Annotated in this window: 108 protein-coding genes, 9 tRNA genes and 3 riboswitches (2 of these 120 only partly in view); of the genes, 25 read left to right on the plus strand and 92 right to left on the minus strand. The window is 39.3% G+C overall.

All coding sequences use genetic code 11. From position 1 onward, the window contains the following. Both QSJ81_RS14125 and QSJ81_RS14130 read right to left on the minus strand, forming a co-directional pair. Positions 1–315 carry the start of an MATE family efflux transporter gene (locus tag QSJ81_RS14125; RefSeq protein ID WP_285718021.1) on the minus strand. The gene continues 993 nt to the left of window position 1, outside the view, so only the first 315 of its 1308 coding nucleotides appear in the window; the start codon lies at positions 313–315; its stop codon lies beyond the left edge, outside the window. A 62-nt stretch (positions 316–377) separates the two neighbouring features. Beyond that, entirely contained in the window at positions 378–1187 is an 810-nt protein-coding gene (locus QSJ81_RS14130; protein WP_285718022.1) for a MerR family transcriptional regulator, read from the minus strand. A 260-nt stretch (positions 1188–1447) separates the two neighbouring features. On the opposite strand from QSJ81_RS14130, the gene QSJ81_RS14135 reads away from it, so the two are divergent. The 3 genes from QSJ81_RS14135 to QSJ81_RS14145 all read left to right on the plus strand — a co-directional run bounded on the left by QSJ81_RS14135 (position 1448) and on the right by QSJ81_RS14145 (position 3997). After that, positions 1448–2074, plus strand: coding sequence for a TetR/AcrR family transcriptional regulator (locus QSJ81_RS14135; RefSeq protein WP_285718023.1), 627 nt, complete (start codon positions 1448–1450; stop codon positions 2072–2074). A gap of 250 nt (positions 2075–2324) precedes the next feature. Continuing rightward, positions 2325–2948: a GNAT family N-acetyltransferase gene (locus tag QSJ81_RS14140; RefSeq protein ID WP_285718024.1), complete on the plus strand. Its 624-nt coding sequence runs from the start codon at positions 2325–2327 to the stop codon at positions 2946–2948. Between the two features lie 35 nt (positions 2949–2983). Continuing rightward, on the plus strand, positions 2984–3997 hold the full coding sequence (locus QSJ81_RS14145; protein ID WP_285718025.1) for an alpha/beta hydrolase family protein: 1014 nt from the start codon (positions 2984–2986) through the stop codon (positions 3995–3997). A gap of 52 nt (positions 3998–4049) precedes the next feature. Here the strand turns inward: QSJ81_RS14145 and QSJ81_RS14150 are convergent, their stop codons facing one another. Beyond that, entirely contained in the window at positions 4050–5627 is a 1578-nt protein-coding gene (locus QSJ81_RS14150; RefSeq protein WP_285718026.1) for a bifunctional metallophosphatase/5'-nucleotidase, read from the minus strand. 285 nt (positions 5628–5912) lie between these two features. On the opposite strand from QSJ81_RS14150, the gene QSJ81_RS14155 reads away from it, so the two are divergent. Both QSJ81_RS14155 and QSJ81_RS14160 read left to right on the plus strand, forming a co-directional pair. Next, complete coding sequence (locus QSJ81_RS14155) at positions 5913–6875, plus strand: NAD(P)H-dependent glycerol-3-phosphate dehydrogenase (RefSeq protein ID WP_285718155.1); 963 nt, start codon at positions 5913–5915, stop codon at positions 6873–6875. A gap of 148 nt (positions 6876–7023) precedes the next feature. Further along, positions 7024–7791, plus strand: coding sequence for a C39 family peptidase (locus QSJ81_RS14160; protein ID WP_285718027.1), 768 nt, complete (start codon positions 7024–7026; stop codon positions 7789–7791). Between the two features lie 145 nt (positions 7792–7936). Here QSJ81_RS14160 and QSJ81_RS14165 read toward each other — a convergent pair whose 3' ends face one another. Then, positions 7937–8569, minus strand: coding sequence for a class I SAM-dependent methyltransferase (locus QSJ81_RS14165; RefSeq protein WP_285718028.1), 633 nt, complete (start codon positions 8567–8569; stop codon positions 7937–7939). Positions 8570–9167: 598 nt separating this feature from the next. Here QSJ81_RS14165 and QSJ81_RS14170 point away from each other — a divergent pair. The 7 genes from QSJ81_RS14170 (at position 9168) to QSJ81_RS14200 (ending at position 15459) form a co-directional block, all read left to right on the plus strand. Next, entirely contained in the window at positions 9168–10334 is a 1167-nt protein-coding gene (locus QSJ81_RS14170) for an ABC transporter substrate-binding protein (RefSeq protein WP_038674465.1), read from the plus strand. A 32-nt stretch (positions 10335–10366) separates the two neighbouring features. Further along, entirely contained in the window at positions 10367–11248 is an 882-nt protein-coding gene (locus QSJ81_RS14175) for a branched-chain amino acid ABC transporter permease (protein ID WP_285718029.1), read from the plus strand. A 2-nt stretch (positions 11249–11250) separates the two neighbouring features. Further along, on the plus strand, positions 11251–12231 hold the full coding sequence (locus tag QSJ81_RS14180; protein ID WP_285718030.1) for a branched-chain amino acid ABC transporter permease: 981 nt from the start codon (positions 11251–11253) through the stop codon (positions 12229–12231). Further along, the gene (locus tag QSJ81_RS14185; RefSeq protein WP_285718031.1) at positions 12228–12989 is read left to right on the plus strand and encodes an ABC transporter ATP-binding protein; all 762 of its coding nucleotides are present in this window, start codon (positions 12228–12230) and stop codon (positions 12987–12989) included. Before QSJ81_RS14180 ends, QSJ81_RS14185 begins: the two co-directional genes overlap by 4 nt. A gap of 1 nt (position 12990) precedes the next feature. Continuing rightward, positions 12991–13704: an ABC transporter ATP-binding protein gene (locus QSJ81_RS14190; protein ID WP_285718032.1), complete on the plus strand. Its 714-nt coding sequence runs from the start codon at positions 12991–12993 to the stop codon at positions 13702–13704. A gap of 42 nt (positions 13705–13746) precedes the next feature. Then, positions 13747–14679, plus strand: a complete 933-nt coding sequence (locus tag QSJ81_RS14195) for a branched-chain amino acid transaminase (protein WP_285718033.1) — start codon at positions 13747–13749, stop codon at positions 14677–14679. A 411-nt stretch (positions 14680–15090) separates the two neighbouring features. Then, positions 15091–15459 carry an FxLYD domain-containing protein gene (locus QSJ81_RS14200; RefSeq protein ID WP_285718034.1) on the plus strand — a complete coding sequence of 123 codons (369 nt, stop codon included), beginning with the start codon at positions 15091–15093 and terminating at the stop codon, positions 15457–15459. A gap of 74 nt (positions 15460–15533) precedes the next feature. On the opposite strand, the gene QSJ81_RS14205 is transcribed toward QSJ81_RS14200, so the two are convergent. Continuing rightward, positions 15534–16658: a DNA alkylation repair protein gene (locus QSJ81_RS14205; RefSeq protein WP_285718035.1), complete on the minus strand. Its 1125-nt coding sequence runs from the start codon at positions 16656–16658 to the stop codon at positions 15534–15536. A 222-nt stretch (positions 16659–16880) separates the two neighbouring features. Here QSJ81_RS14205 and QSJ81_RS14210 point away from each other — a divergent pair, with 222 nt between their 5' ends. Beyond that, positions 16881–17507 carry a hypothetical protein gene (locus QSJ81_RS14210; RefSeq protein WP_285718036.1) on the plus strand — a complete coding sequence of 209 codons (627 nt, stop codon included), beginning with the start codon at positions 16881–16883 and terminating at the stop codon, positions 17505–17507. Between the two features lie 123 nt (positions 17508–17630). Here QSJ81_RS14210 and QSJ81_RS14215 read toward each other — a convergent pair whose 3' ends face one another. The 10 genes from QSJ81_RS14215 to QSJ81_RS14260 form a co-directional block, all read right to left on the minus strand. Further along, positions 17631–18179: a glutathione peroxidase gene (locus tag QSJ81_RS14215; protein ID WP_285718037.1), complete on the minus strand. Its 549-nt coding sequence runs from the start codon at positions 18177–18179 to the stop codon at positions 17631–17633. A 98-nt stretch (positions 18180–18277) separates the two neighbouring features. Further along, entirely contained in the window at positions 18278–18625 is a 348-nt protein-coding gene (locus tag QSJ81_RS14220) for a hypothetical protein (RefSeq protein ID WP_285718038.1), read from the minus strand. 160 nt (positions 18626–18785) lie between these two features. Continuing rightward, positions 18786–20393 (minus strand): ATP-binding protein, encoded by a 1608-nt coding sequence (locus QSJ81_RS14225; RefSeq protein WP_285718039.1) that lies wholly within the window; start codon positions 20391–20393, stop codon positions 18786–18788. Between the two features lie 212 nt (positions 20394–20605). Then, positions 20606–21619 (minus strand): RraA family protein, encoded by a 1014-nt coding sequence (locus QSJ81_RS14230; protein ID WP_285718040.1) that lies wholly within the window; start codon positions 21617–21619, stop codon positions 20606–20608. Between the two features lie 67 nt (positions 21620–21686). Continuing rightward, complete coding sequence (locus QSJ81_RS14235; RefSeq protein ID WP_285718041.1) at positions 21687–22643, minus strand: 2-hydroxyacid dehydrogenase; 957 nt, start codon at positions 22641–22643, stop codon at positions 21687–21689. Between the two features lie 49 nt (positions 22644–22692). Further along, positions 22693–24660: a methyl-accepting chemotaxis protein gene (locus tag QSJ81_RS14240; protein WP_285718042.1), complete on the minus strand. Its 1968-nt coding sequence runs from the start codon at positions 24658–24660 to the stop codon at positions 22693–22695. Positions 24661–24834: 174 nt separating this feature from the next. Next, a riboswitch (cyclic di-GMP riboswitch) is annotated at positions 24835–24920 on the minus strand. A 284-nt stretch (positions 24921–25204) separates the two neighbouring features. After that, a complete protein-coding gene (locus tag QSJ81_RS14245) occupies positions 25205–26353 on the minus strand; it encodes a double-cubane-cluster-containing anaerobic reductase (protein ID WP_285718043.1) in 1149 nt (382 codons plus the stop codon). 23 nt (positions 26354–26376) lie between these two features. Further along, positions 26377–27525, minus strand: a complete 1149-nt coding sequence (locus tag QSJ81_RS14250) for an aminotransferase class V-fold PLP-dependent enzyme (protein ID WP_285718044.1) — start codon at positions 27523–27525, stop codon at positions 26377–26379. A gap of 13 nt (positions 27526–27538) precedes the next feature. Further along, positions 27539–27772 carry a putative Se/S carrier protein gene (locus tag QSJ81_RS14255; protein ID WP_285718045.1) on the minus strand — a complete coding sequence of 78 codons (234 nt, stop codon included), beginning with the start codon at positions 27770–27772 and terminating at the stop codon, positions 27539–27541. Positions 27773–27794: 22 nt separating this feature from the next. Next, entirely contained in the window at positions 27795–28586 is a 792-nt protein-coding gene (locus QSJ81_RS14260) for an acyl-CoA dehydratase activase (RefSeq protein WP_285718046.1), read from the minus strand. Between the two features lie 757 nt (positions 28587–29343). Between QSJ81_RS14260 and QSJ81_RS14265 the strand changes: the two genes are divergently transcribed. Further along, complete coding sequence (locus QSJ81_RS14265; protein ID WP_285718047.1) at positions 29344–29967, plus strand: CBO0543 family protein; 624 nt, start codon at positions 29344–29346, stop codon at positions 29965–29967. Positions 29968–30376: 409 nt separating this feature from the next. On the opposite strand, the gene QSJ81_RS14270 is transcribed toward QSJ81_RS14265, so the two are convergent. After that, positions 30377–30562 carry a hypothetical protein gene (locus QSJ81_RS14270; RefSeq protein ID WP_285718048.1) on the minus strand — a complete coding sequence of 62 codons (186 nt, stop codon included), beginning with the start codon at positions 30560–30562 and terminating at the stop codon, positions 30377–30379. A 1015-nt stretch (positions 30563–31577) separates the two neighbouring features. On the opposite strand from QSJ81_RS14270, the gene QSJ81_RS14275 reads away from it, so the two are divergent. Continuing rightward, entirely contained in the window at positions 31578–31928 is a 351-nt protein-coding gene (locus tag QSJ81_RS14275; protein ID WP_285718049.1) for a hypothetical protein, read from the plus strand. A 437-nt stretch (positions 31929–32365) separates the two neighbouring features. After that, a complete protein-coding gene (gene scpB, locus QSJ81_RS14280; RefSeq protein WP_285718050.1) occupies positions 32366–33145 on the plus strand; it encodes a methylmalonyl-CoA decarboxylase in 780 nt (259 codons plus the stop codon). A 720-nt stretch (positions 33146–33865) separates the two neighbouring features. Here scpB and QSJ81_RS14285 read toward each other — a convergent pair. Continuing rightward, a complete protein-coding gene (locus QSJ81_RS14285) occupies positions 33866–34033 on the minus strand; it encodes a hypothetical protein (protein WP_285718051.1) in 168 nt (55 codons plus the stop codon). 203 nt (positions 34034–34236) lie between these two features. Between QSJ81_RS14285 and QSJ81_RS14290 the strand changes: the two genes are divergently transcribed. Next, the gene (locus QSJ81_RS14290) at positions 34237–35685 is read left to right on the plus strand and encodes a hypothetical protein (protein WP_285718052.1); all 1449 of its coding nucleotides are present in this window, start codon (positions 34237–34239) and stop codon (positions 35683–35685) included. 358 nt (positions 35686–36043) lie between these two features. Here QSJ81_RS14290 and QSJ81_RS14295 read toward each other — a convergent pair whose 3' ends face one another. From QSJ81_RS14295 to QSJ81_RS14315, 5 genes are all read right to left on the minus strand, one after another. After that, complete coding sequence (locus tag QSJ81_RS14295) at positions 36044–36550, minus strand: chromate transporter (RefSeq protein ID WP_285718053.1); 507 nt, start codon at positions 36548–36550, stop codon at positions 36044–36046. Between the two features lie 3 nt (positions 36551–36553). Beyond that, positions 36554–36814 carry a hypothetical protein gene (locus QSJ81_RS14300; RefSeq protein WP_285718054.1) on the minus strand — a complete coding sequence of 87 codons (261 nt, stop codon included), beginning with the start codon at positions 36812–36814 and terminating at the stop codon, positions 36554–36556. Between the two features lie 25 nt (positions 36815–36839). Further along, the gene (locus QSJ81_RS14305; RefSeq protein ID WP_285718055.1) at positions 36840–37193 is read right to left on the minus strand and encodes a chromate transporter; all 354 of its coding nucleotides are present in this window, start codon (positions 37191–37193) and stop codon (positions 36840–36842) included. A 325-nt stretch (positions 37194–37518) separates the two neighbouring features. Further along, positions 37519–38772, minus strand: coding sequence for a tyrosine-type recombinase/integrase (locus QSJ81_RS14310; RefSeq protein WP_285718056.1), 1254 nt, complete (start codon positions 38770–38772; stop codon positions 37519–37521). 56 nt (positions 38773–38828) lie between these two features. Continuing rightward, entirely contained in the window at positions 38829–39182 is a 354-nt protein-coding gene (locus QSJ81_RS14315) for a hypothetical protein (RefSeq protein WP_285718057.1), read from the minus strand. Between the two features lie 184 nt (positions 39183–39366). Here QSJ81_RS14315 and QSJ81_RS14320 point away from each other — a divergent pair, with 184 nt between their 5' ends. Then, a complete protein-coding gene (locus QSJ81_RS14320) occupies positions 39367–39594 on the plus strand; it encodes a helix-turn-helix domain-containing protein (RefSeq protein ID WP_285718058.1) in 228 nt (75 codons plus the stop codon). Between the two features lie 21 nt (positions 39595–39615). Further along, positions 39616–40230, plus strand: a complete 615-nt coding sequence (locus QSJ81_RS14325; RefSeq protein WP_285718059.1) for a hypothetical protein — start codon at positions 39616–39618, stop codon at positions 40228–40230. Positions 40231–40342: 112 nt separating this feature from the next. On the opposite strand, the gene QSJ81_RS14330 is transcribed toward QSJ81_RS14325, so the two are convergent. The 9 genes from QSJ81_RS14330 to QSJ81_RS14370 all read right to left on the minus strand — a co-directional run bounded on the left by QSJ81_RS14330 (position 40343) and on the right by QSJ81_RS14370 (position 46768). Further along, positions 40343–40720: a helix-turn-helix domain-containing protein gene (locus tag QSJ81_RS14330; protein WP_285718060.1), complete on the minus strand. Its 378-nt coding sequence runs from the start codon at positions 40718–40720 to the stop codon at positions 40343–40345. Between the two features lie 408 nt (positions 40721–41128). Then, the gene (locus QSJ81_RS14335; protein ID WP_285718061.1) at positions 41129–43213 is read right to left on the minus strand and encodes a tape measure protein; all 2085 of its coding nucleotides are present in this window, start codon (positions 43211–43213) and stop codon (positions 41129–41131) included. Between the two features lies 1 nt (position 43214). Beyond that, positions 43215–43979 (minus strand): hypothetical protein, encoded by a 765-nt coding sequence (locus QSJ81_RS14340; RefSeq protein WP_285718062.1) that lies wholly within the window; start codon positions 43977–43979, stop codon positions 43215–43217. A 92-nt stretch (positions 43980–44071) separates the two neighbouring features. Beyond that, positions 44072–44779 (minus strand): HGGxSTG domain-containing protein, encoded by a 708-nt coding sequence (locus QSJ81_RS14345; protein WP_285718063.1) that lies wholly within the window; start codon positions 44777–44779, stop codon positions 44072–44074. Beyond that, positions 44769–45281: a hypothetical protein gene (locus QSJ81_RS14350; RefSeq protein ID WP_285718064.1), complete on the minus strand. Its 513-nt coding sequence runs from the start codon at positions 45279–45281 to the stop codon at positions 44769–44771. The genes QSJ81_RS14345 and QSJ81_RS14350 overlap by 11 nt, the downstream gene beginning before the upstream one ends. Before the next feature lie 33 nt (positions 45282–45314). Next, positions 45315–45653, minus strand: coding sequence for a hypothetical protein (locus QSJ81_RS14355; protein WP_285718065.1), 339 nt, complete (start codon positions 45651–45653; stop codon positions 45315–45317). Positions 45654–46119: 466 nt separating this feature from the next. Further along, the gene (locus tag QSJ81_RS14360) at positions 46120–46248 is read right to left on the minus strand and encodes a hypothetical protein (RefSeq protein ID WP_285718066.1); all 129 of its coding nucleotides are present in this window, start codon (positions 46246–46248) and stop codon (positions 46120–46122) included. Between the two features lie 14 nt (positions 46249–46262). Continuing rightward, positions 46263–46550, minus strand: coding sequence for a hypothetical protein (locus QSJ81_RS14365; protein WP_285718067.1), 288 nt, complete (start codon positions 46548–46550; stop codon positions 46263–46265). Positions 46551–46612: 62 nt separating this feature from the next. Continuing rightward, positions 46613–46768, minus strand: a complete 156-nt coding sequence (locus QSJ81_RS14370) for an excisionase family DNA-binding protein (protein WP_285718068.1) — start codon at positions 46766–46768, stop codon at positions 46613–46615. Positions 46769–47277: 509 nt separating this feature from the next. Here QSJ81_RS14370 and QSJ81_RS14375 point away from each other — a divergent pair. Next, complete coding sequence (locus tag QSJ81_RS14375; RefSeq protein ID WP_285718069.1) at positions 47278–48243, plus strand: DUF2971 domain-containing protein; 966 nt, start codon at positions 47278–47280, stop codon at positions 48241–48243. Positions 48244–48476: 233 nt separating this feature from the next. Here QSJ81_RS14375 and QSJ81_RS14380 read toward each other — a convergent pair whose 3' ends face one another. From QSJ81_RS14380 to QSJ81_RS14540, 33 genes are all read right to left on the minus strand, one after another. Next, positions 48477–49088 (minus strand): hypothetical protein, encoded by a 612-nt coding sequence (locus QSJ81_RS14380; protein WP_285718070.1) that lies wholly within the window; start codon positions 49086–49088, stop codon positions 48477–48479. Beyond that, complete coding sequence (locus tag QSJ81_RS14385) at positions 49078–49848, minus strand: ImmA/IrrE family metallo-endopeptidase (protein ID WP_285718071.1); 771 nt, start codon at positions 49846–49848, stop codon at positions 49078–49080. The genes QSJ81_RS14380 and QSJ81_RS14385 overlap by 11 nt, the downstream gene beginning before the upstream one ends. Before the next feature lie 15 nt (positions 49849–49863). Continuing rightward, positions 49864–50244 carry a hypothetical protein gene (locus QSJ81_RS14390; RefSeq protein ID WP_285718072.1) on the minus strand — a complete coding sequence of 127 codons (381 nt, stop codon included), beginning with the start codon at positions 50242–50244 and terminating at the stop codon, positions 49864–49866. Positions 50245–50526: 282 nt separating this feature from the next. Next, positions 50527–50601, minus strand: a tRNA-Gly gene (locus QSJ81_RS14395). 199 nt (positions 50602–50800) lie between these two features. Continuing rightward, the gene (locus tag QSJ81_RS14400) at positions 50801–52390 is read right to left on the minus strand and encodes a DHA2 family efflux MFS transporter permease subunit (RefSeq protein WP_285718073.1); all 1590 of its coding nucleotides are present in this window, start codon (positions 52388–52390) and stop codon (positions 50801–50803) included. Between the two features lie 10 nt (positions 52391–52400). Further along, positions 52401–53420 (minus strand): HlyD family secretion protein, encoded by a 1020-nt coding sequence (locus QSJ81_RS14405; protein ID WP_285718074.1) that lies wholly within the window; start codon positions 53418–53420, stop codon positions 52401–52403. Positions 53421–53444: 24 nt separating this feature from the next. Continuing rightward, positions 53445–53807 (minus strand): PadR family transcriptional regulator, encoded by a 363-nt coding sequence (locus QSJ81_RS14410; RefSeq protein WP_285718075.1) that lies wholly within the window; start codon positions 53805–53807, stop codon positions 53445–53447. A gap of 263 nt (positions 53808–54070) precedes the next feature. Further along, positions 54071–55771: a methyl-accepting chemotaxis protein gene (locus QSJ81_RS14415; RefSeq protein ID WP_285718076.1), complete on the minus strand. Its 1701-nt coding sequence runs from the start codon at positions 55769–55771 to the stop codon at positions 54071–54073. A gap of 188 nt (positions 55772–55959) precedes the next feature. After that, complete coding sequence (locus tag QSJ81_RS14420; RefSeq protein WP_285718077.1) at positions 55960–57657, minus strand: methyl-accepting chemotaxis protein; 1698 nt, start codon at positions 57655–57657, stop codon at positions 55960–55962. A gap of 168 nt (positions 57658–57825) precedes the next feature. Then, positions 57826–57901 (minus strand) — tRNA-Val (locus tag QSJ81_RS14425). Positions 57902–57907: 6 nt separating this feature from the next. Beyond that, positions 57908–57982: transfer RNA gene (locus QSJ81_RS14430), tRNA-Glu, on the minus strand. Positions 57983–57988: 6 nt separating this feature from the next. Continuing rightward, positions 57989–58064: transfer RNA gene (locus QSJ81_RS14435), tRNA-Lys, on the minus strand. A gap of 5 nt (positions 58065–58069) precedes the next feature. Beyond that, positions 58070–58145: transfer RNA gene (locus QSJ81_RS14440), tRNA-Phe, on the minus strand. A 6-nt stretch (positions 58146–58151) separates the two neighbouring features. Then, a tRNA-Asp gene (locus tag QSJ81_RS14445) sits at positions 58152–58227 on the minus strand. A 21-nt stretch (positions 58228–58248) separates the two neighbouring features. After that, positions 58249–58324: transfer RNA gene (locus QSJ81_RS14450), tRNA-Val, on the minus strand. A 4-nt stretch (positions 58325–58328) separates the two neighbouring features. Beyond that, a tRNA-Glu gene (locus tag QSJ81_RS14455) sits at positions 58329–58403 on the minus strand. Between the two features lie 6 nt (positions 58404–58409). Continuing rightward, a tRNA-Lys gene (locus QSJ81_RS14460) sits at positions 58410–58485 on the minus strand. A gap of 126 nt (positions 58486–58611) precedes the next feature. Further along, the gene (gene hprK, locus QSJ81_RS14465; protein WP_285718078.1) at positions 58612–59538 is read right to left on the minus strand and encodes an HPr(Ser) kinase/phosphatase; all 927 of its coding nucleotides are present in this window, start codon (positions 59536–59538) and stop codon (positions 58612–58614) included. Positions 59539–59573: 35 nt separating this feature from the next. Next, the gene (locus QSJ81_RS14470) at positions 59574–60860 is read right to left on the minus strand and encodes an adenylosuccinate synthase (RefSeq protein WP_285718079.1); all 1287 of its coding nucleotides are present in this window, start codon (positions 60858–60860) and stop codon (positions 59574–59576) included. Positions 60861–60963: 103 nt separating this feature from the next. Next, on the minus strand, positions 60964–62256 hold the full coding sequence (purB, locus tag QSJ81_RS14475; protein ID WP_285718080.1) for an adenylosuccinate lyase: 1293 nt from the start codon (positions 62254–62256) through the stop codon (positions 60964–60966). A gap of 365 nt (positions 62257–62621) precedes the next feature. Then, complete coding sequence (locus QSJ81_RS14480; protein ID WP_285718081.1) at positions 62622–65285, minus strand: phosphoenolpyruvate synthase; 2664 nt, start codon at positions 65283–65285, stop codon at positions 62622–62624. 234 nt (positions 65286–65519) lie between these two features. Further along, on the minus strand, positions 65520–66854 hold the full coding sequence (dnaB, locus tag QSJ81_RS14485) for a replicative DNA helicase (protein WP_285718082.1): 1335 nt from the start codon (positions 66852–66854) through the stop codon (positions 65520–65522). Positions 66855–66878: 24 nt separating this feature from the next. After that, positions 66879–68807: a Lon family ATP-dependent protease gene (gene lonC, locus QSJ81_RS14490; protein ID WP_285718083.1), complete on the minus strand. Its 1929-nt coding sequence runs from the start codon at positions 68805–68807 to the stop codon at positions 66879–66881. 62 nt (positions 68808–68869) lie between these two features. Continuing rightward, positions 68870–69316, minus strand: a complete 447-nt coding sequence (gene rplI / locus QSJ81_RS14495; protein WP_038674399.1) for a 50S ribosomal protein L9 — start codon at positions 69314–69316, stop codon at positions 68870–68872. Further along, positions 69288–71291 (minus strand): DHH family phosphoesterase, encoded by a 2004-nt coding sequence (locus QSJ81_RS14500; RefSeq protein ID WP_285718084.1) that lies wholly within the window; start codon positions 71289–71291, stop codon positions 69288–69290. Before QSJ81_RS14500 ends, rplI begins: the two co-directional genes overlap by 29 nt. A gap of 40 nt (positions 71292–71331) precedes the next feature. Further along, positions 71332–72294, minus strand: a complete 963-nt coding sequence (locus QSJ81_RS14505; RefSeq protein WP_285718085.1) for a YybS family protein — start codon at positions 72292–72294, stop codon at positions 71332–71334. A gap of 4 nt (positions 72295–72298) precedes the next feature. Continuing rightward, complete coding sequence (locus tag QSJ81_RS14510; RefSeq protein WP_285718086.1) at positions 72299–72616, minus strand: MazG-like family protein; 318 nt, start codon at positions 72614–72616, stop codon at positions 72299–72301. Between the two features lie 147 nt (positions 72617–72763). After that, a complete protein-coding gene (gene rpsR / locus QSJ81_RS14515) occupies positions 72764–72994 on the minus strand; it encodes a 30S ribosomal protein S18 (protein ID WP_038674393.1) in 231 nt (76 codons plus the stop codon). A 15-nt stretch (positions 72995–73009) separates the two neighbouring features. Next, on the minus strand, positions 73010–73420 hold the full coding sequence (locus QSJ81_RS14520) for a single-stranded DNA-binding protein (protein ID WP_285718087.1): 411 nt from the start codon (positions 73418–73420) through the stop codon (positions 73010–73012). An 18-nt stretch (positions 73421–73438) separates the two neighbouring features. Next, complete coding sequence (rpsF, locus tag QSJ81_RS14525) at positions 73439–73723, minus strand: 30S ribosomal protein S6 (protein WP_038674388.1); 285 nt, start codon at positions 73721–73723, stop codon at positions 73439–73441. Positions 73724–73894: 171 nt separating this feature from the next. Beyond that, positions 73895–75001, minus strand: coding sequence for a redox-regulated ATPase YchF (gene ychF, locus QSJ81_RS14530; RefSeq protein WP_038674387.1), 1107 nt, complete (start codon positions 74999–75001; stop codon positions 73895–73897). Between the two features lie 101 nt (positions 75002–75102). Continuing rightward, the gene (locus QSJ81_RS14535; RefSeq protein ID WP_285718088.1) at positions 75103–75297 is read right to left on the minus strand and encodes a DUF951 domain-containing protein; all 195 of its coding nucleotides are present in this window, start codon (positions 75295–75297) and stop codon (positions 75103–75105) included. After that, complete coding sequence (locus QSJ81_RS14540; protein WP_285718089.1) at positions 75294–76130, minus strand: mechanosensitive ion channel family protein; 837 nt, start codon at positions 76128–76130, stop codon at positions 75294–75296. The genes QSJ81_RS14535 and QSJ81_RS14540 overlap by 4 nt, the downstream gene beginning before the upstream one ends. A gap of 222 nt (positions 76131–76352) precedes the next feature. Here QSJ81_RS14540 and QSJ81_RS14545 point away from each other — a divergent pair, with 222 nt between their 5' ends. After that, positions 76353–77063 carry a hypothetical protein gene (locus QSJ81_RS14545; RefSeq protein WP_285718090.1) on the plus strand — a complete coding sequence of 237 codons (711 nt, stop codon included), beginning with the start codon at positions 76353–76355 and terminating at the stop codon, positions 77061–77063. Between the two features lie 183 nt (positions 77064–77246). Here QSJ81_RS14545 and QSJ81_RS14550 read toward each other — a convergent pair whose 3' ends face one another. The 13 genes from QSJ81_RS14550 to QSJ81_RS14610 form a co-directional block, all read right to left on the minus strand. After that, complete coding sequence (locus QSJ81_RS14550; RefSeq protein WP_285718091.1) at positions 77247–78152, minus strand: cation diffusion facilitator family transporter; 906 nt, start codon at positions 78150–78152, stop codon at positions 77247–77249. A gap of 144 nt (positions 78153–78296) precedes the next feature. After that, positions 78297–78378, minus strand: a riboswitch (NiCo riboswitch). Between the two features lie 86 nt (positions 78379–78464). Further along, on the minus strand, positions 78465–79106 hold the full coding sequence (locus tag QSJ81_RS14555) for a CBS domain-containing protein (protein WP_285718092.1): 642 nt from the start codon (positions 79104–79106) through the stop codon (positions 78465–78467). A gap of 32 nt (positions 79107–79138) precedes the next feature. Then, positions 79139–79843 (minus strand): ABC transporter ATP-binding protein, encoded by a 705-nt coding sequence (locus tag QSJ81_RS14560; RefSeq protein WP_285718093.1) that lies wholly within the window; start codon positions 79841–79843, stop codon positions 79139–79141. Next, positions 79837–80610, minus strand: a complete 774-nt coding sequence (locus QSJ81_RS14565) for an ABC transporter ATP-binding protein (protein WP_285718094.1) — start codon at positions 80608–80610, stop codon at positions 79837–79839. Before QSJ81_RS14565 ends, QSJ81_RS14560 begins: the two co-directional genes overlap by 7 nt. Further along, positions 80588–81547, minus strand: a complete 960-nt coding sequence (locus tag QSJ81_RS14570) for a branched-chain amino acid ABC transporter permease (protein ID WP_285718095.1) — start codon at positions 81545–81547, stop codon at positions 80588–80590. Before QSJ81_RS14570 ends, QSJ81_RS14565 begins: the two co-directional genes overlap by 23 nt. A 13-nt stretch (positions 81548–81560) precedes the next feature. Further along, a complete protein-coding gene (locus QSJ81_RS14575) occupies positions 81561–82454 on the minus strand; it encodes a branched-chain amino acid ABC transporter permease (protein WP_285718096.1) in 894 nt (297 codons plus the stop codon). A gap of 982 nt (positions 82455–83436) precedes the next feature. Next, entirely contained in the window at positions 83437–84603 is a 1167-nt protein-coding gene (locus QSJ81_RS14580) for an ABC transporter substrate-binding protein (protein WP_285718156.1), read from the minus strand. Positions 84604–84905: 302 nt separating this feature from the next. Then, complete coding sequence (locus QSJ81_RS14585; protein WP_285718157.1) at positions 84906–86081, minus strand: ABC transporter substrate-binding protein; 1176 nt, start codon at positions 86079–86081, stop codon at positions 84906–84908. A 327-nt stretch (positions 86082–86408) separates the two neighbouring features. After that, complete coding sequence (locus QSJ81_RS14590; RefSeq protein WP_285718097.1) at positions 86409–87578, minus strand: ABC transporter substrate-binding protein; 1170 nt, start codon at positions 87576–87578, stop codon at positions 86409–86411. Between the two features lie 476 nt (positions 87579–88054). Then, positions 88055–89131 carry a diguanylate cyclase gene (locus QSJ81_RS14595; RefSeq protein WP_285718098.1) on the minus strand — a complete coding sequence of 359 codons (1077 nt, stop codon included), beginning with the start codon at positions 89129–89131 and terminating at the stop codon, positions 88055–88057. 184 nt (positions 89132–89315) lie between these two features. Beyond that, the gene (locus QSJ81_RS14600; RefSeq protein WP_285718099.1) at positions 89316–91622 is read right to left on the minus strand and encodes an FAD-dependent oxidoreductase; all 2307 of its coding nucleotides are present in this window, start codon (positions 91620–91622) and stop codon (positions 89316–89318) included. 12 nt (positions 91623–91634) lie between these two features. Next, the gene (locus QSJ81_RS14605) at positions 91635–93269 is read right to left on the minus strand and encodes a glutamate synthase-related protein (protein WP_285718100.1); all 1635 of its coding nucleotides are present in this window, start codon (positions 93267–93269) and stop codon (positions 91635–91637) included. Beyond that, a complete protein-coding gene (locus QSJ81_RS14610; protein WP_285718101.1) occupies positions 93257–94363 on the minus strand; it encodes a class II glutamine amidotransferase domain-containing protein in 1107 nt (368 codons plus the stop codon). Before QSJ81_RS14610 ends, QSJ81_RS14605 begins: the two co-directional genes overlap by 13 nt. Before the next feature lie 759 nt (positions 94364–95122). Here QSJ81_RS14610 and yyaC point away from each other — a divergent pair. Further along, positions 95123–95701 carry a spore protease YyaC gene (yyaC, locus tag QSJ81_RS14615; RefSeq protein ID WP_285718102.1) on the plus strand — a complete coding sequence of 193 codons (579 nt, stop codon included), beginning with the start codon at positions 95123–95125 and terminating at the stop codon, positions 95699–95701. A 144-nt stretch (positions 95702–95845) separates the two neighbouring features. Here yyaC and QSJ81_RS14620 read toward each other — a convergent pair whose 3' ends face one another. From QSJ81_RS14620 to QSJ81_RS14690, 15 genes are all read right to left on the minus strand, one after another. Beyond that, positions 95846–96082, minus strand: coding sequence for a YkuS family protein (locus QSJ81_RS14620; RefSeq protein ID WP_285718103.1), 237 nt, complete (start codon positions 96080–96082; stop codon positions 95846–95848). Between the two features lie 76 nt (positions 96083–96158). Beyond that, positions 96159–98162, minus strand: coding sequence for a transketolase (gene tkt, locus QSJ81_RS14625; protein ID WP_285718104.1), 2004 nt, complete (start codon positions 98160–98162; stop codon positions 96159–96161). Between the two features lie 69 nt (positions 98163–98231). Further along, complete coding sequence (locus QSJ81_RS14630) at positions 98232–98930, minus strand: L-ribulose-5-phosphate 4-epimerase (protein ID WP_285718105.1); 699 nt, start codon at positions 98928–98930, stop codon at positions 98232–98234. Between the two features lie 58 nt (positions 98931–98988). Next, positions 98989–100344, minus strand: coding sequence for a sn-glycerol-1-phosphate dehydrogenase (locus QSJ81_RS14635; RefSeq protein WP_285718106.1), 1356 nt, complete (start codon positions 100342–100344; stop codon positions 98989–98991). A 175-nt stretch (positions 100345–100519) separates the two neighbouring features. After that, positions 100520–101944 (minus strand): PTS galactitol transporter subunit IIC, encoded by a 1425-nt coding sequence (locus QSJ81_RS14640; protein WP_285718107.1) that lies wholly within the window; start codon positions 101942–101944, stop codon positions 100520–100522. A 26-nt stretch (positions 101945–101970) separates the two neighbouring features. Next, the gene (locus tag QSJ81_RS14645) at positions 101971–102285 is read right to left on the minus strand and encodes a PTS sugar transporter subunit IIB (protein ID WP_285718108.1); all 315 of its coding nucleotides are present in this window, start codon (positions 102283–102285) and stop codon (positions 101971–101973) included. A 40-nt stretch (positions 102286–102325) separates the two neighbouring features. Beyond that, the gene (locus QSJ81_RS14650; RefSeq protein WP_285718109.1) at positions 102326–102775 is read right to left on the minus strand and encodes a PTS sugar transporter subunit IIA; all 450 of its coding nucleotides are present in this window, start codon (positions 102773–102775) and stop codon (positions 102326–102328) included. Positions 102776–102819: 44 nt separating this feature from the next. Beyond that, a complete protein-coding gene (locus QSJ81_RS14655; RefSeq protein WP_285718110.1) occupies positions 102820–105702 on the minus strand; it encodes a sigma 54-interacting transcriptional regulator in 2883 nt (960 codons plus the stop codon). 337 nt (positions 105703–106039) lie between these two features. Continuing rightward, complete coding sequence (locus tag QSJ81_RS14660) at positions 106040–106429, minus strand: bactofilin family protein (RefSeq protein WP_285718111.1); 390 nt, start codon at positions 106427–106429, stop codon at positions 106040–106042. Between the two features lie 62 nt (positions 106430–106491). Continuing rightward, the gene (locus tag QSJ81_RS14665; protein WP_285718112.1) at positions 106492–107418 is read right to left on the minus strand and encodes a M23 family metallopeptidase; all 927 of its coding nucleotides are present in this window, start codon (positions 107416–107418) and stop codon (positions 106492–106494) included. Between the two features lie 90 nt (positions 107419–107508). Further along, positions 107509–108015: a DUF4446 family protein gene (locus QSJ81_RS14670; RefSeq protein ID WP_285718113.1), complete on the minus strand. Its 507-nt coding sequence runs from the start codon at positions 108013–108015 to the stop codon at positions 107509–107511. A gap of 35 nt (positions 108016–108050) precedes the next feature. Beyond that, complete coding sequence (locus QSJ81_RS14675) at positions 108051–108731, minus strand: DUF554 domain-containing protein (protein WP_285718114.1); 681 nt, start codon at positions 108729–108731, stop codon at positions 108051–108053. 180 nt (positions 108732–108911) lie between these two features. After that, complete coding sequence (gene hydF, locus QSJ81_RS14680) at positions 108912–110135, minus strand: [FeFe] hydrogenase H-cluster maturation GTPase HydF (protein ID WP_285718115.1); 1224 nt, start codon at positions 110133–110135, stop codon at positions 108912–108914. A gap of 221 nt (positions 110136–110356) precedes the next feature. After that, complete coding sequence (locus QSJ81_RS14685) at positions 110357–111268, minus strand: ParB/RepB/Spo0J family partition protein (RefSeq protein WP_285718116.1); 912 nt, start codon at positions 111266–111268, stop codon at positions 110357–110359. Continuing rightward, entirely contained in the window at positions 111258–112028 is a 771-nt protein-coding gene (locus QSJ81_RS14690; protein ID WP_352230894.1) for a ParA family protein, read from the minus strand. The genes QSJ81_RS14685 and QSJ81_RS14690 overlap by 11 nt, the downstream gene beginning before the upstream one ends. Positions 112029–112342: 314 nt before the next feature. After that, a riboswitch (SAM riboswitch) is annotated at positions 112343–112445 on the plus strand. Between the two features lie 170 nt (positions 112446–112615). Here QSJ81_RS14690 and metF point away from each other — a divergent pair. The 3 genes in view from metF to QSJ81_RS14705 are tightly spaced (at most 27 nt apart) and all read left to right on the plus strand, a layout consistent with a single transcriptional unit that may run on beyond the window. Then, positions 112616–113482 carry a methylenetetrahydrofolate reductase [NAD(P)H] gene (metF, locus tag QSJ81_RS14695; protein WP_285718118.1) on the plus strand — a complete coding sequence of 289 codons (867 nt, stop codon included), beginning with the start codon at positions 112616–112618 and terminating at the stop codon, positions 113480–113482. A 27-nt stretch (positions 113483–113509) separates the two neighbouring features. Next, on the plus strand, positions 113510–114190 hold the full coding sequence (locus QSJ81_RS14700; protein ID WP_285718119.1) for a methionine synthase: 681 nt from the start codon (positions 113510–113512) through the stop codon (positions 114188–114190). Positions 114191–114197: 7 nt separating this feature from the next. After that, on the plus strand, positions 114198–115343 hold the start of the coding sequence (locus QSJ81_RS14705) for a homocysteine S-methyltransferase family protein (protein WP_285718120.1). 1236 nt of this gene lie beyond the right edge of the window; only the first 1146 of its 2382 coding nucleotides appear in the window; the start codon lies at positions 114198–114200; the stop codon falls past the right edge of the window.

A 115343-nucleotide genomic window follows, 5' to 3' on the forward strand; every position in this document is an offset into this window, starting at 1 on the left:
AGCTGCCGTAAACAGCAGCGAAGCTCCAACTGCAAGCATCACTGCTGTTGTAAAAGCGGTATTGGCTTCCACGACACTGCCCGCCCCCAGTTTTCTACCAATCAAACTTTGTGCCCCAATGCCAATGACCACACTAAGTGCAAACAAGAAACTACTAAATGGCATCGCAATATTAACAGAAGCCAAAGCGTCAGTCCCTATATAGCGGCCTACAAATAATCCGTCCACAATCGTATTCAAGCCTAAAAACAACATAGCGGCAATGGTCGGAATACTGTAGTGTAAAAATAACTTGTTAATACTTTCTGTACCCAAAATATTTTCTTTCATATAGCTCACCCCTATATAAAAGAATAAACCTTGGAGCAACTCCAAGGTCAAGTAGAATGTAATACAAGCCAAATTTCGTAGTAATCAAGACCGTCTTTATGAACACTTGCCAGGTATCGTCCAAGCAAAGGCCCCTCAACTTGCCTCCCCTGCTCTTTCAGCCAAGCCAATGCTTCAACCAGTACCGTATTTTCTTTCCTGGAATAATCGGTACCCAATACCGTATACAGACAATCCTTTGCGGGCAAAGAAGAAAACTCTTGCTGCTCAGAAAGATCAAGTCTACTCAGCGTATCTTCATCAAAACTGATGCCAATTTGCGCCAAATGAAAACTCCGATTATTGAGTATTTCATCTGGCGGCAGCAGCAAAGTATAGCGAATCGTATTCAGCCAAGTCCGATCCGGCTTTTTATATTGACGAATAATCGTAAGCAGATCCTCTGCCTGTGCACTCCAAAATTTACATTTAAATGTGGGCGCCGGAACAATCGAAAACTTGCCGAGTTGTTGTTCACATAGTTCATATTGGGCAGTCATTTGCGCGAGAAGTGTCCTTTGCCTAATTAAAGCTTCAATTTTCTCCTCAACAAGTCTTTCATTTTGTATCAGTATCTGTTTAATATCTCCAAGATCCATTGTTGCTACCATCGATCGAATATCTTTAACGGCTACCTCTAGATTACGGAAAAGTAAAATATCCATAAGAACTACAAGGTCATCATAGGAATAATACCGGTATCCATTATCGCGGTGTCTGCCCGACGAAAGCAATCCAGCCTTCTCATAATAACGCAACGTATCGGTTGACACATCGAACAGTTTTGCCATTTCACCAATCGTCCATTTATACTTCATATACTTTACCTGCCTAATCCTATTAGACTGCCATACTGTACCACAACCTGAACATCAAAGCACAGTGACTACAGACTAACAATTTATACGATTATTATATCATGTCTATCCTGGAGCTCCTCCCTGCTACCCCTACACTTTTTTCTTGACAATACATACCACTATAAAATACAATTGACCCAGGTCAGTAACGGATATGCCGCGTTACTAAAATACTTCCGCATCTCTGTGACAATAGGATCGGAAATACCGGTTAAGAGGTGGTTACCATTACTAGAATCAAAAAAGATCCCGAAGTCCGACGTACAGAGTTAATCGATGCGGCTTTTGCGTTATTTTGTTCCGTCGGCTACGAAAAAACAATGATTATTGATATTGTAAAAAAAATCGGAGTAGCCAAAGGAACCTTCTATTACTATTTTCCTACCAAAGAAGCCATGCTGGAAAGCATTTGCAACCGTTGGGCAACTGAAATGGCCACCTCCTTCAAATTAGAAAGCCGCCATTTTACCGCATTAGGCAAACTACAATCCTTCATTGTACAGCTGTTTCTTCCCAGTCCGCTTGATGTTCTATTTGACAGACTATGGGCTGAGGAACAATTCGACTTACTATACAAGACCTGGCAACATCAGCTCGAAACCGTCTTTAACCCACTTCTAGCTGACATGATCCAACAGGGAAATCAGGAGGGGACTATGCATGTGGTATATCAAGAAGAAACCATTGCTTTTTTCTGGAGTACTTTGAATTGCTTATGGGAAGCCTCTTATTTAAGAGAACCATCCACAGTCTTTATCAATAAAGTAAAGGTTGCCGAATCCGTATTGGAGCGAATCCTGGGGATCGAGAAAGAAGCTCTCGAATTATCCCTTACCCAACTGTAAGATTGCGTCGAAACCACGCATCTTTTTTCATCCTTCAACTGACCCAAGTCAGTTTTAATGCAATTCAACCTGGCACTCACGCATAGTCCGGCGGTAAAAGCCGCCGAAGCAGAGACAGCAAAAAAAATCCTGGTTGATCAAAGAAAATCAATCCGGCTCCGTTAGTCCTGCCTGTCGTCTATTCGCTTATTCATAACTGGAAGATGCGCCACTCGCAGTAACTGAAAAACATTCCGAAGGAGGTTCAAACATGACGGTTGCACCCATAATTATTGAACCGATGCAGGCAAAGTACAATCAGCAAGTTAGCCGCTTGCTTGTTCACGGATTTCGTGGGAAATTTCAACCCCTTACAAACTTGAATGATGACAATCTTGCTCTTTTTTTCGAAAAGCTTTTTGATCACAGTCCCGCCGAACCAGCAAGTCAAAGAATTGTTGCCCTACAAGATGGAGAAGTGATAGGAAGCCTGTCCATAAAGTGGAAGACAGAATCAGACCTAAAGCAAGAGCAAAAATTTCCGTGGCAGAGCCTCAAAATGTTTAGAAAGTGGACTCTCGTTAAATTATTTCTCGCGCTATATTTCTTAAACCACCAGCCACAAGCAAGAGAATGTTATATTGAAGATGTTTCTGTCCATCCGGCGCATCGAGGCAAAGGAATCGGGAAACGGTTACTGCAGTGGGCGCAGCATCATGTAAAAACCGAGCCACTCCTAGATGTGTTAAGCTTGCACGTTTCAGGTAAAAATCAACAGGCCAAGCAGCTATATGAACAGATGTCATTCCACACTCATTACCAGAAGAATAGCTTAGCACGGCATTTTCTATTTAATGAATTAAAATGGGATTATATGGTGTTTAGATTGAAATAAATAATACTTTTTTAGGAATAATTTGGGGAGTAATTATGGAAAAAAAGATTAGAATTTCTATGATTGTCATTGTTTTGCTATTTTGTGGCACGGCACTTTTTGTTTTTAAGCAAAACAGTTTCAACATGGTCGAGCAATCTGTTGAGATCCCTTCACCCGAAGGAAAATTGACGGGAACGTTGGTACTGCCCGAGAACTATTCAGGTAAGCTGGGATTAGTCTTGTTTATTCATGGTGACGGACCTCTTGGTGCCTCGCATAATGATGGTTATAAGCCGCTATGGGAGCGGCTAACTTCCCTTGGTTACGCCTCCTTATCCCTCAACAAAAGAGGAATTAACGGATCAGAAGGCAATTGGTTAGATCAAAGCATGGACGACCGTGTAGAAGAGGCTCGTCAGGCCATTGAATGGGTAAAAAAGCAGCCAATGATTGACGAAAAACAGATTGGAGTTTGGGGAGCCAGCCAAGCGGGGTGGGTTATTCCAAAGCTTGCCGAGAAGGAGCCTCTCGCATTCAGTCTTGTTGTATCGCCTGCAATTAACTGGTTGACCCAGGGAAAATATCATACCCGCAAAACAATGGAAAAGGATGACCGCTCCGAAGTCGAAATTCAAAGCAAAGAAGCGTATGATCGGCAAGTGCAGCAACTTTTAGAAGGTCATGCCTCCTATGAAGAATATCTAAAAATTGCCCATGAAAATAGTTTAATGTCAAAAGATCGATGGACATTTGTCAGCAAAAACTATTTATCGGATGCAACCGATGACCTTCGTCATTTTAATTCTCCTGTACTATTGCTATTAGGTGAGGAAGATGTACATGTTAATGTAAAAGAGACAGAGCAGGTGTATCGTAACATGGTTAAATCGTCGTTGCTAACCGTCGCTGTCTTTCCTAATACGGAACATTCCATGCTAAGCAAAGAAACTGCTGATTCGGAATTTCGAGCAGTATTGATAAGTCTTTTCGCTCCAAGGCAAATCACCGTCCCCGGTTATATGGATCAAATAGAGCAATTTTTGAAGAAACTTCCCGAAAAGAAATAACTCCTTCCATCTCTCGGGGCAACTAACTCGCCCTGTGTCACACCTATTTGGATCAGGCAGCATCCAGAAGCTCACCAGCAGGCACCGCCTGCCATCGATCATCTGGCGAAAAGTCAATGATTTGCTGCTTGCGTAGAGCTTCTGCGATAATATCCCTAATAGGAATACCCGTATCATACAGATTCGTCCCTTCCCGGAACATGGTAAATCCATCACCGCCAACGGCCATGAAATCATTGATGACAACTTTGTATTTTTTCTCGGATTGCAGCAAAGTACCATCTGTTGCCATCACAGCGGCAATACGTAACCCTGCCGGAGAAAGGGTTTCATAGGCTATTTTTAAACCCGAATACTGCAACATGCCTATTTTTTTATTGCCGATGCCGTATTCAAGGACTTGCATAATCTGTGCACCGGTCATCTCTACCGTGAACAATGTATTGTCAAAGGGCATAACCTCATAAAGATTACCCATGGTAATGTCTCCGGACATAATCCCGGTACGCAGTCCTCCCGTATTTTGAAAAGCAATATCCGCGCCTGCCGTCTGTCTTAACGTATCCGTTACCCACTGGCCCAAAGTCGTTTGGGCCAGTTCATTGCGGTCATGGGACAAGGCATTGAGAGTATGACCTACCACAATATTTTTAACGGGTGCTATTTCCTTTTGTGAATCCTCAATCATTGCTTTGACTTGTTGATCCGGCAGCTGATCCATAGAAGAAAGGGTTGTAACACTGGCAACTGCAGTTTCAACCTTTCTGGTTCTCTTATTATAGGTAATATCAATCTTTCCTACTGCCCGACCATTATAATAGGCTTGCACCACTGGCACATTATGTACTTGACCAAATACCTCCTGATGGGAATGCCCTGAGATAACGGCATCCAATCCATCGACCTCCTGGGCCAGCTGAACGGCGTCTCCATGAAGATTTCCCTGGTTATCCATTTCGCTACCAAGATGAGTCAACGCTATGATGATTTGTACACCCTGCTTTTTTAATTCAGGAACTAACGTTCTGACTGTTGTAACAGGATCTGCAAAGGCGTAATTTTCTATCATTTTCGGATTGGTTTTATAAGCCGTTTCCGGTGTAGCGATACCGATTATACCGATTTTTACTCCTTTCCGTTCTAACACAGTATAGGGTTTTACAAAATCAGCCGGCTTCCCTGTTCGCTTATCAATTACATTGGCACAAATATACGGAAAAGCTGATTGTTGAATACGCTGTTTTAACACATCAATTCCCCAGTCAAATTCATGATTTCCAAGGGTCATTGCATTAAATCGAGCATAGTTCATTACATCAACCACTGTTTTCCCATACAGAAGGTTGGAATCAGGGCTGCCCTGAAACATATCTCCGGCACTGACGACTATACTTCCCTCCGGATTCTGGTCTCTCACTTTTTCAATATAGGCTACCAGTTTAGCGGCTCCCGGATTCTTACCGCTTTCCGTTAATGCACCATGAAAATCATTGATACTTAGAATTTGTAATTGAACAACATCCTGCTTCCCGCCCATACCCTCGGCCATCGCCTGCCCTGAGATAAACAGCATAGTGAACATCAAAACAGCCGTCATCATCCATTTCCTGCAAAAAGATACATGCTTCATTCTAACCCCTCCCCATCCTTATTGCCAAACGCCCTATTGAACTATTCAAAAGTACTATTGAGCTCTGTTTCTTCTTATTGTATCCTCTTTCCTGCCAACCATTGTACCAATAAAAGTAATTTTTAATGAGGGACACAAGGATTGCTTTGGTTCTATTGTGATTGGCACAGCAGGAAACGCTACTAAGCTTATGGAATAATTACTGGAAACTTAGAGAACTTAAATAGTACGACAATCATGGATTTTGATAACTATTTGAGTGATGATGATAGGATGGTGACGTTAGTGAAGGTTACTGTATTAGGATGCGGCCGTTGGGGAACCTTTTTAGCTTGGTATGCGAATCGAGTTGGGCATCAGGTAATGTTATGGGGCAGAGAAAATTCCAAGAATTATTTAAAACTAAAAGAATCTAGAATGAACGATTATCTAACATTACCACAAGATATCCAGTTAAGTAATTCATTAGAAGCAGCAGTATCTTTTGGTGAGATCATTATTATTTCAATTAGCGCTCAGGAGTTACGCTCATTTGCACATAACATAAGCTTACAGCAAGAGTTGGGAAATAAAATATTCATTTTATGCATGAAAGGCATCGAAGCCAACAGTGGCAAAAGGTTATCGCAAGTATTTAGTGAGGAAATGGGAGGAAGTCAAAACATTGCCATTTGGGTAGGTCCGGGGCATGTACAGGATTTTGTTAAGGAAATACCTAATTGTATGGTGATCGGTTCTGATGACATTGAGGTAACAAAAAAAATAGTGGCAGAATTCAACAGTTCCTTAATACGGTTCTATTATGGGCAAGATCTAATTGGAAATGAGATTGGGGCTGCTGCGAAAAATGTGATAGGACTAGCGGCAGGAATGTTAGATGGGTTATGCTATAGCAGTTTGAAAGGTGCACTCATGTCACGAGGCACAAGAGAAATATCACGTCTTGTGAGAGCCATGGGCGGTAATGATGCAACGATCTACGGATTAAGTCATTTGGGAGATTATGAGGCAACACTCTTTTCTTTGCATAGCAACAATCGAAGATTTGGGCAAGCTTTTGTAAGTGGTGAAAAATTTAATAAATTAGCGGAAGGTGTTTCTACACTAGAAGCAGTAAGGCATTTAGCACAGAAATATGAAGTAGAACTTCCGATTTGTGATGCTCTCTACGAAATTATCTTTGAGAATGCAGATCCAAAAGAAAAACTGCTGGATTTGTTTTTGAGGCCGATTAAGTTTGAGTTTTAAAAGAAATACAAGAGACTATTAAAAAGTACATTTCCGATGTAACTTCGATTTTTTGTAATAACGCAGGAAATGATAGCATAAACAAAAGAAATCGACACTACAATGTATGAAAGACTAACAACACTAAACTTATGAATGGAGTGATAACGTGAAGATACGATTGTATTTATTACTTACTTACATTTTTTTAGGAATTAGTTTTGGTGGGGCGAATATGGCTTTTGCAGAAAGTAATGTGATCCCTTATCCTTCTGGCTATGATCTTACCAGTGAGGGTGCATCTTCCTATAACGGTGTGGGTAATGTTAAAGACTCTCCCTATTACAAAGCCGTCGATTTTTACAATATGAAGTCAACTGATACATTAACAATCTTACCCAATTATAAAACCTATCAGCAAACAACAGAAATCACTTGCGGTCCCGCAGCCGCTTTAACAGTGCTGTATTATTCAGGGAACACAAAATGGGATGAGCTTAAGATCGCTAAAATAATGGGAACAAAAAAGGCAATCGGTACGGATACGAGTGGGATGGTTACATTCTTCAAGTCCATTGGTTGGGATGTTAAATCCAGTCTAACTACAGCTAAGAAAGATGGTACGACTTTTTCAAGCGTTACCGATTTTAAAGAATTTGTAACCTCGAACTTAAAAAATAATACTCCTATAATGGTGGAAAATATTGATTGGGGTGGACATTGGAGAGTCATTATCGGCTATGATACTATGGGAACAGAGACGGTGGCAGATGATGTCCTTATCTTAGCAGACTCTTATGATACTGCAGATCACTTCCAGGACGGCTACGTTGTTAATCCAGTAGAAAAATTCTACTACATGTGGTTTGACGCCCATATGCTGCCAAAAGGTCAAAAAACACAACAGTGGTTAACAGTCAAAGCTCCTCAATCCTAATGAACAGCCAAAACTTTAAAATGAAAATTCATCTTTCCTATGTCTTCCATACTGCTTATAAAGCACAATACTCCTGCAAAGCTAAGCTCTTTGCAGGAGTATTTATTTGGAGGATGACCCCGAATTACAGTTATAAATCTTAACCTTAACCATTCACCTTTTTCACAGCCAGCTCCCAAAGCATTTTACTATTTGTATATCGGTTCATTTCATATTCATTTATATATTCAACATTCCAATCTATAAAAAGTGTTTCTAATTGCTCCTTATCAAAAAATCTTTTTAAGTTTCCATCAATATTATAGTAATTCTTTTCTATCGTAATACCTTTCCCTGCTCCATAGTTAGTATCTTTAACTGAGTTAACTCTTAATAACAAAAAACCATCTTCTTTTAAAACTCTTTTTATTTCATTCAATATTTCTTTAGTTTCAGTCCAGGAGAAATAATGTAATGACAGATCCGCAATAATGACTTTCGCACTTTCACTTTCAAAAGGTAATCCACCCTTCATATCAAAAAGTTTTGTAACCGGATCATCCATAAAAAATTCTAGCTTTTTTAAAGCTTCCTCCGAATAGTCGCAGGAAATAATCTTGTAATGGCGTTCATACAAGTACATCGTATCATTCCCAAGCCCACAGCCTAGATCAATTATAGAAGTGTCTTTTGAAGCATTTAAGATATGTTCATATTTATCCAGCCATAAGTCATATGTAACTCTTTTATTGTCGCTGGCTATGTACTGTTTATTCCAATATATCCTTGGGTCAGTCATTCTTTTACCTCCAAGAATTATTTGCATATTCTACGTTATAGCTTCTCTTGGATAAATGCTAATCCCTGCTGATTTTTTACATTATAAGTATTATTTTACTAATTCATAGGTACTCTCCGTTCCCTCTTCTCGGAATAAGACATTTACAAATTTACATAGTTTAAATATTTACATTAAGGTTATCGCTATTGACAAAAGAGCAATGTCCTGTGATAATGTATATAATATTACAAGATTTTAATCAATCTTGCATTTTGACAAATTTAATACTAAAAAGTAATGACTAGGAGCGACGCAATCAATAAACACTTCAGAGAGCTGGCGGGTGGTGTGAGCCAGAGTAACATTGTTGCAGTCCTCTCACCTAGGAACTCTTTTGGTGAATAATACCTGCAGGTATTGGTAAGCAAAAGCGCTGCCGAGCGTTATTCGGAAGTCTGTTGATTAACAGGCGTTATGAGTCCAATGTAGGGTGGTACCGCGTATCGTCGCCCCTATCGATGCTTTCAGGAGCATCGATAGGGGCTTTTTGTTTTGCAAATAGAGCGCGGTGTTTTGGTAAAGTGAAAATTAGATATAAAAAAGGTGGAGAAGAAAAATGATAGGGAAAAAACAAATGTTGAAAAAGAATTGGATCGTGAGCTTTCTAGTACTTTCATTGATGATTCTAATTGGAGGTTGTAGCAGCAGTGAAAAGCCAGCCACCCAAGACCAGACTTCTGCCAAAGGTACTGCAAAGCTAGGAGTTGTTTCTTACCTCACAGGAGCTGGCGCGGCATATGGTGAATCCATTCGCCAAGGTTTAGAGTTATCGAGAGATGAAATCAACGCCAATGGGAAAGTGAAACTAGAGCTTATTTTTGAAGATTCTAAGGGTGAAAAAAATGAAGCTATTAATGCGGTAAATAAGCTAATTCATAAAGACAATGTATTAGGAATAATTGGCCCAACACTCAGCGGTGAAATGTTTGCCGTTGGTCCTATTGTCAATCAAGAAGGGATACCTATCATGGGGACCTCATTGACAGTAGAAGGAATTACGGAAATTGGTGATTATGTTTTCCGTAATTCTTTACCAGAGTTCGCAGCCATACCTCAATCGGTGAAAAAAGCCAAAGAAAAATATAATCTGAAAAAAGTAGCTGTGATGTATTCCGATAATAACGATTTAGGAGTTGCAGGTTTTAAGATTTTTGAAAAAGCATTGAAGGAAAATGGAATTGAAATGATTGCCGTAGAGACTTTCCAAGATAAAAATACGGACTTCTCTGCTCAGTTGACCAAAATAGCTACTCTTAATCCTGATGCCGTGGTAGTCGCTGGACTGTACCAAGAAGGAGCCCTAATTCTTAAAAAAGCACGGGAAATTGGGATCACAGTTCCCATTATCGGCAACAATGGGTTTAATTCACCTCAGCTTATCAAATCCGCTGGCAGTGCAGCAAATGGTGCTGTCGTAGCTAGCCCTTGGTTCCCTGGAAAAGATGATGCAAAGGTTAAGAATTTTATTGCGGCTTACAAAGCGAAATATAACAAAGAACCTGACCAGTTTGCCGCACAGGCATATGATGCATTGCAAATCATGGCAATTGCAATTGAAAAATCAGGATCTGTAACGGACTCCAAAAAATTGCGAGATACGTTAGCTACGATAAAAGATTATTCTGGCGTGACGGGTAAGTTTTCTTTTGACGAAAAACGTAATCCAGCCATGGATGTTACTGTACTCGTCGTAAAAGATGGTCAGTTCACGGAATTAAAATAATCAGTAGGCAAGTTTGACTGGGGGGATTTACCTTGTTTTGGCAGCAAATGGTTAACGGCGTCACGCTAGGCAGTACCTATGCTTTGATTGCTTTAGGATATACTTTGATCTTCGGTGTACTGAATATCGTTAATATGGCTCATGGTGAAATCTTTATGTTTGGGGCCTTTATTGGCTTGATTCTAGCTACCAAATTCAATATTGGTATTTTTGGTGCCTTATTGGGAGCTATGGTAGCTGGAGCTGGGCTGGGATACTTAATGGAGCGTCTGGCACTTAGGCCACTCCGGCGCCGCAAAGTGTCAGAACTGGCTCCACTTATTAGCACAATTGGGGTATCTATTTTCTTAGAGAGTTTGGCACTTCGCCTGTTTGGCCCTGAGGCCCAATCTTTTCCCCCAGTTTATTCCACTCAAATTTTTGAGATAGGCGGACTTAAAATCTCCGCAGTACAAATACTAATTTTAGCCATTTCCTTTGGTTTGATGTTAGTACTACGTTTCTGGTTGTCAAAGACGCAACTAGGCAAGTCAATTCGTGCTACAGCGGAAAATATTGAAACGGCAAATCTGTTAGGTGTTGATACACAAAAAATTATTGTGTTTACGGTAATGCTGGCATCCGCTTTGGGAGGCGGCGCAGGCGTGCTTGTCGGTTTGGCATTTAATGCTATCGAACCAACCATGGGAATTACTATGGGGTTTAAAGGGCTGGCAGTATTGATTCTAGGAGGGTTAGGCAACATTACTGGAGCCATGGTTGGCGGATTACTACTCGGTGTGGCTGAAGTATTCAGTGTGGCTTATGGCGTCTCTTCTTACCGAGATGCAGTAGCTTTTGGATTCATTATTGTGTTGCTATTTATACGTCCCCAAGGGCTTTTTGGCAGCCAAGAGCAGCAAGGAGGACGATAGACATGGACTTTTTATTAAATCCCTATTATTTGCAGATTTTAATGTTTATTATCATCAATGCTATTCTGGGTATTAGCATCTATCTGACTCTGTCGACAGGGCAATTATCCTTAGGCAATGCAGGGTTTATGAGTATCGGAGCTTATGTTTCGGCAATTCTGACCTTGAAGGCTGGCGTACCCCTTTATGTAGCTGTCCCAATCGGCGGTGCTGCTGCGTGTCTGATGGCGGCGGTAATTGGTATTCCTACTACCAGATTACGGGGCATCTATTTAGCAATTGCTACCCTTGGTTTTGGCGAAGTTGTGCGGGTAATCATTCTAAACCTTGGCATCACAAACGGTGCGTTAGGTCTTTCAGGTATTCCTTCCATGAGTGTCATGCTCAGTAAGGGGCTCACTTCTCTGGGCTTAGCAGCAGGCATTGGTGGAATCAGCGTACGTCAGCTAGGCAGCATTTCCGTCATTCTTATTCTTGCGCTGATTTTAGGATTTTTGGTCTTTTTTGCCTTACGCTTAAGTACTTCTCGCCTTGGCAGAGCTTTTGCTGCGATTAAAGCAGATGAACACGCTGCGGAAGTTTCTGGCATTGATACTCGCTACTATAAGTTATTAGCATTTTTTATGGGTGCTTTTGTGGCTGGTATTGCTGGTGGTTTGGCCGCTCATGTCACCTTCTACATTGGCCCAAAAGATTTTGCTTACCATCGAGCCGTAGAAATATTGCTATTTGCTGTTCTTGGTGGTAGCGATGTGGTCTGGGGCCCCCTCTTAGGTTCAGTAATCCTCACATTATTGCCTGAAGTACTGCGTTTTGCTACGGAATATCGCGAAATGATTTATGGTGGTATTTTGGTAGTTATGATGGCTTTTCGTCCTCAAGGGCTTATCAGCGAAGATACCTTGCGCTTTTGGCAAAGAAAACTTACTGCAAGACCATTGGCTTCTAAGCAAGAGGAACTTCCGAGGAGGGCGACAAAATGACCTTAGCAGTTGAGCAAGTAACAAAACAATTCGGAGGTCTTATGGCCTTAGCAGATGTAAATTTCACCGTCAATCCAGGAGAAATCGTAGGAGTCATTGGGCCAAACGGTGCTGGCAAGACTACTTTATTCAATTTGATTACCGGCGTATTGCCACCCAGTTCCGGTAAGATACTTTATCAAAATCGCCCTTTGGTTGGCTTAAAGCCTCATAAAATTACAGAACTCGGTATTGCTAGAACCTTTCAAAACATCCGGTTATTCGGCCATCTCACGGCTTTAGACAATGTACTGGTAGGAGCGCATTGCCGTACTCGATCTGGCCTATGGCAAGGTGTTTGGCAAACTAAGGTCCAGCAGCAAGAAGAAAAAAAGACTCGGGAGAAAGCAAGAGAATTGCTACATCTGGTAGGGATCGGTAAAGATGAAATGTCCCTCGCAGCAGCCCTCCCCTATGGCAAGCAACGCCGCTTAGAAATTGCTAGAGCCTTAGCATCTCAGCCCCACTTACTTCTGCTTGATGAACCTGCCGCTGGCATGAATGAGAGTGAGACGGATGATCTACAGGTATTAATAAAGAAAATCCAGAGTCTAGGCGCAGCTATTATCCTGATCGAACACGATATGGGCTTAGTAATGAATATCTGCGATAAATTGGTGGTTCTTAACTTTGGCAAAAAAATTGCGGAAGGAATTCCCCAATTCGTGCAGGATAATCCAGCAGTAGTAGAAGCCTACTTGGGCAAGGAGGAAGAGTAACATGCTGAAAATTGAACAGCTTGCCGCTGGCTATGGAAATATTAAGGCCCTTAAAAACATTGACCTACATGTTCCAGCAGGCTCTATCGTCTCCTTGATCGGCGCCAATGGCGCCGGAAAAACTACCGCGATGAAAGTTATTATGGGACTTATTAAACAAGATTCTGGCCAAATCTTGTTTAAAGGGCAACATATTAGTGGTATGGCAACTCATAAGATTGTTAGTACAGGGCTTTCTCTTGTGCCTGAGGGGCGTAATATCTTAACTCGGATGACAGTACTGGAAAACTTAGAGATGGGAGCATGTCAACGTAGAGATAATGAAGTAGCCGATGATATGAAGCGCATTTTTCGCCGATTTCCGATCCTCGAAGAACGCAAAGCACAATTAGGAGGAACCCTTTCTGGCGGTCAGCAGCAGATGCTTGCTATCGGTAGGGCTTTAATGGCGAGACCGGAGCTGCTACTTCTAGACGAACCTTCTATGGGATTAGCACCATTAGTGGTAGCCGATATCTTTAAGGTAATTCAGGAAATTAACCAAGAAGGAACGACCATCTTACTTGTTGAGCAGAATGTAAGGCAGGCTTTAAAGATCGCCCAATACGCCTATGTGCTAGAAACAGGGAAAATGATTCTTCATGGATCCGCAAAGGATATAGCGAATAACCCTCGGGTAATGGAAGCTTATCTAGGTGGAAAGAAAACAGGCTAACGATTCGCAAAACTAAATAATAGGATTGGAGGAGTTATATAAATGGATACGATGTATGTTTTTTATGAAGGAAAGATTGTTCCGGAGAATGAGGTAAATATCAGTGTGCGATGTAAAGGGTTTAATTATGGTCTTGGCTGCTTTGAAGGAATAAGAGCTTACTGGGATGATACGGAGAAACAATTGTATGTATTTCGCTTGCGAGAACATTATGAACGCCTTTTGCAATCTTGCAAAACCTTGTTTATTAACATTCCTTATACTGTTGATGAATTATGCCAAGCCACTCTTGAATTACTTAAGAAAAATAACTTCCAGACCACCACTTATATTCGACCTCTTGCCTTTAAGGGCTCAAACCATATTGCCCCTACTCTATTAGATGATGACAATCGGCTTATCATCTATTGCCAGCCTATGGGAAATTTTACTGGCAAAGATGAACTGCGCGCTGCTTTTACTACGTGGGAACGTTTAGGAGACAATATGATACCACCCCGTTCCAAACCAACAGCTGCTTATATGAATTCTGCATTAGCTTCTATAGAAGTTGTAAGTAAAGGGTATGATGAAGCCTTATTTTTAACACGAAATGGCCATGTTTGCGAAGGCCCGGGGGAAAATGTATTCATGGTGCGTAATGGGAAAATAATTACGCCACCACCTGCTGATAACATTCTTGAAGGCATTACTAGAGACACGGTTATGCTGTTGGCACGGCAGGAGCTAGGTATCGAAGTGATCGAACGCAGCATTACCAGAACAGAACTATATGGGGCGGATGAAGTGTTCTTTAGTGGCACTGCGATGGAGGTTGTCTCTGTTGTAGAAGTGGATGATAGAAAAATTGGTAATGGTCATAAAGGACCTATCTGCGAAAAGCTGAAGGAATTATTCTTTAAAACTACCATTGCTAAGATAGAAAAATATGCGGATTTTTGTACACCTGTTTATCCGATGACTAAACCGCTCTAAGACTCCCATCTTCATCTCGTTAACAGTCTGTAATTCCTGCCCTTGACGGTCAGGGAAACAGGCTGTAAACTCGAAATAAGTTCGAACTAGGGGTCTCCGGACCCAAGGCTCACTTATATAAGTGGGAGTTAAGAGCGGCTAAGTCCCTGGATAAGTGCGACTAAGATTCAGATGGAGTTAAAACTCCATCTGAATCAAGTCTTCTTTATCCAAAGACAAAGTAATATAGGGCTTATAGAATAAACCTGCAACAGAAACTAAAATTCCTGCAAGAACTCCTAAGAGATCTTGCAGGAATTTGTATTTTAATGGGAAATACATTACTAAAGGAGATTTTTAAAATTGCTCAGATAGACCTGTATCTGTGACATTTTTCTTAACTAAAAACATTAAAAAAGAGAGGTTACAATCATGAAAATCAAAAAATCGTTTTACATAGTCCTAGTTGTAGTACTTATGCTGAATCTATCAATAGTAATTTGTGGGGCCTCTGAAAAAATCAGTCCCGATTTGATAAAGTTTCAAGGGACGGGCTGGGAAACAGATACCAAAGGGGTAAACATTTTTATTGGAACTCTTCAGAATGCTGCTGGTAGAGATGTCGAATTTATTGGTCTTAGGTGTGCTTTTATCGATGGGAAGGGCGTGGAACTTGACCATGGCCTTGTCATTGTCCGTGATGTTGCAAAAAATGAACTGGCTAAATTTAAGTTTTATCCACCTGCTCCTGCTGGAACGGTAACCGCTACAATCACCGAAGTAGATGCCTATGCAAAATAAAGATTATAGCAATAGAGGCCAACGATCCAATGCACCCGAAATGTGTTTGGATCGTTGGCCTCTATTAATACGTCCTATATGTTATGATCTTTGCTATTCGCCGAGAGCTTCAGCATTGTATCAGCGATTTCCCGCCCGTTTATCAATAGCACAATTTTATGCTCACCGGGATAATGACGACGGGTTGTCAGATCTGCCCAATGATGCCTCCGCGTGCCACTCAGCTCTGCACCGCCAGGTACCGTTTTATCAGATAACAGAAAGAGTTTACGTGATAAACGTCCCCCTGCCTTTACAAAATCGATCCCGTATTCAATGCGGACGTGTACTGCCTCACCCTCCCGAATACAAAGCTGGTATCGTAACTCAGAGCTCTCGCCGATCACTAGAGCTTGCGGTTCCACCAGCAGGGAAGCGCTGGTTGTTAGTAAAGCCCCACTTGTCGTTTGCGCATAACCAAATAGGGCCAGGGCTTCAGGATCGGCTTTACGAATCAAGGTTCGGCATCCTTGCCGTAGAATCCAGTCCGTGTGGGAATGCACACCTTTCCAAAGGCGTGCTGTTTCAAGCACAACCGAAGGATGATCCTTTGCTATGTCATTTAAGTTATTAGCAACGCTTTTGCGCACATAAAGGGAAGGATCGGCCTTCAATAGCTCCAATACCTGAATAACTGGAGAAGGATCCCGTTTGAACATGGAAAGTGCTTCTCCCCAGGGCAAACGGGGCCGGCAACCCTCGCTGGCAAGCCGCCGAACATGCTCGTTTGGATGATGCGCCCATTTTACCATTTGGCACATCATCTTCTCGGGATTGCTCATTATAAAGGGCCTTACAGCAAATTCCGAAGACGACTTTATCGTGAACCGTTCTAGTGCTTCCATAGAAAGCTCCCAATGTTTTTCCCCTTGGCCGTACACTGCTACGAAATCAGGAAAGAACAAATAAGGAAACCCAACACATTCCTCGTCAATCGCGTATAATATGTCCAGAGCCTCTTCATATTTTGCTGGCAAAAAACGCCCAAGACTCTCCGTAATCTTCCTCATTCTCGCCTTCAAGGCAAGCCCGTCCCATGTATTATCTAGTAAATTTCCGATAAACCCCTCTATATCAAAATCACTATATACGGCATATATCTTCTTGCCAAATTGACGCAAAAATTCTTCATTGTACATGTCCTTCAAAGGTTCTGGCATAATCTATTTCCTCCCTGCGGCGATTCATCACCAGTCAATGGTTCTTAACCTTGTAATTATTTTCTCTATATTTTCATCACCTAATTAATTATAGCATCAATATAGCTATCAGAATAACAAAGAAGGCACAGAGCCATTACTACGTCTATCCATACTTGCTGAAGGCTTTTTTTTGTGGTAGAATTAAAATGTAAAATTATTCCATGCAAAGGAAGTCCTTAAATGTATCTATGTAAATATTTTCTTATTACGATTATTTTCTTTTCCTATTTTATCGGCAAACAATTGCCGCCATCTTTTAGCTTTGAAAATAGTCCGTTAGAGTGGTCACAAGTCGTAATTCTTCTCATGGGAGCATTACTGACTGCCAAATGGCGGCAGGAGGCTAAAGCGACTGCCCGATATCATCATGCCCGTTTCTTGACTTGGTCAATCCCCCTATGGCTATTAATGGCCGGACGTGAAATGAGCTGGGGCAGGGTCTTCTATCCTTTAGGAATCAATCCTACTACTGGTCCCTTCTTTATACCTGTCTCTCAGCTGCCTTATGCGCCAATCGTATATCCTACAATTGGAGTGGTTATCCTGTTATGGCTATTTGCGGTTATGAAGTATAAATTGCTTGCGATCCCCTATCAACTATTTCAGCAAGGCCACTTCCCTATTGGTGAATTCCTGCTAGTCATCCTCGCCTTTGTCGTCGCCAATATCGCCGAAAAGGTGATGCACTTTGAAATCATGGAAGAAATCGTGGAATGCGTAGCTTATCTCTCTATTCTCCTCACAGAATATCGCATAAAGACTACCCTACAACAATCAGCTAAAGTAAAAGATGAAGATTTTTTTTAACTTAGATTGACTCTTTAGTCAATCTAGTTCCTTGGTTAGTTTCGCAAGGCTACTACTAAAATAAAACCCTTACCATGTATATAACTCCTATTATACACATAGTAAGGGTAAGTTGGAGAAGTTCTATTTAAGCAGCTTCTCAATATCTTTTTTCATACTTAAAGGTGCAGTTGTTGGTTCGTAACGTCCTACAACATTCCCTTCCCGATCAATAAGGAACTTAGTGAAGTTCCACTTAATGTCATTTCCTTTAAGAAATTCTGGAAACTTCTCTTGCAGAACGCCTTGTAATTTTCCACCAATGGGATGATTCAAATCAAAACCTTTGAATGGTGCCTTTTCCGTCAAATAGGTAAATAACGGATGAGCACCTTTTCCCCGAACATCCATTTTTTCAAAGAGAGGAAATGTAACCCCATAATTAATTTGACAAAAATTATGTACTTCGGTATTACTTCCTGGCTCTTGCTCGGCGAATTGGTTGCTTGGAAATCCCAAAACGACCAAACCTTGTTCCTGATATGTCTTATAAAGTTCTTGCAACTCTTCATATTGGGGAGTAAATCCACACTTACTAGCCGTATTTGCAATCAGTAGTACCTTACCCTTATAATCTGCCAAGGATACTTCTTTCCCATCAATGGACTTCATTTTAAAATCATAAATACCCATAACTGTCCACTCCTTTTCCTCTGTCTTATTCGATTATAGTATAATCGAAATGCATTTCACTATACGATATTCAATGAAAAGCACCATATACATGATTTTTAAGTATTACCAGAGCAGGGTTTATTATAATCGACCATAATTCCTACGCCAAAGTGAACATAAATATCTGGATAACCCGTGACAGGTATCCAATAACCAATAATCTCCTTTCCTCCCACTTCACTTTTCGAGTAGGTTGCTTTATTTGTTGCTATAGCCTGGTTAGCTAAGCACCCTTTATGCCGTTCAGGTCCGCCGAGTTCTGAGCACTTTCCCCCTACGACCCCTCCAGCATTACGACAAGCATTATTTACAGCTAAAATCTCTCTACTTTTATGTATTAACATAACTGCCTCAGGAAAATTGTCCCACATCATATGAAAGGCTTCTATTACTTTTGCATCCATCTTTTATCCCCCTACTTTTTTATCAAACTTCACTACTATTAATGACGTGATATTATTTGTTTTATTGCATAAAAAGGTATCCTTTTCACTATTTTATCCATTTTTTTATAGATCCTAACATAGCAGTGAACTCTTCTATTACATTGGTTAATTTGCCTTGTCAGTATTCTGCTAACACGGATCGTGTACTAAATTTAATAAAAAAAGTAGTTCCTTCTGGGGATGAATTTGCAGTTATTTTTGCATTATGTCTTTGAGCAATTCGATAGCAAACTGACAGCCCTAATCCTGTTCCATTTTCCTTTGTAGTAACAAAAGGAGTACCAAGTTTCCTAAGTACTTCCTCGGGTATTCCTGTTCCAGTATCTTGAATTTTAAGCACAACATTCTCCCCTTCAAGATATGTCTGTATCATTATTTTTCCACAGGAAGTCATTGCCTCAAAGCCATTTCGCGTTAGGTTTAAGATAAGTTGTCTTATTTCATTCTTGTCCATTGGGATATCCGGTATATTACTGGTTTTAAAATGAATTTCATGCCCCATTCTAAAGGCATCCGCTTGCAGTAAAGGAGATAGTGTATGAATAATTTCATTCAAGCTATCCGCTTTGATTTCTGAAACCTTATCTTTCGCTAACGACAAAAATTCTGTAATAATTGAATTGGCTCTATCTAATTCATCTATCATGGTTTGAATTTGTTTTATATAATCGCTAAAACTTTCTTTTCTAAGGAATAATTGCAAATAACCACGCACGGTTGTCATGGGATTGCGTACCTCATGACTTATGCCTGCAGCCATCTCCCCCACCGTGTTTAGCGTTTCAAGACGGGTCAACTCTTCTTCCATCCTTTTTGTTTCTGTAATATTTAAGTTTAATTCCATGACGGAAAAGGATCCGGAAGTATTCTTTAGGAGCCAGCAGCTCCTACAAATAATCTTACCTCCGTCTTTACGGGTATGTATCAATTCCCCCTCCCATCGCCCTTTAGCTAATAAAATCTGATTAATTTGTTCAAAAGGTTTAGGAAATTGAGGAAAGAGTATGTCCTGTATACTCTTTCCTATAACTTCGTCTTTAGTATATCCATATAACTCCTCGGCTTTTCTATTCCAGAAGGTAATCATGCCTTCCATATTTCTTATGATTGTTGTCTCAGGGTCTAGGTCTAATAATCGGATCTCTTCGCGGAGCAGCATCTGGTTATCTATTGCATCCTGTAAAATAAAAAATATTTTAAAACCAAGATAAGAACCAATAGGTACTAGCAGGAATAAAGGCACCGCTATTTTGATGGCAACATGTAATGCTGACGAACTCCATGGAGGAACTATCAATAGTATAATTATAACGACTGCTGTAAGACTTCCCCCTAGAAGCACGTGCCGTCTAAATCCCCAGTTTTGAATTTCGTACTTTCTTAGATAAAAGCCAATGATACCAAAAGTAAAAATCGTAATTATGCCAGTCCAGGCACCAGCCCCACCTTGTAACCATCGATAGAATCCACTAATACATGCAGCTACCATTGCGGGAACCAATCCACCAAAGAAACCAGCTAAAGTCATAGTTAAACACCGAAAATCTACGAATCTGCCAGGCTCTAGCAAAATGCTATTCTGCATGGTATATATTGTTCCAAGGCCAAGCAAAAATCCCCATACAAGATTCCGATGTTTAGGATACTTTGAGCCAATATAAGACCCGCTTGAGGCAATTCCAATTACTATGATTATGTTCTCTAGAAAGGAAAGTATAAAGTCCACCAACATCACCCCTAGCGAGTATACTTCTACAAAAGGGCAAATTTTCCTACTGCTTATGTAAATAATTGTATTATGTGGCAACCATTGGCATAAATAGAAGGTTGAAGTAAAGAACATTTGTCTCCTTTACTTCAACCTTGTTGTTTTTCTATATAAAAATGTACCTTACGCATGAACTTCTAATTTTGGGGACTGAAGAATGCTTCTTCGGGTTAGCTGATTCTTAGTAAATTGACCTGTTCTACGTCTCGTTGCAAATGAAAATATACTACTCGATCCAATATCGTTTGCAACTCTTCAGACAGATCTACAAAATTACAACCAAAGTTATTGTTCTGTTGCCAAATAACTTTTGCTACGACATTCATATTCCCCAGCCCATTCGATAAATTCAGCCTGATTAAGGAATTAAGCTCCAAATTAGATTCTAATTGCAACAAAATCCCTTCTCTACTGATATTAGTCGCAATCGCATCCATAGGATGGTCAGAATTGCCGAGCAAAATTGTCACAGGTTCATTGACATCGGCACGAGGAAAACTTCGATTATCATTCTCGACTGCCACTCCCCGCTCTGCAAGAGCTTTTTCGACCCAAGTGCGATCCCATGACATATTTGCTATCTCTTCTATTGTTTGCATCTCTGTAAGGGATTTGGCCCGGGATTTTTCTAATAACTCTGCGGCATCACGTGGGTTAATAACAACAATACCATCTTCGTCACCAACCAAGATATCACCAGGGTTTACAACTACGCCGCCACAAGCAACAGGGACATTAATTTCACCAGGTCCGTCTTTATAAGGGCCTGCGGGGGTTACTCCTGCTGCATAGATGGCTAAGTCCATTTTTTTTAACGCCCCTATATCACGAATCGCACCATCAATTACAAAACCACCGATACCTCTTTGCTTTGCCCACAAAGCCATCAATTCTCCCATAATAGCGTTTGTCAAATCGCCTTGCGCATCTACTACCACAATATCGCCGGGTTCTGCAAGATCAAGTGCTCTATGCAACATAAGATTATCGCCAGGACGTGCTTTAACAGTAAAAGCCGGCCCAAGCAATGGTACTTCATTGATTGGGCGAATTTTGGCATCCATACAAGACATTCGGTTCATATTATCTGCGATATTAGCTACTGGTATTCCTGCAAATCCTTCAATTAAAGTCTTGGGCGGTCGATTACTATGTGTAAAAATGCGTAATCCTACATTCGACATAATTCATCTCTCCATTCTTTTTTATCGGTTATTCAGCAGGTAATTTTAGATTCTATGACCGAACTTCTCATACTAGATTATTAGGCATTTTCGCTTTTTCGACTTTTTCAATGTTTTCAAATGATAGACGAAGAACATTTTCTAAGACATCGCGGGTTCCGCCACCTACATGGGGGGTTGCTAACACATTTGTAAATCGTAATAATGGATTATCTGCCTGCATTGGCTCTGAAGACCATGTATCCATGCCTACGCCAAGAAGGTTACCTGTTTTCAACGCTTGTACCAGACCCTTTTCATCAATGATATTGCCGCGAGCTACATTAATTAAAATTGCATTGGGCTTCATGAGGTTTAGCTCTGTTTCACCAATCAAATTTCGGGTTTCTGGGAGTAGTGGAATGTGTAGACTTACAATATCAGAAATTCTTAAGAGTTCCGTAAAGGAAGTATAGGAGATTCCTAACCTTGTTTCCTCTTCAATGGAAAGTCGGTTTCGATTAAAATAAATTACATCCGTTCCAAATCCTTTTGACAGCTGCGCCACTCTTTTTCCGATATGGCCCATACCTACAATCCCATGGGTCTTTCCCTTCATTTCAAACATAAATGGACGATGTTCCCACATCAGCCATTTCCCTTGCTTGGTTTCTTGATCTAAAAAATGAAGCTTGCGATAGAGACATAAAATCATACCGATTGTCATTTCGGCAACACTAGATGAATTTGCTCCTGGGGTGCTGGCAACTAAAATACCCCTTTCTTTTGCAGCTTCAAGATCAATATTATCAACGCCACTGCCTGTTTTTTGAATCAATTTTAAGTTAGGGGCCTTCTCTATCATACTGCGGGTAATCGGAGTAGCGGCAGTAATAAAATAATGTGCTCGCGATAAAAGATGTTCTTTTTGACTATCATTTAGATCATGCCAATAGACTATTTCTGTAGTAACTTCCTTATAGGTTTCAATCATCTTATGTATTTCAGTTGATACTTTCTCAAAATAAATTACAGTTACAGTCATTATCTATCCCCCGTTTAAAAAGTGAGTATATAACCGTATGCCGTTACACCTAAATCTTAAACTTGGATACAATGTCTTGCAAATTACCTGCCATTTGAGACAGATCTGTACTGGAAGAAGCAATCTCTTGGATCGATGCAGTTTGTTCTTCTGTTGCTGCTAATACAGTTTGTGCTTGACCTGCAGCATCCTTACTGACCTTCGTAATCTCCTTTACGGAAGATACGATTTGTTGGCTACCATTAGCCATCTGTTCGATCGCTGCAGAAATTTCACGGATTTGGTCCGACTCTTCTTCAATAAGTAAAGCAATCTCGTTAAAGGATTGTCCCGCGGCTATGGCAACTTCTGTACCTTTTCTTACCTCATCAGTACCATCGTTCATTGCTAGTACAGCCTTAGTCGTATCTGCCTGAATTTCTCCGATCAAAGCAGCAATCTCTTTCGCAGCTCCTTGGGACTGTTCCGCGAGTTTCCTAACCTCTTCAGCTACCACAGCAAAACCACGGCCTTGTTCACCAGCACGAGCAGCTTCAATAGCAGCGTTTAAGGCTAATAGATTCGTTTGACCGGCTATTCCCGCGATAGTGTCAACGATTTGCCCGATTTCCTTAGAACGTTCACCAAGTTTAGCTACTACTTGTGCTGAATTATTCACTGAAGTTTCAATATTAGCCATCTGACTCGTAACTTTCTGGACAGCTTTACCACCTTCTTGAGCAGTATTTGATGTTTTCTCTGCTGTAGCAGAAGCACTGCCAGTATTAGCAGCGATTTGTTGAAGGCCCGCAGACATTTGTTCAACGATATGCATTGTGTTATCTACAGCCTGCATTTGATGTGTTGTCCCGTCAGTCACACCTGTTATTGCAGTTGATACTTGATTTGCCGCCTGAGATAATTGTTCCGTGCTTGCTGTAAGCTCTTCAGAAGAAGCCGATACTATTTCACTTGCCTCCTGAACTTTCATAATCATTTGACTAAAATTCCCAATCGACGTTGATAGAGCCTTTGCTAGAATTCCAATCTCGTCATCCGATGAAGAAGTAATGGCTACAGAGAGATCTCCGTCACCAATCTTCGCAACTTGCCTAGAAATCTCTTCAATTGGACGTAATAGTCTAATAAGAAATATCCATGCAACAAAACCAACAACAAGAAGAGCCACTAAAAGAGAAATTACCATAGTAGTAAGGCTTGCATAAAAGTCACTTATAATTTCACTCTTAGGCATACTAACAATTGCCACCCAGGGGGTATTCTTAATTGGTACAGCCAAGGCTAAAGAGTCTCGACCGCTAGAATCGGGATAAGGGATTAATCTCCCTGAATTCTCCAGCAAGGAATGTAACATATTCTCTGGAACTTTTATTTGCTCTTTTATTATATCTTTATTTGTGTGAGCTAATATTGATCCATCTTGAGCTACAATTCCAGCCACACCAGTTTCACCAACCTTAACTTGGTCGAGAAAACTTTGTAGGGTTTCTAAGGAGATTGACTGAGCAACAAATCCCGCCATTTTACCGTCCTGTGTTTTGACAGGTTGCGTAACTATGACTGAGGGTATTCCTGATGCCCTGTTCACTATTACATCGCTAATGTGTGACTTTTGATCCTTCATCGTGTCTTTAAAGAAATCTCGGTCAGCTACACTTCCTCCTATCGTTTTCGCATCGTAGGGAGCTATGGCAAATCGTGCGCCTGAAGAATTGATAAATACCAGACGATCAACTCCCCATGTGGCTGCGAAATATGTATTGATCTTATCTTGTACACGGGAAGCATCTCCAGATTTGAGGTCAAGATCTTCACTATAATATTTACCGCTTCTTGAAAATGAAGCAAATAATTCACTTGTCTCACCCGCCAGCTGAGAAGCCTGGCCATTCATTGCTACTTGATTGTTATTCAATGTTCTCCCATAGAGAACATACATACCTGACCCTCCGACGATAAGCCCTGTCATAAGAAGGGCAATCACTAATAACGTAACGGTTTTTGCTTTAATAGACATCTCTTACTCTCCTTTATTAAAAACTAAATACTAATTTATTTGTAAATGATCTCATGCATTTATAAATCCTGCGAAGTTGCTAGTTATGAAATACTTCAACTGTAATCTCCATGCATAATTTCATTAATAAATCAAAAATCCCCAGACGAATGCCTGGGTTTCAATACCTTTTTCAAGGGAAACCTGGCAATCATAGACCAAATGTCCTTAGACCCATAGCTTTGCGTCCCTACCTTTCAGTAAGTTTGCCAAATATATAATTTTCTACATTTACAATATCATAATTATAAGACGAATAAATTATTATAATATTAACGTTTGGTTAATATTACTAAAACATAGCGTGTAATTACCTCTAGTATAGAACATAGCGATTGATAACGGTTATCAATATCAATCATTATATTCTATACTGTTTAATTTTGTCAACACTTCAATTGTCTTCCTAGAAATAAAAGAGCCTTCGCAATAATCCGCGAAGGCATGAATTTATATATGTTATTGCTTATCTTATAGAGAGTAATGTGACAACGAAAAGCGTCAATTACGCCTGGATCATTTCAAGGAAGGCTTCAATACGTACCCGTAGCTGTTCCGTATCGCTACTTGAGTAGTCAGTTTCCACTTGGATAAATGGTAAGCTAAACTGTTCATCCAGATATTTTTTTATGGAATAGGATTCCACATTATAAGTATGACAACCAATCCAGGTCAAATCTAACACCCCGTCGACTTTGAAGTCCTTTACCAGGCGTCCCAGTAGTTCATAGCGACCAGGATTAGGTGACATACAAGAACACGCAATAGCCAAATATTTTTCGGCAATAGCCTCTAGAGGGTCTTTATTTTCATCTTCGTCAACCAGCATGTCTACTGGTTTATAGCCGTTACAGTTTTCTTGACAAACTACCGTTCCTCCTAGTTCTTCAACCAGCCTTATTACTTTTTCTGAGCCTAGTCCAACCGGTACACCAGTGAGTAAAATACGAGGTCCCGCCTTATGTTTGTTTTGCTCTAAACCAGCTTTAACAGCAGCGTTCAATTCTTCCAGCATAGTTGCAACTTTTTCTTTATCCGGATAAAATCCCCGATTGTGGGAAACTGTCAATATCTCTAACCCCGTAAGGGGTGCCGGAATATGCTGGTTAAGATCATAGAAGTTGCGCAGAGCTCGCCGTTCCCGGTTGGCAAGTTTGATCGCCGCCCGTAGCTTATCTGGAGTAATCTCTACTTCTAATTCCTGTTCCAGCCTTTCCTTAAGCTTCTGTACTTCTTGAAACCAAAGTTCCCGGGACTGAGGCGAAGCTTGTTCCTGAGGCAATTGCAACAGGTGAATTGGCTTATATCGTGCTAGCAATTCATACATTTTCTTTTTACCATCACAGGTTGTTTCCGCTACCAGGAGATCCGAAAAATTAAAAAATGGACAAGTATCAGTCGCGGCAAAACCATAGCTAGACTTAATCAGTGGGCACATATTTTGAGGCAGTACTTTTTCTGCTGCCGCAATGGGTTCTTGTTTGGTTCCGCATAAAGAAATGGGATAAGCTCCAGCTGCCAAGATCAATTCCTGGGGCGAATAGGTGCAATACATACCGACTACTTTTTGCCCATTTTCCTTCTCCTCTTTAATTTTCATCATCCCTTGTTCACGTAACTTAGAAAATGGTTCCATTAATACAGAATCAATCATTTTTCCACTCTCCTAGTTTATCTTTACGCTTTTTTAGCAAGCGTTGCTATCGCTTTTATGACTGTTTCCATTTCCGCTTCCGTATTGAAAAAGCCGGGACTTAGACGACAAGTACCTTGCTGTAATGTACCGATGGTTCTATGAGCAAAAGGAGTACAATGAAGTCCGGACCTGGTTACAATACCAAACTCCCTTTCCAGTAAAAAACTTACTTGCGCAGAATCCATCTCGCCAATTGCAAAAGAGAGGACTGCGGTTCTATCCTTTGCGATTGCCGGCCCGTACATCTTGACTCCGGTAATATTCTTTATATTTTGCCATAGGATTTCTGCAAGTTTTTGTTCATAAAGACGTATCGTATCGATGCCCTGCTCCAGTACAAAGCCCACGCCTGCTCCCAGTCCAATAATTCCCGGGGTATTTAATGTCCCGCTTTCTAAACAATCAGGCATACATTGGGGCTGTTTCGTATCATGGGATTGTGAGCCAGTACCGCCTTCTTTTAAAGGTTTCACATCAACACCCGGCTTCACATAAATTCCACCCGTCCCTTGTGGCCCCAGAAGTCCTTTATGTCCTGTGAACGCCAGTATGTCAATTGATTGACGTTGCACATCAATTGGTAGTACTCCCGCGCTTTGGGCCGAATCAACCAAAAACAATATGCCACGTTCCCTGCATGTCTGGCCTACCTCGACTATAGGCTGGATCGTTCCCGTGACGTTTGATGCATGCAGCAAACCCACCATCTTGGTATTTGTCTTAATGGCTTTGACGAGGGCTTTTGTATCAAATAATCCTTCTAGGTTGCAAGGAATCACGGTAATCTCTATTCCAAGTTCAGCTAAAGCAAAGGCTGGCCTAACTACAGCATTATGTTCCATGCTGCTAATTATCAGATGGTCCCCTGGCTGTAAGCTTCCTTTTAAGGCCACATTCAACGCTTCCGTAATATTGAGTGTAAACGAAATGCGCAGGGGATCATTTATATTAAATAATTGGGCCAGACGTTCCCTGGTTTCTAAAACCATACTGGCGGGAGTCAAGGCAAAACTCGTTGTTCCCCGCCCTGGATTACCACCGATGTTGCGATTAAAATTGTCAACAGCATCATAGACAGCTTCCGGTTTCGGCCAAGAAGTCGCCGCATTATCTAGATAAATTTTTTTCATACCCATACTCCCTTTATTGTCTGTTCACTTTCACCCCTCGGCGCACCATCTCTATGCCATTCTCCTCCAAAAAGGCTACCGCCTGATCGATCTCCTCCTCTTGAAGCTGGGCAGCCAATCCCTCGCAAGGCCCACTTAGTTCATGAGGAATCGGAATGAGCTTAACGCTGATCTTTTTGTTTTTAAGAAGTTTTTCCGCCCGTAAGGCATGTGTGACAGACGAAAAGGTAATCACCCATATATCCATTAGTATCGAACTCCTCTTCTACTCAGGCTGTAGGAACCTTGTCGCCCACTGATCCCGCCATGTCAGCAGATATTAACATTGCCCCAATTGCACCGGTAAATTGACAATCTTCAGGTGCAAGTATGGGCATGTTGAGCTGCGTCGAAAGGCTGCGGACCAAACTCTTGTTTTGCGCAACTCCACCAGTGAAGATGATTGGTGACTCAGGTTTAATTCTTTCAATCATTGCACTAATTCGACGGGAAATCGCCTGATGTAATCCCGCGATAATCTCCCCTTTTCCCGTTCCCTTGGCCAAGAGCCCAACTACTTCCGATTCTGCAAATACGGTACACATACTGTTTAGTTCTACTGGTATTTCATCTTTAGCCAAATCCGACAATTCTGCAACATCAACGCCTAGTCTGGCCGCAATCACTTCCATGAAACGTCCCGTACCGGCCGCACACTTATCATTCATCACAAAATCAAGAACGCGCCCTTGTGCACCAATTTTGATTATCTTGCTATCCTGCCCACCTATATCTATGACTACCCGGGTTTCTGGTAGCAGATATGCTACTCCTCGGGCATGGCAAGTGATTTCAGTAACTGCTTTATTAGCTGTCGGCAACGCGATCCGACCATATCCTGTTGCAACGACAAAGTCTACCCCACCATCAACTCCTGCTTGATCTAAGGCGGCTGCTAACACATTTTCTCCTGCTTGGCGTGGACTCCATCCGGTGGGTATAACAACTTTATAGATTTTTTCATTAACAGCCAGTGCCACTTTAGTAGAAACTGAGCCAATATCAATGCCCGCAACAATCATATAACCTCCTAAATGTCCTAAAAGAAAGTAAATCACTTTTACTTATATGACTCTAAGGATAGATTCTATTCCCGAGCCAATCTTCCTGTTTCGTAATGCCAGAAAAGCGCCTATTTTTCTCCTTCAGATGAAATCATTGGGATTGTTCTTTTGATTGCAATTTTATTTATCATACCGGCTTAGCGTATATTGAAATGCTCGATCGGCTATTCAATATTATCCCAAATTAATAAACTTCTTTTTAGACAATAAAAAAACTGCCTACTTAATTAAAGTAGACAGCTGCAGTCCTATTCAATTAGCGGTATCACTTGTTTTGTACAGACTTATTAAACACCTATCCCGTAAAAAAAGCACCGCCCTACCAATTAAGGTAAGACGGAGCGATGGTGGGTTGGTGGATATAAACCTGTTACTGGCTTATTGATTATCGTACATAATTATCAGCAAGAAGTAGTGTCATCGAAATCTGGAAATAAAAGAATGAATAGAGCGATGATCAGAATTATGAACCATATACCCCTGTTAACTGAACCAAAAAACATATCAATTTCTCCTTTCAAATTGACTTGAAATAGCTAATCTTGATATGATATCTTATTCAAAAATTTCTTATATGGTAACTAATTTTATATATCTCAGTAAATAAAAGTTGTTTTAAACGAAAGAAAGACGGTGTTTTTTAAACTTAGTTAACTATAGAAGCTTTGTTGAAAACGAATTGCTATCACTTTTCTTGGGTACACTAATTAGTAGAATGATCAACAGTCTTCCGATAGAAGTATGGAGAATTGATTATATGTTAGAAGAAGTCCGAACCTTTCCCACATCTCCCTCAGATGAGCAAATCGCCTATACCTTGAAGCATCTGACTTATGCTCGAATAGATAATTGGATCGACACAGATTTCAACACACTTGGTTGGTGGTTCCAAATTGCGTTGCTCGTTATTACGTTATTAGTTTGGTGGAAGCTAGTGGATAAAAAGAGATTACTAGAACTGACCTTTTATGGATTTGCGATCATGACAGTGAGTATTTGGCTCGATGAAGCCGGATATGAACTTGGACTATGGTACTATCCTATCGATTTAATACCTATCTTTCCACCGTCAACCGCGATTGATTATGTCATGCTTCCGGCCCTATATGCGCTTGTGTACCAATACTGCAGTTCCTGGCGAAGTTTCATTATCGGAACTTCTATTTTGGCTGGTTTATTTAGTTTCATCCTTGAGCCTTTGTTAGTAAAATTCGGTTTTTATGTTCCTATATGCTGGAATTATTACTACAGCTTTCCTGCTTATGTTGCAATAGGAATATTGATGAGAATTATAGTTGAGAAGCTAAAAACTATCATGGAAAGTTCCCAAGAGACTTAAGTATTCAGAGTAACCCGACACTTATCTCAACTCCACCACATGGATATAAAAAAGACGCACCGCGAAGGTGTCGTCTTTTTATTGTTTATTGGTATTTTCTTTTGATCTAATTTTTCCAAGATATGTATTACTCTCATCATGCCTAGGAATTCTTATTTACTAATATAAACTTTTTATCCAGTTGGCTTTTCCTTCTATAAGTTTGGGAACTTTCTTAATGTATAGTTTATCCTGTGGAATTTGGGGATTATCTGTGGGTAACCTCATATAAATCACTTTCACACCTTCTCTTAGCATTGATGCCGGTAAATCTTGATTTTATCAGGTTCGCTGAGGTGCTTGTTCTGTATTACTTCGAATAACTTTGACCACTAGCAATACAAGACATGGAAAAGGAGCCTTACTGCCCTTATTTTATTTCTATATAGATATCATATCTGTCAATTTCTTTTAATTTTTCCTTCGCATCTTCCAAGGTTTCCCCAAGTGATATTCTCTTCATGTCGGTTATTGTTATCAAGACATATTCATTATTGAAATATACTATTTGTTCACTCTTGTCGCCGTTTGCCCAAATAATCACTGCCCCAGCCATGCTATCATCTCCTCTATTTTTGACTATACTTCGTTGAACAGCAATAAATTCCTGCAATAAATAGAACCGCCCATCTCTGAGTGACTTAAATTTCTGCAAAATCTTTTAACTACTGCTTTCCCCTTTAATTTATTGCTTAAACGTGGTATGATAGTATCACCATCGTTTATTGGTACGGAAGCAGTCCACTTTACTTTTTCACAAAGGTAGAGCTGGGCTGTTTCTTTTTTTTATACCTCAAACAACTATTTATGCTCTCTTCTTGAGGGCGATTTTTTTATTTCTTCACGTTCTATAATTATCACCCTTATTTACAATAAAACATATTATGTATCAAGGCTATTTATGTTCTTTGATAATTAGGAGGTGAAACTATAACATGGATTTTCGTAAATGGGACGACCCGGAAATTGAAGATTGGGACGATGACTCAAATTATAGGTCAGAAGATGAAAGGCAATTAGGCTTAGGCTTAGGTTTCGGCTTAGGATTCGGCCTAGGATTTGGTTTTGGCTGTCGGCCTCGTCGATATTGCTGGCCTAGAGAGTCTTGCTGGCCGAGATTTGGATGCTGGCCCGGACAAGGCTGCTGGCCGTTCTAGCATCTCCAAAACCTTCTTATGTTAGAAAAAGCTTTCGGGCTTTTTCTTTTTGCCTATCCCTATAATAACTAATTACTTCATCAGAAAATTTATCTAACTATCCTGCCTTCTTATCTATGTGCATTAATATTGGATATCGCCTGGTGGATTTGTTTCGAGCCAATCATAAAAAGGAACTTATTTCTTATTCATCGTTTACTTAATCAACTCATATTTTGCATATTTTTTACATACTACGTATTGAGTAAGTACCTGATCTATTTGGGAAAAGGCTTCTATGACTTGTGCCTCAATACCACTTTTACCACTTTAATATTGCAAATTTCCTATGCTTTATATCCAGCACTGCATTTATAGCAATGTTAAGAAATTATCCCTTACAATTAGAAGTTTGACGCTGGAGGAGGTGATATCATGAATGCTAAAAAATTCTTTTTGACGATGTTTTGTGCAATCCCAGAAGGAATGGAGTTAGCAAATGAGCCTTGTACGTACGAAGTGACATTCCTTACAAATATTGGTTTTATTCAAGGAACAATTGACAACGAATTTATTAAACCTTTTGAAGATATTAGCCAAAAAATTGCGGAAGAGTTTACACGAAAAGGTATCTATGCAGAAAGCTTAACTAATGGCGATATTATTCCATTAAAAGATGTAGTTGTTTGCCAGCCTACTGGTTGCCAAATTAGCTTGCCTTCTCTAGTTCTTTTTTCAGATCAAATAGTTGGTGTAACAATTGCAAGACCGATTTTTTCATCATAGCGTTTATAACTATTCTTTTAATTATTTCATTTATATAAAATGATTTTTTAGCTGACTTTCAAGTTGTCGCTTAAGGTCAGCTACTTCTTTTTCTAAAGCGGTTACGCGCTGTTTTAAAGCACCTCTTTCTTTTTTCTCAAAAATCGAATAATACTTCCGATAATTTAACTGCCCCCCCAGTGAATAAAGAAAAAAGCGCCAGCAGAGCGGCGGTAGAGATTCGAAATAAAAATAAAGGTATTCATTATAACGTATTTATAATACAGTCAAAGGAAAAGATATAATCTATTGTAGTGCCTTATTAGCAACTCGAGAAGCAGAGAGTTTTCTGAAAGAGAATTTATAGCTGCCAAATTACTTCTACCAGGCTTCTAAAGCCCTATCGCAACTGAGCAATACAATTTTTTATAAGTTATGCTTATTTAGGAGGATTGATTATGTCATTAGTTAATGTAGAATTCTCAGAAAAAGTGGGTATTATTACGCTAAATAATACCCAAAAACTAAACGCATTAAGTGCTGAACTCGTCGATGATATTATTGAAGCACTTGATAATTTTCAAAAACAGAAGATACATATAATTATTTTGCGTGCTCCCGATGGATCTAAGGTATGGTCGGCAGGTCATGATGTAAAAGAATTACCGTTAAAAATGAGAGATCCCTTAAGTTATTATGATTCACTTGAGGTACTTTTACGGACTGTGGAAGAATACCCTGGACCGGTTATTGCAATGGTACACGGCAGTGTCTGGGGTGGTGCTTGCGACTTAATAATGACTTGTGATATGGTTATCGCCGATAAAACGGCTAAGTTTGCTATGACTCCTGCTAAACTTGGGGTTCCATATAATTCTACAGGTATTTTACATTTTATGAATCGTTTACCGATTAATATTGCTAAAGAGATGTTTTTTACTGCTGAATTAGTACCTGCGGAACGGGCTTTAAATGTTGGCATTATCAATCATTTAGTTGAAGAAGAAGAACTTCTCCCTTTTACATTGAATTTAGCTGCGACAATTAGCACCCGATCGATGTTATCTATTGAGGTAATTAAAGAACAGTTCCGTGTTTTATCAAAAGCATATTCTATCACTCCATCCGCTTTTGAACGAGTACAGGGGATGCGACGAAAGGTTTATGATAGCCATGATTATGAAGAAGCGATTACTGCATTTTTAGAAAAACGCCCGGCAAATTTTAAAGGTGAATAAGCGTTCTTCACATAGCGACGATATTTTACCAAAAAGGACATTTCCAATACCTACGTTCCAAACAAAAATATAACTGTTCTGCAATGCTTCTTACGCTTGCATACAAAATACTAAAAAAGCCTTCGCACTAACCTGCGAAGGCTTGAATTTACTGGAGCGGATGAAGAGATTCAAACTCTTGAACCACGGGCGCTTTTAGCATTTTATTGTAAAAATTTAAGGTGTTGCACCATAAGGTTCATCCCTGTATGAACTATACAATATATCACAAGAGAAACTATTAACCGATCCGGATGTTGTGAGAGTCAGATGTTTGATGTGTTGTTAGTGAAATATCAGAAGTTGTTGAGAGATAAAAGTGATAAATAAAAAGTCCTCCCCTTTCAGTAAGGGACTTTATCTATTCCTTTAATAATTCGTTTATTTTGTATAAATATAATAGTAACCCTATAGCCAGTATTATATGAAACATGTTAGATAGCCAATGTCCAAAAAACATAGTATCATCTCCTTGCTAAATACGATAATATACGGGAATCTATCTAAAATATCAACATAGTCGTGAAGCTGTGTATAGGCGGATTTATTAACCACCACTATATCGATCTGTTATTTCATATTATAGACAAAACATATGACAAGGATATGACAACATAAACAAATCCCCATCCTACCAATTAAGGTAAGACGGGGATTTTTCTACTTAGTCAGCGGTATCACTTAAAAACTAATAATCTTATCAAAAGATAAATATTCCTTACTATCATCAACAATATCATTGATTGCATAGTATGAAATACCTGTACCAATAGTACGAGTATACCAATTAATAAAACTATTAATTATTGCGGTAGATACGCGATATTCACGTTCGCTTGAATCAATCATAGTTACCCGCAACCGTCTTATTTTTATACTGATATTAGCACTCGTAACATTATGTTAACTATCCATCGGTTGGGCCACACCCTATTCTCTCTCATCTACTGGAGGTATCGAAGGGACTTGAACCATATCATTTACAGTAACCCTAATAGTAATATCACATAATATATTATGTAATGATTCTTTTCAAAAAGGAGATCAATTTTATGTCTTCCTATGATCAATCGTCAATTAGCAATCAATTTGAGTACAGATGTACATCAGTATGTCCTACTGGACCTACTGGAACTACCGGCGCTACGGGACGTACTGGTACTACTGGGGCTACTGGACCTACTGGATCAACTGGCGCTACTGGCGCTACGGGTCCCACCGGACCAACCGGCGCTACGGGGCGTACTAGCTCTACCGGGGCTACTGGCGACACTGGGGTTACTGGAACTACTGGCGCTACTGGCGCTACTGGGACTACTGGGACTACCGGCGCTACCGGACGCACCGGGGCTACTGGGACTACTGGGTCTACTGGTCCTACCGGCGCTACTGGCGCTACTGGCGATACTGGTCCTACTGGACCTACTGGCGCTAACGGACGAACTGGTGCTACTGGGACTACTGGAAGTACCGGCGCTACTGGACCTACTGGCGCTGTTGGTAATAATGGAGCCACTGGACCTACTGGATCCACCGGATCTACTGGGGCTACTGGACGTACCGGACCTACTGGTAGCACTGGGGCTACTGGAGCAATTGGTGATACTGGAGCTACTGGACCTACTGGGACTACCGGAGCTACCGGACCTACTGGGGCTACTGGTGATACGGGTGCTACTGGCGCTACTGGTACTACAGGGGCCACTGGAACTACTGGCGCTACTGGAAATCCTGGAACTACTGGACCTATTGGACCTACTGGACCTACCGGACCTACTGGTGATATTGGTGATACGGGGCCTACCGGTACTACGGGTGCTACGGGTCCTACTGGTGCTACTGGGGCTACTGGCGATACGGGACCAACTGGCGCTATCGGTGATACTGGCGCTACTGGCGGTACCGGTGCAATTGGCACTACTGGACCAACTGGACCTATTGGACCTACTGGCGCTACTGGGGCTACTGGTGATATTGGTGATACAGGTGCTACGGGACCTACAGGTTCGACTGGAGCTACGGGAGCCACGGGACCTACCGGACCTACAGGTGGTACTGGGCCTACTGGAGCAATTGGTGATACTGGAGCTACTGGCGCTACCGGTGCAACCGGGCTTTTTTCTCAATTTGCTGGCGCAACCTTTTCTGGGATTTCGTTGTCAAGCGAAGTACCAGCAGCTACTCTTGGAACAGTAACAGTCAATGTTGCTAATGCGAGCAACACCGTTTGGTTAACTAGCTCTTTAACATGGACTCCGAGTTCTGCAGTCTCTATAGTAACATTCAGAATCATTCGAAATGCTGATAGCCAAACAATAGCAACTACAAGCGATACACCAGTGTCAGCCAATAGCCCAATTACCACTGCATTGATTGGCTTTGATAGCACACCACTTATTGGGTCTAGTACCTACTCACTAGCAGCTAACGGAATTTTTTCGGGTTTTCAAACAGTCCTCATAAACCAAGGTACACTTACAGCTACAGAAATCAACACATAACCCTTTTGTTGATTTTAACCACACAATCCAAATACAAAAAAATAACAAAAGACGGATTTCCATAATAGGAAATCCGTCTTACTTTTAAACTGATTTTAGTCTCGTAGCACCATGTTGACCACTATGCTGGTTGTGCCACTCGCTAAAACCCGCTAATTTACATTACTATCTTTCTTAATGGCAGGAATGTACGAATTTTGAAATCTACCAGCCGTATCAACAAGCAACATCCCCATTTGACTTTACTCATGGAGGCTAATACCATCTCTGCCTATAAATATGTCAATAACACCTTGACCATTAAGATCGACTATTATTCTGTCATATAATTATTAAATTAGTACGTCACTCCACAACTCTAACCCAATATGAAACCAACCAAAGCGGCAGACACCAGTATAATATTGGCCGATACGCGTCTTGATATTGCAAGTGTAGCACTTATCACGACAATTGCTATCATACCTATATCCAATCCATTACTCCGAAATATCCCTGCCAAAACTATTACGCTGAAACTAGCTATGACAAGCACAACCCCATCAAGTAAACCTTGTGTAGCAGGATGATTAGCAATACATGCATGGCAACGTTGCACGATCAAAATTAATAGTGGTGGTAAAATCAATGCTATACATGCCAGTACCGCTCCCGGAACTCCAGCAACTAGATAACATAGGCTAACGACCCAAAGCCCATTTGGTCCGGGAGTAATTTGTCCAATTGCTAGTGCTTCGGTAAACTGTTTTTCACTTGCCCATCCGTTGGCGATAAAATCAGCGTGCAAGCTGGGTAAAGGACCAAAGCCACCTGTCGAGAACAAGACGGATTTAAGTACAACCCCCAAAAACATAATCCAGTCCATCTGCTAACCCTCCTGCTCCTTCTTATTAGCAACATGCCTATAAACGAGTGCGCCACATAATCCACCTAGAAGATATAATACAATCACTGGCGGATTTAAAAGTACATAAATCATTGCACTACCTATCATTATTCCAAATGTGACCCCAAAAGCCAATGATCCTTTTTTACGATTATTTACAAAGATCGGTCTAACATTTCGCCAGTTAGTGGCTAGGGCAATACCAAAGATAGCTGCAAACACTGCACGCAAAGAAGCTTGCAACTTTGGGACCGCACTGAGGCTGGAATTATATGGAGGATATCCCAATAGTGATTGCCGCACTGGGCAGGATAAGCCCGATCAATGAAACAACTATGCCCACCCATCCAGCTAGTCGTTTGCCTATGAGTATCGTATATGCAATGATGTTTATGCCTGGTGCAATTTGGCACATCGCTATGATGTTAGCATATTCTTCGGCGGTTATCCATTTATGCTTATAAATAAAGCTTTCTTGAATAAGATATTGAGTAATGGCACCACCACCAAATGACGTAAAACCAATGCGCAACCAAGCGAAAAGTAGCCCATTGATCGTAAGAGAATCAGATACATTCGTTGTGATGTGATTCCCCGCTTTGAATTCATTTCCGTCACTCATCTAATTTTACTCCTTGTCAAGAATTTTTTATCATTATTCTATCATTTTTTTATAGACATTCATATCATTTTAGATAGAATACAACTAGCATACAAAATGATAAAAAGCCTTCCGACAAAACGCCGGAAGGCTTGAATTTACTGGAGCGGGTGAAGAGATTCGAACTCTCGACCCACGGCTTGGGAATTCCACCACACGAGTTATCTCCTGTCTTTAAAGTTATATAGCGTCAACAAAATCAAGGTTTAACCGTTTTTTAAATAATATACTGTCTCTTACGTTATACTAATTATATACTGTTTTGGTCACCTTTTTGGTAACCTACTTAATGTGCTTTCGCCTTGCAGAATAAAGCGTCAAGGGCATCGACTGCGGTTTCTTGCATACCAGGTAGTAGATGTGAGTACGTATCCAGTGTCATTGTAATAGTAGAATGTCCTAGTCTCTCGGATACAACTTTTACATGCACCCCTTGAAGCAATAACAGGCTGGCATGCGTATGCCTTAAATCATGAAATTTAAAACTACGACCTATTCCAGCACTCTCCAGCATTTTCTTAAATGTTCTTGTTGTAAAATTGCTAGTATCATAGGCCCCACCCGTGGTATTCGTAACAACTAGATTAGTACTATTCAATCTATCACCTAGAAGGTTCTGCTGCCACTCTTGCCATTTCTTGTATCTTTGCAAGTCTTTTAATGTCGACTGTGGGATAGGGATTTTCCTCTTGCTCTTAGCTGTCTTAGGTTCTTCAAATATCTTTCTTTTTGTAATAGACGTGACTAAAGACCGCTGCACATGGATTGTCCCTTTCTTCATGTCAATGTCCGACCACATTAACCCGAATAATTCCCCCAGTCGCATACCTGTATTTAGTGCTAACAGTATAACTATATATGGCACTTCCCCTGCCTTCTTTGCTGTAGCTGTTAAAGATTCGACCTGTTCTACTGTAAGAGGGCGTATTTCTGTTTTAACTAACTTAGGCGGAGTAGTCGCTTTTACAGGATTTTTAGCAAGCAGGCCACTTTTAACGGCCTGGTCTAAACACAGAGTTAGGTATCGTCTTACCCCTCGCACTGTGCTAGTCGATAACCCTTTCTTTTCACGAATTTCTTTATCATCTACTATTTTTACTTTTTCCTTGCCGCCATCTATTAATAGCTGGTTAAAGAATGCCTGTAGGTCAGGGTCTCTTAACTTTGGCAATGCTAATTTACCTAGCTTAGAATTTTTTACGTAGAGTAGGCTACTTCGATATTTTTCATAGGACTTAATACGTACTTTTTGCTTGGCGTAATCTTCTAACCACCTGTCAATCCATACCTCTAAGATCAATTTATTAGCCTCGGGTAGCAATCCATCTTCCAGGCCCTTAATAAATTCCCGCCCCTTGGCTAATGCCTTCGGTCTACTTTCAGCCGTAAACATTTTTCTTTTAACTTCTCCGTCACGCGGGTCTGTATAACTGAATCGTGCTTCCCATCTACCCCGTTCATCATTAAAACGCGCTGTTCCCTCGCCATGCCCGCGCCTAGTCTCTTTATCAGTATCCTTCGGTTTACGTGCCATCATCATTGCCCCCATCCATATTAATATTTAGAGTAAAAGCAGGAGTCGCCCCCTGCACTAATTTATTTGGTTTCCCACACTCTCCAGGCATTAGCGTAAAAACCACCTACCGTATTCCTTATTAACTTAAACCTATTAGGGTGAATAGGAACGCTGCCCTTTGCCTGCTGGCTCTGTTTGTACATTAGATCAAGACTGTAGAGCAGGTCGTCAAGTTCGGCTTGCTTTTCTTCCTTTTCGATATCACGTTTAGACACATTACCAATTGGCTGTATGTCTCCCCCTTCCACGTCCTCAAATAAACAATCAATACCATGACAATTGTTACCGTAACCAAAAACATTCGCTAAAACAATTAAGTCACGATGCTTTAATTCCCTACCCAATAATTTTTCTAACTGTTGATGTTTTTTCATATAAAAATCAACTCCTTAAATAACATTCGCCCCTTTTATACAAACTTCATTGTATTTTTTACTAACTTCATTGTACATCGTAGGCAGTATGTTGTCAATACTTCATTGTACTTTATCATTATTTCATTTGATATTTAACATAATTTATTGTACAATACTGGTAAAGTTAAAGGAGGCTATTCAATTGGTAAAATTTAAATTAGATCGCATTATGTTTGAAAAAGATAGAATGAAAGTCCCGCAACTACAAGAATTGAGCGGGATAAATAAAAATACACTCTACGCTATTTATAACAACAATGCGACAAGGGTTGATCTGTCTGTCATTAACCGTCTCTGCTCTGCTCTGAATTGTCAGCCTGGTGATCTACTGGAATATATACCCGCCCAGGAAAATGATTTATTAAAATAACCGTATGGGAAGGTGGATTATTTGGACAAAGATGCGATTACACTTGATATTTTAAGGAAAGAGTATGAAATTGTCTCAAAATCAATAGATGATCAATCTAAATACGTATCTTCGCTTTTTACTTTTTCTCTAGCGCTGTTAACAGTTCTAGCCACTACTATTATCGGTCTTTATAAAAATAAAACTGACTCCTTTGAGGGCGTATCTATTCTAATCAAACAAAATATAGATTTATTGTATATCTTTTTATTTGTTAGCGCGCTTTTCTTACTAATTTTCCGTTTTATTAACTTGCAAACAATTGTTCAAAATGTCATCTATAAAGAGCACTTAGAAAAACAAATCAATTATCTTTTAAATAGAAACGTCCTTATCTGGAACCATAAAGTACTTAAAAATGTTGGTTTAGCACCTTATCAATTGACTTTTATTGGACATTATATCAACGCAGGATCATGGCTTTTAATCTTTTTCTGCATGTGGCTTATATACACTTCTCCGAGTAAAGAGACTCAAGACAAGGTATACTTTATTGCATTGCTAATAATCTGTCTTTCATCATGGTATATCTATATTATTTTTGGTCTCCCAAAGCGATTGAACAAGCAATTACTACATAGAACATCAACCAATTAAGATAACTAACAGCCTAGCTAGGCTGTTTTCTTTTTATCCATTTCGAGCAAGCTTTCCACAAATTGATAATAACCTGTCCAATCTAACCACCCAGCCAAATGCGCTAGTTACTTTATAAAGAATCATTTTTATTACCCCACCCCCTTATTGCTTTACGTACTTCCAGCCAATTAATAAAATCTAATTTTTTAACTCTTTTTGAAGTACCAATACTAAAATTAGGTATTCCTCCGACTTTAGGATTAAGTTGAAATAACTCATATACTCGTTTGCGGGAAATGTGTAGATAATCAGCTATGTGCTGGGCCGTGAGAATATCGGGTAACCCATTAATATGGTCAATGCTGGTTTCGGTCTTCTTATCCGCATATAACGTTTCTTGTTTAGGCGGGCTAGTCTCATTTTCATCTTTAGAAGTTTCTTCTACTACGTAATGTGCAATTTTAATTAAAAGATTATAGAGCTTATCCTCTTGTACTATAATCATCACCCTACTTTCATCCTGTGTTCATATATCCTACGTCTTTTTTATAATTTCTCGCCACTCTTTAACAGTTCTAGAATCTCTTCTACAGTTATATCTGGGGCCTTCTGCAGCTTCATAGCCTGCATAAAATCGTTAAACTCCTGTACTACTTCTTTTGGCGCTCCTGGCTTTAAGTGCCAATTTCCTGGTTCACTAACAAAAGGGGCTATTGATAAAATTAGGAGCTATACCAATCATATTATAAACACCCTCCCCAGAGTTTTATGTAAGGATACAATGGCTGGGCGTAGAAATCTACTTCTTTGCTTCCTACGCCCAGCCATTCCTGGTTGCAATTATATCGCCGTTCTGGTCAACTGTGTAAGGTTTTCTTAACACTTTAAAAAGCAGCCTACTAGATCATTACGCCTATTACAATAGCGCCCCCATATCAGCGGTCATTATAGCATTAGCACCGCTTAGTTTTTCGTGAAGTATGCCTATAAATTCGTCAGCCATCTGCCTTACGTCTTTATCTACGCCGCTTATATTGATTGCCCCAAAGGATATGCTGACTTGTTGGGCCTTCGTTATATTGCTAATGCTACTAGCGCTTATTGGTAGGTTCCCCGCCCCGTCTGCCTTAATACTGGCCGAACCTCCTATGCCCAAGCTTGGCGCTTGACTAAACGCGTCACCCATTGCCCCATGTAGTACCCCAGCGTTTGCCGTTACCCCCTGGGCCATAGTTGACATTATCGCGCCGCCACTATACGTTAGCTGGCTGAAAGGGCCTTCCTTTGCGTCACTAAACGGCATTAGTCTGCGGACGGAACCAAAGACACCAGAAACACTATCTACTAGGTAGCTTTTCATACTGAGGATACCGTCAGCAAACGTCGTGATAAGCGTAGCGCCCCACTGCGCTGCCTGTGGTATTAGGTTTGCGAAGAACTGGGCTACTTCGGTCAGTGTGCTACTTACGCCCTGACCTATCCAAGTAAAAGCCATCGTAAAGCCAGCTAGTACGTTAGTCCATAAATTACTAAAAAACTCCCCTACGATAGCCCAGTTCTGCACTAGCCATATGCCCGCGCCTATTAGTAAGCCTATACCCGCTATTAGTAAGTAAACAGGGTTTACCATAATTACCGCGTTAAGAATACCCTGCGCTACCGCCCATGCCCTAGTCATAGCTGTAACGACTTGCATCCTTGCAGCTGTAAATTCGAGTTGGGTTATTAAGTACGTACCTATCGCTATCCCTATCCCTTCTACGAAAGGCGCTATGTTAGACCAGTTATTTATAAAAACTTCTGCTACCCGCAGCTGCATAGTCCAAACTGTCAGCAAGGCATCTGTTACCCTAGGCAGCGCCGTGTCTATTAGCCAGTTTAGTACAGGCGTAGCATAGTCCGACAGTGTCACAAAGCCCGCGCCCATTGTCGCCGCTATCACTTCGAAGCGGGGGGCGTTATTTCCTAGGAATACGCCTACTTTGTCAGATATGACCGTAAACACGCGCCCAATAAGACTGAAAGCCCCGCCAAATACATCTGCTACACCTATACCGAAAGCCTGTGCCTTAGCCGTAATAGCTTCCATAGTTCCATTTTCTTTTATCTTATCTAAGAATCCCAAGGAATTAGCTAGTCCAGTTTTCATACGGTCGAAAATCGGTTTACCGAATTCGCGGCCCATAGTCCCCATAAAGTCCGCTGCGTTAGATAGCATACCCTTAAAACTTTTACTTTGCATTTCCATACCGCCCTTATAGCGGTCTTCCATGATAGTAAATAGCGCAGCGTTAAAAGCTACCATATCGGTAATTGTGCCCTTACTGTCTACTACTGTAGTGCCCATTTTAGCGCCCTGGTCTATTAACATTTGCTTGGTTATCCCGAATTCTTTAAGCCGTTCTACTTCCCCCGTTTGAGCGTCAGCTACCGCTTCTACAGCCTGCATTAGCGGCTTGCCCATTACGCTAGCCATGTCTCCGATTGTTCCTAGGGTTTTCTGCGCTGTAATCCCATACGTTTCTAACCGTGTAGTAGCTTCTACTACCTGCGGTATTTCGAACGGCGTCTGCGCGGCAAACTTAGCGGCCCATTCTAGCGTCTCTGTGGCCCGTTCACTACTCTTTAGTACTACGGTCAACGTATTCTTGTACTGCTCCATCTCTGCGTTCGACTGTACCAGCCAATCATAAGCGACCTTAAAGGTCATTAAGCCCATTACTATGCCCATTATACTATTAAGTCCCAGCATTGACGCGGTAAGTGTCGCTACGCCACCAGCCAGGCCGCGGGCGCTTAGGTTAGCGGCCCTACTCCCAGCTGTAAAGGCTCCCAGGCCCAACGTACTTGTCATAGCGCTACGGCCCATTCCTTCTACGGCTCTGCCCCCAGACCTGGCCGCGTCGCTAAATTGCTGCGTAGCCTGTGACATATGACTAACTGGACTAGAAAAGCCATCCGACATATTAATACGGGCACCCATTACAAATTCTTTTGACATATCAATCCCCTCCTATAAGAGAATAACGCCCAGCCTTGGCCGTACCCAGAACCCTAGGCTCCGAAATTTGAATTCCTTTTTCGTAGATAGAATGCTGCCCCTGAGTGATTAAAGGCCGTTCCTTTAAAACTACAGTGTTAGGCATAGCTTTAACAGGTGGTATATGTCTAGATTCTTTTAACAGCCTATCTTGAATCTCGAAAATCTCATTGTGGTAATCATTTTCAATCCATATCCAACGCCTAAAATTATCATCAGTCAATAAACACGGTGGATAATGTGAGTAAGAGCTAACCTCGCCATTTGTATACTGTTCTTGAATTACTTTCGCATTCCGTTGAATCGTACCCAGTTCCGTATTTACCTGGTCTTTTTTCTTGAAAAAAGCCGTTAACGTGCTAATATACTTGCTACGTAGTTCTGCTAGTTCGTCAAGAAGTGGCTGGAATTCCTCTATAAAAGCACCTTGTCCAATAAGCGTAGATACAGCAGCGCGAACGTCGCCATAAGCGTTTTCAGCGCCCTTCGGCACTGCAGGGCTGCTATCCACGGCTGGCAACTTACGTAATTTTTCTTCTGCAATAACTAACCGCGCTTGGGCTTCTAATACTTCTTTTGTCTGCTCGGTAGCCACCGCTGCACTGACATTATTCCGTGCTTCCGTTATTTCGTTTATTACGATTTCACGCTGACTACGTAAAGTGACACCCTGCCTCTCAAATTCTTCAACATTTGCCACTAATTTTTCGTAAACTTCTACCCTCATCTGAATTCCTCCACTATATACTTATTATTTAGATAAAATAGGTATTTTTCAATATACGATAATTGGGAGTTATCGTATATGTAAAAGCTAAATTAATCAGCTTTAGTCTTCCTTTCTTGGGCATTTCTTTCTCCCCAGGCAACTGTGATCTTCCCGTGGGAAGCGGCTTGTAATTCATCGTTAATCTTACTTAGTAGGTCGCCACCAGCGTCAGGGCTAAGACGTGCTTGTCTTTCTACTAGCCTTCCCAGTTCGTTTAACGCCCGTAAAAGGACTCTGTCCTCGATTGTCCCAGCATGATAGACACCAGTAACCGCCCCTAAGCGGTCGCCGTCCTCATTCTCTGTAGCAATTTTATAAGTAACTTTAGTACTATCCTCGCCGCCTTTGGCAAACTTCGCGCTCCACTTGGTTAAGTAGACTACAATTTTAGCTTTTAATGCGTATATCATACGCTCTAGACTAGTAGACCCTTCTTGTGAAGCGACAAGATCATACGCAGCCTGCTCTTCTTCGGTAAGCGCTGCATTACTATAAAATCCATGTTTTTTAGCATTTTGGGATACTTTTTCCTTTCCTTCATCAGTTTTGGGGCCTGTAGTCAATCCCCCATGTAAATGACAACGACCGTAGCCCTTATGCATTGTTTGGCGCCCCGCTGTGAATTTACAAAAACCATCCTTTCTACGTAATTTGGCACCGCAGGCCAAATACTCCCGCCCCGCCTGGTTTATTTCAATTCTATTCTTTTCGTCGGCCGATAAGTGGAATATTCGTTTTTCGGCCATGTCACCACTCATATAGTATTTCAACTCCCTTAGAAGCAATCTCTTCCCAGCTTTCAGCAGTCTGTATATTAATAACTAGCCGCATACAGGCAACGTCAACGGGTACATCATTATCGCAGATACTTTTCCACGCTCGTATAAGTAAGCTACTACAACGTTGCCAACGCAATACGGCAAAAATCAATAGCTCTAAGATTTCTGATTCATCAGCAGTTTCATAAACATGGTTTTCATGTGCCTGCCATAACTCTATTACGTGCAAAGCATAAGGGATAGTACGACTTTGGATATTAAAATAGTGTACTGCACTAATTAAATCAGTATCCCGCGCTCGTCTTATACGTAATAATCCGCTAAGATCTCTAGCCTCCCATTCTTCTAGCGTACGTAATTCCCCGTCAAATAGAAGCTCCGCATAGTTTTCGCACGGTGCTACTACCAAAGGGCGAATCACCTTATAATTTCTAAATGCGTTAAAACGATCTTCTAATGATCGCTTGGATAGGTCATTCATAAAATACCTCCATAAATTTTGATTCGTAAAAAGCTACTTAGCCCCGTCGTTTGCCATAAGCTCTTTTAAATCTTTTGCCTCTTTAATTTGGGCTATAATTACCGATTTCTCTGGTGTTAAGGCTATGAACATGTCGTATCCCTCTAACCATATAGCGCCTGCCCTTCTCCTAAACCGTACAAAACGCCGACGACCTCCTACTTTTTTTACTGCTTTAGTAGCCAGGTATAGTATTAGTGATAAGCGCTCTTCTATTTCTTCGGGTACTGGCACCCGCCCAACAACGACCTCCTGGAAAGCCTTCTCTGTAATTTCTACAGGAATTATCCAGCCATATTCACGGGCCTTCTTAGAAATGTCTTTTAGCAACATTCCAGCAAACACTCCTTCTCTAAGCCTTAGCATTACTAACTACTATTACTAAAGTAATAGTAATAACATATAACTATATATAATAATAATAATAATAATATTTATTATAATAGTAATATAATGTAGTACCTTTTTTCTTGAGGGGTATTTTTTTATCTCTCTTTTTACTGTAACGTATTTCTTTAAAAATACCCCTGCCTTAAAAAACCACTTTTATATTGGACTTTTTCCTGTAATAGCCTAAAATCATTACTTACCGTATTGGAGAATATATCGCCATATTCGCTCATTTTTATATGTTTTTCTCTCGGTAAGTTACTATAGTCCCTTACCTATCTGTAGCTTCCATTTACTCCGTTTTACGTTTTTTATACCCCATTTCACTACTGGCTACGCCACTACTACGCTATCAGCGGCCCACTTTATGTAGTACCTGGCGTCCAGCCCCACAGTCTTGGCTATGACTTTATCCGTCTAGGGCTGCGGCGGTGGCGTATCCATGTAAGCAATTCTCCTGCCCTGTCTTATCCACTTCTAGGTCGTGGCAATACTGATATACTTCTGTAGAACGTGTTTTAAGTTTAAGCCTTACCATTCCCCTATCCGAGATTAGTCAAGGGGTGTGACAGAATCGTCAAGAAGTTGTACGGGCCATTGCAATGCAAAAACTCTCTCTATAAGCGTGTCAATCTTAGTTACCATTTCTTGATAATATTTCGGCACTCGAATCTCATATTCAACCATAGCTTTTAATGCGTCTCTGTGCGTTGGATAATAGCCCGCATTCTCCCACCGCTCTGTACCTACGTTTTTACCTCGCGCGTTAACTTTTCGCCGTTGTAGAATCACATTGTGTGGGTCAGTTTCAATTCTCCAGTTTTCATTAATCGGATACAAAGTTAGTCCCCCCCTTACTTGATTTATGGTTAGAATTCTTTATTTGTACCTTCTTCCGTTTTCTAACCTAGAGCATCAACCCATGCGACAGGAATTAGAAAACGACGGCCTAAACAGGTACTTGGAATAGTTCCAGCTTTTAATAGCCGATACAGGTGGGGACGACTAACATTTAAAATTACTTGAACCTCTTTTGGTGAATAAAATTTCTTCTCCATGTGTACTCCTCCATCTTTTTTATTCTACGTTTCATTAAGTCTATAGTGCCATAATACATATCTGTATCATATGTCCTATAGGTATCATGCCCTACGTACGCGTGATTCGGGAAGTGTCTATAACGCTTCGAATCATTTAGGTGATGGGCTGTTTTCTACTCCTTGCTAACTTTTTTAAACATTTTCTTACTTTCTTCTGGTTATTAATCGCCTTTTTCTTACGTAGTATGGGCTGAACCAAATAAATAGTCCGAAGCGACAGATACATGGTATTTATGTAAAACGCTACAGCCTGTATTTCTACGACTTTAATTACCAATAAATCTATTTTCCATGAACAAAAAGCCGTGATACCTTCTTACAGGTTCACGGCTAAATGACATCCGATTTATTTTACAATTTCAGGAAAAGCATAAAGGAAAAAACGGTATTATTATTGAATTTTTAATGAAAAAGCAAAAAGGATGATGAAAAGTGCATATATCAAACTTCGTTGAGGTGGCAACCGCATGGATGATACAGCTATAAAACAATTGTTTTCACCATTATGGAACGATGTAAAAGAAGAAGATCAATTTTACAATAGAAAACCTCTTCTAGCTCACTATACATCTATACAGGTACTTGAAAGTATATTAAAAAATGATGAACTCTGGTTTTCAAACCCTCTATTTATGAATGATCTCAAAGAAGTACGGTTTGCAATATTAGAGGGCGTAGACTTAATTCGCAATAGTGACGAAATTGAGCGCGCATTACGTACGCCAGAAAGAGTTAATCTTTTTAAACAACATTTCGATTACTATTTTAATAAATTTGCGGATGACGATATACTAGATACCTATATTCTTTGTCTAGCAGAACACAATAATGCGAATAACGACGGAACACTCTCCATGTGGAGAGGTTACGGAAATAATGCCAGCGGGGCTGCTATTGTATTTGATTCAGCCAAGATTGAAGCTGTAGATGGGACACCGATTGCTATTGCTAAAGTGATTTATGCTACAGAGGAAGAACAAATAATTTGGATGAAAGACACTATATCTAAATTCATAGAAATTTTTAATACCACGTCTATTCCAGACGATAAACTTTATATAGCTGCATTTGCGTTATTCGAAAGAATACAAATTTTTGCCTTATTTACAAAAGACCACGGATTTAAGGAAGAGAACGAATGGCGTATAGTCTATATGAAAGATAGAGATTCTGACAAAAAACTAGAGCCAATGTATAGTTATTTTATTGGGCCACGTGGTATAGAACCAAAACTTAAACTTAAACTTACACCCGTGCCGGATTTTATGCCCCCCGATCTTTCATTAATTAAACTTATAGATCGAATAATTCTTGGGCCTGGTACCTCATCCCCTTTGGCTAAAGCAACGATATTTAGAATGTTAGATATAGTAGGTAAATCCGAACTGAAAGAAAAGGTTCGTACATCGACTATCCCATTTCGCTCTATGTAACCAGTATTATTATTGTAGCTATGCTCTAGCCCTTCCGGTATCCTCTACAAAAGAATATTTCCTCAAACAAAAAGCCGAGATACCTTTTACAGTTTAAGGGCTATATTATTATATGTTCACCTAGATGCAAAAAAGCCTCCGCAATAACCTGCGGAGGCTTAAATTATCCGAGTATGTAACCTTACGATATTAGTCCACCAGAAAAAATCTCGTTTACCAATTAGAGTATATTTTTACCTTCTACTAAATTTCTGTTTTAGTTGGTTTATTTTTTCTTCTAATTCTTGCTCTTTATGCTTTTCATTACGCCTATCCATTAATGATCTTTCTTGCTCAACTTTTTTAGAAATTTGTAATCTTTTTTTATCATCAACTATGACATTTCGAAGAGTATCATTCCAATTCCTAATCTCTAAATCAGGAAACTTTTTTGCTCCAAACCCGCCCTCCTGAAAAGCATTATCATTAGTCTTCATATAAGGAATAGCCAAATAATCTGCATATATCGCGGATACAAATTCTCCTTTATTTTTATCAGGCTTACTAAAGCCCGCTGAAAAACCGATTTCTCGCAACTGTTGTTCAAGTATAGGTCTATCTTCAGAGAGAATATCTTTATTATAATAGATTACTACCACATTCTTGTTATCACGATATTTAATAAACTCTTCAGCAATTGCAGCATTCCCGCTATTCTTCCATTTCATAATTTCATTTCCAACAACATCTGCAATAAATATTATAGGATGTAAATTAAAAAATTCTTTTAAACTATCCCCTAAGCATAAATTAACCCATATGTCTGTATCACAAATCGGATGTTCTAAATAATCCTTATTGTCCATGGTGATTACCTAGTCTCTCTACCATCTCTATCAACATTGAACATTTGTCTTGCGTTATGCGACCCTCGGATAGATTAAATTTAACATCCTCAAAAAAACGTGGCGAAAAATAAACTTCATTAGTCGGTTCAATCAATGCAGTATCTAGTCCAAGTCTTTTAGTTTTCTCCAAAAATTCTTGATGCCTATGCTTTCTTGAAAGTGCATATCGTACATTAAGGTCTTCTTTATGTTCTGGAAAAAGCTGAATCATTCTAGTAATCATTGCTGAATAACTTACCCCAAAGAAATGTTGCATTTGAATTAACTGATCATACTTAGCATATGCAATATTTATACCTTTTTCCGCAACATATTCTCTAATTAATACTTCAGGCATCAATATACAACTAGCAAAGCAATCGGCCTTGTATTCATTTATATCGTTTTTCGCTTCACCTTCCATACTTATACTTACTTGATTCGCATAAGCGTGGTAACATTCATGCCACAATGAAAAATTTTGTCTTCCAAGCACGTGTGCACTATTTATATAAATACAGTGATAGCCACTTTTCATTATGTGGAAGCCTGAAAGCTTATCCTCTGCCGAGGGAAATTTTAAAACAAAATACCCCAATTGTTCCTCGAGTAAGCCTAGAGTATTTTCTACTCTTTGACATTTAGGCATTTCTTTTTGCCTAAACTCTTGGACAATTGGGATAATCTCTTGATATGCACTATACTTTTCTTCATCCGTTAATTTTTTCTTGGATTTCAAAGAAAACACCTCATTTTACCTAGCGCCAATCTTATGCTGCATAATTATCTCATCAAAAATTTGATTAGCAAGCTCAACAGCAGCAATTGTTTTCTCGCTTATATCTAATGCCCTGAAACTTACACACTCCATATTTTCAGAATCAATTCGAAGAAGTTCTTCGATGCTAATACCCAGAATTACACTACAAGCTTTATACATTAAATGATTAAAACTTCTTTTTGACTCTAAAATCCACTGTACAACTTTAGGTTGAATATTAAATTTACCTGAAAATTCTTCGATATCCAGACCTAACTCATTTTTCTTTTCCATAACCCTTTTACTCAATTCATAGCTCGTATAAGCGGGTCGTTGGCAATACTTTAAAGTAACATTATCCAACATAGTCCCCATTTTTGCTCACCCTACTTTCTACGCATTAAAATATATAATAATATTATTATATAATATAACACAATCTAATATTTGATACAATGTTTAAGTTACATAACATTCCATTATATAGGAAAGTTTTACTACTCCTATACATTCCAAGCATCACCTTTTATAAACCCACTAAGTTCTTGAACTCTCACAGGTAAGACAAATTTATTGTTATAAAAGTGTTTTGGTCACCATTTTGGTCACCTAACTAAAAAACGGTTCTAGCATAATCGCTAGAACCGTTGAATTTACTGGAGCGGGTGAAGAGATTCGAACTCTCGACCCACGGCTTGGGAAGCCGGTACTCTACCACTGAGCTACACCCGCTTAAGATTGTATGGCTAGGAATGATTCATAAGAGTATCTTACATACAGATAAGTTAACTATCTGCTTCCTAACGCTATTAAGTATAACATATAACGGTAGTGAAGGCAAGTAGCCTACTACCTGTCCAGCTCGCTTTATAGTGCCAATTTTTCACTACTTGAAAGTCCACGACCATAGGGTTAACGTAAGAATACACAATCAAACCTCTTCCGTAGGTAGGTGAGAAAGAAGAGTCTTTTGACTTTTTTCTTCTACTTTTACTGAACCTCCGCCTTTTATGAGTAAAGCTGGAATGATACCTGCTGCGCATAACATGGCTGTAATCAAAAATACATCTTGGAATGCAGTTACGGATGCTTGACTTGCAACCATCCCCTTCATCGTCATTAATGCCGCTGTATATGCTTCATTAGCAGACATCCCACTGTGTATGAATCCGGCTTTCAGTGTAGATAATACACCCATAGCAGTATCAGAACTAGCAGTAATTGAATTTGCATATATCTGATTATGAAATTCTTGCCGGCTATTTAAGAGTGTTCCTATAATAGCCACACCAACACTGCCGCCTATATTTTTAAATAGATTAAACACTCCAGCGCCGACACCAATCTTATCTTTAGGTAGAGTACTCATAACTCCATTAGAAAGAGGGGACATGGTTAACGCTAAGCCTACACCCATGAGAACTAAGCGCCAGGCAATATTGATATAGGCCGTTCTTTCATCTAAATAATGAAAGGAATATAAGGACACTGTAATGATTGCCATACCAGCACTTGCTGGTATCTTAGATCCAACAGCATCGGCCAGTTTACCGCCTACTGGCGCTAGTAACACCATAGATCCTACCATAGGCAGTAAAGACACACCAGCTTTTATCGCCGTATATCCTAAGACATTACGCAAGTAGAAAGGCAGTAAAAACATTCCACCATACAAAGCCATAAAGGATAGAAATCCAACAATATTGGAAACAGTAAAGGTTGCGTTCTTGAATAAGCCTAAATCCACTAATGGAAATTCGATAGTATTTTCAATGTAAATAAAAAAAGTCATTGCTAGGATGGAAATGGTTAAAATGCTTGTAATATAGAATGATGTCCAGCCTTCTTTAGATCCTTGGTTTAATGCCACCAATAGACTACCCAAACTGACGATAATTAACATCGCACCAAGATAGTCAATCTTTGGAGAATCAGAAGAAACCTTGGATTCTTTCAAAACATACACACTAAGAACTAATCCGACGATTGCAATTGGAATAATCGAATAAAAAAGCAATCGCCAATCAAGATGTTCAATAATATAACCACCAATGGTTGGTCCAAGGGCACTGCCGCTTGCCGCCAGTGCTCCCCACATTCCAAGAGCCTGACCACGTTCACTCGCTGGAAAAGCATCTGATACAATAGCCATGGCATTAGGAAATAATAAGCCTGCACCAATGCCTTGCATCACTCGAAAGGCAATGATTGTTGTACTACTCCAAGCCAGTCCTACTAGCAAAGTGGCTATGGTAAAAGTACTTACACCGGCAATGTACATTTTTTTGCGCCCAAACTGATCACCCAGCTTTCCCATAACTGGTAGCATGGATCCATAAGGCAGCATATAAGATAAAGATACCCAGACAACGGAGTCCATAGTAAAACCAAAAGCTTGCATAATATTTGGTAGTGCAATATTAATTGCACTACTTACGTAGCCACTAAGAATAGTACCAACACATACGGTAAACAGTACCATGTATTTATTCGGCTGCATTGAATCCAAAGTAGCTTCCATGACTTTCACCTCAATTAACAGAAATAGCAATCGATGCAGACATACCTGGCTTTAATACATATTCTCCTGCATCAAGGGCTTTAATTTTGATGGGTAGGCGTTGAGTTACTTTAGTAAAATTACCAGACGTATTTTCCCCTGACAACAGGGCAAACTGAGAGCCAGCTGCTGAGCCGACTTCCATTACTTCGCCTTTAAATTTTTTTCCTGGATAGGCATCAATCGCTACTTCTACATTTTCACCAACTTGTACCTTACCAATGTATGTTTCCTCAATATTGGCAGCCACCCATACATCATTTAGATCGGTAATATTAAACAGGGGCTGTCCAACAGAAACAATTTCTCCCGGGTCGATGGACTTTACCGCAATCACTCCTGCTACAGAGGCACGAATTGTAGTATTATCCAATTGTAATTGTGCATTCTTCAATGCCGCTGCTGCTTGCTCCACCTGAGCCTCAGCGACTTGAATATCTTCTGCTCTTGATCCCTCTGCCGCCAAGTCATAACCTTGCACTGTTCCGTCATATTGTGCCTTTGCAACTGCTAAGGCTGTCTGAGCGGCATCTCTTTGTTGGGCCGATAAGGCTCCTTGATTATATAGCAGCAAACTTCGGTCCGAATTATTCTTGGCATTTTCTAGATTAGCTTCTGCTTGTGCGGCCGCCGCACTCGCCTGAGCAACCTGTTGTGGCCTACTACCAGCTTTTATTCCCGCAAGTTTAGCTTGCGCAGCCGTTAGGTTAGCTTTCGCTTGAGCCACTTGTACTTCAATTTCTGCACTTTCCACTTTGGCAAGGATCTGCCCTGCTTGCACATTGTCCCCTTCCTTAACTGCTATCGTTTCAATGCGTCCTGGAACTTTTGTGCTAATGCTTGCAATGGTCCCTTTCACACGTGCATCATCTGTAGATACAATTTTACCAGACCTGATCCACCACCAGATACCACCAGCTGCTAGAATTGCTATTATGATTACCACAACTAATACTATTTTGTTTTTGCTTATTTTTGCTTTCTCAGTCATCGTAATCCTTCCTTTCAAAAAAAACTAATAGAGCTGCAAGTCTTCACGCAAGATAGCGATCTTTCTTTCTCTCTGTGCAAAATTTTCTTTCACTTTATCTTCTAAAACCGAAATCAATGAAGAGCCCGCATCAGTAATAGTATAGATACGTTTGCTACGGGTCCCTGGATTATCCCACTCTCCAGTAATATAACCGTCTTCCTCCAATCTACGTAGTAAGGGGTATAAAGCATTTGGGTTAGGGGTGAGTAGATCTTGCGTTCGTTCCTTAATTTCCGTTGCTATTTTGTTGCCATGTGCTGGCTCATTCTGCAGTATTTTAAGGATATACAATCCCGTAATAATCTTAACCCCTGTTTTATACTCATCACTCTTTGATGTCATCATTTTTCTCCTTAATACCTTATAAATAATATTATTATTTTTAATATAGTTAATTATAACAACACATAATACCAAAAACAATACGAGAAACTGGCATAAAAGCGAGCTTGCTCGGCCGTCTACCATAATCCCCCATAGCGATAGCATTACTAGGTTAAATCACTTAGCTAAGAGAAATTCTTCTATGCATTTATTTCCAATAAAAAAAGTCCTGTTTTCTAAGAAAACAGGACTTTTTATTAGGCATTAAATTAATAATACTGCTATTACACTTTAAATTTCTTAACAATTCCCATCATGTCTGTCGCCAAATGAGCTAAATTGTCAGCATTCTGGTTAATCTCCAACATGCCGGCACTTTGTTCCTCAGCCGATGCAGCCGCAGTTCCAGAGTTGTCCGATGTTTTTTGAGCTACGAGGCTAATATTCTCTACACTTACTACCATAGTTTGTGTGCCCCTCGCGGTTTCATCAACAGCTACTGCGATTTGCTCCACGCCCGTCTTTACTCCCTCCAGTTTCTCAATAATAATTTTAAATCCTTCTTGCGTTGTTACAGCAGATTCCTTACCTTTGAGAACTTCTTGGTTCGCTTTACCGACGGAGGCAACAGCAAAATTAATTTCTTCACTCATTTTTATAATGATTTCTGCAATATCCTTAGTAGCAGTAGCGCTTTGCTCTGCCAATTTCCGTACTTCATCTGCTACTACTGCAAAGCCTCGACCAGCCTCACCAGCTCGTGCTGCTTCAATGGCTGCGTTAAGGGCCAGCAAATTAGTTTGGGCAGCAATTCCATTAATTACATCAACAATACCCTTGATCTTTTCTGAACCCTGGGATAAGTTAGTTGTCACAATTGTTATCTCATTCATTGATTGATTAATATATTCGTTTTGATTTACTACTTCTGCCAGCATTTCCATCCCCTTGCCAGCTTCTTTTACTGCATTTTGCGTACTAAGATTCACTTCGGCGGCTCCAGCACTAATTTCTTCCGAACCTGCTGAGATTTCCTCTAAGGTAGCCGAAATATTACTAATGTTATCCGCATTTTGAATAGCGCCGGCAGCAATTCCACTTATACTTTGTGCCACTGTCTCTACAGCTTTTACATGTTCAGAAACCGTCGCGCTTAACTCTTCACTAGACGCCGCTAAGGTCTGGCTATTATCTGCGATTTGGCGAACAAAGGATTTAAGTGACTGACGCATTTCATTTATTACAAGACCCATATCACCAATCTCGTCATTATGGGCTGGAATTAAATCTTTGCCTAGCAGGTCTAGTTTACCCACTTGTGACAAATCTCTACTAATAGTCCCTAGTCTTTTTGCCATATTGCCACTATACCAATATACTACTCCAATAACCAATAGGATTATGGCAATACTGCTTGTGGTCGCTATGTTACGGCTGGTTTTAGAGGATTCCACCACCGCCATACCGCTTTGATCTAAATATTTCTTTTGCATCTCGGACAACTGTAGAAAATTTTCATCAATTTCCTGTACCATGGTTCTTCCTTCACCCGCTACTTGAAGCCAACGCGGGTCATTCGCCTTACGAGCAGGAAATAATCTCGTATCTGCATATACCATATACTGATTTAACGCTTTTTCTAGTTTTTCAGCCTTTTCTCGAGCTTCTGGTAATACTAACTGAGGTTTAACCTCCTTTACCATTGCTAAACTTTTAGCTATTTTATCTCGATAGCCCTGCTCATAGGCGGCACCATCGGGATAAAATAAATATCCCCGCATATCAAGAAGGGCTCTGGTAAATTCAGTGTGTGCGTTTTTTACTGTAACTAATCTTACTGATGTCTGAGTCACAATGATTTCTGCCTCATTACCTGCTTGTCTAAATTCATATAATGTATAACCCAGCACAAGCAGCAATAAAGCCGCTACCACTGTAAACATACCAGCTAGCTGTAGCCGGATCGGAAAACGTTTTTTTTCCATCTTATAACCTCCCATTTTTTTAGATATATGTAATATTCTAGTTGATCATCATAGTTGTCTTTCTACTTTTATCTTGCAAATTCCTTCTTATTTCGACAATTCTTGAAGTATACTTTACCTACAAAATAGGAACTCCACCAAAGATTGGCGAAGTTCCTATTTTGTAGTATTCAAACTTGAATATCTTTCTACACTTTAAATTTTTTAACAATATCCATCATTTCAGTTGCCAATTGAGCTAACCTTGCAGCATTGGTATCAATTTCATGCATGCCAGCTGTTTGTTCTTCTGCTGATGCAGCTACAGCCTCAGAGCTTGATGAGGTTTCATTAGCAACCACACTAATGTTCTCCACGCTGCTTACTACTGTTTGAATTCCTTGGGAAGTTTCATTTACAGCTGCTGCAATATGAGTAATCCCTTCTTTTACCGCTTCCATTTTTTCAATAATTACATGGAAGCCTTTTTGTGTTGTAATAGTAGAGTTTTGCCCTTTTTCTACCTCTTTGTTGGCTTTTTCAACTGTAGTGACAGCAAAGTTTATTTCGTTACCCATGTTATGTATAATTTTAGCAATTTCGTCAGTTGCGCCAGCACTTTGTTCTGCCAACTTACGCACTTCTTCGGCTACCACTGCAAAACCACGACCAGCTTCACCAGCACGTGCTGCTTCTATCGCGGCATTTAGTGCTAGAAGATTTGTTTGCGCGGCAATACTATTAATCAAATCAACAATTCCTTTGATTTTTGCAGAGCCTTGATCCAATTTCGTTGTAACAATTGTAATTTCACTCATAGATTGGTTAATTGATTCATTCTGGGCAACTACCTGTGTAAGCATTTCCATGCCCTTGGCAGCCTCATTGACTGCATTTTGAGCGCTGGTACTGACTTCAGACGTACTCGCATTGATTTCTTCAGAGCTTGCGGATATTTCCTCCATGGTTGCAGAAATATTACTAATGTTATCGGCATTCTGAGATGCCCCTGCTGCAATATTGGTTACGCTTTCTGCGACTGTTTCTACCGCCCTCAATTGTTCGCTAACAGAGTCACTTAGTTGTCCACTTGTCGAGGTTAAAACTTGACTACTGCCAACAATCTGAGAGACGAAACCTTTAAGGGCTTTTTTCATTTCAATAATGATAAGACCCATATCACCAATTTCGTCATTGCGCGTAGGATACACATCTTTTCCTGTTAGATTAAGGTTGCCAACTTCAGCTAGTTCAGCACTGATAGTTCTGAGGCGTTTTGCCAAATTCCGACTATACCATACGGCTAGTACAATCACCAATAAAGAAACTATGCTGCTGATCGCCAAGGCAATAATTCCATCTTGACTTGTCGCAGCAAGTAATGTGGAACTCCTCTCATCTAGGTACTTTTGCTGCAGTTGATCAACTTTAGCAAATTGATCCTCAATCTCTTTTACCAACTGCCGTCCCTGTGTTGTAAGGTTGGTTAAATTAGGATCTTTTGCTTTCTTGCCCGCAATTACTTTGTCACCAAGTACTACATAATCATCAACTAATTTTGCTAGTTTTTCCCCTTCGACTTTTGTATCACCCATTGTAGACATGCTATCATACTTTTTTACCAGTTCGCTACTCTTTTTTATCTTATCTCGGTATCCCTGTTCATAGGCAGCACCGTCTGGATAGAATAAATACCCTCGCATATCTAAAAGGGCTCCGGTAAATTCCAATTGTCCGGATTTAACAAGATTTCCCCTTGTGACGGTATGCTTTACTATTGCTTCAGTTACTTGTCCACTATCCCTCAATTTAAACACAGTAAAGCTTAAGATAGATACTAATAGAATAATGACCAAAATAAACATACCCGTAAGTTGCATTACAATCGGCATTCTTTTTTTATCCATAACAACCTCCACCTTTATAAAAAATCGGAAAACTCATTATTTTCCATTTTATTAGTACATTCTATGCCTTATCTTTATATTCCTTCAAACATTTCCCTTTTTAGACAAAATATCACTTTATATACTAAAAAGCCTCATGCTAAACGCATGAGGCTCATGTTACAAATATGGTGGGCGATGACAGGATCGAACTGCCGACATCCTGCTTGTAAGGCAGGCGCTCTCCCAGCTGAGCTAATCGCCCATATTTTGGTGACCCGTGGGGGAATCGAACCCCCGTTATCGCCGTGAAAGGGCGGTGTCTTGACCGCTTGACCAACGGGCCGTAAAATGGTGGCTCACCCGCGGCTCGAACGCGGGACACCCTGATTAAAAGTCAGGTGCTCTACCAACTGAGCTAGTGAACCAGAAATGGTGCCGCAAGACAGAATCGAACTGTCGACACGAGGATTTTCAGTCCTCTGCTCTACCGACTGAGCTATCGCGGCAAGTAATGGCGACCCAGATCGGATTTGAACCGACGACCTCCGCCGTGACAGGGCGGCATTCTAACCGCTAAACTACTGGGCCATATTAATTGTAAGAACTAAATGGTGGGCGATGACAGGATCGAACTGCCGACATCCTGCTTGTAAGGCAGGCGCTCTCCCAGCTGAGCTAATCGCCCGTATTGGTGACCCGTGGGGGAATCGAACCCCCGTTATCGCCGTGAAAGGGCGGTGTCTTGACCGCTTGACCAACGGGCCGTAAAATGGTGGCTCACCCGCGGCTCGAACGCGGGACACCCTGATTAAAAGTCAGGTGCTCTACCAACTGAGCTAGTGAACCACGTCGCTCTCACAAGATATGATTATATAGCAATCCGTTCTTATTGTCAACTAGTTTATTGTTGGTTTTAATGGATTTTATAATAAATTAGTTTGCAATAAGAAAAGTGTGTATTTGTTTTTGTAATTATTGATCATCAGATAGGCAAAATTTCCTCTGCTTTTCAATAAAATCTTCGGCAGCATGATATCCTAATTTATTTAGACGATAATTCATCGCAGCTACCTCAATAATATTCGATAAGTTTCGCCCTGGGCGCACTGGAATTGTTTTACATGGTAATCCGACGCCTAGAATCTCATAATGTTCTTCTTCAAGACCTAGCCGATCATAGGCTTTGCCTTGTTGCCATTCTTCTAGACGAATAACTAAGTTTATCTTTTGGCTTGGTCTTACTGCACCAATACCAAATAATGCTCTCACATTTAAAATTCCGAGTCCTCTAACTTCCATAATATGACGCAATACTTCGGGTGCACTACCAGTGAGTACATCTTCACCGCTGCGAATTACATCTACAGCGTCATCTGCTACTAAACGGTGACCGCGTTTGATAAGATCCAATGCTGTTTCACTTTTTCCAATGCCACTTTCACCAATAATCAAAGTACCTACCCCATGCACATCAACCAGCACTGCATGAATGGTAGCACTTGGCGCTAGTCTACGTTCTAGGTAATCCGTTAACAACGCGATGAAACGTGTTGTTGGTAAGTGAGTCCGAAAAACTGGTAATTGACGGCTTACCGCCACTTGCAGCCATGCTTCGGGTAATTCTATATTACGGGTTATAATTAAACAAGGAAAATGTAACTTAATAAACGCATGCCACCGTTCATCTGCTACATTTATAGGCAGGGTGTCTAAAAATGCTGTTTCTGTTGTGCCGATTACTTGAATACGCTGCTCATCGAAATATTGTAAATATCCAGCCAAAACAAGTCCTGGCCGATTAATATCAGGTACTTTAACAGGGCCATCAAGAACGCAATCCTTATCCACTGCAGTAAGACAAAAATAATCAGCAATTTCTTTTAACAACAAATTCGGCATTTTTATCACCTACCTATCGCTACTATATTTGATTTCTATTCGAAAATTTCATGCATTATGATGGTTTGTTCTCTTCCAGGTCCTACGGAGACAATACCAAGCTTAATGTCTGCTACTTCGCTCAAACGTTCTAAATAACGACGTGCGTTTAATGGCAAGTCTTTATAATCACGAATGCTAGTTGTATCACTTTGCCAGCCAGGAAGTTCTTCATAAACTGCTTCGACCTCTGCTAATACCTTTAAGCTAGCAGGAAACTCATCCATTACCGCACCTTTATATTTATAACCAACGCATATTTTTAATGTTGCTAATTCATCCAAAATATCCAAACGAGTAATTGCCATATAGTCAATACCGCTTAGACGTCCCGCATAACCTACTACGCAGGCATCTAACCAACCACAGCGACGTGGACGGCCTGTTGTAGTACCATATTCATGACCTTTTTCACGAATGTGGTCACCGACTTCATCAAATAATTCTGTAGGAAATGGGCCCTCTCCTACCCGAGTCGTATACGCTTTTACTACCCCAACCACTGTGTTGATTTTCGTAGGTCCAATTCCAGCTCCTACACATACTCCACCAGCAATTGGATGAGAAGAAGTAACATACGGATAGGTTCCGTGGTCAAGATCCAGCATAGTTGCTTGCGCACCTTCAAATAATATCTTTTCGCCATTTTTTATCGCTTTATTAAGTGTTGCAGATGTATCACATACATAAGAACGTAATTCTTCTGCATAACCTAAATATTCTTTTCTTACCGTCTCATAATCAAAACCATCTACACCATATACTGCTTTTAGTAAATGATTTTTGGCTTCTAAATTACGTTTTAATTTTTCCGAGAATTCTTCTTCATCTAACAAATCAACTACACGAATACCACAACGCGAGTTTTTATCCATATAACATGGACCTATGCCGCGTTTCGTCGTGCCGATTTTGTGATCTCCACGATAGGTTTCTTCTGCTTCATCTAATAAGCGGTGATAAGGCATAATCACATGAGCACGATTAGAAACCTTAAGTCCTGAAGTATCGATCCCTTTCTCTTGCATGCCTTTAATTTCTCTGAGCATAACTTCTGGATCAATAACCACACCATTACCGACAACACAAGTTTTCCCTTTATATAAAATTCCTGAAGGCAATAAATGAAGTTTAAATTCTTTTCCTTCTACAACTACAGTATGACCTGCATTATTTCCCCCTTGATAACGAGCAACAACATCTGCTTTCTCAGCTAAATAATCTACAATCTTACCTTTTCCTTCGTCGCCCCACTGGGTTCCCATAACTACTACTGCTGGCATAAAAAATCACCCTTCCCATCTTTTTTAAATAATGTTGCCAAGAATTAAATGCTTATGTTTAATGTACCTGAATTCTTGACCTATTTTCTATAAAAATTATTATCTACAAACCAAATCTAGCCATGATGGTGTCAATATGGCGAAGATAATAGGAGTACTCAAAACAAGCGTCAATTTCTTCTGGTGATAAATATTTCTTAACGTCTTCATCCTTGGTAATATTGGTTTTAAAATCGGCACCTTCCATCCATTTGGCCATGGCATTGCGTTGTACCCAGCGGTAAGCATCTTCTCTTACTACGCCTTTACTTACTAGTGCCAATAAAATACGCTGGCTGAAAATAAGTCCGCCTGTTTTTTCAATATTTGCTTGCATAGTTTCTGGATACACTAATAATTTGTCGACAATGTTTGTAAACTTTTTCAACATATAATCTACCAATGCAAAACTATCAGGCAAAATCACACGTTCTACAGAGGAATGAGTAATATCTCTTTCGTGCCATAAAGATACATTCTCTAAAGCAGCGACTGCATTCCCTCGTACTACCCGTGCTAGGCCAGCTACGCGCTCACAAGTAATTGGATTGCGTTTATGAGGCATTGCAGAGGATCCTTTTTGGCCTGGGTGGAAATATTCTTCTACTTCTCGTATATCTGTCCGTTGTAAGTTACGAACCTCGGTCGCAAATTTATCTAAGGAGCTGGCAATTACAGCTAAGGTAGTCATTAACTCAGCATGACGATCTCTTTGAATAACTTGAGTTGCCAATTTTGCAGGTTTTATGCCCATTTTTTCACAGATGTAAGCTTCTACGGCAGGATCGATATTCGCATATGTACCTACTGCTCCTGACACTTTACCAACAGAAACGGTTTCTTTAGCGCGTTTCATACGTTCAATATTTCGTTCCGTCTCATCTAACCACAATGCAAATTTAAGCCCTAATGTAATGGGTTCCGCATGGATACCATGGGTACGGCCAATCATAACCGTATTTTTATGTTCTGCTGCCCGGCGACGTAAAACTTGGCGGAAAGCCTCTAAATCTGCGAGTATAATGTCAGATGCTTCTTTCATCATAGATCCTAATGCTGTATCTTTTACGTCTGTGGAGGTTAACCCTTTATGAATATATTTGGCTTCATCACCAACGTTTTCAGCAACGGCTTGCAAAAATGCTAATATATCATGATGTGTTTCTTCTTCAATCTCTCTTAAACGCTTCATTGAAAATTTAGCTTTATCACGAATTACTGGTACGGCTTCTGCTGGAATCTGCCCCAATTCTCCCATAATCTCAGCTGCATGGATTTCAACCTTTAAAATGGTTTGAAATTCATTCTCTTCAGTCCAAATACGTCCCATTTCAGGATAGGTATAACGAGTAATCATCTTACATTCTCTCCTTCAAATCATAGTAGGTACTATTTATGTATAAATTTATCTACATTAGTTATCAACAAACTGTGGATAACTTTGTTGATAAGTTGTTTATAAATTAAATGCCTTTTTATTTTGCCCTAGATCAAGAAATTCACTCATAATAGTCATAGAGGACATTCAGAAGTTCAAATCTAGATTTTTTCCCTTACATATCATAGCACTTGGTAGTTATCGTGTCAATGACTTTATCGAATGTTTTCTCATTTTGACCTTTTATTGTTCGGGTTTTTTGAGGAAATCGATACTCGATCTACGCATTATAATTGAATCCCACTTACAGCTAGAGAAGTTTAGACCTGGTTTCTGGCAAATCTTTATTTCTTCAACTCTTGATTTACGATGGTCTTACCGCTTCGCTCTAAAATCTCCACAAATCCTTGATCACCATTTACCCTTATCTTATCTCCATCTTTAATTAACATTGTTGCATCATCCACCCCCACTACTGCTGGAATACCATATTCGCGAGCAACGACTGCCCCATGAGTCATTAAACCTCCCACCTCAGTGACAATTGCAATTGCAGACTGAAATAAAGGGGTCCAACCTGGATCGGTATGGGGCGCAACAAGAATTTCACCTGTATGTAAAACAGCATTTTCTGCCCTTAGAATGACGCGAGCAATTCCCTCAGCGACTCCAGCTGATACTGGACTGCCCACTAATGTTCCCTCTGGAATATTGCCTCTATATGGAGGAACAATAACAATCTCGCCTTCGCTTGTCATTACCCTCGGTGGTTTTAATTTTTGGTGCCATTGATACTCCTCTTTGCGCTTAGTAAGCTTTTCAGAAACATTCTCGATACATTCACCTTCTAGTACTTGAATTAATTCCTCTAAGCTTAAAAAGTAGACATCTTCCGCCTTTTCCAAAACTCCTTTTTGGGCCAGCTCATTTGCTTCTGCCATAATTGCCTTTTTACATTCGCCCATAACTGTGACTAATAAAAATTTATGGTGTTCCCGCAGCCCTCCGACATTCCGAAATACGCTAATTAGGCGGGACACTAACTTTGTTTTAAAGTAGTTTCCCTCTGCAGAATTTAGAATACGCTGAGCAGCCTCTTTCGCTTCTTTTTCGCCTTCAGCAAACCGAAGCCGGTGTTCACCTGGCTTGACACTCTGTATATGACTAAACAATGCAGACATCAATTGCGTTGGTTCTTCATTCCATCGGGGATTGGTCAGATCAATCTCACCAGCACATCTCATTCCATATGTAGCAATAAAACTCTCAAAGGCACTTTTAAAAGTCTCTCCTCCCGCCAGATCAGTAAACCCCAAATAGAAAGTTTGATCCTGCGCAGTCTTTAAATATTCTTGAACTTCAGGAAACTCACGAAGAAGGTCTGCCAGATCGCCCAGTTCTAAACCCATTTCGCTGGTAACATTTCCTGGCAGGGACATGTTTAACTTACTAAGATCTGCTTTACTGCCAAACATCCGAACAAGAATTTTTCCCAATAAGGCATGTGCAATAATTCCTGGAACAATGTAAGGAAGAATTCCATGCATAATGTCAGGATATAAAATGGTCTCCAACTGCTGCTGTACTACTCTTATACGTTGCGCTCCCTCTACTGTGCTAAGCGCTTCCTTTGTCTGAGCTACTTTATTTTGCATAAATTTTTCAATTACAAGTTTAGTTATTTTCGGATCACTTTTTCGAAGATTGTACCACGCTTTTTTGATAAGGGGTCCTACTATTTTGTGAATGAAGGTAAGACCATTTTTTTCTGCTGGATGATGTCCTGCAAGAAACTCCTCACGTTTGACAACGACATCTAAAGCTCGGCTCATAGCTTCATCAGCATTGGTTACGATTTTTGGGAAGATACTACGTACTATTTTATAGTAGAGCACCTTCGTAAGATCAAGAAAAATTCTTCCTCCTGCTTCTACGAATATATTAGCTGGAAATACCGTCCTTAAAACCGATAAACCAAGAGGTTTCATAGCATCCGTCATCATTTGAACGTGACCAAAAGATAGTAACACTCTCACAGGTTGCTTTGGAATATCTGGCAAGGGATACAAAGTCGTAATAGGACGGCTCTGCACTATATAAAATTCACCCTTTGCCAAACAAAATTCAATATCCTGCGGCACTTCATAATGCTCTTCAATTCTTTTTCCTAATGCAGCAAGTTTAATAATATGCTGATCCGTTAGAGCTTGCTGTTCTTGCTGTGCTGGTGGTAACTCTTTTGTAAAGGTACCACCTTCGGGCAGCGGATAAATAGCGAGTTTCTTTTGTGCTATCTTTTTGCTAATAATAGTTTTATTTTTGACTTTGTACAGGTCAGCAGATACCATACCAGATACAAGGGCTTCTCCCAAACCAAAACTTGCATCGATAGAAGTCACGGTACGATTTCCATTTACAGGATCGGCTGTGAACATAATCCCAGAAATATCAGGAGTAACCATTTGCTGAACAACAATTGATAGATAGACATCCCTATGGTCAAAACCATTTTTGGCACGATAAGCAATGGCTCGATCGGTAAATAAAGAAGCCCAGCATTTGCGGACATGTTCTAGAATTTCATCCTTGCCTTTGATGTTCAAATAGGTATCCTGCTGTCCCGCAAAGGAGGCATTTGGTAAATCCTCGGCAGTAGCGCTGGAACGAATTGCATAGGAATAATCTAGTCCCTGTTTATTTACTGCTTGAATTACGGCATTTCTTATTTGAATGGGTATCGCTAAATTCTCTAAATGGCTACGAATACTTTCCCCCAATTCTCTTAGTTGTTCTAAATTAGCTGGATTACTAGCTTCTAGTGCTGCGAAAAATTCCTCCATTCGAGAACTCGTTTTAATAAATTCTCTATAGGCATAAGTCGTAATGCAAAAGCCACCAGGTACTGGTAAACCAGCCTGGGTCATTTCACCAAGATTTGCCCCCTTGCCGCCAACGTAGGGCAAACTGGAACGATTTATTTGATCAAAATAAAGTACGTATTGACTCATAGCAAACGATACCTCCCTATATAGGCTGTGCTGTCATATGTAATTATATCTTGTCCAATGGCTAGTAAGCATATCCTCTAGCGCTATCTTACATCAATACATAGGGACGGCCTAATATCCGAAAAAAAGGGAGACGAAAATTCGTCTCCCTTTTCATACCTGCAAATTAAATTTACGATTACTTCGCAATCTATTGATAGAATAATTCCATTTTGCGGTAATATTATACACCCGTTACCCTGGTAATTTAGATAAATCACTAAACTTGGTAAATTGTTTGTGAAAGAATAATTGAACTGTGTCTACAGGGCCATTACGATGTTTCGCGATGATAACTTCTGTAATATTCTTCTTATCACTATCTGGATTGTAATAATCGTCGCGATACAAAAAAGCAACGATATCAGCATCCTGCTCTAATGAGCCTGATTCTCTTAAATCACTAAGCATCGGTTTCTTTACCTGTCTAGACTCTACACTACGACTGAGCTGAGATAATGCAATGACCGGAACATTAATTTCTCTCGCTAAAGCTTTTAGGGAACGAGATATTTCAGAAATTTCTTGTTGGCGATTCTCACCGCCCTTACCCTTGCCACTCCCTTGCATTAGCTGTAAATAATCGATAATAATTAGTTGCAAATCATATTCAATTTTAAGCCTTCTCGCCTTTGAGCGCATTTCCATTACCGTAATACCTGCAGTATCATCGATAAAGATAGGCGCAGCGGACAATCGATCGGCTCCGCTCACCAGTTTGGTCCAATCCTTAGCTTCTAGTTCGCCAATTCTAAGCCGCTGAGAATCAATAGCTGATTCAGCGCATAACATACGTTGTACCAATTGCTCCTTCGACATTTCTAGGCTGAAAAATGCCACTGCCTTTTTTTCGGCAATGCCGATATGCTGAGCAATGTTCAGAACAAAGGCGGTCTTTCCCATACTGGGACGTGCTGCAATAAGAATTAGATCTGAGGGCTGCAAGCCGGATGTTAATCGATCTAAATCTTTAAATCCTGTAGCAAGACCAGTGATACTGCCTTTCGATGCGTACAACTGCTCAATTTTATTGAAGGCTTCAAATATAATGCTCTTAATTGGAGTAAAGTCTCCACCCATCTTACGACTAGAGACGGCCAATATCATTTTTTCAGCACTATCTAATATGCCGGTAACTTCTTCACTACCTTCATATCCCATACCAGCAATATTGGTAGCTGCATTGATTAATTGCCTTAATAGGGCTTTTTCTTCTACTATTCTAGCGTGATAAAGTACATTTGCTGCCGTAGGTACGCTGTTTGCCAGTGAGGTTACATATGCAATTCCCCCAGCTGCCTCAAGCTTATCTTCTTTACGCAAAAACTCAATCACAGTAACCATATCTACTGCATCATTTTTATTAAAGAGTTCTATCATAGCATTGTAAATCAATCGATGGGCTTCCCTGTAATAATCTTCTGACCGCAATAGTTCAGCGACCTTTGATATCGCCTCTCGCTCAATTAACATTGCTCCAAGAACCGCTTGCTCTGCTTCTACGTTCTGTGGTGGTATTCTATCTAACAATAAATTTTACCTCCCCCCATACCCTTATGCGCTTTTTTGTTCCGTTTCAATTAATAGAATCGCTAATGCTTCTTCTACATCATCCACGGGACAAATCGTTAAGCCCAAATGTCCTTGGGGAATATCCTTCTCGTTTTCTTTGGGAATAATCATGGTAGTGACACCAGCTTGTTTTGCGCCATAAGCTTTTTCAAATACACCGCCTACCGCTTTCACTTTACCTTGGATGGATATTTCACCTGTCACTGCCACATCTTGTCTAATAGCTCTTCCGGTAATTGCTGAAATAATAGCAGCCAAAATTCCTGTACCTGCTGATGGACCATCAATACGTCCACCACCAATTATATTTATATGAATATCATAATTTGCTAAGTCTTCTCCCGTTATCTTTCGCACTACAGCTGCTGCATTGAAGACCGAATCCTTCGCCATGCTGCCTGCTGTATCATTAAAACGCATACGGCCTTTACCTTTTTCTGTTGCAGCAAAGGATACCGCTTCAATTTCTATAACGGAACCAAGATAACCAGAAACACCTAAGCCAAAGACTTTGCCTACTTCTCCAGTCTCGCCAGCTTTCATACTGACAAAAGGCGTTAAGCGACTAACCTGAACTACTTTGTAGACATCTTCCTTCGTAATAACTACAGTATCTCGTTCTCCTTCTCGATACAAAGCAAGTCCAAAGGCATCTGATAAAATATTAATGGCCTTACGACCTTCGATTGTGTATTCACTAATCAAAGCTGGGACATCTGGATCTAAGGTAACACCTAATTTGATGGCAGCGTTATAGACGATTTCTTCAATATGTTTTGGTGTTAACGGTTCAAAGTAAATCTCAGCACAGCGGGACCTAATCGCTGGATTAATATCAGAAGCATCGCGCGTGGTAGCACCAATCAGAATAAAATCGGCAGGTGCACCATCTTCAAATAGCTTCTTAATGTATTTGGGAACATTTGGGTCCGATGGATCATAATAGGCTGAATCAAAAGAAACCCGTTTATCTTCTAATACTTTAAGCAGCTTATTTTGCAGCATTGCATCCATTTCACCAATTTCATCAATAAATAAAATACCACCATGAGCATCCGTCGCTAAACCAGGCTTAGGTTCAGGAACTCCAGTTTCTGCCAAATCTCTCCGGGCCCCTTGGTATATTGGATCATGAACAGATCCTAACAATGGATTTGTCATACCCCTAGAGTCCCACCTAAGAGTCGTGCCATCAACTTCAACAAACGGAGCATCCTTGGCAAATGGGGTAAACTTAAGTCCCTTGGCAGCTTCTAATACTAAACGAGCAGCTGTTGTTTTACCAACGCCTGGTGGTCCATATAGAATAAGATGCTGAGGATAAGGGGATGCCAATTTTGAGCTTAAAGCTTCTACTGCCCTCTCTTGTCCAACTATCTCACCTAAAGTACTTGGGCGAGTCATTTCCATTGCCGATTTCGTCAGTTTCTTTTGTTCTAGTACTTCTAAAGAAGCATATTTTTTTAACGTTTGCGGATTCTCAACATTATTTTCCTCTTCCTTGAGAACTTGCATTTTAATTTCTCTAACATATTCTTGATGGCGTTCTTCCATTTTTTCATTAATTTTTTTATCCAAGCGGTCTTCTAACGTTCGACGTGCCATTACATCGGCTAGCTCTTCTTCTACTTCTCCAAGGATTTGCGGTATCTCTTGTAGTGTAGGAACTTTCTCAATCGTTGGATCTTCGAAAACCAATTTCTGCAAAGCCAAAACTCGGTCTCCTATTTTATCTGAGTTCATTAAAGATATCGCATCTAACTTTACAGCCTTTAATACCACTTTATCAGACCCTATCACACCAGAATACATGTCGTATAAAGCCGATACCTGACGCTTCAATTGTTCATCGACGGTTGCTTTACTCAACCCCCGTCGATAAGGAATTAACTTGTTAAAAAAGTTTTTCATATACTAATCCTTTCTAATTCCCTTCTGTAGGGAAGCAAGAACATACATAACCAATGCTCCTGCTACTTAGCAATAATATGAACCTGTATCTTGGCACTGACTTCAGGATGTAGTTTTATAGATACAGGGTATGTACCGAGAGACTTTATTGCGTCCTTCAGATCAATTTTCCGCTTATCCATTTCAATCTTATGCTGAGCCAGCAATGCATCTGCAATATCCTTACTGGCGACAGAACCAAATAACTTGCCGCCTTCTCCCATCTTGACACCAATCGTTACTTCAACCTTTGCCATTTGTGCTGCCAAAAGGTTGGCTTCATCTAGTGCTCTTTGCAATTTACGTTCTTCCGATGCTTTTTGCTGGCTGGCATTATTCACATTAGAAGCGGTTGCTGGAATTGCTAGTTTTTGAGCCAATAAATAGTTACGTGCATACCCTTCTGAAACCTCTATAATTTCACCTTTTTTACCTAATTTTTTAACTTCTTGTTGTAGAATTACTTTCATTTTCTGCACTCTCCTCTATATATTTTGCGCTAAGTTCAATGACTTGGCGCTTTACGTCTTTCATATTTCCTCTTCTCACTTGCGCACCAGCTACTGTCTGGTGTCCACCGCCGCCTAATTCCTCCATAATAACTTGCACATTAAAATTACCATTCGACCGAGCGCTAACACCAATACCATCATCCAGGAAGAATAGGACAAAACTAATTTGTACACCTTCCACACCAAGCAGCATATCTGCAACCTGAGCTGCCACAATTTGCCCATTTTTCATATTAGCAGGACAATCGGCAACTACAACACCGCCTGGTAACATTTCTGCGTGGTTCAAAATTTCTGCTCGGGACTTTACTGTATCAAAATCCAGGCGGAACATTTGACGCACTAAGGCTGGATCAGCGCCAGATCTGCGCAAATAGGCGGCTGCATCAAAAGTGCGTACCCCACTTTGCACGGCGAACTGCTTTGTATCAACAATAATACCTGCATATAAGGCAGTTGCATCAAATTTATTAAATTCTAAGTAGTCATCAAAATACATTAGTAGCTCCGTTACCAGCTCACAAGTTGAGGAAGCCGATGGTTCTAGATAAACCAATAAAGGGTTTACTATGAACTTTTCGGAACGGCGATGATGATCAATCACTACGATTCGATCTACACGACTAAGAAGTTCTGGTGCGGCAGTCAATTCCGGGTGATGAACGTCCACTACAAATAACAAAGTGCGTGGAGTGAGCATACCAAGAGCCTGAGTATAGCTAATAAACATATCTTGGTATTGTTCATAATCCGCCAGTATCTCCTTCAATTTGTTTAAAGATACTCCTGGCTGACTGACAACGATGCGAAGATCTTTGCCTAAATGACGTGCCATAATTGCAACACCAATGGCAGCCCCCAAGCTATCAAAATCCTCATTATTGTGCCCCATCACTAGTACTAGGTCACCATCTTCAATGATTTCCCGCAAAGCCTGAGCCACAATTCGAGCTTTTACTCTCGTATTTTTTTCTACCGCTTTGGCCTTACCACCATAAAACTGGAGCTTGCCTCCTACATGAACGGCGACCTGATCACCACCACGACCTAGTGCCAAATCAAGGCCAGCTTGGGCTCTTTCACCCAATAGTGCTACTGAATAATCATCAGCAGCAAACCCCATACTTAACGTTACCGGTATTTTATTACCTACATGGATAGCGCGGACCTTATCTAAGATATCAAACTTCTCATGTAAGCATTTGTTTAAATTTTGACGGTTAAATACGGCGATATACATATCATCTGCATATTTTTTCAGCACCGCTTCATTTTCCGTTACCCATTCTGCCAAAAGCTTATTGACTTCCGCCAATACAGAAGTGCGCTGATTTTCATTTAACCCTTGCAATACATCATCATAATTATCAATCTGAATGTAAGCCATAACGGGTACAGAGTCAATGCATTCTACTTTTACCTTCTCACTAGCAGTTATATCGCTAATATAGGCAATCATTAACTCTTCATTTTCAATACCATCATCTACCGGTTCATAGATCATTTGATAATATTTATCTTCCGCGACGAATACTTCGCGACCAGACTTTCCCCAGATCTTATCTAAAGGTAATTCTGGAAATATTGTCAAGATCGATTCGCCAATTTTTAATTCCTCTGTAAACCATTCTTTAAGCACGTCATTATACCAAAATAACTTTCCTTCTTGATCAATAATCGCCATAACTAACGGTAAGTTTTTTAAGGCATAGGACGCTCCTTGCTCAATACTATGGCTCATCGTATCTAAGTAATTATTCAAATCCTTTTGCCGCTCTATATGACGCTCACGCCCATATAGATAGAGGGACCCTAGTAAAATTGCCCCTAAAACTGCCACATAAGGGTTGTAAAAGATAATCACCACTAACAAAGCTGTCGCTACAGCAAGATAAATTCTTGTATCAAACCAAAAAGACGGACCTTGTGGCATAAATAAACCTCCCTGAAGGCTACCTAACATATCCAATGTATTATTCTTTGGACTGAGGCCCCCGCAATCGCCGATAATCCATAACCATGTCTATTGCCCCACCAAATATCAAGATCTGCGCCAGAAAACCGTTTGTCAATACCAAGAACAGTATAATCCCTCGGACCATTCTTGACAAATTGTATTTATCGGCAAAGTAGTTAAATAACGCCAGTCCCTGCACTAGAATGAGCATACTGGTCATTACTTGCAGATTCATACCAACTTGAGATAATAAAATAATTTCTCTGCTATTGCCCCAATAGATCATAACTAAAGACAATGCGAAAAAATATACAATATAATATGGTAAACACCAATCTTTAAAAGGTGGAAACCCAGGGACATGATGTCCGAGTTTCTTTAACACCACTTTTGCAATTAAAAAATTTAACCAAGTATCAAGTACTGATGCCATGATAAATCCTGCCGGTAAAATAATCTTCATCAAATCCATCATCGTTTGCATAGACTCTGTTATTTTTGCCAGTTCCTGCTCTCCCATGCCAAAGTTTCGATAGATTTCTACAGCTTGCTCTACTGCATTAGCCATTACATCCGTCTGCATAGTAAACGGATTGGTACCGATAACCATGGCACTTATCCCTAATAAAGCTGCTTTTGAAATAAGAGAAGCAATTGTTCCCCACAACATGGTTTTACCTGCACTAAAATTCATTCGGAATGCATAACCAAGAACAATACCAATTAAACCAAAGCCAACGACTACACTAAGAGAGTGTAAAGGATGCATTAACAAAGCAATCATGATGCCAGCTACTACGGTAGCCATAATACTCCATTTATAACCATGGCGAACACCCAATAAAATAATAGGTACCGGCCACATTAAATTTACAAAGGGTCCAATTAATGGTAAATATGCACTAATTAAGGCAAAAAGTATGGCTATACCCGAAAGTATTCCACCCTCTACCATCGGTCTTAGTCTTGTTTGTCTCATTGATTCACCCCTTTTTGCGAAGATGTCGTTGGTATTCGCTAGAATCCCCAAACCATTTCTCCACTTCTCGTTCTTTTTTTATATCTTGCTCTACTTTTTGCAATACAGCTTTATCTAAGGAATCAAAGCCAATCCCCAATCTCCTTGCCAATATATAACAAGACACGACTACGGCTGCCAACCCATCACTAATAGCCTGTTCACTATTTTTCGCCATAGCTTGGTATAATTGTCCAATATGGGTAATCAACTCTGCCTTAAGCCATTCTATCAAACGCATTTTGCGTAAAATATCGGATTCATTCGAAAACAAAACAGCCACTCCTCTCCTTTAATATATCTAAATAGTATTCGCAAATCAAGAGGCTGTTTCCTGCTATTTACTAAAGTATATCCCTATATAAGAAGGTTAATAGCATTCTTATTTCAGAATAAAACAAAAGAGAGGTTAAATAACCTCTCCTTTGTTTTATTCTGCTGTGAATGGCAGTAATGCAACAATACGTGCACGTTTAATTGCCAAAGTAACACGACGTTGATGTTTTGCGCAGTTACCAGAAATACGGCGGGGCAATATTTTGCCGCGCTCAGTAGTGTAACGGCGAATCTTGCCAACTTCTTTATAATCGATAGTTTCTACTTTATCAACGCAGAAACTGCAAATCTTTTTCTTAGGTTTTCTTCCTCTTTCACGTTTCACCGATAATACCTCCCTTTAAAATGGAATTTCCTCTTCAGGGAAGACCTCTGTACCAAAGGAACTGACATCATATCCGGATGATTTTGCAGGACCAGTCGTACTACTGTTACTGCCTACAGCTTGTTTAGTATCTAAGAACTCGATGTTTTGAGCTACTACGTCCGCTGCACGCCGTTTTTGTCCATCTTTTTCATAATCACGAATTTGCAAACGTCCTTCAACTAGTACACGACGACCCTTGGTAAGATTGTTGCCACAAACTTCGGCCAGCTTATCCCATACTACTACAGGAATAAAATCAGCACGCTTATTCTCACCATAGCCGGTATCAACTGCCACACTAAATGAAGCTACCGCTTTACCAGTTTGGGTGTATCGAACTTCTGGATCTCGAGTCAAACGACCGACTATTATAACCTTATTCATGGTGTAATTCCCCCTGGTCTATTCGTCTTGCTTAATAATCATGAATTTCAAAATGTCTTCTGTAATCTTCATTATACGATCAAGCTCAAGAATTGTCGCTGGTACAGCTGTAAAGTTCACTAAGCAGTAAAAACCTTCAGTAAAGTCTTTTACTACATAAGCCAAACGTTTTTTGCCCCAACGGTCAACTTTTTCTACTTGACCACCGTTGTTGTTAATAAGGTTTTCAAACTTGGTAATTACCGCATTTGTCGCTTCTTCATCCAACGGTTTAACAATAAACATGACTTCGTACTTTCTCACGAAATCACCTCCTCCTCTGGACTAATGGCTCCCTTAAGGGAGCAGGGAAGGTTTGTAAATATACTTTTTTCAAACCCCGCTAGGCTATCCTAGACTGATATAGTATATCACTACTATCTATAACAATGCAAGAATAAAAAACGATATTTAGCACTCTTTTTTTTACTTTAATTAAACATTAAAGCGGAAATAGGTAACATCCCCATCTTGCATAACATATTCTTTACCTTCTAAACGAACTAAACCTTTTTCACGAGCGGCGTTAGAGCTGCCTGTAAGCACTAGATCATTATAAGAAACAATTTCAGCTCTAATAAAGCCGCGTTCAATATCAGAATGAATTTTCCCGCCTGCCTGAGGTGCTTTTGTCCCCTTTTTGATGGTCCATGCACGTACTTCTTGTTCACCTGCAGTTAAAAATGTAACCAAACCTAATAGTTTGTAAGATGCTTTAATAAGCTTGTCCAATCCTGATTCTGCTAAACCAAGTTCTGCTAAAAACTCTTTTGCATCTTCCGCGGGAAGTTCTGCGATTTCAGATTCTACACGAGCTGAAACAGCGATTACTTCCGCTCCCTCTTCAAGAGCATACTTTTTAACAATCTTTACATATTCATTCTCATCTGCATTTGCTACTTCGTCTTCACTAACATTTGCAATAAATAATACGGGTTTTAACGTCATTAGATTCAGGTCGCCAATAAGCATAGCCTCATCTTCCGTCATTTCGACGCGACGGGCTGGTAATGCTTGTTCTAACAGTTCTTTAATCTTAACAAGTACTGCCATCTCTCCTGGTGCTTTTTTATCCCCTGTTTTAATTAGCTTTTGCACTCTTTCCATTCGTTTCTCTAATGTATCTAAATCTGCTAAGCATAATTCAGTATTGATAATTTCAATATCACGTAAGGGATCTAATTCTCCTTCCACATGGGTAATATTCTCATCGACAAAGCAACGTACTACTTGAGCTACAGCATCCACCTGACGAATGTGGGCCAAGAATTTGTTACCTAACCCTTCCCCTTTAGATGCACCTTTCACTAACCCTGCAATATCTACGAAGCGCATAGCAGTGGGGATACAACGTTTCGTTTTATACATTTGTACCAAGTGAGGTAATCTTTCATCAGGAACATCCACTACACCTACGTTAGGTTCGATTGTGCAAAAAGGATAATTGGCAGCTTCCGCACCAGCCTTCGTAATTGCATTAAATAATGTGCTTTTTCCTACATTGGGTAATCCAACGATACCTACTTCTAAATTTGTACTCATTTATTTATTCCACCTTATTCACAATCTTTTTTATAGTATTTCTTATTGTAGATGATTCCTCGGGCATTTTCAATATATATTCAGCATTATAGATTCCTTAATTAGGTAGCTTTACGCTCAACAATTTCTTTTACAGCCTTTTCAAACTTAGGACGGGGTACTAAAACATAACGTCCACAACCTATACACTTCAAGCCGAAATCAATTCCTGTCCGTGTAATCTCCCAGCGGTCTGACCCACAGGGATGACTTTTTTTCATTTTAACGATATCGCCAACTTCGTAACGAACGATCATTTATTCTCTTCCTCCTTTAGCCCTCTAAACATCTGTACGGGAGGCAAAATATGAGCCTCATCGAATAAACTTTTAATCTTGTATCTTAGCGCATTCTCTACTTTCCCTTGTTCTAACGGTACGGTCTTAGCTACTACACGAACTACTACTTCCTGTGAACGAAGATCTACAACTCCTACTACCGTAGGACCCTCTATCACTTCTATCATATCCTTACCAATCGCAACGCATGCTTGATCTAATAAGGATAAAACGTTAGTGATATCAGCCTCATAAGATACCGGTATATTCACCACCGCTTGCATATGGCCTCTAGTATAATTACTGACCCTAGATATGACGCCATGAGGAATAATATGCAATACTCCATTACCATCCCGCAATTTTGTAACTCGTAAACCAATATCCTCTACTGTACCTGCCATATCACCACTGACAATATAATCTCCGACTGCAAACTGATTTTCTAAGACAATAAAAAAACCTGTTACAAAATCTCGAATCAAACTCTGAGCCCCTACACCTATTGCTAACCCGATAATTCCGGCACCTGCTACAATAGAGGTGGTATCAATTTTAAACTCCTGCAATAACATTACAATGGTAATAAAATAAATCACATAACGTACAATGCTTTGTAATAATCCCCCAAAGGTTCGAGCGCGCTTTTCATCAAAGTGAAAGGCTTTAATCCCTACATTGGGAATGAATACCCGGTTAACAGCAAGGGAGAATAACCTCAAGATGATCGCAGCTACGAGTAAAATTCCAATAATCCGCATTATTTTATTACCAGCTAATAATAAAAAATCCGGTGTAAGCAACATGGGCATATGTCACTTCCTTTCCTTCATAGAGATTTTCGACACATTGTCTAACACTCTATAATGTTCTTTCTTTGATTTTATATAATTCCAATATATTATACATCCTTCTGAAAAACCCTTTTTCCTTGCTATACAGCAAAACTTTAAGTTAACTAGTCCTTCATCGATTCACAACTTCCTAATCATTCGCATATAATGTTGCACCAATGGTAAAGTGAGGCGACGTCTATGGCTACTACTTCCAGTACCAATCAAAATCCTCAACCCATTATTGATTTAATATTAGCTGACATAAACGCAATCATACCTAACTTTTCCTCTCTTGTTAGTTCCTATCGCTTATTAGTCGGAGCATCAGAGGAAATCCACCGTGTACCTGAAATCTGTCCTGATGTTTTTGAACGAGCAGTAAGACGCGCCGACAATGCAGGTACTATCATTGATATTTTTCTAGAACTATTGTGCTGCAAAATAGCTTTCAGTAGTGAATTTTTACAAATTTCCTGTGCCCCCGTAGATCTATTTCGTCTTCTCGCCAATCGCTCAACTGCCACAGATATACCGGCCCATACTGCCGAACAAGTGGTTGAAATGGAAGCACTACGAAGGGTTTTAGAACGATGTCATCCTAAAAACTCCTGTTTACCAGAATGCAACGAAGTGGTCTGTCCAAAACCCCCATCAATAGAGCCAACTCCAACTGGATCAACGGGACCTCCTCAGCCACCACCTAAAACTACACCCCAGCCCAATTATTCAGATATTGTAGAAGTAATAGGCGTTGCTCTTGCACAACTTGTTAGCAATCAGATTCGTCCAGCTTCTGAGGAAGCTGCCGATTCGGCATCACAACCTAGAGAGCAAGAGAAATTTGATTCTGCAAAAACAACGATTCCCGACAGTCGTGTGCGCTGTAAGCATTTACATAAATTCAGGTAAAGAAGACTTGATTCAGATGGAGTTTTAACTCCATCCGAATCTTAGCCCTTCTTATCCAGGGACTTAGCGCTCTTAACTCCCACTTATAAAAGATAGGAGTCTTAGAGCGGTTTAGTCATCGATAAAACTCTTACATAATTACAGTAAAAAAGATAGGAAAGAATCTAATTCTTTCCTATCTTACTATTCTTCTAAAGGACAAGGCCCTAACTCTTCATGATAATCACAAGGCTCAATGTGTATGACTACGTCACAGGGGCCAAGTTTATCCTTAATCTCCGCTTCAATTAGATCACATACAGCATGGGCTTTATTCAAATGCATATCCTTAAATAAAATAAGATGCATATCAATCAAACGCCAACTTCCAGAACGCCTCGTCCTGAGTTGATGAAAAGAGATAACTTCCTTATGACTAGTAATTACATCAATAATTGTTTGTTCTTCGTCTGCTGGTAAGCTAATGTCCGTTAATTCGTATAAACTCTTTTTTGTCATGCCATAACCAGCCTTAAATACCACACCCGCCACCACAATAGCAATCATTGGATCCAACCAAAAAATTCCCGTAATTCGGATAATGACTAAACCGACTAATACACCTACTGATGTCCAAATATCAGCCTTCAAATGTAATGCGTCGGCCTCTAATGCATGTGAACCAGTCTCTTTCGCCACTTTGAATAATTTACCTGATACCCAATAATTTACTCCTATAGAAATCCCCATCAAGATAATACCATATTCTAAGAACTCTGGCTTCGCTGTATTATGAAGCTTATCCCATGCCTCATAAACAATCCACAATGCTGCTGCCACAATTAATACGGCTTCAATAGCTCCTGATAGATTTTCAAACTTCCCATGACCGTAAGCATGATTCCCGTCAGGCGGTTTATCTGCCTTACGTACAGCATAGAACGCAACAATGGAAGCTAACAAATCTACACCTGAATGAGCTGCCTCCGAAATAATACTAACGGCTCCAGTGTAGAATCCTACCAGCAACTTTAATATTACAAGTACAGAGTTGGAAATAACGGATAGCCTAGCCGTGCGTTCCTTCAAATTACTATCTACATACTCCAAAGTATTACCTCCTAAATTTGGATAAGCAGATCCTCTTTGTTATAACCTAATATAGATTACAATATTCGTACTACTTATGAAACGTACCAACTCAATTCACTGTATCTATTATTAGCGGCAAAACAAAAAAATCTGCAGGTACCCTAAGGTCCCGCAGATTTATCTTTACCTGCTGCTTACTGCCCGGCCGCGCCAAAATCTAGGCCGCCTGTTCCTACCATATAATATAGTATCACATCCTTAAATTATGTGTAAATATTTTTACACATAATTTAAGGAAAAAGCACTCTACGATGGAGGATTGAGTTCTCACTAGATACGAACAATATGACTAATAGGATATCCTTTATCTTCTAATGCCTTTGCCAAGTCGTCTGTATCTACAATATCGGCGCGTATTATCATTTCTATTTTTCCATCAGGTAGGGCATAGCTAACCATACTTGTGATATTAATGTTCATTGCTAAGAACACTTCGGAAATTTCATGAAGCAATCCAATCTTATCTGTTACGTCAAGAGTGATGCGAGTCTTACCCTCTACTAGCCCCATAATATCAACAAAACTTTTGAAAATATCTGTTTCCGTAATTACACCTGCTACTACCTGCTGATCATTTACTACTACCAAGCCACCGATGCGATGATTATACATCAAGATAGCTGCTTCTTCCACCGTAGCACCTGCACTAATCGTAATAACTTGTTTTTGCATAATCTCTTTTACTTTCATTTTAGCTAACAAGTAATTCAGTTCAAAGATGGATAAGGCCGTGGCTGGAGATGCAGATACTGCACGAAGGTCTCGGTCAGTAACAATACCTACTAGTTTTCCGCCATCTACTACGGGTAAACGACGGAATTTATTAGTGCGCATAATCTCTGAAGCATCAGCAATTGTTGTAGTTGAAGTAATGGTTATGGGATTTGCTGTCATTCTACTTTCCACAAACATATTATCATCTCCACTTATTTTTTTCGATTACATTAACCGCCTAAGTAAGCTTTGCGTATTTCTTCACTTGCAGCCAGTTCTTTCGCATCACCTGAAAGCGTAATCCGCCCTGTTTCTAATACATAAGCCCTGTTGGCAATTGATAGGGCCATATGAGCATTTTGTTCTACCAAAAGAACCGTCGTACCACTCGCGTTAATTTCTTTGATAATCGAAAAAATTTCTTTTACTAACAAAGGTGCAAGACCCATGGAAGGCTCATCTAATAGTAACAAGCGAGGACGACTCATTAACGCACGTCCCATAGCCAACATCTGTTGTTCACCGCCTGACAAGGTACCAGCTAATTGACCACGGCGCTCCGATAAACGAGGAAACCTCTCAAAGACTTTCTCCATGTCTTCTTGAATCCCCTTGCTGTCACTTCTAATATAAGCTCCTAGTTCTAGGTTTTCTAAAACGGACATATTTGCAAATACTCTACGTCCTTCAGGAACCTGGGAAATGCTCATTTTTACAATATCTTGAGCTGCTGCCCCTGCAATGTTTTTTCCCTCAAAGGTAATCTGACCAGCCTTAGGTTTTAATAGTCCAGAAATAGTACGTAAAATTGTACTCTTACCCGCTCCATTTGCACCTATTAAGGTAACAATTTCACCTTCTTGCACCTCAACGCTAATACCTTTAAGCGCATGAATTGCACCATAAAAAACATCAATATTTTCTATTTTTAACATGACTCAACCTCCTCTCCGAGGTAGGCCTCAATAACCCTAGGGTTATTCTTGATTTCCTCAGGCGTTCCTTGGGCAATAATACTACCATATTCTAGTACATAAATACGTTCGCAAACATTCATAACTAACTGCATATCATGTTCAATTAATAAAATTGTTAAGTCAAATTCTTGTCTTATCCACTTTATCATTTGCATTAATTGCTGAGTTTCCTGAGGATTCATCCCCGCCGCTGGCTCATCAAGCAGTAGAAGTTTTGGCTGAGCCGCTAAGGCTCTAGCAATCTCTAATCTACGTTGCTCACCATAAGGTAAATTCTTAGCAATTTCATCCTTCTTATGGCCTAACTTAAATATTTCTAATAATTTTATAGCTCTTTCTTCAATTTCTTTTTCTTCGCTATGATACCTACCCATACGCAATACAGACTCTAATAGTCCATACTTTACATGAAAATGATAAGCAATCTTAACATTATCCAGTACAGATAACTCAGAGAACAAACGAATATTTTGAAAGGTTCTAGCTACCCCTTTTTGGGTAATTTGAAAGGGTTTAAACCCGATAATACTTTTGTCATCAAAATCAATCTGGCCTGTTGTCGGCTGATAAACACCTGTTAACAAATTAAATGCTGTTGTTTTGCCAGCTCCATTCGGACCAATTAAACCAATTAACTCGCCTTTGTTAATATCTATCGAAAAATCAGATACGGCCTTTAGTCCGCCAAACACTTTAGAAAGTTTAGTTGCTTTGAGTATTGCCACGCTTAGTACCTCCCATCAAACGGCCAAAGATTTTAAGGCTGATTTCCTTGTTGCCAAATAATCCTTGTGGCCGATATAACATCAATACAATTAGCATTAATGAGTAAATAATCATGCGCCACTCTGGATAGCCAGCTAATGCGGCAGAAACAAAGGTCAACAAAACAGCAGCAGTTATTGATCCACTAATACTGCCTAATCCGCCTAACACAACGATTGTCAAGATATCAAAGGATTTCATGAATGTGAAAGACGCGGGATGGGCAATATAAAAATAATGAGAGAATAAGGTTCCTGCGACACCAGCAAAGGCAGCACCAATCGTAAAAGCCATTACCTTATATTTGGTAGTATCAATCCCCATATCCTCCGCCGCAATCTGATTTTCACGAATAGAGATGCAAGCTCGGCCGTGCGTAGAATTAATTAAATTTCTAATGAAAAATACAGTAATCACTGTAGCAAAAAATACCCAAGTAAAATTACTATAGCGAGGAATACCCATAAAACCAGAAGCTCCGCCCACATAAGGAATATTAAGAATGGTAATACGGATGATCTCCCCTAGGCCTAATGTAGCTATCGCTAAATAGTCTCCGTCTAATCTAAGGGTAGGCAGCCCTATTACGAATCCCAAGAAGCCAGCCGCAGCCGCGCCCCCTAAAATAGCAACAATGAAAGGTAGTTGTAATTTAACTGTTAGTACGGCACCTAAGTAGGCCCCAACAGCCATAAAACCAGCATGACCAATGGAAAATTGCCCTGTAAAACCATTAATTAGATTCAAGCTTACTGCCAGTATGATATTAATACAAATCAGAACTAAGTTTAGCTCCCAAAAGGGTCCGATAATATCTAGCATAATCAACCCTTGAACAACTGCATAAAAAACGACACAAGCTGCCAGTGCTAATAATTCTTTTTTATTTTTTCCCATTATTCATTGTCACCTACACTTTCTCACGCACATTTTTACCTAATAAGCCAGATGGCTTAAATAGTAAAATAATAATTAAAATGGCAAACGCTGCAGCATCACGGAAGGTGGATGAGATAAAGCCGCTTACCATAGCTTCAATGATGCCCATTATAATACCACCAAGCATCGCTCCTGGAATAACTCCAATACCACCAAGTACAGCAGCAACGAAGGCTTTAAGCCCCGGCATAATACCCATTAATGGATCAATAGAATTATAGTACACACCCACTAGCATACCAGCAGCTGCCGCCAATGCAGAACCGATGGCAAAGGTAATAGAAATAACGCGATCAACATCTATCCCCATCAATCTCGCTGCATCTGTATCGAAAGATACAGCTCGCATAGCTTTACCTATTTTTGTACGCTGTACAACATAGGTCAAAATAATCATAAGGACTACGGAAATTGCTAATATTATCACCTGTTGGCTATTCACTACAATGTTACCAAAGTTAAACACCTGAGATTCGAATAAGGCTGGAAAAGTGCGGGGTTGCGGTGTAACAAGCAGCATACCGCCATACTCTAGTAGTAACGATACACCAATTGCTGTTATCAGTATAGCAATTTTAGGTGCCTTTCTGAGTGGTCGATAAGCCAATCTTTCAATTGTCATCCCAACTACGGCAGCCACTACCATGGATATAATTAACGCTGGGAAAAAGGAAAGTTTGAGTGCTGTTGTTGCAAAAAATGCTACATATGCGCCTACCATATAAATATCACCGTGAGCAAAATTAATTAATTTAATGATACCATACACCATGGTGTAACCTAAGGCAATTAGCGCATATATACTGCCTAGGGATATACCATTAATCAATTGTTGTATGAATTGCTGTGTAAATGAAAAATCCATGACCCGCCTCCTACATTTATTTTTTATTTAGAAAAGATAAAGCAAATGCTTTTTCCCTTTATCCCTTAACTTCCTCTCTCTCGCTTTATTTTTATTTTTTATCACATCCTTCTTTTAGTATCCTGGAGAAAAACAAAGAGGTCTCATAAAGTCTAATAGAGTCTATTTTAAAATCCCCATCTACCTTGTTATCCCTGGCGTTATCGCTCAACGTACCTCTTTGTACGCCTCCCTCAAATGCTCATAAGGACTAGCATCTGGACATCTAAAAACAGCCTCTTCACAAGTCGTGCGTTTTTTTAAACCCACACTAATATTTCTATTATTCTTTACAGTAGTTTTACATTTGTCTTCCTTGAGTGAATACGTCTTTATAATTATATACGTAATTATAGATACATTGTCCGTTACTGTCAATACATTTATAAATTTTCTCGCCATTTAATCTTTGTCAAGAGAACAAATCGTCTTTGCTACAGTACTTTTTTATTATATTTTTTTCACTTTATATTTAACTGTAAAGTTTTAACCTTAAGCACCTCTTGCTTAATTCTTATGCAATATTTGTGCCAAATTCAATTATTTAAAACAATATTGATTTATTTCCTTATTAATAACTTCATTTTCCTTGTTTTGCTTACAAGAAGCCGTTTTTTTAACCATTTGAGCTAATTAGCAACTAGTCAAATTATCTTAGTTCATGTGGAAGATAAGAGTTTTTCGTCTGCATTTAGACAGTATCGTCAAATTATAGATAGTGCTATTTAACATATCAAACATCTTATCCAATTGCCCTGCAGCCTAGGATCCGGGAAAAATAAAAGAACCACAAAGACACAAAGAAGGGATCTACTACATTCTTGTACCTACTTTGTGTGCCACACCTGTGACACTGTGCCTTTGCGGTTCTTATTTGCACATCTAATAAGGGGTTTTCTATGTCAGCTTATTGACATGAACTACTGCAGCGTAAGGTAGTAATTTATGGATTAATTTTTTCTTTAAAGGTTTGCTTACCATCTTTCATCTCAATAATTACAGCACTTTTTACTGCATCATGTGTTTCATTTAAAGTAATCTTACCTGAAACAGCATTATAGTCTTTTGTTTTTGCCAACTCATCTTTAATTTTCACTGTATCTACACTATTTGCCCGTTTAATAGCCTCGATAACCATCATGGTAGCATCATACGCTAAAGCAGCAAAAGCATCCGGTGTTTCCTTATATTCTGCCTTATATGCATCAACAAATGATTTAATCTCTGGGCTATTATCGTCCGGTGAATAATGATTTGCAAAGAATGTATTATTCAACGCTTGCGGTCCTGCAATTTCTGGAAGTTTAGCCGAATCCCAGCCATCACCACCCATAAACGGCATATTCAAACCAATTTCACGAGCTTGCTTTATAAGCATTCCTACTTCTTGATAATAACCAGGTACAAATACGACATCTACATTCGCTGCCTTTATCTTAGTTAAGGTAGCTTTAAAATCTGTGTCCTTCGCTAAATATGCTTCTTCCACAATGACTTGACCGCCGTTTTTAATAAAGGTTTCTTTAAAGAATTGTCCTAAACCTTTAGCGTAATCACTAGAATTATCAATATAAACGGCTGCGGTCTTGGCTTTTAGAGTTTTTGTGGCAAAGTTAGCCATTACAGAACCTTGGAAGGGATCAATAAATGCAGCCCTAAACAAATAATCTCGAACTTTATTCGTTGTGGGATCTACAGTAACTTTAGGGTTTGACGCTGTTGGACTAATGGCCAATACTTTATTATCTTGGTTTACTTGAGCACCAGCAATTACACTAGAAGAAGCAATCGGGGCAATGACCGCGACTACCTTATCTTGAGTAATTAATTTCTGCATAGAATTTGCGGCTTCTGCAGCTTCACTCTTATTATCAGCAATGACTAAACTTAATTGCTTACCTAATACACCGCCCTTAGCATTGACTTCTTTGATTGCTAGATTAGCACCGTTACTCGCCGACTTACCAAAAGTTGCGTTACCACCAGTCATTTCTAAATTAGCTCCAAGCTTAATTACATCTACAGCTGGTTTACCACCACCACAACCTGTAACTGCTAGTGCTATCATTGCAGTTGCCATAAGGGCACCGATCCATTTTCCCTTTTTCATGTTAAACACACACTCTCCCCCTACTTGTTACTTTTCTAAAAACTATACAGCTCTATTTTTCCCGTTACACCACCTAGTCCTCTCCAGGCGAATATACGTACTCAATATAAGGTGTATTATAGACATATTGTCTTTGTATGTCAATACTTTCGAGGAGGACATTGAGTCATTTGTTCTCACGCAGTGGACATCGACTGTTTTTCAATGTAACGGAACTCTATATTCTCCTTTAACTCCTAATCTTAAACAATTTTTGTTTAAAAAAAGGACTCAGCAGGTGCCGAGTCCTTTTTTCTTATTATTTAAGGATTAATTTTTTCTTTAAAAGATTGCTTGCCATCTTTCATTTCGATAACAACGCCACTCTTAATTGGATTATGACTAGCATCGAGGGTAATAATACCTGTTACCACTTGTAAATCTTTTGTTTGTTCTAATGCATCTCTAATTTTACTTGGATCTGTACTATTTGCGCGTTTTATTGCATCAATTACCATCAATGCACCATCATAACCTAGAGCAGCTAGGGCATTTGGTTCTTCCCCATATTCTTTCTTATATGCAGCTACAAATTTTACAATTCGAGGATCTGTGTCTTGGGATGAATAATGACTGCTAAAGAATGTATTATTTAGTGCGGCTGCGCCAGCGACTTCTACTACCTTAGGATCATCCCAGCCATCTGTACCGATTAGCGGTATAGAAATTCCTAATTCACGAGCCTGCTTCGCAATTTTGCCTACCTCTTCATAATATGCAGGAATAAAAATGGTATCCGCATTCATTACTTTAATTTTTGTCAAAGTTGATTTAAAATCTTGATCTTTTTGTAAAAATGCTTCTTTGCCAACAATTGTTCCACCATTTTTGACAAACTGGGCTTCAAAAGCTTCTGCTAGTCCTTTGGAATAATCAGAACTGTTGTCTATATAAATGACAGCAGTTTTTGCGTTTAGGGATTTGGAAGCGAAGTTAGCCATTACGGTTCCTTGGAAAGGATCGATAAAGCAACTACGGAAAGCATATGGTTTCACTTTACCGTTATCATCTACTGTAATTTTGGTATTTGTACCAGTAGCAGTGACAACGGGAACTTTATTATCTTGACCTACCTGTAAAGTTGCTAATACATTTGAACTCGCTACGGGTCCTAAAACAACAGATACTTTATCCTGGGTAATTAGCTTTGTTATCGCATTTGTAGCTTCTGAGGGCTCTGATTTATTATCTGCTACGATTAATTTAAGTTGTTTACCAAGAACCCCCCCTGCTGCATTTGCTTCTTTAAAGGCTAGCTCAATACCATTTTTGGTAGCTTTACCATAGTTGGCAACACCACCTGTCATTTCCATATTGCCACCAATTTTTATTTCTTTAGAATCACTTGCCGATGGCGTTGAGCCACAACCTGTCAACATTAGGCTAACCATAGCTACTGTTACTAATGAACCAATAAACGACAACCTCTTTTTTGACATCATTCTTCCTCCCTTATCTCCTGCATTACATCTTTACACATTTTAATTTGCATTTAGCAGTAAAGTGCGTCACCAGAATATATTTGTTTATGTATGCTATTATATTTACTACTCTTGTTACTGTCAATACTTTTTTAATATGACTTGTCTTTAGCATTTAATAAGGATTCCCTGTGAAAAAATAAAAAAGCTAATTTTTAAATCTGAAACGCCTATATCCATCTGACACAAACATAATATCTTTTATCTTTCCCTACCCAACTATTCCCGTTTTTATGTTCTTAAAATAAAAAAACTCGGCATCAAGCCGAGTTTTTCATAATCTTCTTATTCAGGATTTATTTTCTCTTTAAACGTTTGTTTGCCATTTTTCATTTCAATAACAACGCCACTCTTAATCGGATCATGATTGGCATCTAACGTAATCAAACCAGTTACTACTTGTAAGTTTTTTACTTTTTCTAGTGCCTCTCTTACTTTCTCAGGTTCAGTACTATTGGCTCTCTTAATGGAATCCACTACCATTAACGCTGCATCATAACCTAAAGCTGCGAAAGCATTGGGCTCTTGTCCATATTCTTTCTTATAAGCTTCAACAAACTTTGCAATATTAGGATCCGTATCTTGTGCAGAGTAATGATTACTGAAGAATGTATTATTTAATGCATCAGCACCAGCCACTTCGGCTATTTTAGGGTCATCCCAGCCATCTGTGCCAATTAGTGGTATAGAAAGTCCCATCTCACGAGCTTGTTTTGCAATTTTGCCTACTTCTTCATAATAAGCAGGAATAAAGATTGTCTCAGGATTCAACGCTTTTATTTTAGTTAGTGTTGATTTAAAATCCTGATCTTTTTGTAAAAACGCTTCCTTCCCTATAACTATACCACCATTTTTAACAAATTGGCTTTCAAAGGATTCTGCCAGGTTCTTAGAATAATCTGAGCTGTTGTCAATATAAATGACTGCTGTTTTAACATGTAATGTCTTCGCAGCGAAATTAGCCATAACAATTCCTTGAAAAGGGTCAATAAAACAGCTACGGAAGATATAAGGCCTTACTTTACCATTATCAACTGTAATTTTAGCATTTGTTCCAGTTGGGGTGATAACCGGAATTTTATTATCTTGGGCAACTTGCAAGGTTGCTAATGCATTAGAGCTAGTAATAGGACCCATGATAAGAGAAACTTTATCCTGAGTAATTAATTTTGTTGTTGCATTAGTAGCTTCAGATGCCTCAGATTTATTATCAGCTATTATTATTTTAATTTGTTTACCAAGAACCCCTCCTGCCGCATTTACCTCTTTAAAGGCCAATTGAATGCCATTTAAAGCAGATTTACCATAATTGGCAACACCGCCGGTCATTTCAACGTTTGCACCAATTCTTATTTCTTTTGAATCATTCGCTGCTGGCGATGATCCACACCCTGCTAGCACCGCTCCAACGATAATTACTGTAATAAAGCCAGCTGCCAATAACCATTTTTTCACATCTTCGTCCTCCTAAACCTAATGTAACCAAGAGCCCTACACCGCCTGTCTTCACAGCGAGAGAAGCTAGTAGTTCAATACGAACAATCTGTACTTGCTATATTACATTTATCCTTTGTGCCCCCCTTAGCACTTATCATTACACAATTACATAATTTTATTTTTATATTGTTTGTGCAATATTGTATTTGTAACATATTTGTCTATGTAGGCTATTATATTTACTTCATTCCCTACTGTCAATACTTTTTTGTCTCACTTAAACGTACTTTGAGTATCTCACTCTCCTCAGGGCATACATTTGTCGTGATACAAATGTACATCAAAAAAACCAGTAGGACAATGACCACGTACGTGGTCATTGTCCTACTGGCTCATAATTTAATATATATATATCTAAATAAACAGCGATCTAGGAATCTATAATTTACCTGAGAAATTCTTCACTATAAATATACTACTGTAAATCGTACTTATTAACTAACATGATATAAAGGTGAAGTGGTTGGATTACAAATTTGGCCATTTGGACAACCAATTAAGTTTCTGCCACTCTCTTTGGCGTTGTATAAGGCTTCATCGGCAATCCTAAAAAGCTCTTCAGTTGTTTCTATCCCTTCTTTGCCAATAGCATATCCAATACTAACTGTTACATGTAATGCAGATTCCTTTCCGAAATAGAAGGGGTGTCGCTCTACATTATTTGAAATCCGTACAGCTGTTGTCTGCACTTCCGTTTCATTACTACACTGAATTATCACTGCAAACTCTTCGCCTCCATAACGAAATACCATATCGCCTTCTCGTAGACTACCTTTTAATACTGTCGCCATATCCCTAAGCACAGCATCACCGCATAAATGTCCATAGGAATCATTAAAAATCTTAAAATAATCTACATCTAAGAGCAGTATTGCTATATTATAGGGCACTAACTCCTCTAATTTATTCCGGAAGGAACGATAGTTATATAATGTAGTCAGCTCGTCCTTTTCTGCTAATGCACTTACCGTTTTATAGGAATTTTCCATCTGACTGAGTAGTTGTTTTACTTTTTCATTTTGGTGTAAGGCTTGGTGTTCAAGCTGTGATAAATGTTGAGCCAAAACATTCACATTGATAATCAATAAACTGTGCATTATAATCCAAATCATATTTTTTTGATCAATTTCCACTTGGTCTATACTGGCAACAAAAAAAATGACTGCAATCACCATTGCTCCAGCCAAGGAGTATTTACGATCAAATGTTAAGCCGATCTGAACAGCATACAAATAAAATAATACTACTGCCATAAAATTAGGGGTGCTCATATAAAAATAGACTAATAAACTGACAGTTAGAAAAAATGTGCTTATATCATAGGCAGCGAATCTCTTTAACGGAAAAACAAGTAATACTCCATATACTATAGCCAATAGTATATATAGATATATTTGGCTATTTAGCAGGTCCGATACCGTTATTAATTGTAAGGCTAAACAACAACCTAGTGATATAAGATTTGCAATATATCCAATCTGTACCTTTTTATGAGTCTCATATTCAAGCATGCCCAACCCTCTTTTAATATTATTATAAACCCAGACACTTTCCGCTTTTATTATATAATGGTATTTACTCCACTTTTTACCAAACTCCTGCTTTTCTAAATCTTTTTAATAATAAAAAAAATCCTTCCTATTCCAATACTTTTTGGGAATAGGAAGGATTTTTTAAAATAAGGATGCTTTCATTCTATGAATGTATCGGCTGCTTATTATCATGCATTGACCAAATACCACAAGGGCAAATACCAGCGCATATGCCGCAACCAATACATTTATGAGAATCTGATTTATACTCAAAATTACCATCTGCACTATGAGTTCGGGTAATGGCGTTTTCCGGACAAGATCGTTCACACATATGACAATCACGGCAAGTTCCGCAACTAATGCAGCGCAAATGATCATCATCTGCTTTTGGAACCTCACAGCTATGGCACTTTTTGAAGTAAGCTGTGCTTAAACGATTGGTATCAATTTTAGTTTTTTGCTGTGTTGTATATATGGAACCAGTCAAATAGGCATCTACTGCTGAAGCAGCCTGTTGCGCTGCACCTATGGCATCTACCATACGCCCAGGTTTTACAGTGTCACCTGCAGTATATACGCCTTCTGCAATTTTATAATCACCAGAAGCTATTAAATAACCACGTTCAGTTACAATGTCTTTTGGTAAAAATTTAAGTTCAGGCACTTCACCAATTGCAATAATTACAGTATCACCTTTAATAAATTCGTTATCTTGAGTAACAATGCCTTCAGCGGTTACCTCTTTGGTAGAAACAGGCCATAATAGCTTCCCACCTAAATCTTCAACGTGAGCTATTTCTTTAGCATCAGCAGCTGGTCGCTGAACATCAATACAAATTACCTGTTCTGCGCCCATCTGATAGGCTCCCACTGCTGCGTCCATCCCTGAATTACCACAGCCGATTACAATTACATTTTTGCCAACCTTAGGTTTTTTCCCTTTGTTGATTGCCTTAAGAAAATCAATCCCCTTTAGAATTCGTTCATGTCCTGGCCAAGGGACCACTTTACCAATATGTCCTCCTGTAGCGACTACAACTGCATCATGAGTTTCTCTGATTTCAGTAAATTTTACTTCATCTACAACCGTATTATTTTTAAATATTACGCCCATGTCTTCAATACGCTTCAACTCTTTGGCTAACGTGGATTGCGGTAAGCGAGAACGAGGGATTACCTGTTCTAGTTTTCCGCCCATCTTTTCATCCGCTTCAAATACAGTCACGTTGTGCCCCTTCCGAATTAGCTGCCATGCCGCAGTTAAACCGGCTGCACCACCGCCAATAACTGCTACAGATTTCCCCGTTTTAGCAGTTGGTTTTGCCAATGTAACATCTTTAGAATAGGTGCCAAGTTCACCAATTTGCACTGAAATATCTAGATTCTTACGCGTACAATCGTCCATACAAACATTTGGACATACAGCGCCACAAACCGAACCAGGGAATGGGGTATATTCTAAAACTAGTTTATAAGCTTCTTCTACTTTGCCTTCACGCAGTAAATTAAAACGACGATGAGAAGGTATGGATGCAGTACAATTAAATTCACATGGCGAAGCATAAAGAGCATTTTCCCACACAGGAACACGCTGACGATATAAATCAGTAGTTACTAATCCAATTACAGCAAAATCGTCTTTCAATACGTCACTAAAAATGCCACTTGGTACCCATTCTTCTGTACGATAGGATAAGATATTTGTCTGCGCTACTTTCACGCGTTCATCATATTTTAAAGGAACTACCTTATACCATTCTGCCCAATTACTTAATTCTTCCCGAATTTCCGGTCGAGCAATCGATGTAAGAAAATCATCCATTTTATTATCCAAATAGGCAATATCAGCTTCGCCAAGAGGTGTAATTTTGACATCTTTCTTAGAAATTCCGGAAGCATTTCCCCGGAAATATAATGTTCCCCCTACCATACCAATACAGGAGCGATCACCTAATACGGACTCAAATTTTTCACTATCATAACCACAGATAACTGCAATACCACCAGACATAAACTCAAAGGAAAAACTACCGCAGTTTTTTAACACCCAAAATTCCGGCGGGGCATAAAGAGGATCATGTTTCATTAGAGACCCAGAGCGAGTACCTGCCCGGCCCCCAATATAAATATTACCGGATGCCGCACAATGAGCTGCTGTATCACCAGCATCCCCACGCACTACAATTTTACCGCCAGCATTTAGCCAGCCCACATCAGCAGAAGCCGATCCTTCTACGACTATTTCAGTACCTTCCAGACACATAGATCCAACCCGTTGTCCAGGGTTTTTAACAAAAAACTTTAAATCTTTTCCTTCTGGATGCCAAAGAGGTCCTCCAATATCATGTTGGCCGGAAGCCTCTATATGAAATTCTGTTTCCCCTGCTGCTACTGCTTCATTAATAGCTTGCAGCAGATCCTGGGTAGACATTCGCTGATTTTTGTCGAGACCATTTATTTTAAACATACTGCTTCCCTCCTAACAAACATACTGGATTGCTAATTTTTCAGCAACGGCTTGATCCGTAGTTACTAAGGCATCTGAACGCCCTACAGGTAGCGAACTATTACCAATAGGAGCCATTAACTTTCTCAGCTCACTATCAAGGGCTAGCATATAATCTACAATATTCTGCGCCCCTTTATCAATATCAAGGCGTTCTACAAGGCGAGGATCTTGCGTACAGATACCAGCTGGGCATTTTCCCGTATTACATGCATTACATCTGCCATGTTCATTTCCTACACAGCCAAGTAACTGAATTAGTATTTTTCCTAAGAAGATACCATTTGCACCTAAACAAATTACTTTAAAGGCGTCAGCTGCTGCATTTCCTGTCAAACCAATACCGCCACCTGCCCATAACGGAATCTGCCCTTGTCTTCCTTGTTTTACAGCAGACAAATAACACTCTCTTGTCTTTGAGACTACAGGGTGCCCTGTATGATCGAGCGATATTTCATTCGCTGCACCAGTACCACCTTGGATGCCATCTAAGAAAAATCCACCACAAATTCTATAAGGATCCCGTAAAAGATTATTATATACAGAAACAGAAGTCGCCGAGGCGGCGCACTTAATAGCAACTGGAACTCTAAACTTAAAGGCTGCATTCATAGATAAAAACATTTTTTGCACGGATTCTTCGATGGAATACAAGCCTTGATGATTCGGCGGTGACATAAGGTCAGCTTTAGGTACACCCCGAATAGCTTGCACATGATCTGCCACCTTGGCGGCAGGTAAGAGACCTCCATCTCCAGGTTTTGCACCTTGCCCAATTTTAATTAAAATTCCTGCTGGATCCACCTTCATTTTAGGTATTGCTTTAACAATCCGATTCCAACCAAAATGGCCGGAGGCAATTTGTAAAATCATATATTTTAGCTGTTCTGATTCGAGAAGTTTAACTGGCATTCCACCTTCACCAGAGGACATACGTACAGGCATATTATGTTTTTCATTTAAATATGCAGTTGCTAAAGCAACAGCTTCCCAGGCTCTCGTGGACAAAGCACCAATCGACATATCACTAAAAATAACAGGATAAATCCAATTGACTGGTGGCAGTTTCGCTGTCAGATTTAATGTACCATTTGATGCACTTAAGGGAAGCTCATGAGGCAAAAGCACCCTCCCAAAAGGAGCTAAAATATCAAAGGTATGACGCTCTGAATCTAGAGCCGGATCTGTCATCTGAGAAATACGACCTATAATTATATTATCAAGGGTCCGCCCACTATTTAAGCTAGTTCGCCCCCCTCTTTTAATTGGTGATCCGCCTTTTCTTGCCAGCAAGTTAAAACGGGAATCAGGATTACGAACTGGCTTAATTGCCTGATTGGGACACACTTTCTCACACATACCACAGCCGGTACAGGCGTGTTCAATGCTATTTCTTTGCTTGATCGTAAGCACTGCACTATGTTTTTGTGTTGGCTCAGGGCGATGGCCAGTAGAAACAGTAACAGAACGACGCTCTACCACTGGCTGAATGGCTTGAAACGTGCAAGCAGCAACGCAGCTGCCGCACATGGTACAGCGATCAGGCTTGGTTTCAATCTTCCAAGGCAAATCATTTACGGTTATATCTTGCGTTTTTACTGTTTCCATCTCTCTACCTCCAATTGCTGATTAATGATCACTACTTCACGTTCATTTGGATACACATCTAACTCTTGGTTACGATTTGGCAAAATAGCATTCAGACCACATACCTCTGACGCAATAGCTACCATATTTTCATCCCCACCAACGACTACGGGACGTAATTTTTTAGAATCACAGCATGTCACAATATCTCCGCTGGGCAACATGGCAATTACTGTATTAGGTCCATTAATTTCTAAAGAACCTAAGGACTGCCGAATCGCTCTAAGTTCAGCACTATCTGAGCGCTCAGAAATTTCGTTAAATGGCAATGGAGTAATGACATGTTTGTAATACTTGATAGGCCATTTCAACTCTTGCAATACATAATGTAAGGTATAAAGAAAGTTTTGGGAATCTGATTCAAAACCAATATACCCGCGATGCAATGACTTTTGATATTCTTTATTCTTAGTATAAAAAGTGTTTTCGCCGTTAGCACACAAGGTATATCCTTGTAAGAAAAACGGATGGGCAGCATAACGTACAATATCATAATTTGTGTTTTGTCTACATTGGACAACTACATTTTTGGCCATTAAGTCACCATTGTTATCCCACAACTTAAAGTAAGTAGCAATATCCCATGGATCACCAATTTCTTTTAATGTAAGAACATCGGGCCAGAAGGAATATACATAACCTTGCTCTTGTTTTTCTAGAAGTTCTCTAAGTGCCAATCTAGTATCTAGTAATAACTCTCCCTTTGCCTCTTCCGTGGCATCACGGTAATATTCAGGATATTCATAATTGCGGAAAATATAATAAGGCATAGCCTTAATATCTAGCTTTACATTTTTAACGCCACGCGGAATCCACTCTGCTAGTTGTATAAAGTCATTTGCTTCCATATAATCTTCGACCAGCTTAGCACCTTTTTGCGTACAGGCTAGAGATAATAAGGGTTTGTCTTTATGTTGTGAAAAAACCCCCGCTAGATCCTGCATAACCATAGCAAACCCTGAGTTATCATGGCCTTCCTGCTGCGGCAGCATTAAATGCAACGCCGCTGATGGATGGAAATAATCCTTGCTTTTAATGGCACCAATTCTACACATAACTTTCCCCCACTCCTCATATCAAAATTCTCTTTTATATACCACAGCTACCAAATGCTAGAACGTGAAAAAATCAACTATATCTTAGCAACAGAAAAGACCCTGGAAACCGCTGGATGTAAAGTCAGCCTATAAGTAGAAAACAAGAATTACTCTACCACCAAGCTTCATTTATCCAGGACTTCCCGCAGGGCCTTTTTTACCCACGGTGTTGTGCAAATTGCACCTGTACCGCTTGGACCAGCCGCTTTACCGCGCGGAACCCTAGGTACACTCCTAAAAATCTTTTGTATTATTGACAAAAACACTTTTGTTTCACTTACTACATTATAAAAACGAAATTCTTTACTGTCAATATGTATAGAAAATAATACATTATACACATGTTATACATATGAACTAAAATATTATTCTGAAAACTTCTGTATTTATACCTATACTATAATACTTGATAAATATATATTATGTATATTTATTCACAAATTCTGTTGATGTTTTTTAGTAAGCAGTAATGTAAATCATTATTCACCTTTTGTTCTTACTGTAATCCAGCCTAAAATTTATAAGTAATCATTAATATCATATGAACCTTGTATTGCATTGTTTTGCAGTATACAAAATATTTTCTTCCCAAATACACTCCAAACAAAGGATAGTAACTCTTTTTACTTTGCATAAAATATTATAGATCACCATATAATATTCCTATATTCCCCAGTATTTCCGTTAAGTCCCACACTGCTAAATAGGAGATTTTATATGTTAAATAATCTTTTGAAATTCCCTAAGCTAAGTTCTGAATTTAAGCTTAACATCAGCCAACCAACTGCCATGTATGATATTGCCATCCATTTACGCAGTATTATGCAAGAAGCCACTACAACGAATGGTTCATTAGTTGTGTTATGCATTGGTACAGATCGCTCTACTGGAGACTCCCTCGGTCCCCTTACGGGAACAAAGCTACGCTCGTTTAACTCTTACCCTCATATTTATGGTACACTTGATGAACCAATCCATGCCACCAACTTAAACGATACGGTAAAGTCCATACAAAAAAATATTTCTCAACCTTTTATTATTGCTGTTGACGCTTGTCTCGGCCGTACAGAAAGTGTTGGATGCGTTTCACTTGGCAGAGGTCCATTAAAACCAGGGGCCGCGGTACATAAAGATCTTCCGTCTGTGGGAGATGCCTATATTACAGGGATAGTAAATGTAAGTGGTTTTATGGAACATCTAGTGCTGCAGAGTACTCGTTTAAATTTGGTTATGAAAATGGCAGATACCATTGCCCATGCTATTTCTTATGGGCTACGGACCTATACAAAACCATAAAGATAAGAAAAGACTTGGCTTGTGCCAAGTCCTCGGATGCAGGCAGAAGCCTTAGTCGTTCTTACTTGGAATCAAGAAAGTGTTATACTTTCTGATTCCGTATAAAAAGAAAAGCCGAAGCTCTAAAGAGCTTCGGCTTTTCTATTACATCCTACCTAATTCTTCAATAATTTCGTTGAAAGTTTTTCCTGTCGCATTAATAACAGGTACATCCGTGGCCGTATCTTGGATATTTAATAAGTTAATATCCGTTCCGCCTACAACAATTGCATCCACACCAACCAAATCACTTTCACTTAAGTCAACTACCTCATAGCCTTTCGTTTCAAGTATATCAGCCAATCTGGATAACGTTTTTTCCACTGCAATAATACCTTGCATATCATCCACCTCCGGCTATAGGGTTACCAAAATAATGGAAGATTATACTGGTGATTGGCAGTTTAAAACAATTTTTTTACTTTTTCAATAGTTCTTTTATCTTATTAACTACGTTTTCCACTGTAAAACCGTATTCCCTAAGTAAAGTTTCTTCCGGCCCCGAAGCGCCAAAGCGGTCAATAGCAAGTACACTTCCATCATCGCCAACATAGCGCTCCCATCCTAAGGAAGATCCCATCTCAATGGCTAGACGAACTTTTACATGTGGTGAAAGTACCGTTTTCTTGTATTCATCAGATTGTTTTTCAAATAAGTTCCATGAGGGAAAACTAATAACTGATACTGAAATATTTTCTGCTGCTAGCAGCTTTTGCGCTTTGACAGCTAATTGTACTTCTGAACCGGATGCTAACAGCAATGCCTCTGGTTTATCTCCTGCTGAGATAATATACGCCCCTTGTGCCACACCCTGTTCTGCGATTTTATTGGTACTATCAATGGTTGGGAGATCTTGGCGAGATAGAACCAGCACCGTGGGCGTAGCCGTTGAAGTAACAGCTACCTTCCATGCTGCTACTGTCTCATTGCCATCTGCTGGACGAATTACATTGATATTGGGTAACGCCCTAAAAGACGCTAGCTGCTCAATAGGCTCATGAGTGGGACCGTCTTCACCAACGGCAATACTATCATGAGTGAATACATAGGTCACAGGAAGTTTCATCAAAGCCGCCAAGCGAATCGCTGGCCGCAGGTAGTCCGAGAAAATAAAGAATGTTGCTCCGTATACCTTCAGCCCACCATGTAAAGCCATGCCATTTAGAGCCGCTCCCATGGCAAATTCCCGCACACCAAACCAGATATTACGTCCACTATAATCTTCTGCTAAGAAATTTCCCCCATTTTTTATCATCGTCTTATTGGAACTCGCCAGATCTGCCGATCCGCCAAAAAATGCGGGAATACTCTTTGACAGTATATTTATTACTTCACCGGAGGAAGAACGCGACGCTATCTTAGTTCCTTCTTCGTAACTTGGCAGTTTTTCATCCCATTTATTTGGAAGACTGCCCATTATGGACTGACGAAGTTGCTCAGCGAGTTCTGGATATTTTTTGGCATAGTTTGCTAAAGAAGCATTCCACTCATGTTCTAACCCTTCGCCTCTTTGCTTCACTTGTTTTTCGAAATGTTTGTAAACAGAATCAGGAACATAAAATTCCTCTTTGTAGGACCATTGGTAAAACTCTTTTGTCAACTGAACTTCTGCTTTTCCTAGAGGTGACCCATGAGAAGCAGAAGATCCGCCTTTATTTGGCGCACCGAAACCAATTACTGTTTTGACTTCAATTAAGGTCGGTCTATTTGTATCGGCTTTTGCCTTCGTTAATGCCTCATCAATTGCAACTAAATCATTACCATCTTCTACTAAAATAACTTGCCAGCCATAAGCCGTAAACCGTTTCTTCACATCTTCAGAGAAGGATAGACTCAGTTTTCCATCTAGGGAAATATCATTTGAATCATATAAAACAATTAGTTTGCCAAGTTTAAGATGACCTGCAAGAGATGCCGCCTCAGCAGATACACCCTCCATCAAATCTCCATCACCGCACATACTGTATGTATAATGATTTACAACTTCATAATTTTCTTTATTGTAGATAGCCGCCATGTGACGCTCGCCCATAGCCATCCCCACAGCCATTCCTATTCCTTGTCCTAAGGGACCAGTGGTCGCATCGACTCCTGGGGTGTGGCCATACTCAGGATGACCAGGTGTTTTACTCATCCATTGGCGGAAACCTTTTAAATCATTAATAGAAAGGTCGTAACCAGATAAATGTAATAAGCTATATAACAACATGGAACCATGTCCCGCAGACAAAACAAAACGGTCTCGATTAAACCATTTAGGATTAACCGGATTATGGGTTAGATGTTTTGTCCATAATTGATAGGCCATAGGTGCTGCCCCCATGGGCATTCCAGGGTGGCCAGAATTGGCTTTCTCAATTCCATCAATTGCTAAGGTACGAAGTGTATTTATCGCCAGCTGATCTATTACTTTGCTTTCCATGATAATTTTCAGTCCCCCTTTAGCTTATATTTACATTTGACCTTTTACACACCAATTTAAAGAAGTTTTCTATTTTTCCTGACCTTGCCCGTAATAAGCATTTTTTCCATGCTTTCTGAGAAAGTGCTTATCTACTAATACCTGATCAATCGGTTTAGCGCCTTGATTTAATGAGCAGGTATAAAGGGCCATTTTGGCAAGCTCCTCTAATACTACAGCATGATACACGGCTTCATGAGCATCCTTACCCCAGGAAAAAGGACCGTGATTCGATACTAAGACACCTGGAACATGCAGAGGGATCTTGTCTTTAAAAGTTTCAACAATGACGTTACCCGTCTCTACTTCATAGTTATCTTCGATTTCTTCTGCCGTTAACTTCCGCGTACAAGGAACTTCGCCGTAAAAATAATCTGCGTGAGTCGTGCCAAATGCAGGAATCGGTCTACCTGCTTGGGCCCAAATCGTAGCAAAGGTAGAGTGAGTGTGGACAATCCCGCCAACACTAGGAAACTTATTGTATAACACTAAATGAGTTGGAGTATCTGATGAAGGACGGAACGTTCCTTCTACCTGTTTACCTGATAAGTCTACCACTACCATATCCTTCGGCTCCAGCTTGTCATATTCTACACCACTCGGTTTAATAACAACTAAACTTGTTTCTCGATCAATACCACTAGCATTACCCCATGTGTATAAAACTAGCCCTTTTTTTTGGAGTTCCAAATTCGCTTCCCATACCTTTAGTTTAAGTTCTTCTAACAAAGTTAGCAACTCCTTTTGTAAATGTTATCATATTCCTTGCGTGTTTTCTTTATTTTTCTTATGAATAATAGAAATCCGTGATTCTTTCAACAGTTTCTTCTAAGATCCCCAAGTCCTCCAGTATCTGCATTACACCGAATCTTTGTCGAATTTCTTTGGCTGTAAGTAAACTTAACCGAAATGACTCCCTATCAAGCTTAAGGTCAAGGGGAGTCAGCTTAGAACCTGCTTGTTCCATCATTTTACAATAGGAAATGGGCGTTGGCATTGTTAAAAACACATTTGTTTTCAGCTCATCCCATTTTTTCACAATATGCTGAGCAGCTTTTTCTCGCTTGGCTGCAGTAAAATTAATATAAGGAGCTTTCTTTTGGATGATTTGTGATGCTACATTGCCAAATAGATTTTTTATATTCTGCTCCCATTTTTCTCTTGTAAAGGACCTAAACTTACCATCAGCATATACTTTATCAATATCTAACGTTAGTAAATGCTGGTAAATATGAAGTATAATCTCCGTTCCAATTCCAACTTGATTACCATGTAAGTGTGTTTCCTGTTTACGAATCAAACCTAGCATTTCCCACGTATGAGATAGTAAGTGCTCCTCCCCCGAAGCGGGTCTAGAGCTCCCTGTCATACCAATACACATGCCCGATAGAATTAAACCTTCAATGATACTGCGAATGGACTCTGGATTTCTTGCCATAATTCCAGAAGCACTGTCAACACATTGCTGAACTGCTTTTTCTACTAACTGGGCTGTAATTTCACAATAATATTCACCATGAAGAATATTAGCTATTTTCCAATCTGCAAGAGCGCTATATTTACCTACAATGTCGCCAAGTCCGGCATGAAGCATATTGAAAGGTGCTTCTTTCATAATCGACAAATCTGCAATGATAGAATAAGGATATACGGCATCATAAGTAACTTTAACCCCTTTCGTAATTAGTGGCGAAACCATGGAAGCATAACCGTCCATAGACGGTGCAGTACACACCACTATATAAGGAATCTTTGTTTCATGACTCAAATATCGCGCAAGATCATTCAGTGTTCCCGAGCCGACTACTACAATAGCCTTAATAGTGGAATTCACCGCACCTTGCAATTGTCCCAAAGCCTCTTCATCGGGATGTAGATGAGGATTAGAAAAAATCACTTTTTCTAGCTTAAAATCTTGGCTAAGAATCGATTCTACCTCTCTTCCCCCTGCTTCATAGGTATTGCGATCTGCAATAAATAATAATGTACCCTTTTCAAAATCCTTAAGAGAATCGCTTATATCAGAAAGAATATTACTACCAATACGAACTCCTTTAATATCAATACTATGGTTTTTTCCGCAAGAACAGGAAAACTGTAAACCTGCCATCTCTTCTGGAGATTTTAGCAATAATTCATTCATATAAATCCACCTCATATTTCCTAATTATTCCTGTTTTTCTTTGATTGTATCATAAGATTGTCGTAAAAAAAGGCCGTTGCAAGAATTTTTTCCTTGCAACGCTCATTTCCTTTATTACGTTAGGTTTGGACTGATCGAATATAACATTACTTTATTTTTGTAAGGTTTCTTTAAGCTATGCACTGATATTAGATTCTTCCGTACTATCCATTACATTTTTCAAGGCATTTTGATCTAAATAATTATAGATAGATTCTTTGTTCTTTCTAAAGGTGAGATATGCCATGAGATATACCCCTACTGCAATAGCAATTAGTATTGGAGACTGGCTGAGGAAGGCCAAGAATACCAATCCCATAAGAGGCTTACCTAAAATATTGAAACTGGTAATTAACAATGCACCAACTGGTAAATGAACTCCCACTGAAGCACAAATTTCGGTAAACATAGGTGCCGTATATGTACACATATATAATCCTGCACTAAACCAAATAGCACCAGTAATGAGTACTTTAAATATATTGCCATTTACTAGTGGAACAATCCCTTGCACCATGAAAGGTAATGCTAGCAAATCAACTACCGGTAATACTTGGTTTCCAGGTAGTACAATTGCCAGGAAAACCATAACGGGGATAAGTATAATTCCTGAAATTAATGTTGCAGGCTCGCCATAGCCAGTTGCATCATTTACCCCAAGATACCATTGACGTGCTTTACTATCTTTCTTAACTGCTTTTCTCGCAGCTTCTGTTATTGGTAAGAAAGCTTGCGCAAATAGACCTGCCACTCTTGGGAAAATTGCCATAATAGCACTAGTAGCAATACCCATCGTCATGACTTGCCCCCAAGCTGGCAAGGTATTTAAACTTTTGAAATTCCCCATAATGCCAATAAAGATACCAAGTAATAAACCTAAGGATACAGGTTCACCGAAGAATCCCAGTTTCTTTTGCAACTGCTCAGGACTCAATTTAATTTTATTTAAACCAAGGGAATTTAGTAGGGGATCAAAGAGTACCGTAAAAATGGCTACTTCGATATTATGCATAGCAATGATAGTGCAATTGGGATAGTTATAGTAAGTTGACCATCTTTTAGCCAGTATTTCTGCAATTAACAAACTGTACATGTTTAATAAGATCATACATCCTAAAGATAACAACATATTTTGGGTTGCAAGGTAAACCATAGAACCCCATACCATATAGGAGTAGTTATTCCATAAGTCACCCGGTTGAAAAACATCTGTCCATTTAGCTAAAAATAGCACTGTTTGGACCAATAAGCCAACGCCTAAGAAAACCATACCAGCCTCTGTAGAATAAGCCACCAATGCAGTCGCCTGCCAGCCTACATCGAATACAGGCAGTTGTATTCCCGTATTCTCAACCATACTTTTTACTACAGGTGTGATAATTGGTGTGAAAGCATTTAAGAGCAGCGTAAACCCTTCTAACCCAACCCCCGCATATAATGCTGAAAAAAACGCTTTCTTAGTATTTACTTTTAAAATTTTAGCAATAACAAAAATGATAACTGGAACAAAAACAGGCGAACCGAAAGTCTGAAAGATCTCTTTTAATGCTTGTAAAAACATAGATATTCCCCCTAAACTTATTTATGTTAATTCCTGTTATCCTTTTCTAGCATTTTAATCACACCCATGATTTCTTCCAAAAACTCATCTTCACCGAATCCAGTAAGAAAACCAACAGCATTTATCGTTGGAATACCATAGTCCGCAGAGGGCAGTGGACTGGTGTGGGTGATAAAATCAAACCTACCTCCTTCCGCTAAATTAAGCGCTTCTGTTGGTTTTGCCTCCGTTGCCGTAATTCTAATCCCCCTTTCTTCCATCGCTTCCTTCAATTTTTCGGCGATCATCGACGAAGTGACTGTACCTGATCCACATACTGACAGAACGTTAAACTTTCTCATTGCATTACTCCTTTCCAATTTAATTTATTGCATTGTCCTGTTACTGATCAAGACAACTTAATAACCCAGATGCCTCTTCTTTGGATGTAACATTTCTCAATTTCACTAACAACTCTTTATTTTGAAATACCGACATGAGATTTTTTAGTAGCTGGATCTGCAGATTTGGATCTTTAACTGCTAATAAAAAAACCAATTCTACACTTAATTCTTCATCTGGATTTATCATAGAATGAAAGATAGAAGCATCCTTTAGCGTTGCAATGGCAATATTCGATTGAATTACATGACCTGAGTCAGTATGTGGAATTGCTACGCAAAAATCACCAATTGAAAGTCCTGTGGGAAGATTTTTTTCCCTTTCTAACACCGCTTGGACATAGCTATCTTTTACATACCCTTTGGTTAACATTAAGTCCCCTAGTTTTTCTATAATATCTTTTGATGAGTTTGCTTCCATATTTAATACTACTAAATCTAAATCCAACATATATACAACCACTCCTTATGTTAGTTAACTGGACTATATCTTGATCACTCTTTCATTTTAGCGAAAAGAATTTCTCTAAATTGATTTATGTCTGTTAGATCTTTCAACCCTTCTACAAAATCTAAATTTAAGAACGGTTTTAACAAACCTTTAACAATTTTCTTATCATTAATTTTAAATGCTGGTAAACAAACAATCTTTGCTTTACCACCACCCCAAGCCATTGGTTGTTTTAACTTAGCCACCACAATGGCTGATTTATTAACTATGTTAGATTCCCCATGAGGAATTGCCATGCCCCCTTTCATAAAGGTAGGAGACATTTCTTCTCTTTTTAAAACTGACTGCAAAAACTCTTTTTTTACATACCCTTTATTGATTAGGAGTAGACACATAACCTCAATTAATTCTTTTTGAGCAGTAATTGAGGATTCAAAAACAAATAGATCCTCCTTTGAAAAGTTTGCTAAATCCTTTCCTTTTTCACTATTTAGAATTAGGTCAAATTCTCTTATGCCGCTACTAAGTAAATAAGGATCATAAACGATAAAGTTAACTCCTTCAATTTCAGGATTAATGGTTCCGATAATCGTCAATATTTTAAATTTTTCTTGAATTTCTTGTATTTTATCCCGTAAATGATCGTCCATCACTCCTACCTGAAATACAGTAACATTTGGGTATTTTTTTTCAATAGCTTGTCTAATATGATAAGCCGTTCCTTCACCTGTAAGGCATAAGGCAACAATCGCGATTGGTTTACTAGTTTCCTCTATGCTTAATAAGGGATAATTGTAGCGACTTTTTACTAAGCTTGCATATATTTCATTCAAGTTATTTTCCGGGATAGAGGCTTTGCGTACCGCTTCTATCACAGTAAGTAAATCTACTCGATCAAGAGTCTGGGTTTGTATTTGTAATTTTTCCGTAACAATTTTACCAGCGTTAACAAGTGAGCCCATATCTACCAAAAATAATATGCCTCTACCTTCATCTACAATCTTAGAGATGCCAATGATCTTTTCATAAATCATAGCTGGGCTTTCATCTAAAGGCATGTCAATGGCTATGGGGAAAGTCACGTTAAGTAATTCCCTTACTACATTAATAATTTCAGTAGCAATTTTCCCATGGGAGACTACAACCACTCCTACTCGGTTCTTCGGTGTCTTATTTTGAACAGCGGCCTTAATATACATTGCAATAAAGCCAATTTCATCTTCTGGTAGCTCCACATCTTTTAATTCTTTCAGCCAGTTACCAACTTGATGTGCTATGTTATACTCTTTCGCGAAGTCTTTTTTTATTTTAGATAGGTTAATATTTATAATGGGCTGTTTTAAACGTATTCTTTTGACTGTTTCATCTAAATGAATGGCTAAGTAAATAAATATATTTTCGTTAATTTCATTGTACAGATGCTCTTTTATTAATTGCAGCCTTACTTTCTTTACTAAAACAATAATATCTTTATCTGCTATATTTACTAATTCCGTTAAGGAAAAGTATTTATTCTTAGCAGTAAGACTTGATTCAAGATTACTGAACTTATTACTAATAAAAGTCCATAAAATTTCCTCTACTTCCGAGAAATTTATATTTAGCTTAATTAAGTCATAATATTTTTTTTCAATCTGCCGATAGAAATCTTCCGGCACCGAGCATTCGTTATTTTGAATATCTTTAATAAAATTAGCACTATTCTTAATAAAAGGTATAAATAACATATCCTGAATGTAATTTCTAATCTCTATAATGTTAATGTCTTCCAAGATAAAATCTCGCTGAATACTATTGGTTTCTAAAATATCTTCATATCCGATACTAATAATTTCACTATCTTTCCCTATATTTTTCATGAAGGCCCTAGCACAAACGACTTGTATTGTACTTTTTAGTTGACCAATATTACCGTTAAACCTTTTTAGAGTTAGTATTTCTATCACTTTAGACTCTACAAAAATTTTCACATTAATCCGGTTGCATTCTTTTTGAAAAAAGTCATATATAATCTCAACCTTTTCAACAAAAGCTCTCTCATGTAAAGAAGGGATCGAAATAATCATTGGTATACGTCTTCTAAAACTTAATAGTAAATTGGACTCTATATTCTCCGTAGTTGCGCCGATAAACATAATTTTTACTTTTCTTTCATCTTTTGTCTCACCTAATCTTCTAAACTGTCCTCTATCTAAGATAGAAAAAAGAATTTCTTGCCCCTTTGGCGGTAACCTATGAATTTCATCTAAAAAAAGAATGCCATTATTCGCATGTTCCACTATTCCTTCTGTATCGCTATCAGCACCAGTAAAAGCACCTTTTTTATAACCATATAATAAAGACAATAGCAGCTGAGGATTATCACTGTAATCTGCACAGTTAAAAACGATAAATGGTATTGTTTCCCCTATAACTTTCTTCTGCTTCGCAAAATTGTACATACATTCAGCGAACTGTGTCTTCCCAACGCCGCTTTCACCAATAATAAGGGTTGCCAGGCCAAAAGGAGGGTATAAGATTGCAGATTTTGATTGGATCACATTGTTTTCTAGACTACCATTATGACCTACTAAGTTGGCAAAGGGATCTTGCAGCACGACTATTTCTTCTTCATCGGGTATGTTATCTATACTAGATTCACTAAAAAATTCTTCCACTACATGCCTAGATATATCAAAACCTGATTCCATTAATTTCTTGGTGATTTCAGTAATATTCAGCTTACTATTTCCTTTGACTATGGTTTCTATTGTTTTCTTTAAATATGGTTTGCGCCGTTCTCTTGAGTTGCCAATTCCTAACTCTTTACGTAAAATTGTAATTTGCTCTCTTGTAGTCGATAACATTTTTGCTAATCTTACATCTGTAAACGGATCTTTTATGTTTTCAGTTCTTATAATCCCTAACATCTTTTCTTTTAAATCCATTACAAAACCCCTCTTCTGCTTCTATACTACGCAATTACCATGCCATACAAAAAAATAATTTATATTTGCCTTAAAAGCCAGTAAACCTGCTACCATCTATCAGATTTTACCATTTCATGAATATTTTGTACATTTTCCTAACAGTACTCAACTACAAACTTATCATTTTTAACATCTTAAATAAGTAGAAAGGATATAAGCCAGTTTACGCCTAGCTTATATCCTTTCTACTTATTTAAATGCTGACAATTTCCGCTATATCTTCTATTCAGCGTTTTTATATACAAAAAAAATAATGCCTCGTTCATTATTTCTAATGCCGAGGCAATGATTTTTATTATTTTGCTGAATTTTTCTTTGTGACAATTTCTTCGCTAGGATGACGCATCTCACATGCCCCTTTAAAAACAGCACCTTCACTAATACCTAAGATACCTGCTTTGATATCTCCAATAATTTGCGCACTAGGAAGTAACTCTAATTTTTCAGTAATATCTACATTACCATAAATAGTACCAGCAATCGTAGCATTAACAGCTTTACATTGGGCAGTAACTTTTGCATTTTCTCCGATCACTATATTACCAGTTGTATTGATATCGCCTTCAAATTGTCCGTCAATCCGGATGGTACCCTTACCGCTAATATTTCCCTTCATTATGGTATCCTTACCAATAATAGTCTCAACCTCACCTACGTAAGTCGTTTTTTTATTACTACTAAACATATTGCACGCTCCTGTATTGTTGTCAGCTTTATCTACTGTTTCTAGTTATCTACTCAACTTGATTAATTTAGGAAACTTGCAGGATTAACAGCAGTACCATTTACCCTAATTTCATAATGACAGTGCGGTCCCGTGCTTGCTCCTGTGTTACCAAGATATGCAATGACTTGTCCTTTCTTTACGACTTGACCAGTATGTACGAGTAATTGAGAATTATGTCCATAAATAGTGGCAATACCATTTCCATGATTGATTTGTACCATATTACCGTACCCACCATACCATTCACTCTGTACGACCTCACCGTCTGCCGTGGCAACAATGGGGGTTCCTACACTATTGGCTATATCAATGCCTGGGTGATAATCACCACCACCGCCCCATGGTGAGCTGCGCCAGCCAAAACGAGATGTAACATCGCCACTTGTTGGCCAAATAGAGGGAGTCGCTGCAAGCCTAGCTTGTTTTGCCAACAATTCTTGCTTTAATTCAACTAAACTTTGCTCACGTATTGTAACTGCTGCCTGCAAATCATTTACTACTACTTTAATATTATCAATATCGGATTGTACTCGAGGTCCACCTTGTCCACTGTAAGTGGCAGAAGGACGCACCAAGCCAGCCCGAGATGTATTTGTCGTATCTTCATTATTAACAATACGCCTTATTTCTGCATCTAGGGAATTTAGCCGCTCCATATCTGATTGTAATTTGGCCGTTTCTTTTGCCAATTTTTCGATCTCCGTAACCTGATCTCCATTGCTCTTTCGCAGATTTTCTAATTCAGCCTTTTCAGCACTAGCGATAGTGGCGCTATGACGAAAGTTAATAAAACTCCCTGCTATAACTATAGCAAGCAAACATATTAAACATATGGCTCCCTTTACGGCTAAAATTGGTATCCGGATTTTACGAACCGCCTGCCCTTGGTGAGGTACAACCATTAGAGTGTATTCTCTTCTATCTGGTTTATTTTCTTTTTTTATCAAAAAGTTTCCTCCCCTCGTTGGAAATTTTTTCTATATATTGAAACACATCTATTATTCGCCCTAAATGTAAAATATCCTGCTACATTTAAGTTATTTTTTCATAGCCTGTGTTAACGCTTGTTTTTCTTCTTCTGTTAAGAGATAAGATGAGTCTCCTGAAACAACTGGTTTTGCATAAGTACGAAATTCATTACGACCATAAATACTCGAAATAACTATACCATTGTTATGTGAGTCCAAAATAGCGATTGCAAAACTTAGATCACTCCCCACGTCTTCAAAGGCATTAAATCTAACTAATGCTACCTTCTGAATACATTCCTTAGAGATGCCTTCTAAACGTCTACACACTACTGATAAATCATCCACTTTGTGAACAACTTGCTTTACATCTTCAATGTGTGAAAGTAGAAGTGTCTCTAAATTTTGGCCATCCATCCCCTGCATCATTGTCCGGTATCGCTTATTCATCTTAGCTAATTTCATATTAATACTGACAAATACTACCAATGCTAGTAGTATCATAATTGTCATTCCTAATAACACATATTGTAAATTATTCATTACCAGGCTAGACAGTTGTGCTACATAATCCATTTTTACATCATACCTTTCAACTTACACTTAATTTTTTATGTCGGCCATAGAGACGCAAGTACTGCGGCTACTGGAATTGCCGGGAGTAAATTAGCTACTTTTATTGTTTTTATTTCTAACATGAGTAAACTAATTCCCATAATAAGTAAACCGCCAACCGCTGTCATTTCCATAATCATTCCATCAGCTATTATACCACTAAGACTACTAGCCAATAAAGTAATCAAACCTTGATAAACTAAAACAGAAATACTGGACAAAGCTACTCCAATCCCCATTCCGGCTGCAAACACAGCAGATGCAACAGCATCTAACATAGACTTTGCATATAAAGTACTCGCATCACCTGTTAATCCATCTTGTATGGAACCAACGATCGCCATTGCTCCCACACAAAATACAAGGCTTCCAGTGATGAAGCCCTCGCCCACACGACCAAATTTGCTACCTACCTGCAAATTTAGCCAATCGCCGAGACGTGTTAGCCAGTTATCAATTGCAATAAACTCACCAATTAACCCACCAATTACTACGCTTAATATTACTATTAGTATATTTTGTGTTTTAAATGCCATTTGTAAACCAATTAATCCGACAGCTAAAGCTAATCCATGCATTACCGTTTGCTGGTATTTGGTTGAAAGCTTTTGTTTTAATAATAAACCTATTAGCGAGCCGCCGAGAACTGCTGCTGCATTCACTAAGGTTCCTTTCACTTGTTCCCCCCCTTTCCCCCATAATATTCTATTTATGCTTTCCTTAAAAGTACGAAGAACGCAAAGGTACGCAAGGCTGAAGATAGTCCTAAACGTCCCTTTGCGCCATATTCTCATTTATGTAATTCTACCAATTTCACTACTACTAAGTGACAATACATTTTACCATATGATTGCTTTTTATTCACCCAATATTCTTTGAATATGGGGGAATGGTTCTAATGCCTGTTTCAAAACTCCATGAATATGAGCGATTAATATTCCATAGTTAACAACCGGTACTTCTTTATCAGATACTTCTGCGAGACGATGTAACATATCCCGGCGATTTAACATGCACGCTCCACAATGGATAATCAAACTATATTTACTCAAATCCTCGGGGAAATGACTGCCTGCAACCCATTCAAACTCTAATTTACCTCCCACTTTTTCCTGCAGCCACCTAGGTATTTTAACTGTTCCAATATCATCTTTCTGGCGGTGGTGTGTACAAGCTTCGGCAATTAGTACTTTATCTCCTGGTTTTAAACGGTCAATACTCTTGACTCCAGATACTAAAACTTCCAAATCTCCTTTATGTCTAGCAAATAAGATAGAAAAGGATGTCAGCATAACTTCTGGAGGGGTATCGGCTGCAACACTTGCAAAAGCCTGTGAATCTGTGACTACTAGTTGAGGTGGCTGCCGCAAGTTTGCAAAGGCCTGTTTTAATTCAGTTTCTTTCACAACGATCGTCAAACCATCATGATCAAGAATATCTCTTATCGTTTGTACTTGTGGTAAAATCAACCTTCCTTTTGGAGCAGCTGAATCAATTGGGGTAACCAAAATAACTGTATCACCTTTTTTAATTAAATCACCAATCACGGGGGGCCCTTGCCAATCGCTCGGTGCATAGGTAACGATAAGTTGTTTAAGCGCCTCGATCCCCTTCTTGTTTTTTACACTAATCGGTAGAAGGGGTATATTGAAATCTTCACTCCAGCTTTTTATCTTTTCTTGGGATAACTCCATGATATCGCTTTTATTAATCGCTCCAATAATAGGAATCCTTTTTACTTTAATACCTTCAATTAATGCCTTTTCATACTGAGTAACTCCTGTCTCAGCTTCCAAAACGATGATTACCAAATCAGCTTTGTTCAGAACTTGCATTGTACGTTCAACACGAAGTGTGCCGAGATGGCCCGCATCATCAACACCAGCCGTATCGATTATCATAACAGGACCAATCGGTAAAATTTCCATCGCTTTATATACTGGATCCGTTGTCGTTCCTGGAATATCAGAAACTAAGGCTACCTTTTGATTCGTTAGAGCATTGATTAAACTAGATTTCCCTGCATTACGACGTCCTAGAATTGCAATATGTAAACGGGATGCTTTTGGCGTTTCTTCCATACTTATTCTCCTTCTTCAAGTTAATAATGAGGTAATACTAAATTTGATACCTATCTATTGCAAATAGGAAATTACAAGGCAATAAATAAAGGAACTCTTGCAAATGAATTAGCACATCTCCTATTTACAATCTGACATATCATCCCAAAAGCTTACAATGTAACTTTACAAAAAGTGTCAAATTATGTTTCACGTGAAACATAATTTGACACTTTTACTTTTTATACAGCAAATGTGCCGCGAGGCTTATTTGATACAGGGGTTTCATCCCCACTTAATGTTTCGATAATTCGATCTAAGTCTTCAGTAGAATAAAATTCAATCTCAATTTTACTTTTCAACTTACCTGGCTTAATTTTTACTTTTGTACCTAAGATCATTTTTAGCCGATCTTCTGCTTCTGATACAAAAAAATCTTTATCTTCCACTGTTTTTGTTTGCTGTTTAGCTTGCTTAGGTTTTTCTGTCAAACGTTTTACTAGTTCTTCTGCATCGCGAGCTGATAAATCATCATCAATGATGATTTCAGCTGCTTCCAATTGTAAGTCTAATGTTTCTAAACCTAATAAAGGTCTCGCTTGTCCCATAGATAATGTTCCACGTGAAACATAATCTTGAACTATTGGGTGTAAATTTAATAATCGCACCATATTAGCAATTACAGAACGACTACGTCCAATTCTCCTCGCAACTTCCTCTTGTGTTAAATTAAAATCATCCATTAAACGGCGGTAGGCTAACGCTTCTTCTATCGCATTTAAATCTTCCCTTTGTATATTTTCAATTAAGGCAATCTCAGTCATTTCACCATCAGTATATTCTTTTATAATAGCAGGGACTTCCTGCAGACCTGCTTGTTGAGATGCCCGCCAACGTCTTTCTCCAGCCACTAATTCATAAGAATTATTACTTTTTCGTACTACAATGGGCTGTAATACTCCATATTGCTTTATAGAAGACACAAGCTCAGCGAGTGCCTCCTCGTCAAATACCCTGCGGGGTTGAAACTTATTAGGAATAATCTGATTGATAGAAATATTACTGACAAGAGGCTTTTCCTCTACAGAATTAGAGCCAGAAAATAGCGCATCGAGACCACGCCCTAATCCTCTCTGTGAGTTATTACTCATCATCAATCACCTCTTTCGCCAAATCAGTGTATACTTCAGCACCTTTAGATTTAGGATCATATCGAGTTATCGGTTGTCCATGACTTGGAGCCTCACTAAGGCGAACATTACGAGGAATAATTGTTTGATATACCTTGTGACGAAAATGACTTTTAACTTCATCTACAACTTGAATGGATAAATTCGTCCGAGCATCAAACATGGTCAGAACTACACCTTCTAAGGATAATGCAGGATTCAAGTTTTTCTGTACTAACGTTATGGTGTTCATTAATTGGGATAATCCTTCTAGTGCATAAAATTCACACTGAATTGGTACTAATACTGAATTAGCCGCTGTTAAAGAGTTTATTGTTAATAATCCAAGGGATGGTGGACAATCGATAATAATATAATCATAATTATATTTGATTTTATCCAATACCCTTTTTAGTTTTGTTTCTCGTGACATAATGGAAACTAATTCTATTTCCGCCCCTGCCAATTGAATTGTAGCGGGTAATAATTTTAGATTTTCAATTTTTGTTTGTAAAATAACGCCTTCTATTGGAGTATCATTTACTAAGACATCATAAATAGATTGTTTAATTTTTGTTTTATCAAAACCAAAGCCGCTAGTAGAATTTCCTTGTGGATCAAGATCAACTAATAGAACTTTTTTACCTAAGTCTGCTAAACATGCACTCAAATTTACAGAAGTTGTTGTTTTCCCAACGCCTCCTTTTTGGTTGGCAATTGCAATTACCTTTACCAAATAGTTCACCCCATATTCTCATTTATATTTTAAGAAAGACTACGAAACGGCACTTTCGCTGCTAATTTCTATAATGCTAATTCATTCCACATTCTTAAGAACATTTCCTGCAAAAAAACCGTCATCTTAAGCAAAAGCACTATTATTTAAGTAACTTATAATAAAATAGTAAAGTAAAATGGCTAATCCACAATCTTCTTCGTTAAAATAGGTATTTTATACCTTTAGTGTATAAATGATACGCTATAAATATCAATATGATAAATTAAAAATATTGACAAGCCTTTGTTTTTAATTTATCATAATATCCAATTTAATAAATACTCTTATCTAGAGTGGTCGAGGGACTGGCCCTATGACACCCAGCAACCGGCAGTAATGCAAATGGTGCTAAATCCAGCAGAATTCAATTCTGAAAGATAAGAGGAAAGAACGGATTAAAAAAACAGCCTCTTTCCTCAACAAGGAAAAGGGCTGTTTTTTTATCCTATTATAATATATAAACCTAAGAACAGTTCTTGTTTTTGTTATGATGAAGCCAAAATTTTAGATAAGCCTGTTGCTTTTCAATAACTTATAATAATGTGAGGTTAATTATGAAACTATGTGATCTATTTAATCGAGAAAAAACCCTTGTCTCTTTTGAAATATTTCCACCAAAACAAACGGTTACTTTAGAATCGATTTTTAAAACTACCGAAGGATTACAAACATTAAACCCAGACTTCATAAGTATTACCTATGGTGCTGGCGGTAGCGCCTCGGATCGCACTCTTGAAACTGCAGATAAAGTCAAAAATACCTATCATGTAGAAGCTCTAGCTCATTTAACTTGTATCAATTCGCAAAAAGATGATATTGATACAGTGCTTAACCAATTGCAAGCCCATAATATTCAAAACATATTAGCTATGCGCGGCGATTATCCCCTGGACAAAGGGTCCCTAAAGAATATGACAACAACCTTTCCTTACGCAAAAAATCTAATTGCCCACATAAAATCCCAACATGATTTTTGTATTGCAGCTGCTGCTTATCCAGAAGGTCATTTAGAATGTCCTAACCTTGCGGAAGACACGGTTCATCTGAAAGAAAAAGTAGATAGTGGTACCGATTTTCTCATTACTCAAATATTTTTTGATAATGCTGTCCTTTATAACTTTCTAGATCGAATCAGACAAGCCAATATTACCGTCCCCGTTTGCGCGGGGATTATGCCCCTACTAAATAGTAGGCAAGTGGCTAGAATTCATGGTCTATGCGGAGCATCCATTCCAAAACCTTTGCAAAGCATTATTGAAAAGTATGAAAACTCGCCAAATGATTTTGAAAAAGCTGGAATAGAATATGCTTGTAATCAAATTACCGATTTAATTGCCCATAAAGTAGATGGCATACATCTATATACTATGAACAAACTAGAACAGTCTAAAACTATCATTCAAGAAACAGGGCTACGCTAACTAGCAGACTACCTAAGGAGGAGTGTTATGCCAATCTACAATCCAGCATTGAAAAATCTAGATATGAAAGAAATCAAGCGCTATTCTGGACTAACCAAGGCTTCCGAGTTTCCGCCCCATTTACTAGAACAAGCTTGTACTGAGGCACAAATAATATCACAGCCTAAAGTAGTATGGCAAATTTACGATTATAATCCAAACACTGCTACTATAATGAGTCCAGAGCCGCTAACCCTGTCATCAATAAAAATAATTGAACACTTGAAAAATTGCCTACAAGTAATCGTAATTGCTGTTACAATAGGATCTAGATTAGAGGAAATGGTAAGTGAATACTTTACAAAAGACGAGTATACCCTAGGATTATTACTAGATGCAGCTGGTACAACAGCTGTTGAAGTGGCGGCGGACCAAGCATGTGACTTACTTAGACAACAAGCAAATCAAAAGGGTTATTCGACCCTCTTCCGCTTCAGTCCTGGTTACGGTCAATGGGATATTACCGTACAACCCCAAATTCTATCTTTGGCTCATGCCTATGAAATCAATGTAACCGCGACACCCTCTTGCATGTTATTACCACGAAAATCCATTACTGCTATAATCGGACTCACCCCTAATATTTGTCAGAGTGCCCCTACTTCGCCTGCCAAAAAGGCTAACTGTCAACAATGTCAACAAGTAAACTGCTTAGCGAGAAAGGATTGAACTATTTATGATTTATATTTTTGATGGTGCCATGGGAACTATGTTACAGAATGCTGGATTACCAGCAGGTTCTTGCCCGGAGTTATGGAATATAGAGCAGTCTGCTGTTATTACTAGCATACATAAAAGTTATATTGATAATGGTGCAGACATTATTGAAACAAATACCTTCGGTGCAAATCGGATAAAATTAACACATTATGGCTTACAAGATAAAGTACAAGCACTAAATACCGCGGCTGTAAAAGCGGCACGGGCCGCTTGCAGGCCAACAACCAAGATAGCAGGTTCTGTAGGACCTACCGGAAAATTAATTTCCCCGCTAGGAGATTTAACCTTTGACTCCGCTTATGACGTTTTTTATGAACAAATTTGTGCATTAGATCAAGCTGGCGTAGATATGATTTTGATTGAAACTATCATTGATATCCAAGAAATGCGCGCAGCCCTATTAGCTGCCAAAGCAGCTTCTACTAAACCAATTATTTGTCAGATGTCTTACGGTGCAGATGGACGCACTGTAACAGGTACAGATCCAGTTACAGCTGCTATCATATTAGAAGCTATGGGTGCAGATGTGATTGGTGCCAATTGTTCCTTAGGACCAGCTCAACTATTACCGATTGTTGAACAATTGGCTCAAACCACCAGTTGTCCTATTAGTATTCAATCGAATGCTGGTATGCCTAGTCTTATAAACAAACAAACCGTTTTCCCTATGGGGCCAGAAGAAATGGGCCAATGGGCACAAAAATTAGTTGCCGCAGGCGCTCAGTATATTGGAGGTTGCTGCGGCACTACTCCTAAGCATATTAAAGCAATTCACGAAGCAGTCAGTCACCTCTCGGTAACAACCTTGTCTACTAAGCAACAACTTAATAAAACAACAGCTTTAACCAGCCGCAGTAAAACAATTTATCTTGGTGCTAACCATCCCACAGTTATTATCGGGGAACGTATTAATCCTACAGGCCGCAAACAACTAGCTGCTGATATTGCCTCAGGTCAATTTATCTCTGTTAAAAAAGAAGCCTTAGCCCAAATTCGTGCTGGAGCGCATATTCTTGATGTTAATATGGGGGTTCCTGGTATTAACCAAGCGGAAGCTATGGAATACGTAGTTCAAGAGTTATCCATGCTTGTAGATGCTCCC

It is taken from the genome of Pelosinus sp. IPA-1, assembly GCF_030269905.1.
In the GTDB taxonomy this organism is placed as follows: domain Bacteria; phylum Bacillota; class Negativicutes; order DSM-13327; family DSM-13327; genus Pelosinus.

What these genes read in the sequence shown, in the direction of transcription:
- QSJ81_RS14400 (WP_285718073.1), bottom strand. Translation starts at nt 52,390, where the DNA reads ATGGAAGCTACTTTGGATTCAATGCAGCCGAATAAATACATGGTACTG.
- purB (WP_285718080.1), bottom strand. Translation starts at nt 62,256, where the DNA reads ATGATTACTCGTTATACCTATCCTGAAATGGGACGTATTTGGACTGAA.
- QSJ81_RS14500 (WP_285718084.1), bottom strand. Translation starts at nt 71,291, where the DNA reads ATGCCACAAGGTCCGTCTTTTTGGTTTGATACAAGAATTTATCTTGCT.
- QSJ81_RS14165 (WP_285718028.1), bottom strand. Translation starts at nt 8,569, where the DNA reads ATGACTGACCCAAGGATATATTGGAATAAACAGTACATAGCCAGCGAC.
- QSJ81_RS14355 (WP_285718065.1), bottom strand. Translation starts at nt 45,653, where the DNA reads ATGTTGCTAAAAGACATTTCTAAGAAGGCCCGTGAATATGGCTGGATA.
- QSJ81_RS14340 (WP_285718062.1), bottom strand. Translation starts at nt 43,979, where the DNA reads ATGAGGGTAGAAGTTTACGAAAAATTAGTGGCAAATGTTGAAGAATTT.
- QSJ81_RS14645 (WP_285718108.1), bottom strand. Translation starts at nt 102,285, where the DNA reads ATGAGAAAGTTTAACGTTCTGTCAGTATGTGGATCAGGTACAGTCACT.
- QSJ81_RS14505 (WP_285718085.1), bottom strand. Translation starts at nt 72,294, where the DNA reads ATGAGACAAACAAGACTAAGACCGATGGTAGAGGGTGGAATACTTTCG.
- QSJ81_RS14560 (WP_285718093.1), bottom strand. Translation starts at nt 79,843, where the DNA reads ATGTTAAAAATAGAAAATATTGATGTTTTTTATGGTGCAATTCATGCG.
- QSJ81_RS14540 (WP_285718089.1), bottom strand. Translation starts at nt 76,130, where the DNA reads ATGCCCATGTTGCTTACACCGGATTTTTTATTATTAGCTGGTAATAAA.
- QSJ81_RS14270 (WP_285718048.1), bottom strand. Translation starts at nt 30,562, where the DNA reads ATGGCTGGGGCAGTGATTATTTGGGCAAACGGCGACAAGAGTGAACAA.
- lonC (WP_285718083.1), bottom strand. Translation starts at nt 68,807, where the DNA reads ATGAAAAACTTTTTTAACAAGTTAATTCCTTATCGACGGGGGTTGAGT.
- QSJ81_RS14415 (WP_285718076.1), bottom strand. Translation starts at nt 55,771, where the DNA reads ATGGAAAAAAAACGTTTTCCGATCCGGCTACAGCTAGCTGGTATGTTT.
- QSJ81_RS14145 (WP_285718025.1), top strand. Translation starts at nt 2,984, where the DNA reads ATGGAAAAAAAGATTAGAATTTCTATGATTGTCATTGTTTTGCTATTT.
- QSJ81_RS14285 (WP_285718051.1), bottom strand. Translation starts at nt 34,033, where the DNA reads ATGATTGATTCAAGCGAACGTGAATATCGCGTATCTACCGCAATAATT.
- QSJ81_RS14655 (WP_285718110.1), bottom strand. Translation starts at nt 105,702, where the DNA reads ATGGATTTAAAAGAAAAGATGTTAGGGATTATAAGAACTGAAAACATA.
- QSJ81_RS14545 (WP_285718090.1), top strand. Translation starts at nt 76,353, where the DNA reads ATGGCTACTACTTCCAGTACCAATCAAAATCCTCAACCCATTATTGAT.
- QSJ81_RS14315 (WP_285718057.1), bottom strand. Translation starts at nt 39,182, where the DNA reads ATGAAAAAACATCAACAGTTAGAAAAATTATTGGGTAGGGAATTAAAG.
- QSJ81_RS14410 (WP_285718075.1), bottom strand. Translation starts at nt 53,807, where the DNA reads ATGATGACATCAAAGAGTGATGAGTATAAAACAGGGGTTAAGATTATT.
- QSJ81_RS14375 (WP_285718069.1), top strand. Translation starts at nt 47,278, where the DNA reads ATGGATGATACAGCTATAAAACAATTGTTTTCACCATTATGGAACGAT.
- QSJ81_RS14275 (WP_285718049.1), top strand. Translation starts at nt 31,578, where the DNA reads ATGAATGCTAAAAAATTCTTTTTGACGATGTTTTGTGCAATCCCAGAA.
- QSJ81_RS14620 (WP_285718103.1), bottom strand. Translation starts at nt 96,082, where the DNA reads ATGCAAGGTATTATTGCAGTGGAAAAAACGTTATCCAGATTGGCTGAT.
- QSJ81_RS14260 (WP_285718046.1), bottom strand. Translation starts at nt 28,586, where the DNA reads ATGATTGTTGCGGGCATTGATATTGGCTCAGTTTCTACTAAAGTGGCA.
- QSJ81_RS14610 (WP_285718101.1), bottom strand. Translation starts at nt 94,363, where the DNA reads ATGTGTAGAATTGGTGCCATTAAAAGCAAGGATTATTTCCATCCATCA.
- tkt (WP_285718104.1), bottom strand. Translation starts at nt 98,162, where the DNA reads ATGGAAAGCAAAGTAATAGATCAGCTGGCGATAAATACACTTCGTACC.
- QSJ81_RS14220 (WP_285718038.1), bottom strand. Translation starts at nt 18,625, where the DNA reads ATGGATGCAAAAGTAATAGAAGCCTTTCATATGATGTGGGACAATTTT.
- QSJ81_RS14585 (WP_285718157.1), bottom strand. Translation starts at nt 86,081, where the DNA reads ATGTCAAAAAAGAGGTTGTCGTTTATTGGTTCATTAGTAACAGTAGCT.
- ychF (WP_038674387.1), bottom strand. Translation starts at nt 75,001, where the DNA reads ATGAGTACAAATTTAGAAGTAGGTATCGTTGGATTACCCAATGTAGGA.
- QSJ81_RS14580 (WP_285718156.1), bottom strand. Translation starts at nt 84,603, where the DNA reads ATGAAAAAGGGAAAATGGATCGGTGCCCTTATGGCAACTGCAATGATA.
- metF (WP_285718118.1), top strand. Translation starts at nt 112,616, where the DNA reads ATGAAACTATGTGATCTATTTAATCGAGAAAAAACCCTTGTCTCTTTT.
- QSJ81_RS14200 (WP_285718034.1), top strand. Translation starts at nt 15,091, where the DNA reads ATGAAAATCAAAAAATCGTTTTACATAGTCCTAGTTGTAGTACTTATG.
- QSJ81_RS14190 (WP_285718032.1), top strand. Translation starts at nt 12,991, where the DNA reads ATGCTGAAAATTGAACAGCTTGCCGCTGGCTATGGAAATATTAAGGCC.
- QSJ81_RS14310 (WP_285718056.1), bottom strand. Translation starts at nt 38,772, where the DNA reads ATGATGATGGCACGTAAACCGAAGGATACTGATAAAGAGACTAGGCGC.
- QSJ81_RS14575 (WP_285718096.1), bottom strand. Translation starts at nt 82,454, where the DNA reads ATGGATTTTTCATTTACACAGCAATTCATACAACAATTGATTAATGGT.
- QSJ81_RS14535 (WP_285718088.1), bottom strand. Translation starts at nt 75,297, where the DNA reads ATGATCGTTCGTTACGAAGTTGGCGATATCGTTAAAATGAAAAAAAGT.
- QSJ81_RS14405 (WP_285718074.1), bottom strand. Translation starts at nt 53,420, where the DNA reads ATGACTGAGAAAGCAAAAATAAGCAAAAACAAAATAGTATTAGTTGTG.
- QSJ81_RS14570 (WP_285718095.1), bottom strand. Translation starts at nt 81,547, where the DNA reads ATGGGAAAAAATAAAAAAGAATTATTAGCACTGGCAGCTTGTGTCGTT.
- QSJ81_RS14480 (WP_285718081.1), bottom strand. Translation starts at nt 65,285, where the DNA reads ATGAGTCAATACGTACTTTATTTTGATCAAATAAATCGTTCCAGTTTG.
- scpB (WP_285718050.1), top strand. Translation starts at nt 32,366, where the DNA reads ATGTCATTAGTTAATGTAGAATTCTCAGAAAAAGTGGGTATTATTACG.
- QSJ81_RS14170 (WP_038674465.1), top strand. Translation starts at nt 9,168, where the DNA reads ATGATAGGGAAAAAACAAATGTTGAAAAAGAATTGGATCGTGAGCTTT.
- QSJ81_RS14180 (WP_285718030.1), top strand. Translation starts at nt 11,251, where the DNA reads ATGGACTTTTTATTAAATCCCTATTATTTGCAGATTTTAATGTTTATT.
- QSJ81_RS14305 (WP_285718055.1), bottom strand. Translation starts at nt 37,193, where the DNA reads ATGAGTGACGGAAATGAATTCAAAGCGGGGAATCACATCACAACGAAT.
- QSJ81_RS14420 (WP_285718077.1), bottom strand. Translation starts at nt 57,657, where the DNA reads ATGGATAAAAAAAGAATGCCGATTGTAATGCAACTTACGGGTATGTTT.
- QSJ81_RS14205 (WP_285718035.1), bottom strand. Translation starts at nt 16,658, where the DNA reads ATGCCAGAACCTTTGAAGGACATGTACAATGAAGAATTTTTGCGTCAA.
- QSJ81_RS14520 (WP_285718087.1), bottom strand. Translation starts at nt 73,420, where the DNA reads ATGAATAAGGTTATAATAGTCGGTCGTTTGACTCGAGATCCAGAAGTT.
- hprK (WP_285718078.1), bottom strand. Translation starts at nt 59,538, where the DNA reads ATGCCGAATTTGTTGTTAAAAGAAATTGCTGATTATTTTTGTCTTACT.
- QSJ81_RS14255 (WP_285718045.1), bottom strand. Translation starts at nt 27,772, where the DNA reads ATGGATATATGGGTGATTACCTTTTCGTCTGTCACACATGCCTTACGG.
- QSJ81_RS14670 (WP_285718113.1), bottom strand. Translation starts at nt 108,015, where the DNA reads ATGGATTATGTAGCACAACTGTCTAGCCTGGTAATGAATAATTTACAA.
- QSJ81_RS14185 (WP_285718031.1), top strand. Translation starts at nt 12,228, where the DNA reads ATGACCTTAGCAGTTGAGCAAGTAACAAAACAATTCGGAGGTCTTATG.
- QSJ81_RS14660 (WP_285718111.1), bottom strand. Translation starts at nt 106,429, where the DNA reads ATGTTTAGTAGTAATAAAAAAACGACTTACGTAGGTGAGGTTGAGACT.
- hydF (WP_285718115.1), bottom strand. Translation starts at nt 110,135, where the DNA reads ATGGAAGAAACGCCAAAAGCATCCCGTTTACATATTGCAATTCTAGGA.
- QSJ81_RS14595 (WP_285718098.1), bottom strand. Translation starts at nt 89,131, where the DNA reads ATGCTTGAATATGAGACTCATAAAAAGGTACAGATTGGATATATTGCA.
- QSJ81_RS14345 (WP_285718063.1), bottom strand. Translation starts at nt 44,779, where the DNA reads ATGAGTGGTGACATGGCCGAAAAACGAATATTCCACTTATCGGCCGAC.
- QSJ81_RS14600 (WP_285718099.1), bottom strand. Translation starts at nt 91,622, where the DNA reads ATGTTTAAAATAAATGGTCTCGACAAAAATCAGCGAATGTCTACCCAG.
- QSJ81_RS14140 (WP_285718024.1), top strand. Translation starts at nt 2,325, where the DNA reads ATGACGGTTGCACCCATAATTATTGAACCGATGCAGGCAAAGTACAAT.
- QSJ81_RS14390 (WP_285718072.1), bottom strand. Translation starts at nt 50,244, where the DNA reads ATGGGGACTATGTTGGATAATGTTACTTTAAAGTATTGCCAACGACCC.
- QSJ81_RS14605 (WP_285718100.1), bottom strand. Translation starts at nt 93,269, where the DNA reads ATGGAAACAGTAAAAACGCAAGATATAACCGTAAATGATTTGCCTTGG.
- QSJ81_RS14265 (WP_285718047.1), top strand. Translation starts at nt 29,344, where the DNA reads ATGATCAACAGTCTTCCGATAGAAGTATGGAGAATTGATTATATGTTA.
- yyaC (WP_285718102.1), top strand. Translation starts at nt 95,123, where the DNA reads ATGTTAAATAATCTTTTGAAATTCCCTAAGCTAAGTTCTGAATTTAAG.
- QSJ81_RS14380 (WP_285718070.1), bottom strand. Translation starts at nt 49,088, where the DNA reads ATGGACAATAAGGATTATTTAGAACATCCGATTTGTGATACAGACATA.
- rplI (WP_038674399.1), bottom strand. Translation starts at nt 69,316, where the DNA reads ATGAAAGTAATTCTACAACAAGAAGTTAAAAAATTAGGTAAAAAAGGT.
- QSJ81_RS14350 (WP_285718064.1), bottom strand. Translation starts at nt 45,281, where the DNA reads ATGAATGACCTATCCAAGCGATCATTAGAAGATCGTTTTAACGCATTT.
- QSJ81_RS14215 (WP_285718037.1), bottom strand. Translation starts at nt 18,179, where the DNA reads ATGGGTATTTATGATTTTAAAATGAAGTCCATTGATGGGAAAGAAGTA.
- QSJ81_RS14250 (WP_285718044.1), bottom strand. Translation starts at nt 27,525, where the DNA reads ATGAAAAAAATTTATCTAGATAATGCGGCGACTTCTTGGCCGAAACCG.
- QSJ81_RS14640 (WP_285718107.1), bottom strand. Translation starts at nt 101,944, where the DNA reads ATGTTTTTACAAGCATTAAAAGAGATCTTTCAGACTTTCGGTTCGCCT.
- QSJ81_RS14555 (WP_285718092.1), bottom strand. Translation starts at nt 79,106, where the DNA reads ATGTTTGTGGAAAGTAGAATGACAGCAAATCCCATAACCATTACTTCA.
- QSJ81_RS14470 (WP_285718079.1), bottom strand. Translation starts at nt 60,860, where the DNA reads ATGCCAGCAGTAGTAGTTATGGGAACCCAGTGGGGCGACGAAGGAAAA.
- QSJ81_RS14230 (WP_285718040.1), bottom strand. Translation starts at nt 21,619, where the DNA reads ATGTCGAATGTAGGATTACGCATTTTTACACATAGTAATCGACCGCCC.
- QSJ81_RS14650 (WP_285718109.1), bottom strand. Translation starts at nt 102,775, where the DNA reads ATGTTGGATTTAGATTTAGTAGTATTAAATATGGAAGCAAACTCATCA.
- QSJ81_RS14685 (WP_285718116.1), bottom strand. Translation starts at nt 111,268, where the DNA reads ATGATGAGTAATAACTCACAGAGAGGATTAGGGCGTGGTCTCGATGCG.
- QSJ81_RS14195 (WP_285718033.1), top strand. Translation starts at nt 13,747, where the DNA reads ATGGATACGATGTATGTTTTTTATGAAGGAAAGATTGTTCCGGAGAAT.
- QSJ81_RS14130 (WP_285718022.1), bottom strand. Translation starts at nt 1,187, where the DNA reads ATGAAGTATAAATGGACGATTGGTGAAATGGCAAAACTGTTCGATGTG.
- QSJ81_RS14295 (WP_285718053.1), bottom strand. Translation starts at nt 36,550, where the DNA reads ATGGACTGGATTATGTTTTTGGGGGTTGTACTTAAATCCGTCTTGTTC.
- QSJ81_RS14360 (WP_285718066.1), bottom strand. Translation starts at nt 46,248, where the DNA reads ATGGTAAGGCTTAAACTTAAAACACGTTCTACAGAAGTATATCAGTAT.
- QSJ81_RS14635 (WP_285718106.1), bottom strand. Translation starts at nt 100,344, where the DNA reads ATGAATGAATTATTGCTAAAATCTCCAGAAGAGATGGCAGGTTTACAG.
- QSJ81_RS14700 (WP_285718119.1), top strand. Translation starts at nt 113,510, where the DNA reads ATGCCAATCTACAATCCAGCATTGAAAAATCTAGATATGAAAGAAATC.
- QSJ81_RS14290 (WP_285718052.1), top strand. Translation starts at nt 34,237, where the DNA reads ATGTCTTCCTATGATCAATCGTCAATTAGCAATCAATTTGAGTACAGA.
- QSJ81_RS14240 (WP_285718042.1), bottom strand. Translation starts at nt 24,660, where the DNA reads ATGTCTATTAAAGCAAAAACCGTTACGTTATTAGTGATTGCCCTTCTT.
- QSJ81_RS14370 (WP_285718068.1), bottom strand. Translation starts at nt 46,768, where the DNA reads ATGGAGAAGAAATTTTATTCACCAAAAGAGGTTCAAGTAATTTTAAAT.
- QSJ81_RS14150 (WP_285718026.1), bottom strand. Translation starts at nt 5,627, where the DNA reads ATGAAGCATGTATCTTTTTGCAGGAAATGGATGATGACGGCTGTTTTG.
- QSJ81_RS14335 (WP_285718061.1), bottom strand. Translation starts at nt 43,213, where the DNA reads ATGTCAAAAGAATTTGTAATGGGTGCCCGTATTAATATGTCGGATGGC.
- QSJ81_RS14210 (WP_285718036.1), top strand. Translation starts at nt 16,881, where the DNA reads ATGTATCTATGTAAATATTTTCTTATTACGATTATTTTCTTTTCCTAT.
- QSJ81_RS14245 (WP_285718043.1), bottom strand. Translation starts at nt 26,353, where the DNA reads ATGATTGATTCTGTATTAATGGAACCATTTTCTAAGTTACGTGAACAA.
- QSJ81_RS14235 (WP_285718041.1), bottom strand. Translation starts at nt 22,643, where the DNA reads ATGACTGTAACTGTAATTTATTTTGAGAAAGTATCAACTGAAATACAT.